The following is a 115343-nucleotide window of genomic DNA, read 5'->3' as shown; positions in this document are numbered from 1 at the left end:
GACGAGTGAACCACCATTACTGAAACATGTCACTTTATCGGCTGCCGTGGTTGGATCAGAGCATTTCAATGGATTGCCCCATGACACACCGCCAATATTGCTATCGTAAACTGCACCGACGCGTACCGCGCCTGCCACACAGGCTGGTGAAGAAATTCCATCTGCAAATGCATCATTACCCGAAGCAACTACAGGTACGACACCTGCTGCACGTGCATTGGCAAAAGCAGTGCTATAACTGCTATTGCTACATTCAGATGTGTATTTCACCCCGGGTACACCTAAACTCAAATTAATTGCTTTGATGTTATAGGTTTGCGCATTATTCACGGCCCAGTTAATGCCTGCCAGAATATCGCTGTCATATGCGGTACTTGCCCATTGTCCTTGTGACCTGACTTTTCTAAAAACATCGATGCCAATAATTTTGGTTTTAGACGCAACTTTGGCAACAATGCCTGACACGTTGCTGCCATGTCCATCATCATCCAAGCTGTTATCATCAGGCGCACTGTCAAAAGCATAGACCACGCGACAGGTCGAAGATGGTGTATTTACCGCAGTACAACCAAAATCAGCATGCTTATAATTCACCCCCGTATCAATAACCACCACACTCGAGCCTTCTCCAGTAAAGCCATTGCTGACCGCTTGAGGTTGATTGATCAAGGGTAAACTTTGCAGGGTGGTCGGCACATTTTTACGGTTTGGATAAACCCCTTTGACAGAGGGGTCATTTAAAACCTGCGCTAAGGTTTCACGATTTTGAATACGGTATAGCCCTAGAGGCAAGCCATTAAACTCACGTAAGGTTTGAAAACCTGCTGCTTTGGCAAATTTATTTTTGAACTGACTTTTACCATCTGCAATCAGGCTGCGCTTTTCCCGCCCAAAAACAGTGCTGGTTGCACTACTATCGTACTCAATCAGTAAATCATTGGAATCGTTATCGACTAAGGCATCCACATTAATTTTGCCATTCGACACTTTGTTTAATGCTGCGGTGCTGAGTCGTTGTTTAAGTTGGACAGCATCGAGTGCTGCGGCAGAGGTTGTAGTGGTATAAAAAGCACATAAGCTTAAAAGTAATAAGGTTTTATTGTTCACTATTGATCTCCATCGTTCTTGGGTAAAGAACGGTTTTTTAATATCTGTTTTTCTTGGATAAAAGAAACCCAGACGATTTAAAGTTTTTTAATTTCATTGGCTGGATCAGTATCAGGATCAATCGGTTGTATCGAAGGATCGCTCTTGGTGTCATAAAATTGGGTATCTTTTTGAGTTGTCTCCAATTTTTTCAACATATGTGATGTGGTATGTTCGGTGGTGTTGGTCTCCTGTTTGGTTAAAGTGGTTGACATCGTCCCTGAAGGCTCAGGGCTGATCTGATAAATTGCGGTATCATCGGTTGAACTGGTCGGTTCGGCTGGTTCAAAGTAGAAAACCACCACGCCCAGTGCAATCAATACAACTACAAATGCTGCAATCTGTTTCATTTATATTCTCCAGCGCTTTATTTACTGGCCATTACTTGGTTTTCAATTCTTTTTCTATAAATAATGCGAATACAATTTAAGATTCACTTTATATTTCACATATATTTTTAAATAAAATACGATCTGAATCGCGGGTTTATCTAAAAAATATAACGGCATAATGCTGTTTAATTCTGTGCTTCCCATAGTGGAGTTTCTAGTCACAGGAAACACGATGAAAAATATGAAATTGCTAAAAAACTGCAATCACAATTTCACATAGTTATACCAAGCAATAAAAATGCCATTATTTTGATCTTTTTTGAATCGGTTAAAAGCTATTTATTTATTCATAATTTTCATATTCATTCTGTTAAAACATAACCAGATCAAGAGCATTTTTTAGCTTAAAATCTAGCTAAAACTGATGATTTACATGTGCCTATATCATAAAAAAAGCGATCATTTTCACGTTCTAATACGTGTAATCAATCTCCACAATTCCTTTCTAAAGTATTTTTAAGCGGTAATCTGGTTGTAACGTTTTGATGAAATCCATAGATTTCAACTTTTAATCAAAATGGTTTAGTTGCAGCAGTTCTACAGACTGGCAAGATAAAATGCTTGCTCAACCATCAAGATTAATTACCTTTGATGTGCAAAACCTCTACCGTTCAAGCCAACTTTCAAAAACTACAAAGTAACTTTAGTTCGGATAAGCTAGCGCAGTGTCATTAAGCACATAAAAAAACTCGTTGCATCTATCTCTAGCTGCAACGAGCGACGAATTTTTCAATCTACACTTAAATCAATATTTATTGATTACCTCTGAACGCGGCTAAAACATCTACCCTAGGGAACACCAAACCTGTCCGTGTATCAGTCACTTGCTTGCCTGTAGCTCTTAAACGATAAATGGTTTGATCAATATTTTCAGAATTCTGCAAATTATTAGATCTTAACAATGCAATTACACCTGCGACATGTAGTGCTGCTTGTGATGTACCACGCATGTTATACCCACCAGCAGTAATATATGCGCCGGGAGCCAGTAATGTCACTAAAGAGCCTCCATTACTGAAACAGGTCACTTGATCTGCTTGCGTTGTGGACTCATTACAAACAGATGAGTTGAATTCACCTATATTCGAATCATAAACAGCGCCTACACGCACAGCACCTGTAGCACAGGCTGGTGAAGTAATGCCATCGGCAAAGCCATCATTACCAGCAGCAACAACAGGAACTACCCCCACATTACGTGCTCTCACAAAAGCAGCACTATAACTACTATTTCTGCATTCAGTTGTATATTTTACCCCAGCCCAAGCTATGCTTAAGTTAACCGCTTTAATGCTATAGGCTTTGGCATTATTCACCGTCCAGTTTAATCCTGCCAAAAGATCACTATCATAGGTAACATTTCTCGTCCCGCCTCCTTGTACGTTCTCTTTTCTAAATACGTCAATCCCAATGATTTTAGTACTCGGCGCAACTTTGGCAATAATCCCTGACACGTTACTGCCATGTCCATGATCATCTAAACTATTATCATTGGGTGCACTATCAAAAGCATAAACCACACGACAGGTCGATGCTGGGCTATTGACTGCGGTACATTTGCCAAAGTCATCATGGGTATAATTTACACCCGTATCAAGCACCGCAACACTGGTTCCCTCCCCCGTATACCCACTGTTTACAACTTGTGGCTGATTAATCAACGGTAGACTTTGCATCGTGGTTAGCACATTTTTACGATTTGGATAAACCGCTTTGACCGAGGGATCACTTAAAACTCGTGCTAAGGTTTCACGGTTTTGAATACGATATAAACCTAAAGGAAAACCATTGAACTCACGTAAAGTTTGAAAGCCCACAGCCTTGGTAAATTTACTTTTAAACTGGCTTTTACCCTCTGTAATCAAATTTCGTTGTTCTTGCCCAGAGGCCGTGCCAGCTGCCTTCGTGTCATATTCAATCAGTAGATCATTTGAGTCATTATCGACAAGCGCATTGATATTAATTTGTCCCTGCACCAATTTACTTAATGCCGCGGTGTTAAGTCGTTGCTTAAGCTCGACAGCATTGATAGTTGCAGCAGTAGCAGTGGTTGCACACAAAATATATAAACCTGTAAATAATAATATTTTATTTTTCACTTTTAATCTCCATCATTCTTCAATGAAGAATGTTTGATTCTTTAGTTTTCTGGAAAGAGAAGCCAAGTTGATTTAAAGCTGTTTAATTTCATTGGCTTGATCAGTATCAGGATCAATTGGTTGTATAGAAGGATCACTTTTAGTGTCATATAATTCAGAGCCTTGCTGGGAAGTATCCAATTGATCCCCTAGAATTGAATTCACCTGTTCTTTTGTTTTAGCCTCCGTTGATTTTATTTCTGTTTTATTTTTTTCAGAATGAGTCTGACTAGTTTGATAGACCGCTTTATCTTCTTGCGAACTTGTCGTTCCAGACGACTGAAAATAAAAAATCATCAAGCCCAGTCCCATTAAGACAAGTAAAAATGCTGCTATCTTTTTCATTCATATTCTCCATTATTTTATATTGACCCTGCTGATGTAGCTTTCAGTCTTCCAATACGCTCATGATTTTTCATTGAATTTAAAACCATTAAAATCATAATCTTATGAAATATTTAATCGCATTTTCATCTATTTACGACCAACGATGAACCGTCCCATTGAGATAAATATTGAAAATGTGAAGATCCTTAAATAAGGAAATCTTCATTCCATCAAGGCACGACTAGAACTAAGAAATTATGATTTCGATTCTTTTTTAATCTTTTTATAATTATTTAGATGTACTTAATTTGTATATTTATTATTCTTAACAAAATAAAGGATCTAGAATTCCATCTTTAAACATCCTAAGTTATTATTTTAAAAAAACAAATAAAATACATAAATTACAATAGCTTAAATTAACAAAAAATTATCATATTCACGTGCTTAAAAACATAATCGATCTCCACAATTCCCTTCTAAAGTGTTTTTAAGCTGTAATCAGGTTGTAACGTTTTGATGAAATCCATAGATTTCTACTTTTTGCTCGCTATGATGCAATTGCGTTGATGAAGTACCCCAATACGGTACATCGCTTAAGGAAATCGCAATGAAAAAAATGATCAAAACAGCTATCGTGACAACAAGTATCCTCGCTTCTGCTTCAGTTTTTGCACAGAACGTTGGGGCAAATGCCAGCGGCTCAGCTCAAGTCAATGTACAACCGAGCGGCCTGATTAAAGGCGTAACGGGTGCAGTGAAAGGCACCGCACAAGGTGTGGGTCAAGTGGCTCAAGGTGTTGGTCATACTGCACATAATGTCGGTCATGCTGCGGTCAACACAGGTGTTGCAACCACTCATCAAACAGTAAGCACTGCAACGAATGTGGGTTCACACGTTGTCAATAAAACAGGTGAAGCCGTAAAAAATACCAAAGACTATGCTGTAGACAAAGCCGTTGATGGTAAAGAGTTTGCAGCCGATACCACTGCAAATGTCAAAAAACGTATTGAAGACAAAAAAGCATCTAACCAACCTAAATCGTTAAATTTAGGTGCGCAAACCAATGCTCAAGCACAAGTGAATGGTAAAACCTCTGGTGTGAATGCAAAAACAGGGTTGAATGCTGATAAAAAGAACCTGCAAACAGGTGCGAATGTCGGCGTTAAAGTGTTAGGCGTGAATGCAAACGTCAACACCAATGCAAAAATTGGTGCGAATTAACCTTCTATAAAATATAAAAAAAGCCCTTTGAATGTTTAAAGGGCTTTTTTTATTGTGATTGCAAGATTCAGCAGAGTTGTAGCTTGGTCTGCTCGTCTGCGTTGTTCTCAATAAATTGAGTAAAACCAGATGCATCACAGCTTAAAGTCAGTTGCTTATAGCTCAGACTATAAAAATCTGCATAGTGTTTAAACACCAGTGGGGATTGATCCAGTGCAAATGGTTCACCGTCTTTGACCAGTTTATGAATCCCACGGTCATTCATGGTGAGAAAATAATATTCGTCATTCAATCTGAGTTTGACCAAAGCATTTGCCGTGAGATTTAAGGGCAATAAATACGCTTGGTTTGCTGCAATGATTTCAGCTGTATAACTTTCCAGTTTCAAGCTGGCTAAATTAAATACCACAAAGTGATTTTGTGCTGTCACCACATTGGCTGGCAATGCCGCTGCATGTTGAACAAAGTGCAGATGTACCCCAAGCTTATGTAAATTTTGTTCCGTACCTTGCTTTAAATTAAACAGTTGCTGTACCAGTTTCTGTTTGAGAACGGCATCAAAATAACGCTCATCTAAAGCAATCTCGTTCTGTTCCAAAATTTTGAGCAAAGCCTGATTATGCCGCTGTAATAAAGCATCCAACACATGACGATAATAGAACTTACTTTGCTTTTTAACCTCTCGAACCCGCTTATAGAAATAAGTGATTTCAAATGGTTTAACCACAAAATCATTCAACAGCTGGGAACTTGCTAAAACAGACAGTGCTTCATGACCAGTAAATGGCAAATGAATGACATGCATTTTAGGCAATAAAGGCTGGATCTTTAAAAAATGCTCTTTATCTTCTGCATAGTAAGGATCATAGACGATAATGTATTCACGTGATGAATCGACCTCATCAGCCTGAATCTGCATATCGTGATGGATAGATGCATCAAAAAATTCAGCATAACGGCGATCCTGTACTACATCCGGGTCAATTGAATACTGCGGTACAAATGCCACTATTTTTTGCATATTCAATAAATTTGAATACTTGATCGCAGCATAGCCGCCCATAGAGCCACCATAGCCAACAATCCCTTTGAATTGTTCTAAAATTGGCTGAATCTGCTGCTGCATCTGGAGCATGCTGCTTTTAGGAAACCATGATTTCTGCTTCGGCATGATGCCGATCACATTGTATTGATATTTTATTAACGATTTTTCAGCATTGATTGACATGCCTTTAGCGCGACTAATCAAATCGCCAAACGAAATCACTAAAGTGTCACTTGAACCTTTTAAAAAAATAACGCGAATATGCTCATCTTCAAATATTATTTGCTTATCCATGCTCACACTGAAAAGTTGATCCTAGGCTTGTAGCAAAAAGTCACCAAATGGTGGCTTTGCCAAACCATAATTGCGGAGTATCTTATTTTATAGAGATAAGACAGATTAAAAAGCGCAAAAAATGACACAATCCTTACATCCTACCGCACAAAAAGGCTTTAGTTTAGGGGCTGAACTCTACCAACAGGTTCGCCCTAGTTACCCGCAAGAAATAGCGGTTTGGCTGCAAGATCGGCTCCAACTAGGTGAAAATTCCACTGTTATTGACCTCGGTGCAGGGACTGGCAAATTCTTACCTTACCTGATTCAAACACAGGCCAAAGTGATCGCAGTCGAGCCCGTTACTGAAATGTTGCAGCAACTACAGCTGGCCTATCCCTCTGTTGAATGTGTACAAGCATCCAGCACACAACTTCCCTTAAAAGATGCATCAATTGATGCGATTCTCTGTGCTCAATCTTTCCACTGGTTTGCCAATATCGAAACGCTCAGTGAAATGCATCGCGTACTCAAGCCATCAGGTCATTTAGGGCTGATCTGGAATCAGCGGGATACCAATGTCGACTGGGTCAAAGCATTGGCTGATGAAATCGCGCCTCTAGAAGGAGATACACCGCGCTACCATAGTGAGTTATGGAAACAGGTTTTCGAGAATCAGCAGTTGTTTAATTTGATCGAATTGCACACCTTTCAGCAGCAACATCAGGGCACGGTAGAACAAGTGGTCAGTAAACGCCTACTTTCAACCAGTTTTATTGCAGCCATGCCTGCCGCAGAGCAACAACAACTTAAAGCGAAGTTTGAACAAATTGTATTTGATTTTACAGGCTTAACTGCGCAAGATCAGATTAGTTTCCCCTATACCACGTTTGCGTATCATTCTCAGAAAATATCAAATTAATCCTTGAACGAGTTGAGCTATGCCTAATCTTAAAATCACATTTGCCATCACCTGTGTACTCAGTTCAGCACTCATGCTCAGTGCATGCAATAAAGACAAAGAGCCTTCTGCCCATAAAGAGCAGCCAAGCAGCTCAACCAATGACGCGATTGGCCAGCTCAACCAAACACCGATCAAGCAGTTTCCTGCCACAGCTGATGATGGTCATGATATTGCGATTTTAGAAGATTATGACAAGCGCTTTACCGACATGAGCGATAGCATGGAAATTGAATTGGCCAAGATGAAAGAAGCCAATACGTTAACCCCTGAATTTGAGCAGCAACGTCAAAAAGACAATGTGAAATCTGCACTTGCCATGCTGAAAGATTTGGAGTTAAAAACGGAACAAGGGCGTTATATTCAAGGCTTGCTTTATGATTATTGGGAACAACAAGCCAAAGTTTTAGAACAAGGAACTGCATCGACTCAGACGCAAACGGATGCAAATAAACAAGTGAATCATCTGAGTGAATATTTGCATGCACAAAGCCAATTACACCACTGGAAAAGTGCACAAGCACCTGAAACCAAAATGCAGGCTGAATAATTCTCACCTATAAAAAAAGAGGGTTTTTCCCTCTTTTTTTTATTTATTAGAAGATCTACTTAAATATTTTGTTTTTCGATCCACTGAATCGAACTCACGCGGAATAATTCACACGCACCATCGCCAATACCACCTGGCGTCAGTGATGATTTCCAAACTAGATCCTTATCACGAATCTCGACCAGCTCACCTTTTAACTGCACTAAATCTCCACGCTTCACCTGCTTGATTTGTTTGGCAATTTCAGGATTGGCAGGAATAATGTGCATATTGGACACCATTTTAATCGCTTGGTCTGGTGGCACAGGCAATTTGGTCATTTTCCAATTCAGATAACGGTCATACTGACGAACGTCAATCGTCCGTGCAATCTCAGGTTCAGCAAAAAGGCCTAGGCTAACAGCATAGTCAATCGGAGAAAATTTAGCTTGTTCATCATCATGGTAGACTTTTGATCCGAGAATACGGAAGTTGCCATCAAAAGGCTTAAGGACTGAAATCGATTGATATTTCACAACTGGTGATAAACCATTGGCGATATTATATTCTTCACCACTGGTCGATGCATGTGTTTGCCCAATTGCAACAACCATGCATAAACTCATCCATAGACGTTTTTTCATGGCTCAATCATCCTCAAAATAACGAAAAACTTAGAAAAGCAGTTCTCTTCATAGTATGCTTAGATGGTGAAAAAAAGTGCTTTATTTGGTAACAATCCAGCTCACTTTGGTCATATTTTTGTGGTTTAGTTACCGTATCCTCTTTTCTGAATCAACGAATGGAATTCTATGATTTACCAATTCTATCAACGTCGGGTGTTTCCTCATTTACTTAATCAAATCATGCAAACGGCAAGCTTAATGGATCGACGTCGTGAATTACTGCTGCCGATTGAAGGTGAAGTTCTCGAAATTGGTTTTGGTACAGGCCTGAATATTCCCTTTTATGGCAATGTGGACTCAGTGTACGCCTTGGAACCCAATCCTGATATTTATCAATTGGCGGTTGATCGTGTACAACATGCGCCGTTTTACGTGAAACATGTTCAATCCAGCGCAGAGAAACTACCTTTTGCAGATGCATCTCTGGATCACATTGTCTCGACTTGGACCTTATGCAGCATTGCGCATTTAGATCAAGCACTGGCAGAAATCTATCGAGTTCTTAAACCGACGGGAACCTTTCATCTGGTTGAGCATGTCAAACATCCAAACTCTGCAAAAATACAGTCTCTGCAAACGCTACTAACCCCAATTCAAAAACGCATTGCCGATGGCTGCCATCTGAACCGAGACATTGAACGTCAGCTCTTACAAGCCAAATTTGAATTCATCGAAAAAGAATATTTTGATGCAGAAGGTATTCCAATGCTTGCACAGACCATGCTGTTGGCACGTGTGCAAAAATTAGATATTGCTCATTGATCATCAAAATCAATGCGCAAGGTTTCAAAACGGATACGCCCTTCTGTTACCGCTTGAGCAATAGCCTGCTGTCCTTTGCTTAAGCGCGCCCCACCACTTTTAATATCCAACAAAATAACTTCAATATCTTCGGCGGTGCCATCACCGTCGCGAAAGTCGGTATAACCATCAAAAATAACATAATCAACAGGATCGCCTAAAAACTTGGCATCGCTTGGCAGATAGCGAAATTCAGGCAAGATCGGTGCAAATTGTTCAGCCATTTTGCCTTTCAATACTGCACGGCTGGTATTTACACTACGCTTCTGCGCATCAAGCAAAGCCTGTTTATGTTCCAGTTCAAGTTCAGCGATATATTTTTCATACTCTGCCTGAATCCGACCGTTACGTGTGCTCGACAAAATAATCGTGGTGATGACGACACCAATACAGCCACCAATCAGCATTGCAAGCCAAACCGACATATCAACCTTCCTTCTCTTTGCTGCCGCTATTTAACTGCAACATTAAACTTTTGTCATGTGTAACACACTCGACGCAAAAAGATGCTAAGGTATGAATGAATATGAGCGCATAGTTAAATAAATCTAATTTCATGAAGACAATATTAATCGCAAATCAAAAAGGTGGCTGTGGCAAGACCATGACAGCTATTACACTCGCTGCCGCATTATCACAAAAAGGCTATAAGGTCGCGCTGGCAGATGCTGACAACCAAAAATCATCATTACAATGGTTAAAGCAACGCCCTGATACGGTCACAGGCATTCAAAGTCTGGATTGGCGACATGAAAAATCGATTGGTGAAGCGCCCAAAAATTTAGATTATTTAATTATTGATGCTCCAGGCGCACTCTCAGGTGAACATGCCGAACAATTGATCAGTGAAGCACATGCGATTGTGACCCCATTACAGCCCTCTTTTTTTGATATCGATAGTACTCGTCGCTTTTTAAAACATCTGCAAGACATCAAACGCATTCGTAAAGGCAAAGTGCAAATCTTGCTGATTGCCAATCGAGTCAAACCGAACAGCGCCAGCTCAAAGGATATTCAAGACTTCTTTAGCAAAATTGAACAAGATCCTGTGGCATGGATTTCAGAACGCAGTGCTTATGGCACTTTGGCGATGCAAGGGCTCAGTGTTTTTGATAAAACCCAGAAAAATTATGTCAGCATCCAAAGCCAATGGCAGCCCGTTTTAAATCAGTTGGTGGATGATCCCAGCGAGTGGTTTTAAGCTTTGCAAAGAAACGTAATCTTTTGATATCAAATCTTAAAAGTGGGAAATGAAAATTTCCCTTAAGCACTTTTTCAGTTAAGATGGTTTTATTCAATTTCTAGCACTAGAGAAATACTATCGTGCAACAATACGCTCCCATTTTGCAACGCGTTTTGCTGTTTGGACTGTTCTTTGTCCTGCTCTTTTTGGGATTTAGTATTCTCAAATACTTTATTGTCCCTGTCCTTTGGGCTGCAATTATTGCTTATATGACTTGGCCTGTTTATCTATGGGTACAACGTCGTTTCTTTGGTGAAAACCGACCAACACTCAATGCCACACTGATGATCACGATGGTGATTTTAGTGATTGGTGTCCCTTTTATCTGCGCGATTTTTATGTTGCAGCTGGAAGGTCGTAATTTATATTTTAATTTACAACGACAACTGTTTTCAGGTCATGTACAAGTTCCTGATTTTATTAAAAACCTGCCCATTATTGGTCAAGATATTAGCCGTACTGTCAATGAACTGAGTAATGACCCGAATAGCATTACCAAAAATATTGCTGAATGGATCCAAAGCCATCTGAGCTATGGTCGATTTGTCCTCAGCGAAATTAGCCGTAATTTGGTCAAACTGACCTTTGCCCTGATGACCTTGTTCTTCTTCTACCGTGATGGGCAAATGATCTTGGCACAAGTCAGCCGCGCCTTGGAAATGGTGATTGGTCCACGCGTGCATCATTATCTGGATACGATTTCTGAAACTACACGTGCTGTCGTTTACGGTGTCGGTTTAACCGCAGTTGCACAAGCTTTGTTAGCGGGTCTCAGTTATTTTGTCGCTGGTGTGCCAAATCCAATGCTGCTAACTATGGTCACCTTTCTTTTAGCCTTGATTCCTTTTGGTACTCCAATTTCATATCTCGGTGTGGGGCTGTGGTTATTTGCTCAAGGTCAGACCATGGAAGCCATTGGTGTTGTGGTTTGGGGTGTACTGATTGTGAGCAGCTCAGATAACGTCATTCGCCCGTTGGTGATTTCAGGTGCGACCCAGATTCCATTCATTTTGATTATGTTTGGAGTTTTAGGTGGTATTGCCAGCTTTGGTTTAGTGGGTCTATTCATTGGTCCAGTGATTTTAGCGATCTTGCTGGCGATCTGGCGTGAATGGCTGCATGAAAATATCGATGAGCCTGTTGCCGCTCTGGAAGCACCACCTGAACCGAAATAGGTTCGTTTTGTTTAATTTTTTGTCATCAATTGATTAATGTCGCTTGCGAGATATCTCTGACTTTGTTTGAATCGTCAAATAAAGATAATTTATAAGGATATCTTCGCAATGACATCAATGCTTCAAAAACTTTCTTTACTGAGCTGTTTGAGCTTAAGTATCGCGGCCTGCTCTTCGGTTGCTTTAGATAACAATGCGGCAAAAATTCAAACGCAGGCCAGCACGGCTGATCAAAAACAGTTAATTCAAGTCTATCAAGTTGATGCGAAAGGCATTGGTGCTTCGATCGGAACTGTTGCATTCCAACAAACCCCAAAAGGCTTACTCATTACACCAGCACTTTGGAAACTGTCTCCAGGTGAACACGGCTTCCATATCCATGAAAATCCATCCTGCGAAGCTTCTTTAAAAGATGGAAAAATGGGGGCAGCACTGGCGGCAGGTAGCCATTTAAATCCTGAGAAGGTTGCACATCATGGTACGCCAGAAACTGGACATTTAGGTGACCTTCCCGTGTTGGTGGTCAATGATAAAGGTTTTGCGACCACCCCTGTGATTGCACCACGTTTAAAGCTGGCTGATATTCAAAATCGTGCCATCATGATTCACGTCGGTGGTGACAACTATTCAGATACACCAAAACCTTTAGGTGGTGGTGGTGAGCGTATCGCTTGCGGTGTAATTAAGTAATTTAAATACTGTGGGTATCTCTCAAGTTATCCACAGTTGCTCTGCTTTTAGGCAATTTTTATTTATTTGCCAATCTCACAATAACAAAATGCAACTGAGCATGAATTTTGCATCTTATCTCTTATTTGAAGAATCAAGTATTTGAAAGATCATGCAAATATTTATGCTAAAAAATAGTGCCCGTTGTTGGCGAACAGTGCTTTCCTTTGGGAAATTTATTCGTATGATGAAACCAGAACATTTCAAAGAATAAGAATCGTGAAAAATTTATCTACCCTGTTCAATCGCTTTCGCTCCAATTCGATTCTTCTTTATTGCCTGCAAATCTTGATTGTACTGTGTGGTACAACCCTGTTGTTACATCAACTTGGTTTTGGACAACTGATTGTTCCTGTCACCTTAGGTGCCATTGCTGCCGCACTGACCGATTTTGATGATCGTCTCAGTATTCGTTTACGCAATCTGATTTATGTCGGTGTGCTGTTCTTTAGCGTGAGTACCATTTTAGAGTTTCTCGCTCCCTATAAATTTTGGTTCATTGTCTATCTCAGTCTTTCCAGTGCGGCATTGGTTCTTTTAGGCGCATTGGGGCAACGTTATGCAAGCATTTCCTTTGGGACGATTTTACTTTCGATCTATACCATGTTCGGTCTAGGCGAATATCCAGATTGGTATCAGCAACCGAGTTATTTTGTCTTGGGTGCCTTATGGTACGGACTGACCTCAATCCTATTTTTTATTATTCGCCCAACCTTGCCTTTACAAGAAAAAATATCAACCATTTTTCAGGATATTGCAGACCTGCTGCAAGCTAAATCACGTCTATTCGACCCAGATAATCGGAATAATGTTGAGACTGTATTATTTGAACTTTCGCAAAAGAATACGCAAGTTGTAAATAGCTTAAATCAAGCCAAAAACTCATTGTTGACCCGCTTGAAAGCATCACGGGTCAACAGCACCAGTATTTATTGGCTCAATTTATATTACTTTGCCCAAGACATGCATGAACAAGTCACTTCCAGCTATCTGCACTATGAAAAAATTCATCAGAACTTTAACCGAAGTGATTTGATTTTCCGTATTCAAAAAAATATGCAGCTACAGGCTTTAGCTTGCCATGATTTAAGCCAAGCCATTTTACATCATCAAACTTTTCAACCGAGCGAGCCTGCCAGTACTGCACTGGAAAATCTAGAATATTCCATGCAGGATTGGGTCCAACAGCATCCAGATAATCTTGAAGTTAAGAATCTGGAGCTGATCTTAAATAATTTAAAAAGTGTGCATGAGCAATTTGCTCAACTGCAACTTAATCAAAACATCGAACAACTTTCACCGCAGCAACATCAAGACCACCTCAATTTGCTCGATGATGATATTCAGGGCGTGCAAGATCTGATTTTAAAAATCAAACAACAGCTCAGCCCTCAGTCTGCATTGTTTCGTCATGCTGTTCGTTTGGCGGTGATTTTTGCCATTGGATATGCCATTTCCTTGTTGCCCTTTGCCCAAAATGGCTATTGGATTTTACTTACCAGTTTATTTGTCTGTCAGATTACCTACTTTGCCACCAAGAGCCGTCTCAAGCTCAGAACGATCGGTACTTTACTCGGTGTGTTGTTAGGAATTCCCATTCTGTATTTTGTCCCGAGTATTGAGGGGCAACTGGTATTGACTGTGATTTGCGGAGTGTTATTTTTCTATCTAAGACAAAAGAAATATGCACTTGCCACCGTAATGGCAACCTTGATGGTGCTGCTGATTTTTAATTTAAAAGGTGCGGGCTTTAGTATTATTCTGCCACGAATTATCGATACCTTTATTGGTTGCGCAATTGCATGGCTGGCGGTCAATTTCATTTGGCCAGATTGGAATTTCCGTAATATTTCCAACAATATCAAGAAAAGCAATCAAGCCACGCTCGAGTATCTACATGTAGTGGTACAGCAATATCATCAAGGACGCCAACTTGATCTGAAATATCGAACCACACGACGTGCGGCACACAATGCACAAATCGAGCTCTCCAATATGATTTCCAGTCTGAGTACTGAACCTCAGCCCAATCAAGAACTGATCCAACATGCCTTTCGTTATCTGGTTTATAGCCATAGCCAATTGAGCTATGTCTCAGGTTTGGGACATCAACGTGAGAAAATCGAAGATGATAAACTCCTCAATCTGCTGGATAAAATTGAACAACTACTCAAGCAAAGTCTGGTCGAACAAGCCCCCATTCAACAAGATCATCTGGAACATTTACTGACAGAAATTGAGGTCTTCAATCGGCAAGAACAGGTTTCTAAACAGCATCCATTGTTGTTAAAACAAATGAGTCTGCTGCTAGAAACTTTGACTGAATTGGTTTCGTTAAAAAATAAGCTGCTCAGCTTAGAAATTAAGTGAGCAGAAAATCAGAGCAAAAAACTTAATGCATTCCTTGCTGTTCACGGGCTTGCATATGCTGTTTCAAAGTATGGCGTGCTGAACTAAACCACAACACGATCAAGACCACACTTGCCAAGGCAAAAGCCCAGATATGGAAATGCGTATACAGCACTCGAACCAATTCTATCACCACAAAGTAGCTGATCATCATCAGCATAGATACCGCAGCTGCTACTGTTCCCTTGGAAACGTCTGAAGACATCAGTGCAAAGCGGTACATCACCGAGAAACTAATCCCCTCACCAAGGCTGATTAAAGTCATCCCAATCAATAAACAAGGCACCAAATAAGCCTGCCAAATCACACCCAGTACCAAGAATAATGTTCCTAGCAACATAATCGGCAAACCCAACAATATGGTTTTACCCAGCGGGAAACGATCAATGATTTTGATCAAGATGATATTGCCAGCAATGAGGCCAAAGAACACAGGGAATTGTGCGAGACCATATTGCACGCTACTCAACTTCAACTCATCTACAAGAATGATCGGAGATAAGGCAATCCATAGCATCAAAGGCATACCGACCATGGGCAAAGCAATACTGAGACCCAAGAAACGGCGATTGCTGAATACCTTTTTAAAGTCATCAAAAATATGGCTAAAAGGTTGTTTTGGTTGTTTGCGGCTTTCCTGAGTGGATGGCATAAATTTCTTTAAACCAAACCAACTGATGAAAGACACCGCCGCAATGGCGACAAAGCCCCAATGCCAAGAGACATAATCAATCAGGAAAGCACCGAGTACAGGACCCAACAACGGCGCAAGCAAAGAAATATTTGCCATCAATGCCATGACTTTAATGGCATCACGCTCTTCAAAGGTCTCCTGAATGGCCGCATAACCAACTGCAGAAATGACACTGAGACCCATACCCTGTAGAAAGCGCAAAGTCAGAAATTGTTCAATATTATGCGTCAATAAAATCAGTAAGCAGCACAGCGTGAAAAATGCCACACCTGCCAACAACACTTTTTTACGGCCGAGTCGATCCGAAAGCGGTCCCAATAGCCATGCGACACTGGCACCACCCAACAAATAAAATGACATTGACGACGGTGCCCACGTTGCACTGACCGCAAATTGTTCTGTAATCGACAGCATCGCAGGCTGAATCAAGTCATTACCGATATAAACTGAAAATTCGAATAGCACCAAAGCTAAAGGAAACATGAGCGTTATACGGTTTAACGTCATGTTCTGATTATTCGTCATCATGTTTTGTTCACAAAAATAACCAACTGGCGTGCCTCCCATTTTCAACGATAGAAAATAGGATCATCACCACAAGATTTTATGGTTTAAGATTTAAATTTTGATGTCATGCTGTGAGAAGGCATGTGATAAACGTGAAAACACCGTATTCACAAGGTGTATGAAGAAAAACGATTTATTACGTGAGCTTGGTAAATGTTTTACCTTTTGGCAAAAATTGCCATGCGCAACTTTAGCACTTTTTAAAAATGACCGCAATTTAAACAGTCCAAAAGGCAAAGATTGAGATGTGTATAAGCAAAAAGTTATCCACAATTTTGCTTATGTTTTCTCCAACCCTGCAATTGAATTGCCGATTATGGGCATAACTCAAATTGGAAACTTTGTGTGTTTTCGCCTCTGGCACATTGATAACTTTGCTTCTTGTTCACCACTTTCCAAACATGCTGATCGCGTTTTAATTGATATTCTGTACGGACAGCAATGACTGAATCATCTAACTGCGCTTGTTCAACAGTCACCTGCGCATCCGTTGGATTTTCGGCGCGGTTAAATTGCTGATCTATTTTTAAATTGTTTTCTTCATGAAACAGATCCGGCTGATCCGATAAAATCGCGTGCATTACCGTACTCTTTTGCACCGTTGCCTGCTGCTGAGATTGGGGAATCGGCTGATTACACGCACTGAGTAATAATACGCAGCCTAAGATCATCGCAATTTTATGCATTTTGTACCTATCCAATCCATTTTGCTCATTTATGCTACTATGCAAAACTAAATTGCCACGCAACAAAATGTATGTGGCGTGCATTAAATTTGTTGTCATCATTCAAGATGATGATCATAACAAATGATTAAAAAAACACAGTTTATAACATCAAAATCACCTTACTTTGGACATGCCAATATGTCAGATTTAGCGAAGAATTTAAGCATTATTTTAATCTTGGGTAGCACTTTGGCTGCCTGTTCCAAACATCCAGAAGGTGCAGCAAGCGATGCTGCAGTTGCAACTGAAACTGCCGCCGCAGACAGTCAAGCTATTCAAGAAAATGCAGTTCAAAATCCAGAACAACTGGTCAGCAATCAACAGAGTGCTTTAGAGCAAAACCGTCAATTGGTGAAAAGTGCACAACTGCAATTTGAAGTGAAAAATGTATTAAAAATCACCTCTGCACTGGAACAACAATTACTGCAATACAACGGTTATATCGAAGAAAAACAGATTAATTATCAAGTCAGTGATCGGTCTGAGCGTGATCGAATTGACGGCAGTGTCGACATCTACGAAAAAATTACCCCAACCGTACAGCTCACGGTCCGCATCCCCAATGCGCAGGTGACCACTTTCCTAAATAATTTATTGCCCCTCATGCTGAACTTTAATACTCAGAGCTATGAAGCCAAGCGTTATGAATTAAAACTGCTCGAAGAAAAACTCAATACCGCCAATCAAAGTAACAGCGGATCAAATGCCGTTAACAATCAGCTACAGCAACTGACCAATTTAGAAGTCAAAGATCGGTTGGCTTATAGCACCATTCGACTGGAGTTCTTCCAGCAGTCACAAGTGCGTAAAACCCATGATCTCAACATCAATCGTATTGCGACATTGGACAGTGATCCACTACTCAGTCGAGTTTGGGAAGCCATTAAAATTGGACTGTATGGCTTTAGAGAAACCATCATTTGGTTAGTAATGCTTTGGCCGCTGTATTTAGCGATTGTGATTTTATGGGGGCTTCGTCGTTGGTATAAAACTAAAAAGTCAAAAGCCGAATAACTCAATTATTGACTTTTGATCAATAGTGTTTTGATCATTTATGCATTTTTACTCATGAATAGATTTCCTAAAATACGTGCATATTTTTAGAGATTTATTCCTGAGTTCTCCCATGAGCAATATTTTAATTATTAACGGTGCCAAACAGTTTGAACATTCGAATGGTGAATTAAATGACACCCTGACCGATTTTTCTCAGGTACATTTAACTGCCTTAGGTCATCAGGTACAAGTGACACGTACCGACAGTGACTATGACATTCAAGCCGAGATTGCTAAATATCTATGGGCAGATGTGGTGATCTATCAAATGCCAGGTTGGTGGATGGGTGCTCCATGGACCATGAAAAAGTATATCGATGATATCTTCACTATTGGTCATGGTTCACTTTACGCCAGCGATGGTCGTAGCCGTTCAGATGCATCTAAAAAGTATGGTTCTGGTGGTTTAATCCAAGGTAAAAAATACATGTTGTCTTTGACCTGGAATGCACCGATGGAAGCCTTTACCGATCCAGACCAATTCTTCCACGGCGTTGGCGTTGATGGCGTTTATTTACCTTTCCATAAAGCCAATCAATTCTTGGGCATGGAATCTCTACCAACATTTATCGTCAATGATGTCATCAAGGCGCCGAATGTGCCAAGTTACCTTGAAGCGTACAAAGCACATTTAGATCAGCTGTTTGCCACAAGCCATTAAGTGAGAAAATATCATGCTAACCATTATTGCTGAAATACATACCCATGCAGGTGCGGAACATCGCCAAGCGGTCTTAGACGCATTTCAAAAGATTATCCCAACGGTACTGGCTGAAGAGGGCTGTCATGGCTATGAGCCGTTGATTGATCATCTTCCTGCGATAGAAATGCAAGCATCTGATGCCAATAGCATTATCATGTTAGAGAAATGGCAAAGTACCGCTCATTTAGCAGCGCATATGCAAACTGCACATATGCAGCAGCACTTTGAAGCCACTAAAGAGCATGTTGCGGATGTAAAAATCCGCATTCTAAACAGCGGGATTTAGAAAAAGGTTCACTATTAATCGAACCCTCATAAATTTTATGATACTCGGCAACGTCATCCACAACCTGAGCGAAGATCAACAAAGCAACGCTTTGTCTGAACGCAAGATAACTGTTCCTTGCGGAGCTTCGCTCCTCATCCCGAAAGAAAAGTAGGGCGAGCCGCAGGCTGATTCTGGAATTAAATGAGTATTTGACCAGACTCCGATCATCTTATTTTTCTATTAGATAGATGGATATTTAAATTGAACTTAGCTCATGAATAAACGCATTGTACTACTGATAGTAATGCTGTTTTAAATGACGGCTATACTCAGTTAAATACACTTCCAAACTGGCACGACGATCTGCCTTCTGCATCGACTTTTCCGCCAACTGCTCGATCTTATGTTCCAATAAATTAAGAATCGCGGCTTGTTCTGCTTCAGGCAGTTGTACCTTTTCTTTCTGCTGTTTTTTAATTTCCAGATAATCCTCCGCCCAATGCCGTAATGGATCATTCGCATTCACTTGTGCAAACAGATCGGTAATCAGTAATTCAGGCATCTGTTCTTGGGTTGCCAACTCAGCCGACATCAAACCACGAATCGAATAAAACACTTTCTTATAGGTAAAGTTATCTGCGGTTTGCATCACTTTCATCCCACCTTTTGCCAGTGATAAATAGTGGTGATACAAGGCACTATAGTCGATTCGCTCTAGTAATCCATCACGAAAACCCTGCCATTCAGGAAAAGCATTAAAATACACAATATGTGCTCTGACCCACTCCAAAACAGTGGGGTTACTTTTTGCCAATAGCCCAAACATTTTATCCAAGTCATAAGAAACAAAGTCAAAATCTCCGTCCATGATCTCAATCAGATCACGATATTTTTTATAATCAAAATATTGGTCTTTACTCGGTAAATGAAAGCCACGCACATCATAGTCACTGTCAGGACTGGCCATGCCCCATAAGCGACTGCCACTTTCAATATAAAATAATGGAATGTCTTGACGTTGTTGAAACAGTTTTTCGATTTCTTGATGGATGTTCATTGCTATAACTTCATTATTTAAAAATTTATACTTGCGAGAGACAATAATCTTTTTTACTGTACGCATTGATTTCGTAAAGATTATCAATTGATAAAACAATCTCCATTCAATATAACAAATAGGATCATGCATGCAACTGACTTATGCGGGACAGGTTTTCTTGGTGGTCGTTGCGATCTTGTGTGTCTGGTCATTTATACTCACAAAATTTTGGCTGAAACGTTTAGCCAAAAATCGTGACAGCAGTAAGTTCGAATTTGCTTATTTATTTGTTGTGGTGTTTAGCATTAGTTCTTTATTTTTCCCTTTTACCTATTGGGTTTCGCAAGCTGTTTATGCTTTGGCAACCAAGCCAAGCTATGATGCAACTATCATGAGCTATACTTCCGAGTGGGTCGACACTGAACGTACAGACTCTAACGGGCGTAAATATAAAACCCAAACGCTTATGCACACCGCTCAAGTTCAATTCAAAGATGATCAGAACAGAACATTGCTCTTGGATAATTCAGTCCGTTCAGGTGATGTGCCTGTCGTCGGAGATCATATTCAAGTGGTTTATGAAGCAGGTGATCGTTCTGCACAAGAAAAGAGTTGGCGTACAGGGTTATTGTTTGCCACTACTTTGTTTATGCTATTTATCATGGGCTATATCTTGGTCATGATTATTGCCTATGCTTTGAATCGAAATATGCAGCCTTATAAAGGCTTTGCCAACCTATTAATTTTTAGAGTCACCCTCCCCCTTGGCACCATGGCAATGTTTGGCATGCTGTCTTATTCAGTTTTCGCCTATTTCTTTTTAGGAGATCCACAGAATCTACCTGTCTGGGCAGTTGCAATTTGTGGCTTCTTTGCACTCTGTCTTTTACCGCTGATCTATCATATTTTGACGGGTTGGAAAGCGTATAAAAAATAATTCAATCTAAAGCCACTCATAAGGTAAGTGGCTTTATCAAAAGTTACCCAAACTTAGGTAAATCAACTGGTTGAATATTATTAATTTCGACAACATTAGGATTAGGTTCGAACTTTAGCCAACCATTTTTCATCCAGAGTTCAACTTTATCTTTTCCTAAAATAGCTAATAAATTATTCAAGAGTGAAAATTTTGCATTTTTATCAAAATAATAAACTATAATTCTAACATTTCTATCCAAATCATCATTTAAACCAAATAAATCAACAATATAATCTTTATCTGAAATATCTAATGAATGCCCCCAAATATATATATTTAAGTCAAGTTTACTATCTATCTCCATCAATTGTTGTCGTTCAAACTTTCTTTTAACGGAAGATGAATAACCAAAATCTTTTTCAAAATATTCAATTTTGTTTTTATGAAGGCTAATTTTATTTTTAAACTCGTCCAAGAATAAATAATCAGTATCCTTTAATAGTTTCTGATGGTACTTAGTAAAACCATAAGCCTTTAATTTTTTTAAATTTTCATGTTCTAGATCTGAAATTCCTAAAACAATATTTTGGTATTCGCCATGACTACCATGTAAATATTCTATTTTTACACAATCATAAAGTCGTGAATAAGTGTTTGTATAGTTAAATGAATAAATGAAATCAGGATAAATCCAATCTTTTGAATCAATTGATAGTTCATTTTTATGTTGAAAATTATTGATAATTAATTCCAAGTAAAGATTAAAAATTTCAATAAATTCATCTAATTTCTGATATAGATAGTCTAAAAAGCTTGATGGATTAAAGCCATTTTTTATTTTTTGACCATGACAGAACTTAGGATTCAAATTATTCCTAGAGCTTTTTACGCTTGTATACGAAAATAGCCCATTAGGTACTGAGATCAAAGATGAATAATTTTCAGGAGATATAAAGTTAAAAAAGTTTAATATATTTAAATCTTTTACTTTAATCTGGCTTCCATCTTCTTTTTTATGAGAAAAATACTCAAATAACTCATCCATTTTCGTAACTTTTTCTATTTCCACAATACAATTTGCCAAAGTGGTAAGCACTTCTTCAATTTTCTGTTCAAAGTCAATCCAAGTTTTTATTTCCTCAACATGGTTTTTAAAATATTGATACCAGTCATTGAGCTTTAAACGATATTGCAACTTCAATACATCTTGACACGATATTTTGATTTGCTCAGTTAAATAGAGTTCCTTCGTTTTCTCAATAAACCATTTATCTCTTATGCAAGAAAATAGCTCATTAAAATCCATATCGTAATTTGGTTGTTCTAGCCCCTGTCTTTTCTCAAATATTTGATCAAGCATTCTGATCCACTCACTCACTGTATGAATAGATAGATCAACTACTTTTTCACCAGTTTCCTTGGATTCTATGGCCTTCATGACATCCATGAAATGGTCATACTTTGTAGGCAAGTAGTGAGATAAATCAAAGCCATTACCAACTATTAGAATATTCATTGTTATAAATTCTCAAAAATAAAAAAAAGCGCATCTTTCGATACGCTTTTAGCAGAACTTCTTTTATCTAATCAAGCATTAAAGATCAAATAATTTGCCTGGATTCATAATCCCATTCGGGTCAAACGCCAACTTCAATGCTTTCATATATTCAATTTCTTCAGGTGAACGTGAATATTCCAAATATGGCTTCTTGGTCATCCCCACACCGTGCTCGGCAGAGATCGAACCATCATATTTTTTCACGGTATCAAACACGTATTTATTCACCACCTGACACTTGGCAAAGAATTCATCTTTGGTCAAATTTTCAGGTTTTAAAATATTTAAGTGCAAGTTGCCGTCACCGATATGACCAAACCAGCAAATCTCAAAGTCTGGATAATTATCTGCAACAATCGCATCAATTTCCGCAATAAACGCAGGTACATGGGTAATTAACACCGAGATATCATTCTTGTATGGAATAAACGGTGCAATCGATTCTGAAATATCTTCACGCAAACGCCATAAACTTTGTGCCTGTTCCAGACTTTGGCTCATCACACCATCAATCACCCAACCTTGTTCCATGCAATGCTCAAAAATCTGCATTGCCTTGTCCATGATTGGCTCATACGGTGCTTCAAATTCCAATAACACATAGAACGGACATTGTGTTTCAAATGGACGTTGTACATGACCACGATCCAATACTTTCTGCATTGCCAATTCACCAAAGAATTCAAAGGCAGTCAGATCAATTGCATTTTGGAAAGCATGTAATACAGGCATGACTGCTTCAAAGTCAGGTGCACCTAATACCATCACTTGTAAGTTTTGTGGCTGACGCTCAAGCTTGATTTCAGCTTCTGTCACTAAACCTAGCGTACCTTCACCACCGATAAACAAATGCTGTAACGAATAACCAGTCGCATTCTTAATCATGCCTTTGTTTAAACGCAGTACATCACCTTTGCCCGTCACCACCGTCAGACCAAGCACCCAATTACGGGTCATACCGTATTTGATCACTTTAATACCACCGGCATTGGTACCGATGTTGCCACCGATCTGACTTGAACCTGCTGATGCAAAGTCTACTGGATAGTACATACCTTGTTCTTCAGCATAATTCTGCAACTGCTCAGTCACTACACCCGCTTGAACACGCACCATACGGTCAGCAGGGAAAAACTCAAGAATCTGATTCATCTTGTCAAAGCTAATTACAATCTCGCCATTGGTTGCGACAGCACCTGCTGAAAGGCCCGTACGACCACCCGATGGGGTAATCGCGACATTGAATTGATTGGCAAGTTTAACAATGGCCTGCACTTGTTCAGTGCTTGAAGGGAAAACGATGACTGATGGGTTCGGATCAAAATGTTTGGTATGATCTCGTCCCCAATTTTCTAAACTGTCGGCATCGGTTTTAATTCGGTTTTCACCCAAAATTGCCGTTAATTGGGTCAATAACTCAGGTGTTAAAGCGACTGAAGCATTCATCGTTTACAGGCCTAGCAAGAAGTAAAGATAGAGCATTTGAATAACAACACAATATTTTTCAATATTTTAAATTGTAGTATCCAACATATAGAAACTCGGCAGAACAGCGCAAACCTGATGTTTTCAGATTTGACTATCAGATCTCTGCATTTTACATAGAAGCAGGCACGGGATAAAGCTTAGGATAAAGATACTGTAATAACAAAATGTGTATAAACAATAAAATTCAGTTCGAACTGAAAAATTATCAATAATTCCGCTGCGGTAATTTTAAACGAAATATTTATATCTCAAAGCTCTATGCTATAGTACTGCAACTAAATTTTGGCCTTTGTAGCGGAGCCGTAATGAGCCAACATCTATCACTACCTAAAGACAAAATCCGTTTCCTTCTGTTAGAAGGTGTGCATCAAAATGCCATCGATACCTTAAATGCAGCGGGTTATACCAACATCGATTACCACAAAACTGCGCTTGAAGGCGAAGCTTTGAAAGAAGCGGTTAAAGACGCACACTTCATCGGTATTCGTTCCCGTACACAATTGACTGAAGAAATCTTTGAAGCTGCGAACAAACTCATCGCAGTGGGTTGCTTCTGTATTGGTACTAACCAAGTCGATTTAAAAGCGGCAATGTCTCGTGGTATCCCAGTTTTCAATGCACCGTATTCAAATACGCGTTCGGTCGCAGAATTGGTTCTTGCTGAAACAATTCTTTTGCTTCGTCGTGTACCTGAAAAATCGAAAGATACGCATGCGGGCGGTTGGAATAAAGCTGCGGTGGGTTCGTTTGAAACTCGTGGTAAGACTTTGGGTATCGTCGGTTACGGCTCGATCGGTTCACAACTTTCTGTATTGGCAGAAAGCTTAGGTATGAAAGTCATCTATTTTGATGCTGTGACTAAATTACCATTGGGTAATGCACGTCAAGTTGGCTCTTTAGATGAACTTTTAGCAACTGCGGATGTCGTGACTCTACACGTTCCAGATGTTCCATCTACGCGTAACTTCTTCAAGAAAGAACAATTCGCGAAAATGAAAAAAGGCTCAATCTTCTTGAACGCAGCACGTGGTACATGTGTGGTGATCGAAGACTTGGCTGATGCGATCAAATCAGGTCACATCGCTGGTGCAGCGGTTGACGTATTCCCGAAAGAACCAAAAGCGAATGGTGAAGAGTTCCTATCTCCACTTCGTGGTTTAGACAACGTGATTTTAACACCGCACGTTGGTGGTTCTACCATGGAAGCGCAAGCAAACATCGGTTTAGAAGTAGCTGAAAAATTCGTTGCTTACTCAGATAAAGGTATGACACTTTCTGCGGTGAACTTCCCAGAAATCGCATTACCACTTTCTGATGGTCAACACCGTTTGCTTCACATCCACAAAAACGTTCCGGGTGTGTTATCGAAGATCAACACATTGTTCGCTGAACAAGGCATCAACATCTCTGGTCAGTCATTAATGACCAAAGGTGATATCGGCTACTTAGTGATGGATGTTGACGCATCTGCATCTCAAGAAGCGCTTGATACCTTGAACCATGTTGAAGGTACGATCCGCGTTCGCGTATTGTTCTAAGTAATATTTAGAATAATGTCGAAAAAGCCACAGTTGATGCTGTGGCTTTTTTATGGGCGTTTGACTTATTATGTGAATATTATACCAACTGTTAAATAATAAAATGTCGACCCCAATGCTGAAAACACCACTTCATGCTTTATTGCTGTTGATGATTGCCATGTTGTGTGTGCAAGGCAGTGGTTCTTTAGCCAAAATTTTGTTTCAAAGCTTTCCTGTACTGACCGTCTCCGCCATGCGCCTGTTTTTTGGTGCGATTATTTTGGCACTAATTTTTAAGATCTGGACCATCAATTTCAAAGTGGTGCGTTGGAAAGCCATTCTCACCTATGGTGTCGCACTTGCTGGGATGAATGCCCTATTCTATTTATCCCTTGAACGCTTACCACTCGGTCTTGCGGTTGCCTTTGAATTTATCGGTCCCTTAAGTGTCGCGCTCTATCATGCTCGGCAAAAATACGATTTTATTTGGGTAGGCTGTGCCATTCTAGGTTTAGTATTGCTCTTCCCTTTGCAGCAAGCCCAACAAGGACTAGATTTGGTCGGGGTATTGTTTGCAGTCAGTGCAGGTGCATGTTGGGCGCTGTATATCATTGCTGGACAAAAGCCTTCTGGTATTTCAGGTAATCATACCGTCTGTTTAGGGATGTCGATTGGTATGCTCTGCCTGCTACCTTTTGCCCTATTTTCAGGGGCAATCGATCGGGTCTTTGAACTGCCTAATTTGTACTATTTTATCGGGCTTGCGATACTCGCCAGTGCCTTACCGTTTACCTTAGAAATGATCGCATTGCGTAGTTTAACCCCGCTTAGCTTTGGTACTTTGATGAGCTTGGAACCTGCGGTGGCTGCGCTCTCAGGTTTTATTTTCTTAGGCGAGACTTTGCTATGGAATCAATGGCTAGCTTTAGGCACCATTATTCTGGCTTCAATTGGTTGTACCTTTACCACCCAACAAGCTCGACAGCAAAAAGAAGCTGGATAATCAGTAATTGCATATGAAAGAATATTTAGAGCTCACATTGATGACCTTGCAAACCTTGTCGGATCAAGCAGCTAAACCCATTGATCAAACAGCTTATTTAGCCTCATTAATGACGGCTGCAAATCAAGGCTATCTTTTTGAATATCGAAATAATCAGCAATTATTGGGTTACTTCACGGTTGAAAATATGGAAAATCAAAAGTGGTTTGTTCCTATTTTAGTGATCCACCCCAATCATCGAACTAAGTCTGTTTTTACTGCACTGCTTGAGCAGTTCATTCAATTTATTGAAGCTCGTCAGGTCCTAACCTTAGTCAGTCATGCATTAAAAAATAATGTTTTATCAGTCAATTTTCATAAACGTTTAGGTTTTAAAATCATCCGAGAGAATCAAGCCGCTTTTGAATTCCAACTTGATATCAATGCAGCGACCAAACAGACATGGCGCTCTTTTTATGCACCTAGAATTCATCCTCATGGCTAAATATCTTATTCCTACCTCTCCATACATGAAGTGGCTATAAACATGAAAAATATCCAGTTGGTCGCTGTGCTGTACATGGTTCTTTCCATGGTGGCTTATCAAATCAGTGCTTCATTTGCCAAGCAATTGATTGCCATACTCGACCCACTGACCGTCACAATTTTAAGGTTATGTTTCGCTACGATTATCGTTGCGATCATGTTCCGTTCATGGAAGATTCTCTCCAAACTCAGTCAACTTAAATGGCGAGATCTACTATGCTACAGCGCGGCCTTGGGTTGTATGAACATCTTGTTTTACACCTCATTAGGCAAACTGCCGCAAGGCATTGCCGTTGGGTTAGAGTTTATTGGTCCACTCGGTTTAGCCTTACTCTCAATTAAACAACGCAGTGATTATATTTGGGTTGTGTTTGCGATTTTAGGAATCGCACTCATGGTACCTTGGCATGATGCCAATGCCCAAAATTTTTCTTATCTCGGAGCAGCCTGTGCACTCGGTGCTGGTTTCTTCTGGGCACTGTATATTTATTTCGGACATCGTGTCGTACAACAAAATATTGGTATGCATGCACTGACCATTGCGATTGGTTTAGCCGCGATTACACTACTCCCCTTCGGCCTTTGGAATAATGCACCAGTTTTGATGGATACCCAATATTGGGGTAAAGCCTTGGTTATTGCGATTTTAGCTACAGCCATTCCTTATGCCTTAGATTTAATGGCACTGAAACGTCTCAGTAAACTGAGTTATGGAACTCTATCCAGCCTAGCACCAGCACTTGCTGCACTCGCAGGTTTAGTATTGTTACACGAGCAAATTAGCTTGATTCAGTGGGTCGCTTTGACGTGTATCATGGTGGCTTCGATTGGTGTCACACTTCGTGGAGAAAAAGCCTAATTTTCTCCATCTAATAATTATGCTGTAACAATTTGATAGCCTAATCGGCAGATCAAAATACTCACCAAGATCAGGAATAAAATACGGATAAAGCCACTGCCGTATTTTAAGGCCAAGCGCACACCCAATAATGAACCGGCAATATTGGCAACTGCCATCATCAAACCCAATGCAAACAGCACATGTCCTGTCGGAATAAAGAAACTCAATGCCGCCAGATTGGTCATGAAGTTACCAATCTTTGACAATGCCGAAGCATGTAAAAAATCGACCTGTAAAAAGCGAATAAAAAAGAAAATAAAGAAACTGCCCGTGCCTGGGCCAAAAATACCATCATAGAAACCAATCGCTAAGCTGCCTATCGCAGCCAGTACGAGTAACTTAGGCGTGATTTGTTGATCGACGTGCACTTGCCCGAATTGCTTCTTCATAAAGGTGTAAATTGCAATCACGATCAACATGACCAAGACGATCGGTCTTAAGATATGTGTGGGAACCAAGGAGACACAGGCAGCACCGATAAAGGAACTAATAAAGGCAAATAGTGCAATCACGCCCAACAATGACCATTGCAACTTCACCCGTCGTACAAATGAAAATGCAGCCGAACCCGTCCCACAAATGGAAGCCAGTTTATTGGTACCAAATAAAGTAGCAGGTGCGGTTTGCGGTAAAGCCCCCATCAAGGCTGGAATCTGAATCAAACCACCACCACCGACAGCTGCGTCAATTGTTCCTGCACAAAAAGCGAAGAACACCAGTGTCAGAATCAGTTCCCATTCCATTGACAATAACCTTATAAGTTTAACAAGCGTTTTGGTACAAGACGTTTTTTATCCGTGATCTCAGCCAAACCTAAGCAACGTTCCCCATCAAAAACCAGCACTTCAGCCGCTGCATCATGATCAATATTACTTTCCTGACCATTGCCGAAATACTTTTCACGACCTTCTGGCAATTGCACCCGAGGAAAATGCTCAACAGGCGAATAGACGGACAGTAATAAAGCATCTCGCTGTTCCAAAGAAAGGCTTTCGAGATATTCAATGGTATAACTTGGATTAATCTCAAAGTGACCTGTTTGAGTACGGTGCAATTTGGTTAAATGCCCGCCACAACCTAAAGCTTCACCAATATCTTCGCCTAATACGCGAATATAAGTGCCTTTCGAGCAAGTCACATCCAATGTCAGACTATCTTCGGTAAAATCAACCAATGTTAAGTCATAGATGGTGACTGGGCGCGCTTCACGCTCAATTTCGATCCCTTTACGTGCCAACTCATATAATGGACGACCATCACGTTTCAAAGCTGAATACATCGGTGGCACTTGCTGAATATCACCACGGAATTGTGCCAGAACCTGTTCAATATGCTCTGCGGTTAATACAGGTACTTCTCTCTGTTGGAGAATTTCACCTTCAACATCACCTGTCGCTGTGGTTTGCCCTAACTTGACCGTAGTTTGATAACGCTTGGTTGAATCCAATAAATAATGCGAAAACTTGGTCGCCTCACCCAAACAGATCGGCAATAAACCAGTCGCCAATGGATCTAAAGCTCCCGTATGGCCTGCTTTTTGCGCATTAAAAAGTCGACGCACTTTTTGCAATGCAGAATTAGAACTTAAACCTAAAGGCTTATTTAATAGGAAAACACCGCTTAAATGGCGATAAGAACTTTTTTTCATAAAAGAAAAGTCAAAGCATAAAGACCTATTTTAGCAAAACTCGGCCGAGGATTTAAAAAAGGATTGGCTTTTAGCCGTAAACAGACATAAAAAAATGCGCCAAAGGCGCATTTTTCTGCTTTACAACAAAGTTAAAATTAACCTTGTTTACGAGCTGGTAACTTTTCACGAATACGTGCAGCTTTACCAGACAACTCGCGTAGGTAGTAAAGTTTAGCACGACGAACGTCACCACGACGTTTCACTTCGATTTTAGCAACGATTGGAGAGTGAGTTTGGAAAACACGCTCAACACCAACACCGCTAGAGATTTTACGAACTGTGAAAGCAGAGTTTAAACCACGATTTTTCTTCGCGATTACAACACCTTCAAATGCCTGAAGACGTTCACGTTCACCCTCTTTTACTTTAACTTGAACGATAACTGTATCGCCCGGTGCAAAAGCAGGGATGTCTGATTTTAACTGTGCATTTTCAACAGCTTGAACTAAAGGATGTTTACCACTCATGTGGAATCTCCAATATGTGCGGGAGAGAAGAGGTCTCTGACACCGCTGGGAATAGAGGCTAAAGCGCATATCTCCCGTTTAACTTTCCCTTTACAACAGAATGTTATAAAGAGCCTATTTTTAACTTAAACAACGTTTAAGTAGAACTCGAAGCTGAGCTTCTCGTTGGGTGCAAAGACAAACTGATACCAGTTTAATCTTTCGAATTTTTTAGCCATTTTTTTTGCTGCTTACTCAACTCTACTTTTTCCACCAACTCTGGTCGACGGTCTAAAGTGCGTTGATAACGCTGCAAAAATCGCCACTTCTCAATATTGGCATGATGCCCAGATTTTAATACCTCGGGTACATCCAAACCTTCGAAATGATCAGGCTTTGTATATTGTGGGCAATCTAGTAGACCATCCACAAAAGAGTCTTGCACCGCAGATTGCTCATCAGACATCACATTCGGCAAACGACGAATAATACTGTCCAGCAATACCATGGCAGGGAGTTCACCACCCGATAATACGTAATCCCCAATGGACCATTCCTGATCAACATATTGTTGGATCAAACGCTCATCGACCCCTTCATAACGTCCACACAGTACAATCAAACCATCATAATCAACGAATCGTTGTACTGCCTGTTCATTTAAAGTCTGGCCTTGTGGTGACATATACACCACAGGAGCATGAACACAGCCCGCTTGCGAAGCAAGTTGTTTAGCATGGGTAATCGCTTTTGCCAACGGCTCAGCCATCATCACCATACCTGGACCACCACCGAAAGGACGCTCGTCCACTCGCTTGTAGTTGCCCTCAGCAAAATCTCGTGGGTTAATGCAAGTGACTTGCACGATGTCACGCTTTGCTGCACGCCCGCTAATCCCGTGCGCTGTAATCGCTTCAAACATTTCAGGAAACAATGTGATGACTGCAAAAAACACCGCAGACTCCTTTATTTTCCTGCTGCGCTACTTTCCCCGAAAGGGTTAGTAGTCTACGCCCCAATTGACGTAAATACGACCAGCTTCAAGATCAACGCGTTGTACCACATCTTTATGCCAAGGAATCATTCGCTCTTCAGCATCAATGCTATCAGGTGTCGCTTTCACGACAATGACATCATTGGCACCGGTTTCAAACAGTTCGTAGATTTGACCGAGATTCACTTCTTGTTCTTCATCATCAAGACCTAACACTGTTAGACCTTTAAGATCAGACCAGTAATACTCGTCTACGTCTGCTTTTGGCAGCTGAGATTTGGCAATCCAGATATTCGCGCCAACCAAGTTTTCCGCTCCAGTGCGATCATTCACATCCTTCAACGCGACAACAAGGCCTTTGCCATGTGGTTTCCAACGTTTTACATCAATTGTTTGCCAACCTGCCTTAGTCTCAATGTACCAAGGAAGGTAGTCAAACATATTGCTCATAGGTTCTGTATTAGAGTAAACCCAGAGCCACCCATTCAATCCATAAGCTGAACGTAACTGTCCAATCTGAATACGATCTTCTGGCACATTCTGTGTTGATGTCATGGGCTACCTACTACAATTATGCAGTAGTTGCAGCTTTTTTAGCTTGAGCAGCTAAAGAAGCAACGCGATCTGAAGGTTGAGCACCTTGAGCAACCCAGTGAGCAAAACGGTCAGCATCTAAACGAACTTTTTCAGCTTTACCTTGTGCAGTTGGGTTAAAGAAACCAATACGCTCGATGAAACGACCATCACGTGCATTGCGGCTATCAGTTACAATGATTTGATAGAATGGACGTTTTTTTGCACCACCGCGCGCTAAACGAATAACAACCATGAGAACAACCTTATAATTTTTACGGATTATCCCTGCGCCGACCATCGGCAGCACTTCAAACCCCTTTCATAGAGGGCGATATTCTACGTTATATTTGCCTTGAAAGAAAGATTAAATTTAGGGTTATCCACAGCCTTGAATTTAATTTATAAAATCTACTGAGTTACCAGTCTTCTGCATCATTCCCACAACTTGTGAGAGTGATGTTTGCGGCTGTTTTGGTCTTACATTTAAGGCCTGCACTGGTCAAAAGTAATGAGTAATTTCGTGGGCTTTGGCTCACTGCTTTTAAAGACCATGCTTGAGTATTGACCGTTAATGTTAAGGTAAATTTTTGGTTACCACTCGTTGCTGTCAAAGGTAGAAGCAAGGTGGTGTTAGTTGCGCTTGGTACTGTGTAGTAAGCGCCTTGGTTAGTCGCGGTTCCTTTCAGCACAAAACCATCATAACTAAAATTGCGTGCCCGATGTTTTTCCAAAAGCTCAGCAACTTTAAGCATTTCTTGTTGTGCTGTAGATAAATCTGCACGGCGAATATAGGTGTCATAACTGGGGATGGCAATCGCAGCAATAATCGCCACGATTGCAACCGTAATCATCAATTCGATTAGCGTAAAGCCTGAATCTCGACGACAGTTTCCCTGTTCGGTTGACCCGAAATTCCACTTAAGGGGGAGAGTGTGCAAAGCACTCCCTCCCTGTAGATCAGCAGACTGATATCGCTTGTTTTTTTTATTCATTACGTTCATACCAAGTCAGTGGCACCAATTGGCGACGCATCGTGTTAATTGGTAATTTACTATTGCCAATTTTATCTTTTGCATTTGGATTGAGTAATTGACGGGTCAAACCATTTTTATCAGCTTGTCCAATTCCAGCACCAACCATCGAATCAACAATGCCATGCCCAGCACCAAAGCTCATGGTAACGTCTTTAATATCCTTCTCACAGACACCAAATGGTAAGCAGAAACGTTGAACTGTAGTTGCACCATTCGCCTGAATCTTACAACCATTGCCCACAGTGGTGTTGGGGTTATAGACACTGGCATATAAGCTCTTATTCATTACCACCATTTCGCTTAGAACTTTACTACCCGTTTGATTGGTAAGGCTGACTTCATTACCTTGTGCATCAAGTTCTTTTCCAACCACTGTATTCGCTTGTGCATACCAACCATTTGGAATCATAGCTTTAACCTGTACCAGATTTTTTCCTTTTAAATCATTGGCTGTCAGCATCACTTTAAGATCAGTCAACAATAATTTTGGTGTACTGTTATTTGCATTATTCGTTGTTGCAAAGTTTTTACGTACCACATCCTGATCAAACAGGTTGTAAATCGTACTACTTGAGCTTTTATCACTAAAAGGAAGACTACGATTTCCCGATGCAATACTGACTACCGCAAGTGGTTGTTCATAACCATAAACACTAAAGTTCGGTGCTTCATAGAAACGACTGGTACTATCTTTAAACAGCACAGTATAAGCACCACAGCTACCCACTTTTGTACCAAAGTCTTTACTTAAATCAATCCGCCAAACCTGGCCACCAAGATCACCAAAGTAGAGATGATCTGTAATACCGTCGCCATCACGATCAACCACATTGATACGACTTACAACGCTAAATAAGTCTTTCATTTTGAGCCCATAACTTGTGCCATCTGGATTACATGAGGTACTTTGACTATCTCCTCCTGCAAACCAGATCAAATCACCATTATCAGCATCAAACATATAAATCATACGACCTTTGGTCGCATCAGTAATCGTCGGTGCTATTTTTTCATATTCCATGTCATAGCCACCGCCTACTAACATCACCCGTTTTGCTGCACCTTTGTACATAATAGTGGTGATCGTCGGTTTAGACCAACTTTGCCCCATTGATGCCAATGCAGTATTGACCGTGGTTTTATAGCTTCCATTGCTTTGTAAACTAATAATGCGGCTATTGTCTGGATCAATATGAAATTTGAGTTTTGGTTGGCTGATATCACCCAAATCCAAGGCATAGTAACTACGCCCCCCCATGCGTAAACCGCCATAGGCTACTTGCTTACCTTTCGCCAGAACTTTACCGTCTTTTTTAATTTCACCAACTGTTGCAACTACCTCACTGCTAGTACTACCACTACTGACGGCTTTCATACCATAAGCATATTCACTAGATACCGTCCATGCAGCATCAATACCATAGGCCATATTAGTTTTTACACCAGATGGTTTTTCCAAAAATGCTTTGCTTTGCTGTGTGTTTTCCAACATCTCATTCGGCACAAACGCAAAGGTTTCTTCACCGGTTTTGGCGTCCACAACATGTAATAGACCTTGGGTTGTACCAAATAGCATATAGTCTTTGCGTTCTTTAATACTGTTATCTGCATTAAATACAGCTTCCTGCGTCAATTTAGTCGGTGTTGAATGCAGGTTCATACCCACTTGCCAGTTGGTACGATTGGCTTCTGTTAAATCTGCTGTTATTGCCGCATTCCCTACGTTATAGCCCAACAAATTCATTAATAAATAACCTTTACTATCTGTTTGAGCTGTAGTTCCAGAGCCACACTTGATGTCGAGATATTTATTATCGATCGTCTTTAAGGCACCAACTTCGGTAAATTGATAGGTAGAACTTCCTGTGACTTGCTGACAATCACGATTAATCAACACTTTGCGATTAACAACAACTGGATTATTTGGATTTGAATTATCAGTTTTATTTTTTAAATTTTTCAGTTTGGCTAATAGCCCACCTTTATTCCAATCTTGTACATCATAAGTTGTTGAAGCCGCATCCCAAGCATCTTTGAGTTTATTAACAGAATTATCACTTTCGACATAATATTTTTTAAAGTTACCAATCCAACTGGCTTTCTCTGTCGGTTCAAACATGCTTTTATAGACTTCATTACTCATACGATAAGGTGTCAGTGGATCCTCAGGAAGCGTTTGCAACCCAATTGGGTCTCCATCTGTGACACCTAAATCATCATGAAAATCTTTGATACTTTGAGCAATATTTTGGCTATTGGCAGCGTTATACCATCCCCCACCACCAATCACGCCCCAGCGTGCCATATTTTTAATATCTTCTGAATTCCGTGGTAGTAATCGATCCAACAAACTGGTAATTCCTGTGGTTAAACCACTACCAATCAGGCTATTTGGTAATAACCCATCGAGAAGAGCACCAGTTGTTCCTAAAAGATCTCTGACTGCTTTCGGTACAATACCTGTCAACAATTGATCCTGTGCAACATTGGTACTTGAGATCTGAGTCAAACCTTTGGTGTCAGAACTATTTTCTTGTCCAGCAATATACTCTGGAAGTTGTAAGAAAGAGCGATCGAGTCCAATCACTGCAGTCTTAATTGGATTCGTTTTTAATGCTCGGATATCACGTGCATAGGCACCGATACACTGCCATGTTGCAAAGTCTGTATTGTCATTTGAGTTCTTATTATTACCTAGCGTGGTCGCCTTCAAATCTGTTGAATTACATCTAAAACTCCAACTATCATTCAAACGGCCATCTTTATATTGGACATTTAAGCTCTGATTATTATCCAAACTTCTGGCCATTAGGCGTTCCATCGCAACCTTGGTCGCTTCGGATTGGCTGCCTTTAGATTGTAATAAAGAGTCCGTTAAAGTTGGTGCTATTGTCGGTACTCCACCGGCAATGACCATTAGGCCATTTGCATCGCATTGTGGGGCAGTTGAAGGTGCTTGATAAAAATTACCGTTACTTTTAATCAATGGATTAATTGTACTGTTATTCTTTTGGCTATCAGTAAAACCGCTATATTTCGCATTAACATCAGAGCGATATTCATAAAATATTTCTTGTGATCCTACACTTAATATCCCCAACACATTGAGCAAATTAGCATCAACAGATTTATAGCCATTCGTATCTAGACTACCTAAACCTAAAAGCCCAACGGGCTCCCATTTTCCACTTGCACACGTCGTACCATCTGCCTCCCATCCAGTACACTTATAACTTGTTGGAATTCCCAAAACTCCTAATTTAAGAAGATAATTGCGTTTTGCATATTGTCTTGCACCTGTTCCCTTGGTCGTGTTCCCCAACAAGTAGGCACCTGTTTCAGCATAGGTACTCGCCATTGGATTATTTCCACCAAGGCCCAACATTGAAAGCACGTCATTTAAAGCATTATTGGTATTTTCCAAATTCAATAACTCACTGACTGCGTCCAGCGGATTACTTAATATTTTTCCAAGTGTTGCAACGACATCATTCAGTAAACCACTGACTAACTTAGGTACAATGGTCAATAGGCTTTGTAGATTAAACTCACCTTTAGAATCCATATTTGAACTAGCAATATAGTCAATGATATGTTGGCGATGTGTTTGTGTTTTGCCATTATAAAGATAGACATCACTGAGTAACTTAGGTTCAAACACAATCGCACCAGCACGATCATTGGCAATGTGGTTATAAGGTGAAATTGATAAACCCACCATGGTGCTATCAGGAATCTGTTCCATATCTGGCAGACCTGCTTCACCTTTCTTGCCTTTTAAAACATCAGTCAAGGCCATACGTACACGTGAGTTTTTATCATAACAACGATAAATCCCAACGGTAGATGAATTGGTAATTGATTTAAGTAAGCTAATATCAATCAGTGGATCACAGGTTTCGCGGATATATTGTTCTGCTGACAAACCTGTTTTTACCCCCAGTAAGCCATTGAGCAAATTGTCCAATAACTTAACGGTCGCATCTGTGGTCACTACTGTACAGGATTGGCGAGGAAATGGATAAGCCGTACTCGGTTGTTCTGTTTTAATCTCAGCAATTGAATCGAGAACTCCTTGTCCTTGACCATTGCCAAGCAGACCTTTCAAAATCGCTTTATTTACCAGATCAGTCGCTTCTTTGGTCACATCAATCAAATCTGTCTGACCTGCAACCTTAATTCCCAAATTCAAACCATTTTTACCCAATACATCGGTAACGCCCTGATCTATACACAATGGGTAATCTTTCACTAAGTCCAAAAGACCAGCGCCACCCATGCTCCGAGATTGATCAACCATCAACATTAAGCGCTTTTTATTCCCTGCAGCTGGTTGGTAAATCTCAATATCGCTCGCAGATGTAACAGAAGAAAGGATTAAAAAACTGGACAATACCGTACAGCTAAACAATAAACCTTTGATTTTGCTTTTTGGTTCAGGCTCATTTCGCGTAATTTTTCTTATCTTATTATTCATGGCATTTCTCCCTTATGAACTCGAAGGTTCAAAGTCAGACAAGAAACGATATTCTGCGACTTGTATGTTATATATCGGTTTTTCTGAATTTTGTTTTAGGCAAGTTGCAACGTCATTCGCACCGTTATTGTCGATACTTTTGGTTAAACAGCCTTTTTTGATATCGTTATCAACTTTGAATAAAGCATCGGAAGTTAATAAGCCCTGCATGACCGAGACAACATAAACCCGTAATCGAATATTATTTTCGGTTTTTGCACCGAGCACTTCCGTGCCTCGAGAAAGATCAGCAAAAGGTGCTGTGGCCGAGATTTCTCTTTTGATATAAACCTGAGTAACGACTTGTTTACGGCCACTAGAACGAGAAGCAGTATCATTCTCGGCATTATTTGGATCAACTTTACAGGCTCCACTATTGGTTGCCATAGGTTCAAACGTTGCGCTATTTAAACGATAGCCTGCTTTGCTGAGTACAAATGGATCTGTGCCTGAAAAGCAAAATACCAGTTCAGCATTTCTGTTATTTTCATTTTTAAAGAAACCAACAATCCCATTGGCAGAAGCAAGATTTTGCTGTGTACTTGGATCTTGAAAATACATCAATGCTGTATCCGCATTTTGTGCCAATAATGTTTGCATTTGATGGTTACTCACCAATTTAAGTGAGCTAATACTTTGACGAATTGCCAGTGTGCCGACGATCGTAATCATCAACACAATCATCAGTACAACAACCAGTGTAGAACCGCGTTGAGCATGTATCATGTTCCAGCCCCCCCATTTGTACAGGTTGTGGTTTTACTGCTATCACAGCCCTCTGAAACCCAGCCCATTGCATTTCTTAAAGAAATCGTTTGATCAACAGCTTGCCGTAAATAATTATCTTGGGAAGCAGGTGTAAGATTGACTTTTGTACCGAGAACTTGGAATGGCTCTTTATTTCTCTGCTTAATCACAGACTGGTTGCCCGTCTTGTCATCTGAACGAACCAGTACACCTATTTGAATTGCATGAACATAAGGACGAAAGGCTTGCACGACTCCATCAATATTTTTTTTAGTTGCGGTCAATGCCATATAATTTTTAACGTCGGTATAAGCCAACGTACTATTTGCACTGTTCAGATCACCATCCATGTAGCCTAAACGGATCTGAAAAAAATCCACATTGGGCAAGATCACCTGACTTGCTCCCCAAGCCAATTTCAAACGATCAGTTGGTGTCTTTGTATCAAGTATCGCTTGGGTATATTGTGCAGCTTGACAGCGTAAAGACTGACGCGTATCTGTTGAAGTCGAACCAACATAATAACGCTGTATAACAAAGGTCCCATTCGCAACTTCGGCACCAGAACAATCAAGACCACCTTGTGGTGCCTGATAACGAATCAGCAATTGATCATTGGTTAAACCGGTGACATTGGCATTACCAAAACTAGTGACTTGGTTATTGGCAAAACAAGCTGCACAATTGAGGTCTATTTTTTCACCCACATTATTCGAGCTGAGTAAAATACCTGCATAAGCAGTTTGGTCATTAATCGCTGGAACGGGAGAACTTAAATTTGCTTTACGAATATCATCAACAATAAAGTTCAATCCCAAACTGGCATTGTCTTGAATATGCGCCATTGCTTTTTGCAGCTTATAACTGGTAATACCCGTAATAAAAAGCTGAATAGCAGCAGCAACTATCAATAAACCCAAAGTGAGTGAGATCATTAATTCAATCAAAGTGAAGCCTGACTGAGCCTTAATATGTTTTGGGGATAGGAGGCTTGTTTCCATTTTAATATGCCTCCAAAAACAAACAGTGTGACCCAGCAACATAGGCACCATCTTTAATACAAGATGCAATCCCCTGATCACCTGCTAAATTTGTTTCACCCCAAGCCACATAGATGCATTGTCGATTATTTCCTGTCGGACACTGATCTACGGCGAGATTCATTCCATTATTCTTGGCCTCAATTGCCGCATTTTGTAAATCTTGCTGTGCAATCTTTTCAGGTTTATCTGCTCCCGTCGAAACCTCAGTTGTAGGAACCGCGACTGCTGCTACTTTGTATTTCCCAGCTCGGGTGGCCTGAGGATTTGCTCGCATACGCTCAGCAAGGTCACGTGCAATGGTTGATGCTAAAATTTGCTTATTTGCTTCAAAACTGGCGTCGATTGCTCTTAGCTGTAAAGCAGCAAAACCCAATACGCTGATTGCCAATAATACTAACGCGACTAATACCTCAATGAGCCCAACACCTTGTTGTTTTTGAATATTCATGGGCAAGCTCCCTCTTTTATTATTGTGTCTCCAATTACCCCAACCCGAATACAATAAGAAAGATTTTGACGCTGTAAAATAAAATCTTTTTGCGCTGCAAGACTGCCATTACGCCTAAAACTGAGATTGGTCGATGAAGTATTTGTGCTGGTTACGCCATTGTCTAAATGCACAATGAATATCCGTTGTTTTTCGGACTTAGGAATTGCAACTGCTGTCGCACAATCATCTTCTGACAAAGAAGCAAGACATAGTCCTGTCGCTTCACGAAGTAGGACAGCCTGACTTCTAGCTTCAGAAACTCTCATAATTAGCTCACGTGCAGAAGACTCTAGCTTTTGACGGCTATACATCGTTGCAAATGATGGGGCCGCCATCACAGCGATAATTGCCACAACTGCAATCGTTACAATAAGCTCAACCAACGTAAATCCTGAGCTAGGAAGCCGTCGAGTAAAAAGATGAACACAATAAGGCTTTGTCCTAAGAAGTATAACTTCGCAAGAATTTGGAGCGCATCGCTCTGAAGAATGTGCTTGTTGCATATAGTCCTCCATATGCACAAATCTTTTTGTTTTAACGAACATTTCAATTATTTTTGAATAAATTTTGATTCTACAAATTATTTTCACTTTACCTTTTCAGGTATCTCATTCTTAAGTCAGTAAAATCAAATTGTTATACCAATGAAATGAACGTTATTTTCGTGATTGTTTTCATGTTTAATACCAATTTCCATCTAAAATGCACTTTAATCCACCTTTAAGAGATAAAAGGTAGATAACAGCAGACAAATGATAAATAAGTCACATTCATTAATTATTATTGTTAAGAATGTTAAATAATACGTATAGATAAACATAAAAAAAGCAAACATTCAGAATGTTTGCTTTTTTAAAGTGCTCATAAGGGGTTAAAGAGTTAGCGACCATCCCAGTTTGAAGTGGCTGACAAATTACATGTCGTCACACCCTTCGCCCATGATCTTTGTCCTTGGTCATTGAGACAAATCCAACCATTATCTGCTTGTGTTGTCCCCGTTTTAGGCTTTGCAATCAACAACCAAGTTCGCACTTTGGCACTCGTCGCTGTCAATAAGGTTCCATCCACATCCGTTAAAGTAATATCATATAAGGGTTGTGCTCTTGGTATTGTCGCTGCACCATATATATTGGTAGCCGTTCGCCCAGCATAACTATTATTCGCCATACGAAAATTTGCCAAATCACGAGCAATCTGCATCATTTCTGCTTGGGCATCAGTCCGTTGTACTCGCACCTTATAACTTATATATGATGGATATGCTATGGTGGCTAAAATAGCTATAATAGCAACAACAATCATAAGCTCAATAAGGGTAAAACCTCGATTGTACATATTTTACCAAGCCTCGCTGCCTGTGGACGATGTTCCACAACTTGTATAATTAACTAACGTTTTGGTCTTATTTTTACAGCTTCTTCCTGCACTTGTCAGTAATAAGTCATAATTTCTCGAATCACTACCCTCGGCTTTCATCACCCAAGCTCGTGCCCTAATCACAGATGGAACCGTTGCATCTGTTAATAATTTTGTCGGATCATCTGCATCTCTAATCGTTATTGTATATTTAATTGCTGCACCAGTTGCACCTCTTGGCAAGGTTACCGAATTCAAAGCAGAGCCTGTTACACCATAAATATAATTAGGATCAAACCCTCTATATGTAAAGTTCTTTGCCTTATGCCGTTCTAGCTGTTCTGCAATCTTCTGCATCTCTTGTTGTGCAATCGATACATCTGCTCGCCTTACATATTCCCGATAACTAGGAATCGCGATTGCTGTAAATATCGCAATAATAACTAACACAATCATCAACTCAACCAAAGTGAATCCTTTGGAACCACGCCCTAGCCTACTTACTAAGTAAGTAGGCTGAGTAAAACTGATGGATTTTTTATTTATTTTACCCATTTTTCATACCACCGCGTTGGATTGATTCGTCCTGAACATCCCCATCCACCTGGACCAGCAGTAAGGCCCTTCTCGCAGCCTCCATTTCCTTTCGGAACAAGAGCAATACCACGAATACCTCCACCAATTGGGTTTTTATTACATTCAGCAACACCAACTGGGCAATCATCCGTTGTCGTTTGAAAACCAGTAAAATCTTCTTTACCGCCAACTCCAGTATCTGGTGTGTTATCAAGTTTCAAGTAAACACCAAATGGAATACTAAAGACTTGACGATCCGTTTCACCCACAACACGCGGTAAACATGGGTTTTGTGGTGCAATACCTGTACCTTGTGGATCATAGACTGGAACAATCAAATTACCTGAAATTGCAATTGGTTCTTCAAATGCTTTCATTCCCCCAGGAACTCTAAAACCTGTTGAAGATGTTTCAGTCCCATCACTTTTACTCGATAATGAACGATACCAACCATCTTTGGTGGCAGTTGCACCAATAAATACAGCAGGGATATTACTAGTCAGTTTTTGCGGATCTTTCTGTAAATGCTGCAAAGTTCGATCTTTAGAGGCCAGCGTTGGAGCACCCGTTATTAAATCGGATTTAATAAAGTCTCGATCAATCACACCATATACGTTATTCACCAAACGATCTGACAACGCACTACTTGGCAACATACCATCACGACCAATTGTTGGATAAACGTCTAGTGGAGTACTGCGATTCCCTGATGCCAAACCAACTAAAATAAAGGTCGTTGCGCCTTGGCGATGGATCGTCACAGTTGGAGCCTCATAGAAACGAGGGTTTTTCCCTGTACCTAATTGTGCTCCCGATGTCGTGGTTGCTAGATTTGCCAAACGTACCACTCGTTTACCAAAGTTTGCTTTAGATGTTCCTGCAGCATTATTTAAATCGGCACGGAAGACCTGCCCTCCCAAATCACCAAAATATAGGTGGTCTGTTAAACCATCGCCATCACGATCAATTGCACTTATACGGCTGACAATACTATGCTTCATATCAGTATTGGATGTATCTGCTCCAGTCGAACTACTTGTCCACCATAACCGCTCGCCTGTTTTCGCATCAATAATATAAACGGCATTACCTTTAGCTGCTGTCACATTATCACAAGAAGCATCTGGGTATTCACTTGGTACAGTCACACCATTTACAGTCGTTGTAGAAAATACCTTACCGAACTCAAAACGCGGATTCTCATAGCATTGGTCATATCCACCACCTACAATCATGACACGCGTAATTTTATTGTTATAACGGATATTAGTTAAAACTGGTTTAGACCAAGATTGCCCCATCCGATTAAAATTAGCCTGATCTGAACCAACTCTAAATAAAAACTTTGGTGCTTTTGGATCTAAAACATCTAAGCCATAATAGCCTTCACCACCCATACGCAAACCACCATAAACATTCATTTGGCGTGCTTTCATCAAATTACTCTCACCAGTACCACCAGACTTTTGCGCCTTATAGGCAGGGTCTGCGACCCATGCACCATCTAGGCCATGAACAGGTGCATTTTCATCATCTTGCCCTTTCACCAATGCCTTAGATGCGACTGGTTTTTTTAGCAGTTCAGACGGAACAAATACCATCTGCTCCTCGCCAGTTGAATTGTCTACAATGTGCAAACCACCGTCCATCGTGCCATACAATACTGATTGACTACGAATGTTGGTCAATTTCCCCGTTGCATCTAGCTCCCCAGAATAGGTCAATTGAATAGGGAAAGAGTGAATACTTCCCCCCATGGCTAAATTAGGTACATTTGGGGTCACTAATGATGTTGGTAATGCTGTTGCAGTTTCGTCTAATGGAACAGTAAAACCAAGATAATTCAGTAATTTTTGCTTAATCGTTAATGGAAAATCTTTTAATGTGGTTTGTGTGCCAAATTTACCTAAAACGTAGGCGCCTACACCAGTTGCTGGCAAGGGTCCTTCAGGAATTCTTAACAAGCTTGCACCGTTCGCAGCACCAACCAATGTTGCCCCTCCTGTTGGTGCCACATCCGTAAACAAGGTACGCAAAGCATTTGGTGTTGCTGTAAGTGCATATTCTTTAGGATTTTTATTTAAGTCCTGATTTTGACCGTTACTTGGCATTGGAACTTTTGAATAAGCACCACCTAACCCAATAATACCGCCATCGTTATAACTAGTATTCTTATAAACGCTTGAGCTATTCCAAAGATCTTTTGTGTTGGTATTAAATGCCCCATTTCGATCATAGACCAATGTTGAACCATCGGCCGCGGTAAATTTTCCAACATTGGTGCCTGTCAAAGCCACTTTGTATTTTTTTAGATTCCCAGTCCAAATTGCTTTATTACTTTGTGGGTTTGGCTCCAAACCACGTAAATAACCATAAGGCTGTAAACCTGTTGGATTTAAATCGTCAACTGGAACAGAAATTGCGCCTGTGGTTAATGGTTCTAATGGAGCTGCGCCAAGGTTATTAATAAACGCAATGACGCTATCTGTAACACCTTGCGCACTCTGAGTAGTAAAGAAACCACCATTACCATAACCCGGGTTTGCAACGCCATTTGTTTGACCAGGTGAACAGGCATCGTTGCCCGTACGGTCACTTTGAGTACGCGAACTTAAAGCACAAGCTCTTTTGACAAATTGTTGATTTAGACTATTCATGTCACTACCAAAACCAACAAAAGCAGTTTGAATCGAAATCCCGGCCGGATTCTTTGTTTTATCAAAAAGCCTTTTTGCAAACTCCCCCATACAATGCCATCCACCAGGATTTCCATCAGGATCATTTGCATCTGTCAGCCCACCAGAACACGTAAATCCAGCACCTTTAGAATCCAAAGCGGCAGTCATGATAGAGGTTGCTCGTGCGGTATTTGTACCATTCGCAGCACCATCAGATAAAATATAAACCCCTTGTCCGTCACAACTGACACGATCTGCTTCTGGAGGTAAGGGTGAAATATATTTTAAACCATCTTTAGAATTTGCAACTGAACTATCAAAGCCACTATCCGCATTATTTCCTATTTGTTGTTCGGTCTTATAAAAAACATCAGAACCATTATTAATGTAATCATTCAAGTCCGTTGGAGCAGTTGAATTTAAAGCTACCCAGCCAGATGATCTACAAGTCTGTGTATTATTATAAAAATCAGTATTATTTAAGCTATTACAGCTGTAATAAGTTGTCGTAGTTGTGGTCACTGGATTTGTAGATTTCCCATAAAATCCATTCCACCGAGAGTAAAATTCATAGCACTTTCCATCCCCCCCCCAACCATTATTCCATTGTGGATAAGCACTTGGACAATTTGTATTAGTATTAATTACTTTTTTATAAACATCTACTTGAATTTCAGAAGGGCTTGTGGTGTTCGTCCCCATCAAATAGGCAGCAGCTTCTGCATAGGCATGAGCCGTTGGTGTCCCTCCTGTCGCAGTCAAACCATTTACTGCATTTTTTAAAGCAGTTCGCTGTGCAGAACCCGCAGGACCTAACTTATCTGCCTTGACTAATATCCGGCTTGATCGACCGTCCCCCCCAACAGAGAAATGTCCCAATCCAACTCGCACCTCATCTAAAATGGGATTATTACTATTCAGAAAAGTATTCATCCCTGTTTTCAGACTAGTGATTCGATCTTCTCTATAACTATTCGAACCAGGATTCATCGAACCAGAGGTATCGAGCATCATAACAATGGTTTTTTTGCCTGCAGTAGGAACCGCATAAATCTGCAAATCACTTGCTTGCACCACAGATGAAGTAACCAGCATCGTTCCTGTAAATGCCCACAAAAATGACACACCATATTCAACAAGGCGAGTATGATTTTTGGAAATCAATCTATTTTTTAATTTTTTCATCATCATTCTCCAATCCATTTACCATGCCGATGCTGGTGAAGTTGTTTCTTGATCCAATTGTTGCAAAATCATTTCCTGTACTTGTACATTGACGGGAATACCATAACCAGCCAGACAATCTGCAACCGTCTTTTTCCCTGCCACTTCTGAGTCCAATGCATCGTTGATGTAACCGACTGACGAACCATTACCAATACAATCTTGCTGCACTGTAGCTAAGTCTGTACTTGAATAATTTGGCAAAATTGAAGTTGTCGTCACTCGCACACGCGTACTCGTAGTTTTACTATTTTGCACAATTGAACCTGCACCTTGATCTATACCTGATTCTAAATAAGCACCTGCATCCACATTTTCTGTATCTGTTGGAATTCTTATCGCAACTTGGGTAACTACAGCTTCGCGAGCACTACCGAAATCGCTTTCTAAATTACAAAAACCACTGCGATTGGTCTGAGTTGAATCTATTGTCGCTTTGGTATCGCTAGGGTCATTTTTGGCAGGAGGAATCAAAACCGTTGCATCCATAGTTGCAGCAAGCTGTTGATTCAAAGTTGGTTTATAACAAAAAATATACTCTTTACCTGGCGCATTACGATGTTCCATTTCAGCAGCACCAATAGCGACATCAGCAGCGCGCAGCACATCATAGTTTGATACATTGAGGAACTGATTATTGGGGGTATCGCCTGTCTGTACCAACAGTTGTCCAATTTGGCTATTGGTTGCGATATTCAGAGAAGTAATCGCCGTTCTCACTGCAACAATACCAATGACAGTAATCAACAATAATAGAATCAATACAACAATGAGAGTTGCTCCACGTTGCTGATCACCTAAGGTTTTTATGGTCCTCATATTCTTTCCCCCAAACCATTGCGAAGGGCAACGGTGGTGCTATATACACGACGCGCATATTTAGTATTTTTATCTTTTAGCTCAATATTTTGATTTAAAATATCAATCTTTTGCGTTGGATCGATTGCGCTGTTTCTTGTGTTATCTGTAGAGCGGACCAATACTGCCAATTTCACAGAAACAATTCGAGGTGGCTCAGTTGGTGTAGCCGCTCCTCGTGCCGCAGCAGCCAATGTTCGATATTGGTTAATCGTATAGTAAGCAAGATTACCATTAGCAGCCCGAGTCCCAAGTTGCACCGTAAAATGATCAACTCTCGGCATAATCAACTCGCCAGCCCCACCGAACCCAGTAATGGTCGTAGGTCGACTAACGGCTGTTGTTCCAACTGGTGTTGGTGTATTTGCATCGCAAGCTAAACCATACTCAGTTCCGGTGGTAGCATTGGGATCAATCGGTCTTAAAAAATAACGCTGAATCACATAATCTCGCGCCTGTACATTAACACCTTCACAGTTAACCATTGCATTTGGTGCAACAAACTGAATGGTTATTTGATCGCTTTGGATATCAGCATTTGATAGACCACGCCATTCATTTTTTACACTACTTACTGCTTCACCTGTTCCCACGCTATGACTCAGCAAACCGTTCGCAATAAAAGGGGCTGCTGTTGGAATTGGAAGGTTAACGTTTGTACTTGAAGGGGTAGAACTCGCAGTAAGTACAATTCCTCCCCATGGCGTCTGTTCATTCAAGGCTGGATTATTAATATTAGTATAATTTGCGAGGCGCAGATCATGAGCAATATAGTCTAAGCCGAAAACCCCACTATTCTGTAGCTCTGCATTCGCTTCTTGCATTTTTGAAGACAGCATCCCACCGGTAAAAAGCTGAACAGCTGCAGCCGTGATCAATAGCCCAAGTGCTAAAGCCACCATTAATTCGATAAGTGTAAAACCCAATTGTTGTATTGGTTTATAAGAAGAATGTGAGGCTTTCATTAATATGCCTCCATCATCAAACATTTAGAACTACTAACATACACCCCTGCTGTACTCATGCATGTACTGACATCAGCAGCAGTATTCGTTGCACTGATGCTCGTATCACCCCAAGCAGCGAATAAACATTGTCTCCGTACAGGCGCAGATGCAACACCTGGGCAATTATCCATCGTAATATTCATGCCAATAGCAAATGCAGCTTTAGCAGCAATAAATGCATCATAAGTTGCCATTTGTGCAGGGGTACAAGCAGTCGATGGATTGAAACATAATTGAGCTGGAGCTGTTGGGGCGGCGGTAATATTGGTATAGCTACGAACGGCGGTGGGATAATTATTTTGGGCAGTTGCATTTGCTCGCATACTTTCACTTAAACCGCGTAACACCATAATTCCCTGAGAACGCATTAAAGCCTCACTAGAGGCATCAACTGCACGAAGTTGTAAAATCGTATAGCCCAATACCCCAACCGCAAGCAACAACAAGGCAACCAAGACTTCAATAAGTCCCACACCTTTCTGGTGGTTATTCATCTTCATTAGCATGTCCCCGATACTGGTTTGTCACTTCCTAACCTTGTTACATTTATTGTTCTTTGTTTATTTGATTTACAGAACTGAAAAGTTCCTGTTGTTGTTGCACTACCAACTTCATTAAATAAAACAGCTACTGCACTGGTAGAATCGACTACGATTTGTGGATCTATTTGCACGGAAATAACACGATTTTGTTGTGCCTTTATTTTGTCTGTTGCGGCCAAGGTCGCATAACCAGGAAGTGCTATTGCAGTAGCGCATTTATCTTTATTAAAATCATTATCTGTATTTGTTCTATTCAGACAAAGTGCCACCGTTGTTTTCATCATTGCAGCTTGTGATTTTGCTTGATTAATCGCAAGTACTAATTCTCTAGACGATGCATTTAGTTTTTGCTCTGTCATCATATTTCCAAAAGATGGAGCAGCCATCATCGCAATAACAGCAAATACTGCAATTGTCACCATCAACTCGATTAAGGTGAACCCCTGACTTTTCCCCATCGCCCCACACCAAATTCTTTAAAATTCCTGACTCTATATTAAATTTTATTTTTACAGAACCAATACAAAGCAGATAAGCACCAAAAAAAAACGGATGGAGTGCAGTCCATCCGTTTCCAGTTCACATTTTTCTAATAAAATTAGGCTTGTATCACCTGTATACGCAACTCTTTTGGTAGACTAAAAGTGATATTTTCCTCTCTTCCTTCGAGCTCTTTGGGTGGTGTTGCACCCCAATCTTGTAAACGTTGAATCACTTGTTTAATTAAAATTTCAGGTGCTGATGCGCCAGCAGTTACACCAATTTTACTGTCTGCTTTGAACCAAGCTTTTTCAAGCTGATCCGCATTATCGACAAGGTAGGCAGACTTGCCCATACGTTCAGCTAATTCACGTAAACGATTTGAATTTGATGAATTTGGCGAACCGACCACCAACACCACATCACATTGCTCTGCTAGGTCACGTACCGCATCTTGACGATTTTGCGTTGCATAGCAAATATCATCTTTACGCGGACCTTGGATCATTGGAAATTTGCTTCTCAAAGCATCAATCACTTTGGCTGTATCATCAATAGACAACGTGGTTTGGGTAACAAAAGCTACTTTATCAGGATGATTCACCATTAAGGCTTCAACATCTTGTTCATCTTCGACTAGATAAATCTCACCACCTCGAGACTTATCATATTGCCCCATGGTCCCTTCTACTTCAGGGTGACCTTCATGTCCAATCAGAATGGCTTCGGTCCCTTCACGGGCATATTTTGTCACTTCGATATGCACCTTGGTCACTAGCGGACAAGTTGCATCAAATACTTTTAAACCACGGCGATCCGCTTCTTGTTGTACCGCCTTTGATACGCCATGTGCGCTAAAAATCACAATGGAATCATCAGGCACTTGATCCAGCTCATCAACAAAAACAGCGCCACGCTGACGTAAGTCGTCCACTACAAATTTGTTATGCACCACTTCATGACGTACATAAATAGGTGGGTTAAAACATTCCAGTGCCCGATTGACGATTGCTATAGCACGGTCAACACCAGCACAAAAGCCTCGTGGATTGGCCAACACGATTTCCATAACATCCTCTCTCATCAACTGAATTTTTACACCAAACTATTTCGTTTAATGGCACGCTACACTACAATAGCCAAGATATTTTATCATATTCAGGAAAAATATCATGTCGGGTCTCTTGTTTGTCGTTTCTGCAGCCTCAGGAACAGGCAAAACATCTTTGGTCAAAGCCCTACTCGATCGAGTCAGCAACCTACACGTTTCTGTCTCACATACTACACGCGGTCAACGTCCTGGTGAACTCGACGGTGTGCACTATCATTTTACCAATAAAGAAACCTTTTTGGCACAAGTTGAAGAAGGTGGTTTCATCGAATACGCAGAAGTATTCGGAAATTATTACGGTACTTCACAAGCCAAAGTAAAAGAACAACTCCAACAAGGTCATGATGTTTTACTTGAAATTGACTGGCAAGGCGCTGAACAGGTACGTCGACTTTTTCCTGAATCAAAACAAATTTTTATCTTACCGCCAACACAATATGATTTAAGACAGCGTCTTTCCAATCGTGGCACAGATTCGGTCGATGTGATTGAACATCGCTTAAGTTGTGCGGTTGAAGATATGCGCCATTTTGCGAGTTTTGACTACGTTATTATTAATGATGATTTCAATAAAGCGGTACATGATTTGGAAGCGATCATTACTGCAAACCGTTTGGTCACCTTGCAACAAAGCAATCGTCATCAACAATTAATTGAAAACTTAATTACCCTTAATCGCGAATAACTTGAGTCTTGTATAAAAGCCTTTTATACTACTCAGTCTTTCAAATGTAATGTTCAAACGAGACAACTTATGGCACGTGTAACCGTTGAAGATTGTTTAGACCACGTAGATAACCGTTTTGAGTTGGTACTGGTAGCGAGTAAACGTGCACGTCAATTAGCACGTCAAGGTATGGAACCAACTGTAGAATGGGATAATGATAAACCAACAGTTGTTGCATTACGCGAAATTGCGGTTGGTCATGTGACTAAAGAAATTTTAAAACAGCGCGATCAAGACTACCAAACATCAAACCTTGATATGGTACTGTCTACAAATTCACTAAATTTAGAAGGTTTCACTTTCTAAATCGAATTTGTTTTGTGTAAAAGCCCATTGTGAAGACTCTGGGCTTTTTTCTTTCTTGCAAAATTCGGTGCATATTGATAAAAGCAATATCCTTCATTGAAAAAATTTACGAGTTTTTATAATGAACAAATTGACAAGTTTAGCAATATGCTTTTCATTAGAGGCTAGGGACAATGTTTGTGTTTCAGCCTAGTTCTACGGAGTCTTCATCGCTCCTAGTGTATTCGCGATAACGCAATACAGGATTGAAATTTCAACCGCCCCGATCATTACTGAATTCATGTTATAAAAGGTGTTATATGCCAGGCGAAGAGGTCAGCCAAGCCAAGCAACAGCTCAGAGCAATTATTGAAGCCTATCTCAAAGATAGCGACGTTCAACGTGTGCTTGCTGCCTGCGATTTTGCTGATTTAGCGCATAGCGGTATTACGCGTAAAAGTGGTGAACCCTATGTACTACACCCCATTGCAGTGAGTTGCATTTTGGCGCATATGCGTCTTGATGCCGATACACTGATGGCGGCCTTATTGCATGATGTAATTGAAGATACTGAGTTCACCAAAGATGAAATTGGGCAAAAATATGGTTTGGTTGTTGCTGAACTTGTAGATGGTGTCACCAAACTTAGCCATTCCAGTGATAAAGAATATAACAAAGCCGCATCGTTCCGAAAAATTTTACAAGCGACTCTACAAGACCCACGTGTCATTATTATTAAACTGGCTGACCGCTATCATAATATGACCACCTTGGGTGCACTTCGTCCTGATAAACGAGCGCGTATTGCGCAAGAAACACTGGATGTTTTTGTCCCGATGGCACGTCTCGTCGGGATGAACGAGATGGCAGATAACCTTGAGCATCTATGCTATCAAAATCTTGATTTAGATATGTTTAATGATGTGCAAACCGCATTATTAGAAACCAAGCCAAAACGTTGTGAATATCAGGCCATTTGGGAACAAAAACTCTCTGATTTATTAAAAACACATGAGCTAAAAGGCCGTATTAAAAAGAAAAATAACAATATCGAATTACTCCGCCATTTTGTTAAAAATGAAATTGATTTAAATGAACTCAGTCATAGTCATGCCTTTGAAATTATTTTACAGAGCATCGCCGATTGTGACCGTTTAGTTGAAGCACTCAAAGATAATTTCCAAGTTTTACAATATAGAGATCATATTCGCCGCCCACTACCAGGTGGCAATCAATCGCTCATGATCAAACTGAAAGGCGAAAAAACAACACTCTCTCTAACCATTCAAACTGAGCTGATGCGTAAAGCAGCGCGCTTTGGTGTTGTACTTGGGGAAAATGCACCTCAAGCCTGCCGTTCAGCGATTCAAGCCTCTATGCAAAACTTGAATACACTGATTGATAGTGGTTGTGCTAAAACCACATTTAGCGATTTGCTCGATTATTTACACCAAGAAAAAATCTGGGTGTATACGCCACATGGTCAACTGCATGAATTACCGCAGGGAGCAACGGTTGTTGATTTTGCTTATTCTGCCAGCCTATTTTTAGGCAACCATGCCGTGGGTGCAAAAGTTGATGGTGAAATTCGTCCATTGTCGACACCGCTACACAGCGGACAAGTGGTCGAAATTATTACCGATGTGCTTGCTACCCCAAATCCAGATTGGCTCAGCTTCATCAATACACAAAAAGCACGCCGCGCACTACAAAATATACTCCGTGAGCAAGATATTGAAGAACAACGCTTAGTTGGGCAACAAGCATTGAATCGCGCATTAAAACTGTTCCAACGTTCTATCAATGATCTCTCACCAAACGACTGGACTAACGTCCTCGAATGGCGACATTTAAGCAGTAAAGATACGCTGTTTGAACAGATTGCCGTTGGTGATTTATTACCTCAACTGGTTGCAAATCATCTATTTGCTCAGGACTATCACTCACAACATCAGGAAGCATCTGACCGTTTGATTGTAGGCACCGAAGGCGTTGATGTAAAATATGCGCATTGTTGTAACCCTGTACTTGGCGACCCAATTCAAGGACACCTATCACGACGCGGCCTGATCGTGCATCGCTCCCGTTGTCGTAATCTATTACACGAACAGCATCAACATCCAGAAAATATCATGCCGCTTCTTTGGCAATCAGAAGAAATTGATGATGTTCGGTTCAGCGCTTATCTTTGTATTCATATGACCATGAATGATGAACAAATTTCTGATTTGATTTATCAATGTCGAAAAGCAAAGACTGGTGTAGAAATGGTTCACTCTCAAGACCAAAAAACCTATGTCAATATTGTGGTGAGTAACCGTAATCAAATCGCGCAGATCATCCGCGACTTAAGAATGCATTTTGGTTTTCCGCGTATTGAGCGCTTAAATATGCCAATTGTTCAACCTGAAGTTGCAAAATTAGCGACGGCTAACTAGACCTCACTGTACCTGTACAATGAAAAGCGGCTGCGTTTTATAGATATAAAAATCCTAATAATCAATCGATACAACAGCGACTATCCAGTATTCAGCACTTTCGTGCCTACACTTTTGTGTTAAAGTCACATGGTTTAAGATAGAAAAACCACCTAGGAGAGCTAAATGTCACGCCAAGTTATTCATACTGAACACGCCCCTGCTGCTATCGGAACATATTCTCAAGCAATTCTTGTTGGCAATACGCTCTATCTTTCAGGCCAGATCGGCTTAGATCCGTATAGTATGGAACTTGTAGAAGGCATTGAAGCTCAAATCCGTCGCGTATTTGATAACCTTAAAGCAGTTTGTACTGCTGCGGGCGGTAGTTTGGCTGACATTGCAAAACTCAATATCTTCCTGACCGATCTGTCTCACTTTCAGTTGGTGAATCAAATCATGGGCGAATACTTTGCTCAACCTTATCCTGCACGCGCCGCGCTTGGTGTTGCAAGCTTGCCTAAAAATGCGCTAGTCGAGATGGATGGGATTGTCATCATTCCATAATATTTTTTAAATAAAATACAAACACTTAACCTAAAATATATTTCTAGATTATGAACCACCCTTGCGCAAAAATCCGAGCAGCACTCGGATTTCCGCTCAGGTGGTATTTTTTTATTCAAATTCTCAATAAGAATATACTCATTGTAAGAATGAAATTCATTGACAAACGATAATAATTATCAATAATATCAATTATCGCATTTATATTTGTGGCTCACTCCCATGTATGTTTGTTTATGTCGTGGAATTACAGATCAGGATATCAAAGACGCCGTTGCAAATGGCGCTGAAAGCTATCGTGAAATCCGTGACCTACTCGACCTAGGTACATGTTGTGGTCGTTGTGTCCCTGAAGCTCGTGCAATTATCAGTGATGAACTGGCCGAAATCGCTGCGCGCATCTCTATAGCTGCTTAATTTATTTTTCTTTCTAGATAATATCACTCAATTTTTACTCGTTTTTACGACTCCACCGCTTTTTGTAGAACTTAAAAAAGTTCCTCACTAAAGCGGTTTTTTTATAAAAAATATAACAATATTAGGATGTTTTTGATTGTGATTTTCATTTGCCGTTCTATAAATTACTCGCCAGATGATTCGTTGTTGACTAAAATAATAAAAATTGCCTGAGTCAGGGTCTGTTGAGATTTCACAGATGCTTGCGACTAAGGGCATTCTTTAGATGCTACTTGGCATCACTTAGTGTTTTTGGAGTAAGCGCAATGAAAGGCAATCGTGAAGTTATTAACCAGCTCAATCAGGTGCTTTACCACCATTTAACCGCAATCAATCAATACTTTTTGCATTCGCGCATGTTTAATGATTGGGGAATTGAGCAACTCGGTTCAGCTGAATATAAAGAATCTATTCGCCAGATGAAACACGCAGATAAAATCATCGAACGTATTCTGTTTTTAGAAGGCTTACCGAACTTACAGCATCTAGGTAAGTTGTATATCGGCCAACATACTCAAGAAGTCCTCAACTGCGATATTCGTAAAGTTAAAGAAAATATTGAGGCAATCAAGCAAACGGTTGAACTTGCAGAAGCAGAGCAAGATTATGTGACGCGTGACTTAGTTCAAGAGATCCTAGAGAAAGAAGAAGAGTACTGGGATTGGCTCGATACACAGCTTGATTTAGTAGAAAATGTAGGTATCGAGAATTATATTCAAAGCCAAATCTAATTTAGCTACCTTGTTTAGATTGAAGAAAATAAAGCCCTGATTAGGGCTTTATTTTTTTATATAGCTCGATTATTCAATTCAACCACTTCGGGTAAGCTTAGGTCTTGCTTATATAGCTGCTTTAAAATAAATAACTGCTGTTCAGCCTGTTCAAATTTGTGATTAAAAGCAAGCAACTGTGCATATTTCTTCAAGTTATAAGGCGTCGCTTTATTCTTTACCATTCTCCCAATCTGTTCCAAATCCCTATCGGTCATCGCAGTTTGGGGCTTTAAACTGATCCAATCCAGACGCTGCTGGAATTGGGTGAGCATCAAAATCTTCGAACTTCCCAATATCTCTACTGTCGGTTGCTGCTTTTTAAAAATTAAACGACTATTTTCCTGAAATAGCTTGTAATCACGCCAAATCAATATCAATAACACAATCGCGATCAGCCAAATACAACGAATCACATTTTTATGTAACGTCATGCCTTTCAAATTAGGTGTCTGTGCCTGAATCAATCCTAGCAAAAAGCCCATCGGAAGCAGGAAATAAGCATAACGTTGCGGAAACTCCAACATGGCATGAATCAGAATTGCAGCAACCATCATAATCGCAACGACTGAAGTCGTGTCTTTGGCATTTCGGTCTAACCAGAAAAACCATACCGCCATATAGCCAATAATCAACAACCCAAGTGGCAAACCATTCCAGACCAAAATATCAAGCAATACATTATGTGCACTGATCACCCATTCGTGTGAAGGATGTAAATTAAAAATACTGATCTGAGCAATACTGGTCTGATTCCATCCATAGCCCAGCCAAGGCTGCTCTTTCAGCGCCAATAACATTTGTGTCCAGATATCAAAACGCAAATATCCAGAGCTTGCACGTTCAGCCAAACTGGTTGTTTGTACAACTTCTGAGTTTGAGACCATTTCAATGACATTTGTGAGCAGTGGCAAGCCCCATGCTGCAATCACAAAAAAACCAATGCACCATGCCCAAAGCTTAGGAAAATTTAAACGTGGTTGCTGTTTATATCGCTTATACATCCAATAGAACAGGATAAATAAGCACACCACCCAAGAAGTTCGAGATTGAGTTAAAGCAATGGTAAATAGAATCAATAAACTAGATGGCAACAACCACCATGAAGCTACGATGCGTTTTTCATACAGAAACAAAGCCCCCATGAGGCCCATAATGAGGAATGTTGCTAAATGATTCGGCTGTCCAAAGTTGGCATAAGGACGATCGCCTTTTAACTGCATAATGCCGTTAATCATCCCTCCAAACCCACACCATTGCACAATCGCCATGACACTGCAGACAATTGCAATACCAAACAGAAGTTTAGAGATCTCCTGCATCAGCACTTCACGCTTTTCTGCTTCTAAAGAAAGGTTAAAACCCAGCACAATCATGAGCCAAAACGCAAAAATATAGAGTGAGCTTAGAAGTGCAGTACTAAAGTCATAGACTAATCCAAAGCCCCACTGTAGCAATGGAACGGCAATAATCGGAACAATCCAAAGCTGTGCCCGTGGAATAATCATTTTTTTATTGAGGAACGTAGCAAGCAACACTAAGCCTGCTAAAAAACTGGCAAGTTCACCTGAAAAAGTTACCCAAGGGTACGTATGAAATGGGGAGAGCCAAGCAAAGCTAATCAGAACGCTGGCAAGGAAAAAGCATAAAAATTGCATACTTTGTACATGAAAAAAAGGCTTAGGGAATTATATCGCTAAGCCTTCGTACACAAACTAAATATAAGATAAAAGCTACAATTTACTTCCAAGGTCGTAGATCTACAATTTTAACCACTTCGCCTTTTTCTCTATTTATGAGTACTGTCATATCAACAGCATTGGCTTTTAAAGGAACAAAGCCTGTCGCTTGCGGGTATTTAGACAAAGTATTTTGCACCAAAGCTTTATCATTGAATTGAATTAATAAATCTAAACTTTGTGCACGTTGTTGAATTTGACTTTTTACTTTATCCAACGGTACATATCGTTCTGGTTTTTGGGCAATAGAAATTCCCCCCAGAACTTCAGCAAACATCTCATCACCGCGAATATTTTTATCTTTGGCAAATTCAACACCGACAAATTGAGGTTTTAGCCATGAAGGCTGTTGATATTGAGGACTTGCTTGAGCTATCAGTTCTCTGAGAATCTCGTTATTACGCACCAGTTCAAACCGGTCTACATTATAAGCCAACCATGCTGGACGCCCCTGAGCAATACTATAGACTCCGTAACCAAGTGCAATACTCTGAATTAATACTATAATAGTCAGATCGAATTTTAGCTTCCTTTTATTCTTTTTGTAAACCATCAAGCCTAAAAGTGGGCCAATAGTAACATCAACTGCAAGCAATATAACAAAAATATGTGTTACACCTACAGCAGATGCGAGAGGTGCAGGATACCAAATAAAAAAAATAATAAAAATAATAACTAAAGCTAATACTATTGATATAGATAAATGAGAAAGAAAAATAATTAAACGGTTTGCCATAAACAGTACTCCTTCAGTCCATAAAAATTTAAGTGCAAAGATTGCCAAAAATTTAAAATTTTGTAATCTTTAAAAATTACTTGTATTTTAAAATAATGGATTTATAAATCGTCTCAAAATCTTTAGGATTATATATAGACAACTCTCTTAAATATTTTTTTGTTCTTTCACATTGAACACCAAAATTATAGTGACAAGATGCACTAAAATAATAATTGGAGCTTTCATAATTTCCTGCTTCAGCAAGATTGGTAGCATGTCGAACCAAATAGGTATAGCTAGGTATGTAATGAACCAATCTATCACCAACCTCTATTTTTTTTGATAATTCAAAATTTCCACTGGATAAAATCTCATACACAATGATGTCGTTAAAAAATCCAAAACCAAAAATTGGCTCTATTTTAGAAATCTCCAAAACTTTATTCTTTAAACTTATATCACTCCTAACTGTGTAATCATAAAGATATGAAACTTTTTTATACTCATGAATATAATATAGAGAAAAAAAACAAAAAATCAAAGAAATAGCAGACAATATATATGCCTTACTTGTTGAATAAAAAACCTTACGCCAACCATCAAAAAGAGAAAGAAATATAGAAAAAACTATTAAATATCTCAATTGCCACAATGGAAACTCAAATAATGAATAAGAAATTATAGAAATTATTATAGTAAATACATATAACTGATCTAAACTTTTTATTTTTATATTTTTAAAAAAAATAAATAAGAATAAAAAAGTTATAAGTACCCCCAATAAACCAAATTCACTCAATAATTGACCAAAAATAAAATGAGAATGATCTGTTGAACTAAACCATCTAAGTTCACTAAAGTGTTCTAGGCCTGCGGATGAAAAATTTTTCCACCCCACTCCCATAATTGGATGCTCTGAAATTATAAGCCATGTTCTATGAAATAAAGATATCCTTGGGTCCTCTAGACTCATATTTGCCCTATCAACAATATCCGCATTACTAGAAAAATATGGATATAAAAAGAGACCCAATAAAAGACCCAAAGCACTAAAAAATAAATCTTTCAATTTAAAAACAAAAACATTGTTTAAAAAATTATAAAAAAAGTTGAAGATTAAAACACAAAATAGAACAATTAAAAATCCAGAACGACTTACAGTAAAAGACACACCCAAAGAAAAAATAAAAATTAAAAAATATTTTAATAAAGATTTTCGTTTTTCTCTAAACAAATACATTACTGATATAACAGCCATAATAAATATAAAAGCTGTTTGATTTGGCTGAAATAAATTCCCAGAAAAACGCTCTAACTGTAAAGGGAGCCTCATCATTTCCACAAAAAAATTGATTTTAAAAATGTGAAAAAACTGAGTTATTTGTAAAAAAATCGCTCCTAAAATTAGCGTTCCCGCTATTTTACTAATAAACTTTTCCTTATCTTTTAAATTAGATATAGCAATTGATAAAGACAACATTGAAAAAATTATAGCTAATGGAAAAATCAAACCATCTACATATATAATTTTATTAAAAATTGGTTGAATAAAAAGAGTAAAAAGTATAAGCACCCAGAAAAATTGATTAGCATATATATTTACATCTTTTCTAAGGAAAAATAAAAAAAGACCAGCATTAATAAACAAAAAAACAAATGCATGAATGTAAAAATCATGAAAACTTGGACTATAATGTTGGTAACTTAAAATTCCATACAAAAAAGATAATGTTATAAAAATATATAATAAATTTTCTCTTTCCCAAAAGCCTTTCATTTAAACTTTAACCCTTTTTAACAACTTAAATTGATAAACAATTTTTTATTAATTACGACACTCTGCTGGAGCATATTTGGCAGGAAGACTACCCACCCCTACATTTGCTACCGTGGTCAGTGCTCCTGCTGAACGACAAACCCATGTAATAGAGCCTAATGATGGCGGCACATTTTGTATAAGAGCTGTTCCTGATGTTCGATCTCCATTCAATGGACTTAAAACCAATGTGTTAGCTCCCGCTTGTGAAACTTTTGTTGTATAAGTAATCGTAATTCTTCCATTGACTGAGCTAATATCTACACTTGATACATTTGGAGTTGCTGCTGAGGGTGTCCATCCATTTCCGAAAATTACACTATTTACTGCATTCTCCGAAACAACAACCTTTGCACTTGAAGCCAGTGATAAACCATCTATAACTTTTGCTCGAATTGTATAGTCTTGATATGCTGGAATCGCTATTGAAGCAAGAATTCCGATAATTGCAACGACTATCATCAACTCAATAAGCGTAAAACCCTTTTGCATGAAATTTCTCCAATATTTTATTGCTTATATTTTTTATGCATGTTTCATACCAAAAAATAAAACCATAAAAAACAATATATTAAAATATTTTTTCCCTCATAGAGAGAATTTTCCACACAAATTGACAAATAATGTCTATCTTGCTCATTCTTAGAAAAATTATCTTATTTAGCGACTGACCTATCTCTGAAATAAAAATGCCAATCTTAGAGATTGGCATAATTTAACTAAAACTAAAATGAAATTAGTTACGGCATTCTGCCGGTGCATATTTTGCAAGTAAAGTTCCTGCACCAGCATTAGCTACAGTAGTAGCCGCTCCAGCAGAACGACAAACCCAAGTAATAGAACCAGCTGATGGTGGAGTACCTAATACTAATGCTGTACCCGTAGCACGGTCACCATTTAAAGGACTCAATATCAAGGTATTAGATGCAGCTGGTGCTACTGCTGTAGTATAAGTAATTGTAATACGACCATTTGTTGAATCAATACCTACACTAGTTACGTTAGGTGTTGCAGATGGTGCAGTCCAGCCACTATTGAATCCTGTCGCATTCGCTGCATTTTCTGATACGGCAGTTTTAGCACTTGAAGCCAATGATAAACCTTCTGTAACTTTCGCACGTACCGTATAGTCTTGGTATGCAGGAATTGCTACTGCCGCCAAGATACCGATAATCGCGACAACGATCATCAATTCGATAAGAGTAAAACCCTTTTGCATTGATTTCATAACATTTCTCCAATGGATATTTTTTTATAAGCTTTTTTCAGCTATTTAGTAATTAGCATGTTTTATGCCAGTCCTTAGCTTAGCTAATTTTAGCCTAAAAAAACAGAGACTTAAAAGAAATTCACACCGTACAAAAGAAGATCAAATCAGACATTTTCAGAAAAAAAATGACAAATAACGTCATCTTTACTGCTTAATTATTCATTTTTTTAGCTAACGAATTTGACTATTTTCTACTTGTATGTAAATTGAGCGACTCAATTCACAAAAAATTTATTTTTATTTATTTAATTTTTTTTTACCACTTATCGGAAGATAAGGACTACTTCTAATAACAAGCGTGCATACAGAACATTCTGTACATTAATCGTTTTTATAAAAAACAACAAGCAATATTTGTAACCCTCTAGCAAAGCAAGCTTAATTTAAAATAATCGGCTCATTCGGCAATTCGTTTTGGTCATCAAGCTCAGTTTTCACATAATACTGATCTAACACTTGCCCAATCTCCGCAACCCCATTATTGACGGCGTGTAGGTACTGCTTTTGGGCCAATTGCAGCACGATACCCTGACAAATCTTATTCCATGTTTCAGTAGGTGTGGCATTTTTTAAACCACGATCAATCACAATTTCAACTTTGCGCTCGCACAGATTAAGATAGAGTAATACCCCACTATTCAGTTCAGTGTCCCAAACACCCAGCTCAGCAAACAGTTGCTGCGCACGTAAGCGCGTATTTTGATGGTAGGCCTGTGAACAGGGAATATGCCCTTCGATCACCACCTGAATCTCACCGACATGACCCTTTTCAGCCTGCTGTACTGCTTTAGCAATCTCGGTACGATCTTGCTTACTAAAATAACGGTGTGCTGATGAAACATAGAGAAAGTGTTTAAACCAACGTTTCAAACTCGGTTGAACATGCTCATCCAGTTTAGGCTGAGTAATGATCTGTGTTGTATCTGTTTTGGTTACCATGAGCCTGATGCTCCTCCCCCGCCAAAGCTACCGCCGCCGCCACTATAACCACCGCCACTGCCTCCGCCAAAACCACCACCGCCGCCTCCGCGGCCGCCACCAGACAAGAACATCTGGAAAATTAGCTGTGCGAGTGACGTAATCAATAAAAAGAAAATTCCAACACCGAGCAACAAACTCATCACCAGACCTGCACCATTAACTAAGCCTGCAACTGTTGCTGCCACTGCTGCGGTAGATGCACTTAGACGGTTCCCGACGATAAATGATCCCACCACACCTGCAACCAAGATAAACAGTGCCATAGTTAAGGTATTGTCTTTGGCTTGCTGTGCGTGTAAGGCCTGCTCATGGCGATCTTTAAGTTCTTGAGCAGCTTGTTGTGCAATCTCAGGGTCTAAATTCACAATACGAGTGATTTCATCTAAACCCGCTGAAATCCCTTGTGCATATTGCCCCTGTTTAAAATAAGGCGTGATCTGATTTCGAATAATCCGACTCAATACTAAATCGGGCAGCACCCCTTCCAAACCATAACCCGTCAGGATTTGAATATTGCGATCATTCACCGCAATCGCGATCAATAAACCATTATCTCGTTTTGCTGAACCCAGCTGCCATTTTTCACCTGTTCTCAATGCAAAATCAAAAATCGCTTCTTGACCTGTTGTGGGCACAATAATCACACCAACTTGTGCTTTACCTTGTTGATAAAGACTCAGGATTTTCTGATTCAGTTGCTGAGTTTCAGCATCACTCAAAATTTTGGCTTGATCGATAATCGGTTGGTTTAAGGTCGGTAAACCTCGAATCGATTCACCCTCTGCCATATCATTGGCCACTTGTGGCAAGGCAGGAGTTTCATTATTTTGCGTGGTTGGCGCAGCCGTCTTATTTTTTTGCTGCTCTTGAATGATTTTACCGGCAACCACCACATCACTTTGATCTGTTGCAGTCGCGACTTCAGCCCAAACCGTATGTTGGAAAAGCAGTGTTGCAAAAACGATGGTTAAAACAGGCAAGAGCTGCTGTTTTAGTTTTTGCTTAAACATTTGCAACATACGGTGACTCCTCACAGTTCAAAACAATTTCAAATATTAATTAAATGAAACTGTTGGAGCTTGCTGTGCAGACTGTTCCGCCTTAAAGTTTTCTTTGGTTTTCATGCCAATGACTTTAGCAGTCAACGCTTGAGGGAATTGACGGACATAGCCATTGTAATCTTGAACCGTAGTAATATAACGATTACGCGCAACCGCGATACGGTTTTCAGTACCCTCTAACTGCGCTTGAAGATCACGGAACTGTTCATTGGCTTTCAAGTCTGGATAATTTTCCGAAACAGCAATTAAACGTGATAATGCGCCAGTCAGCTGACTTTGTGCCTGTTGATATTTCTCGAAAAGAGCTGGATCTTCTAATACTTCTTTATCGACTTTTAAACCCGCCACATTTGAACGTGCCTGAGTAACTTCAACCAAGACTTGTTCTTCGTGTTTCGCATAGCCTTTCACCACATTCACCAAGTTTGGAACAAGGTCTGCACGGCGTTGATATTGGTTTTGCACTTCAGACCAAGATGCATTGACCGCTTCGTCTTTCACTTGCAACGTGTTATAACCACAACCCGTGAACAATAAGCTGCTTGCCAATACGGTTGCCAGTGCTGTTTGTTTGATGATTTTCATAAAAACGTACCCTCAGGTTTTTCTTTATATTTTTGCGATAATTCATTGTAATGAGATTTTTTGTCAGCTGTGTAACATTTATTAAAGTTGATATATTTGTATTTAAATAAAAAAGGCATTACTCAAGAATCTTAAAGTAATGCCGTGCTAAGCAAATTTTATTAGGATGTAATTAGCTATAAATTTTAGATGCGGTCTCTTCTTGAAAGCTCGCCATCCCATATTCATCCGCCATACGGGCTTTCCAGTAATTCACCAATTGCGTGTAATCATGTTTGGCAGGATGAAAATCAGCCTGATAATAAGATAAATATTCAGGAATTAATTGCAGAAGCATTTTACCCAGCAAATAGCCACCAAACAGGTTGCCTCCGAGTTTCGGGATACTTTTCCATTTATCTTGCCAAATCAAACGTGAGGTTGCATATAAGGTTAAGCTTGCAAAACCCGTGGTTACACTACGCATCAACAAACGACGAATACGATCATCGCCATAAACGGCTTGATACACATCAAAAGCAACTGAACGATGTTCAATTTCTTCAATCGCATGCCAAACCCACAGTTTCATCGCATCATCATCCAGCGTGCTTAATATTTCTGGATGCTTCAAGATATAGCCGCCCAACATCGCGGTGAAATGTTCAAAAGCGCAAGTTAAGGCCAATTGTAATTTAGGATGAATATTTCGAAGCGCATCATCTCGTTTTGCCAACCATGCTTGAAAGCGATCTAGGTTATAGTCCTCTCGTCGCCATGCGTCATTAAACTCCGTATGTGCTTTGGAATGCATTGCTTCCTGACCAATAAATGCTGCGATTTGTGCTTGCAACTGTGGATCTTGCACTTTATCTCTGACGTTGCGCACGCTATTCACAAAATACTGCTCACCGATCGGAAAGGTCGAAGAAAGTGCCGTAAGCAAATGTGACATCACTGGAGAGTTGGCAAAATAATGGCGTTTAATTCTGTTCGGATTAAACTGCAACCGACGCACCGTGATCCCGAGTGCTTTTGGACGATTTAAATACGTTTTTTCCACACTCGCATTTGCAAGAGTCATGTTGATTACCTGCATTCATTCCTAGACTGAGTTTGAGTATTACGCTAGGGAAAAGGCAGGGACAGGGCAAAAAAGCTTATAAAATTTGCCAAAACTACCAAAATGACAATTGGTCAGCCCACTAAGAGGTTGGGCTTCCAAGCTCCTTATGTTTAATCTTTCTCAAGCTCCATATAGCCGCGAGAAACAGTCCGCCCATCAGGGCCACAACAATATGGAATGCCAAAAGCTGTGCTTGAGCCTGAGAATAATCCCAATGACTCACGGCCCACTTGATCACAAATGCAGTGAGCGTACCCAATACCGCAATACCAAAAGTCAATCCAAGCTGTCTCAACATATTTAAAATTGCGGCAGCAGAACTGGCATCTTGCTGAGATACAGAATGGATGGTCAAGGTACTGGAGCTCGGTACAATCAATCCAATTCCTGCACCCATCATGGCACTTAAAGCAATAAACAATGGATATGCTGAATGCGCTTGGAAACTAATCATCCCAATCAATGCTGTTCCTGAGATGACCAAACCAATCCTGAGCAATAACAGTGAACCATATCTTTGCTGCAATTGTCCGAACAAGATTGACACTAAGGCTTGCATTAAAAATTGTGGTGTAATCAACCAGCCTGCTTGAGCGGCACTCAAATGAACTTGTTCTTGATAAAATAAGGCAAAGACAAATAAGGAACTATAACCAGCAAATCCCAATAAGAATGAAATCAGGTTAAAACGTAAAAAATTGCGGTTATGAAATAAATGCCGAGGAATCAACGGATCTGAGGTTTTATTTTGATGTCGAATAAATAGTAGACTAAAGGCAATTGAGATTAAAAAGCTGAAGGCAATGACATAACCGATATGCGCTTGTTGTACCATGATAATGCTATAGGTCAAGGTGGCAATCGCAATCACACTATAGATCAGCCCCAAATAATCAAAACTCACAGCCTGTTGGTTTGAATCTGGTTCAATGCCTTTCCAACCTAATACTAAGGCCAATAGTCCAACGGGTAAGTTCAACCAAAAAATACTTTGCCAACCCAGATAATGCACCATGAGGCCACCCATTAATGGTCCAATAATTAAGGCAAAGGCACTAAATGAACTCCAATGACCAATTTCCCGTGCTTTCCGATCTACCTGTGTAAAATGATGCACGATAATTGCCAAGGTCAAAGGAATCAGCATCGCGCCTGCAACCCCTTGGATCACGCGTCCGACGATCAACCATGCAAAAGCGGGTGCGACGGCGCAGATCATGGACCCAATAATAAAGATCACCACACCCGTCAACCACAATCGTTTACGCCCCAACCACTGACTTAAGGCCCCCACCGCCAGCATTAAACTCGACATACTCAATGCATAACTGTCGATGACCCACTGTAAATCGGCGAGATGGCTATCGAACTGAGTTTGAATGGCCGTCAAGGCCAAATTAACACTACTCAAGTCAACCAAGCAGAGAAAGGTACTGGTATAAAGTGCCGCAATTAATAGCCGATCGTTGAGTTTAGATGCCATAAGGTTCTCTAATTATTTTTAACAATTGATAATCATTATCAATAATAGAATAGCAATTTATTGACCGATTGTTAAAGTTTTTTAGTTATCCCACTAGATCGTTAAATGTTGCTGACCTCCCCCCAACCCATTTAATTTTTATAAAAAAATGCCCAAGCACGAGGTTTGGGCATTTAAAACTTAAATATTGAAAGAAAGCTTACACGCCAAGATAATCTAAAATCCCTTCAGCTGCTTGGCGACCTTCCCAGATTGCCGTTACAACCAAGTCAGAACCACGCACCATATCGCCACCTGCGAAGATTTTTGGATTAGAGGTCTGGAACTTGAACTCTTGTTGTTCAGCCGCAACAACACGACCTGAACCATCTAAACCTACATTTGCAGTGTTAAACCAATCTGCTGGGCTTGGACGGAAACCGAATGCAAGTAACACGGCATCCGCTGGCAATACTTCCTCAGAACCAGGAATTGGTTCAGGGCTACGACGACCACGACTGTCTGGTGCACCCATTTGTGTGGTTACAACCTTAACACCAGTCACTTTACCGTTTTCGCCAACAATCTCGATTGGTTGACGGTTGAACAGGAATTTTACACCCTCTTCATAGGCATTCTTCACTTCACGTGCAGAACCTGGCATGTTGCTTTCATCACGACGATACGCACACGTCACATCATGCGCCCCTTGACGTAATGAAGTACGGTTACAGTCCATCGCGGTATCACCACCACCCAGAACAATGACCTTTTTACCATCTAGATTGATGTATTCGCTTGGATCTTTTTCCCAACCTTGGCAACGATTCACATTGGCAATTAAGAAATCCAATGCATCATGTACACCATTGAGATCTTCACCAGGGAAACCACCCTTCATATAGGTGTAAGTTCCCATGCCCATAAATACGGCATCATATTCTGTGAGCAATTGGTCAATCGTAACGTCTACACCAATCTCGGTATTTAAACGGAACTCAATACCCATTCCTGTAAAGATTTCACGACGACGCTTCATTACATCTTTTTCCATTTTAAATTCTGGAATACCAAATGTAAGAAGACCGCCAATTTCAGGACGTTTATCAAATACCACTGGTTTTACGCCACCCCGTGCAAGAATATCCGCACAGCCTAAGCCTGCTGGACCTGCCCCAATGATTGCTACTTTTTTATCAGTCCATCTAACCCCAGACATATCTGGGCGCCAGCCTAATGCAAAGGCTGTATCGTTAATATATTTTTCAGCATTACCAATGGTCACCGCACCAAAACCATCGTTTAAGGTACAAGCACCTTCACACAAACGGTCTTGTGGACAAACACGACCACATACTTCTGGCAAGGTGTTGGTTTGGTGGCAAAGTTCAGCGGCTTGGAAAATTTGACCTTCTGCAATCAGCTTTAACCAGTTTGGAATGTAGTTATGTACAGGACATTTCCATTCACAATACGGGTTACCACAGCCTAAACAACGGTGGGTCTGATTCGCAGCCACTTCCGCAGTAAAAGGTTTATAAATTTCCACAAACTCTGCCTTGCGGACAGTAATATCTTTTTTCTCTGGATCTTGGCGTGCTACATCCAGAAATTGAAAGTCATTATTCAGGCGTTCTGCCATGTCTCTCTCCGTGGGTAGGCGCAGCGATGTCATTCATCTCTGCACCTGCCTATGTCTATGCAGTCGTGGAATTATTGTGGATCAGCTTGGGTTGTTTTCAAAAGCGTTTGCAAATTAGCAGCTTTTGGTTTTACCAGCCAGAACTTACGACTATAGAAGTCGAACTCATTACGGATCTTGTAGGCCCAAGCACTACCCGTCTCTTGGATATGCTCGTCAAGAATACGCAGTAGATTTTCTTTGTGGTCTTCCATCGCTTCTGTAGAGATACGATTAAGATCAATAAGTTCGTGGTTATAGTAGTCAACAAAGTCATTATCAAGGTCAAGTACATAAGCAAAACCACCTGTCATGCCTGCACCGAAGTTATGACCAACTTTACCAAGTACTGTCACCACACCACCTGTCATATATTCACAACAGTGGTCGCCCGCACCTTCAATCACGGCAAATGCACCAGAGTTACGAACCGCAAAACGCTCGCCCGCAGTTCCCGCAGCAAAGACTTTACCGCCAGTCGCACCATATAGACAGGTGTTACCAATAATCGCGGTATTTTGCGTTTGGAATGGTGAACCTTTTGGTGGGAAAATCGAAACTCGACCACCCGCCATACCTTTACCCACGTAATCGTTTGCATCACCTTCAAGTTTGATATGCAAACCACCCGCGTTCCAAACACCAAGTGACTGACCTGCTGTACCAACAAGATTCATCACCACGGGGCTGTTTTCCATACCCAAGTTGCCATAACGACGTGCAATTTCACCTGAGATACGCGCACCAATTGAACGGTCACAGTTACCCACGGTAAAGTTGAATGAGCCACCTGCACCTGCTTCAATTACAGGTAACATCTCTGCCACCATTTTCTCCGCCAACACACCTTTATCGAATGGTGCATTGCCTTGAACTTGGCAATATTGCGCCTTACCTTCAGCAGCAGGATGCGAAGTTAATAGTGCACTGAGGTCAAGATGCGCGTGTTTGTCTGTTTCACCCGGTAAAACTTCAAGTAAATCAACACGGCCAATCAAGTCTTTTAATGATGCAACACCAAGTGCAGCTAACCATTCACGTGTTTCTTCAGCAATAAACTTGAAGAAGTTGATCAGCATTTCTGGCTCGCCAATATAATGCTCTTGACGTAAATGGTCTTGTTGCGTTGCAACACCCGTTGCACAGTTATTTAAGTGACAAATACGTAGGTATTTACAGCCGAGGGCAATCATTGGCGTTGAACCAAAGCCAAAGCTTTCAGCACCTAAAATTGCCGCTTTCACCACGTCTAAACCTGTTTTCAAACCACCATCGGTTTGAACACGGACTTTACCACGTAAGTCGTTCACACGAAGCGCTTGATGCGCTTCACTTAAACCGAGCTCCCATGGCGAACCCGCATGGTGAATCGATGAAAGTGGTGATGCTGCTGTACCACCGTCATAACCAGAAATGGTAATGAAGTCGGCATAGGCTTTTGCAACACCTGCCGCAATCGTTCCAACACCTGGCTCAGACACCAATTTTACCGATACCATCGCCTGAGGATTGACTTGTTTCAAATCAAAGATCAACTGCGATAAATCTTCAATCGAATAAATATCATGGTGCGGCGGTGGAGAGATTAGTGTTACACCTGGCACTGAGTAACGTAAACGTGCAATTAAGCCATTCACTTTACCACCTGGTAACTGACCACCCTCACCTGGTTTTGCACCCTGTGCAACTTTAATCTGCAACACTTCAGCAGAAGTTAAATATGCAGGAGTTACACCAAAACGACCTGATGCAATTTGTTTGATTTTCGAGTTACGGATTGTGCCATAACGCGCAGGATCCTCACCGCCCTCACCTGAGTTCGAGCGACCACCAATGGTATTCATGGCAATGGCAATAGCTTCATGTGCTTCTGGTGATAATGCACCTAAAGACATACCCGCAGAGTCAAAACGTGGAAGAATATCTTCAATCGTTTCAACTTGATCTAAGGCAATCGAATTTGTTGTTTTTAACTTAAACAAGTCACGGATCGTTGCGACAGGACGGTTGTTGACCAGTTCTGCATATTCTTTAAAGTCAACGTATTGACCAGAACGCACCGCTTTATGCAAAGAGTTAATCACGTCTGGGTTGAACGCGTGATACTCTTTACCAAATACGAATTTAAGCAAACCACCTTGATCAATCGGTTTACGATGCTGCCAAGCAGTCGTTGCCAGTTTTTTCTGATCTTTCTCTAAATCTTCGAATGTTGCACCCTGAATACGGCTTGGTACGCCAAGGAAACATTTATCGACGACTTCAGATGACAGACCTACTGCTTCAAATAATTGACCACCACGGTAAGAAGCAACTGTTGAGATACCCATTTTAGAAAGGACTTTGAGTAAGCCTTTTTCCATGCCTTTACGGAAGTTTGCTTGCGCCTGAATTGGATCACCCAATAACTCGCCTTTTGCAACCAAATCATTGATCACATCATAAGCAAGATATGGATAAACTGCTGTCGCACCAAAGCCAAGCAATACTGCAAATTGATGTGGATCACGTGCAAAACCAGTTTCAACTAAAATGTTCGCATCGGTACGCAAACCCGTTTGAATCAAATGATGGTGTACTGCACCTGTTGCCAATGCTGCGTTTGCAGGTAAGAAACCTTCACGGAAATTTTTATCCGTTAATACGATTAAGGTTTTACCATCACGTACGGCCTGTGCTGATTCTTCACAGATACGTGCGATTGCCGCTTGCAATCCTTCAGCTTCGACATAGTTCAGATCAATATCAACAACGCCATAACCTTCGCGCTCTTTTTCAACATCGCGAAGCTGCTGCATTTTTGAATTAGACAATACAGGGCTTGAAATGATGATACGGTCTGCATGCTCTGGGCCTTGCTCGAACACGTTCTGTTCACGACCCAAACAAGTTTCCAATGACATCACGATCGATTCACGTAATGGATCAATTGGTGGGTTGGTCACTTGTGCAAACTGCTGACGGAAGTAGTCAGAAACATGACGTACTTGACGAGACAATACCGCCATTGGCGTATCATCCCCCATTGAACCGACTGCTTCTTGACCGCTTTCTGCGATTGGACGTAACAGTTGGTCGCGCTCTTCAAATGTCACCATAAACATTTTTTGCGCTGCTTTTAATGCATCGCCAGTTAAGCCTTGATCAACTAATTGCTCTTCAAGCTGTGGATTGGCTTGTAAACGAATCGCATGATCACGTAACCATTCACGATATGGACGCATATTTTTAAGGTGATTGCTGACATCTTTAGTCTCAAGCACTTTTCCTGTTAAGGTATCAATCACCAAGATTTGACCAGGGCCGACACGGCCTTTAGATACGACATCTTCTGGCTCATAACCCCATACACCAATCTCAGATGCAAGGGTAATGTAATCATTTTTAGTAATCACCCAACGCGCTGGACGTAGACCGTTACGGTCTAACATACAAATTGCATGACGACCATCTTGAATCACCAAACCTGCAGGACCGTCCCAAGCTTCCATGTGCTTCGAGTTGAACTCATAGAATGCACGTAAATCAGCATCTAAAGTCTCAACGTTCTGCCATGCTGGTGGAACCAACATACGCAAGGCACGGAATAAATCCATACCACCGCCAACAAGAATCTCAAGCATGTTATCCAAACTTGATGAATCCGAACCAGTACGGTTCACAATTGGATTTAACTCGGTTAAACCTGGTAGTAATGGGTTTTCAAATTTTGGTGTACGCGCCAAAGCCCAGTTACGGTTCGCAGTAATGGTATTGATTTCACCATTGTGCGCAAGGTAACGGAATGGCTGAGCCAATGGCCAACGCGGCAATGTATTGGTTGAGAAACGTTGATGGAACACCACAATATGTGATTTTAAGCGTTCATCCGCCAAGTCGGTATAGAAGTCAGCAATTGCCGCTGGCATCATCAAACCTTTATAGGTGATAACAGTCGTTGCCAACGTCGTCACATAAAAAAGTGGATCATTTTGTAATAATTGTTCTGCACGACGGCGCGCCAAGAAGAGTTTACGGTTAAACTCAACCTCAGTTAAACCCATTGGGCAATTGACAAGAATTTGTTCAAATGCAGGTAATGATTGCAGTGCAATTTCACCTAAAGCATCATTATTGGTTGGAACGACACGCCATGCTGCAACAGTCAAACCAGCAGCTTCGATTTCTTTATTTAGAATATTTTTTGCATTTTGAGCTAAAGCAGGATCAATATTTAAAAATACCGTACCAGCAGCAAAAATCTCGGTCAGATTGGTACCTAACTTTTGAGCTTCATCACGGAAAAATTGTTTTGGCATAGCCAATAACAACCCGCACCCATCTCCCGTTTTACCATCCGCGGCAATACCACCACGGTGCGTCATGCAACTTAAACTGTGAATCGCAGTTTCGACCAGATGATGGCTTGATTCACCCTTCATGTGGGCAATCAGACCAAAACCACAGTTATCCTTAAACTCATCAGGCTGATATAAACCTTGAGCGGGAGCTACAGTATTAGGCGATGGCATGTGCATAGCGTACCCTTCTTTCAACATGGCTCTTTCGAGCAACAAACAATCAATTCACTTTCTGCGATATTGCCGATCAACTCATATAAAGTTCAATGCTTCGCAAAAACATTTTTCATGGCGAATTTGCAATATACGTCTTTCCTTAACAAGAATCAGCGCATTTCACCATATAAAGTGTTTTCAGTTATTACACCTTCACCAATGTTTGTAAAGCACGAAAACTTTCCATTTCACCCAATTAATGAATCATTTAGTACAAAAAAGGGCAATGAGCAGATAAATTAGCACCACAAAAAAGCAAAAAACATGCCATAAATATAAAAAATTACTAAATCATTAAAAAAGTTAAAATAACATTGAATTAAGTAGAGGAGAGCACTCATTTTCGCGCATAAAAATGCACCAAAAAATATCATGGTGCTATAAAAAGAATCATATATGCACAATTATAGTGCAGTATTAATTAAATGGATCGCTTACTTCTCGTTTCGAAGCATCTGAATTTTCTTTTATTTTTTCAACATTTGTTGGCGGTTTTGGTGCAGATTGGCTCTGCTTCACATTCACAACATTACCTTGCGCATCACGTTGTGTGACGGTGGTCTTCACTGTTGATGGCTCTGCAGCACGTACAGCAGTCTTACTCTGAGATGTACTACTTCCTATAAGTAAACTCTCATCTACTCTAGGCAATGCTGCTGGTCTTAACTGTACGGCATAGAGCTGATTGGTTGCCGATTTCATTTCATCAGAACCCAAATCATTGACCAATGCCGCATAGCTTGACAATTGAGCTGGCTTTGGCTGAACAGATCCTGGAAGGGCTAAATTTAATTGTGCAAATTGACGCGTCGCGTCTTCTGCACTCGAAAACACACCATAAGCCAAAACATATTGCTCAACTTGGTCTTCGCCACTCAAACGGAAATAAACAAACTTCTTGCGATCTTCACGATTCAACAGAAAGTTTTTTACAATCGCTTCATCTGAACTACGGAAAATTTCCATGGTCCATTGACGTTGATTTTCGCTGATAAATTTTGTGCCGCGAAATTCAGGTGCATGCTCATTGGACACCACGACACGCGTGGTTAAGTCCAATGGTTTCACTTCATCCGAGAGTGCCCCAAGATGAGCAGTTGCGGCAACTTTTTCTGGCTGAATTTGTACTTGAGTTTCAGTTTCCGATGGCTGCTGTTCTTCTACCAATGCTTTACTATCGGTCACACCCCAAAATATCAATGCAGCAATTAAACAAGCCACAGCAAAGACTAGCCAGCTATATTGTTGAATGTTTTGCCAAATTGATCGTGATACAGCCATGCTTTTCCCAAATGATTAATTATGCAGATTGATTTGCAAGAATAGATTGTTTCATCAGCTCAACATCAAAATCTTTGGTAATCACCGCTTGTCCTAATTTTTTCAATAAAACCAAGCGTAATTGACCATTTAAGACTTTTTTGTCATGCGACATATAAGCCAAGAATTCATCTAGTGGAATTTGGGGACATGATATCGGTAAATGGGCACGTTGAATGATATTTTTTGTACGTTGCAGGTCGTCAGCAGAGATCCAACCTAAACGATGCGACAAATCGGCAGCCATGACCATCCCCGTAGCAACCGCCTCACCATGCAGCCATGTACCGTAGCCCAAGTATGATTCAATCGCATGGCCAAAAGTATGTCCAAGGTTGAGTAATGCACGCTCCCCTTGTTCTTTCTCATCATTGGCCACAATCCGTGCTTTATGTGCGCATGAGCGATAAACCGCTTCTGCTAACAAGTTTGCATCACGCGCAACCAAAGCATCTATGTTGTGCTCCAACCAAGCCAAGAAATCAATATCACCCAATAGCGCATATTTTATGACTTCAGATAAACCTGCCGAAAGCTCACGGTCAGGCAGCGTCTCAAGTTGTGCCATATCGGCAAGCACGACCTGTGGCTGCTGGAAAGCACCCAACATATTTTTGCCTAAAGGATGATTAATCCCTGTTTTACCACCCACACTTGAATCTACTTGGGATAACAGGGTCGTAGGTACCTGCACAAAATAAACACCACGTTGGAAGCAAGCAGATGCAAAACCCGCCATATCACCAATTACACCACCGCCCAAGGCCAATACCGTACAATCACGGTTAAAACCAGCTTCCAATAAAGCATCAAAAATTAAATTTAGATGCTGAATATCTTTATACTTTTCGCCATCTGGCAAAATGCATTGCGCAACTTGCTTATCCAACTGGGTTAACGCATTCACATAATGTTCGAGATACAAGGGTGCAACAGTGGTATTGGACACCAACATCACTTGTCGGCCATGTAAATACGGTTCGAGCAATGCTTTGGGATCTAAATGACTACCAATAAAGATGGGATAACGACGATCACCTAACTCAACATGTAACGTTTGCATAAACTTAAACCAACCAGAAACTACTTAACTTGTTTAGATAAAATAACGTTCAAAATACGTTGTGCTAAATCCCGCGCCGCACCTTGATTTGTTTCAATTATATAGTGAGCAACCTCGCGATATAAAGGATCTCGCGCCGCCAATAAATCTCGTAATTTTTGTTCTGGATTTTCGACTTGTAATAATGGGCGATTTTTATCGCGATAGGTACGCTGTAATTGCAGCTCTACAGGCGTATAAAGATAAATAACAATACCACGTTGTTTTAAAAATTCGCGATTTTGGGGTTGAGTCACCACACCACCGCCCGTCGCCAATACCAAAAATGAACGAGAGGTTAAGTCATTCAATACATTGGTTTCACGCAATCGAAATCCGACTTCCCCTTCTTTTTCAAAAATCCATGGAATTGTCGCACCTGTTTTACGCTCGATTTCATGATCACTATCAATAAAATCGCGACCTAACAATTCTGCTAAATGCCGACCAACTGTTGTTTTCCCTGCCCCCATTGGCCCTACCAAATAGATATTTGGTAGGGTTTCAAACGCTTTGCTTGGCAACGCGCCACCTATATTCATTGCAATTATTGAAAATATATTAATGATTTCTGGTCAAAGTGTCATTAACAATTCTCGGCGTCACAAAAATAAGCAGTTCACGTTTTTTATCACTTTTCAAATCTCTACGGAATAATCGCCCTAAATATGGAATATCACCTAAGAAAGGCACTTTAGTCTGGCTATTCAGATTTTCTTGCTCAAAAATACCACCCAATACAACGGTTTCACCATTATCTACCAAGACATTGGTATCAATCGAGTTTTTATTAATAGTCAATTGACCTGTTGGGGTTGGATTACTCGGTGAATCCTTGGTAATGTTGAGTTTCATCATCACCTTGCCTTCAGGTGTAATACTTGGGGTGACATCCAAACTCAAAGTCGCATCGATAAATTCGGTTTTAGGTACAGCATTCGCCCCAGCACCTGTAGAAGAGGTATAAGGAATTTTTGTCCCAGATTCAATTTTTGCAGGTTGTTTATCTGCAGTCATTACTTTAGGTGTAGAAATGACTTCACCATAACCATCCGCTTGTACTGCCGATAGCTCTAGGTCCAACATGAAATCTGACAGGCTAATCAAACCAAAAGCAATGCGACTTGCACCAGGTGTCACAGCACCCAAGTCCACATTCAGATTATCTGGACGTTCAATCTCGTATTTCCAACCACCCGTATCACTGTCTTTTTCAGGTTTACGTAAATTCCATAGAGTTGTATCGCTACCACCCACCAATAAATCATTATTATTGGTAATACCCTGCGATAGAATTCCCCATTTGACCCCCATTTCTTTGGTAAAATCGGTACTGGCACTGACAATACGTGCCTCAATCATCACTTGTTTGACGGACACATCCAACAAATCCACCATCTTACGGATTTTATCTATATTCTGAGCCGTATCATTGATAATCAAGGTATTGGTTCGAGTATCTGCCACAGCACTACCCCGAGAACTCAATAAACTCTCTAATGCCAAAGAATTAGAATTTGCCGTTCCATTATTCCCAGCCCCTTTAGCATCCCGCGCATCCTCAATGAGTTTTAATATATCGGCCGCTTTCGAATAACTTAATTTAATATATTCAGTTTGGATCGGAGCAAGTTTAATACTTTGCGCAATTGCTTTGGCTTCTTCTTCTTCGGCTTTAATCAGCTCTGAAACAGGTGCAATCCAAATCACACTGCCATTACGACGCTTATCCAGATTCTTGGTTTTTAACACAATATCTAAGGCTTGATCCCACGGCACATCTTTTAGGCGCAAGGTAATATTGCCTTGTACCGTATCTGCAGCCACCATATTGATTCCAGTAAAGTCTGCAAGTAACTGCAACACTCGACGTACTTCAATATCCTGGAAATCTAAAGAGATTTTATTACCTGTATAAGTCTGTGATTTTGCTTTTGTTGGTGATTTATCTTCTGGGCGCTTCAAGCTAATGGTTAATTTATTTTCTGCTTGGTACGCCATATATTCATAACTACCCGCAGATTGAATAGTAATTACACCATTACCCTTATCGTTATAGGCATCCACGCTTGCAACAGGTGTGGCAAAATCATTGGTATTTAAACGACGCGCTAAATGTGCTGGAATTTTATTACCAGCCGTACGGACTACAATTTTACTACCTTGTTGTTGCACATCGACTGGGGTGTTATTGCCCAATAAATCGATCACAACCAATCCTTCACCTTGATTCCCTCTTTGGAAACCAATATTGGAAACGCCTTGTTGGACCTGACGCGTAACCACAGATGGACTGTTCATTGCTGTTGGTTTTGCTGAGTTGATTTTCAGCACAAAGGTATTCCCTTCAGTGCGCGTCGTAAACGCACCTGCATCTTTTAAATTTACGATAACTCGAGAGCGTTGGTCATCTGATGCGACTTCTACCGAACTGGCTTCAGCGGTCGATACAGGAATCGAGTTTTTCGTCAAACTCTGCTGTGCTTTATCAAAGTCCAGAATCAAACGAGAAGGCTGCTCAAGTTGATAGGCCTGCGGTTGCGGTGGTAGGCCATTAAACATGACACGAATTTCAGTGCCCTGGTCTGCCAAACTCATTGGCACAATATTGGTCATACTCACTTGCGCTGATGCAACTTGCATCACTGCGATCGCGATTGCACCCATAGAAAATTGACGGAATGCATGATTCATGGTCTTCGCTTCCCCAAATAAAGAATCTTTAAACTGTTTTTTCATTGTTATTCCCTTAATCTTACGGTGCTGGTCCAATTAAAACGAGTGTACGAGGTCTTTCGACATAGCCTTCACGGCCATCAGGTACAATCTCCACCAAATCTATTTGGGTTGGACTAATTTTAATAATACGTCCTTGGTTCATCCCCAAATAACTACCGACTTGCACACGTTCAATTTGACTATCTGGTGTTTGAATGAGAGCAATGGTATTGCTGGTTTTACCCCGCATACTGCCCTTCATATTCAATGATTCCAGCGCATAACTTTCTAAAGGCTGTGGCTGGCGATTAAAATTCGGATAAACACGTTTACCCGCCATAATTTTTAACTCAGCTGCCAAAGAACTTGGCATAAACGGGCTTTTAAGCTGATGTGCTGAATAGTTAAACAATGGCACAGGGGTAAAGATCGGCGCGGGCTCGATCGGCAAAGGCGGCTGATTACGAATTTCTGCCATTTTCTGATTCACGGCATCAATCCGAGAATCACACCCCGCCAGAGTTAACCCAATCAATAAACTCAGTAATAATTTATAGTTATTCACTACTATTTTCCTCCTTGCGCAGGTGGAGTAGTTGCTGCTTGAGCTGTGGATGCACTTGCAGCATTATTTGTTTGATCATCCGCACCGACATAACGATAAGTCTTTGCTTTTACCGTATAATTCACTACAGGAATATCAGATTTTTTCTGTGTATCTTCTTTTGCTTCAACGGTAAAATCATGCAAGGTCACGATACGAGGCAAAGCCGCGATACCTGTTACAAAGGCACCAAAAGCATGGTAATCACCTGTGGCATCAATACTGATTGGCTGCTCAATAAAGAACTCTTGCTTAACTTCACTCTCTAAACGGATATTTTTAAACTTCAGACCAGAGTTCACACCGGTTAAGTTAATGTCCTCAACCAGACTTGGAATTTCTGTTTCTTTTGGCAGCTGTTCTAATTGTTGATTAAAATTCGCTTCCATTTCTTGAAGTTGTGCTTGATATTGTTGCAAATTACGTAATTTTGAGTCTTTCTCTTTAAACTCATTGAGCAAACTTTGTTCTTTGGCTTGCTCATTTGCGATCGATTCAAGTTGAGACTTGATCACCACAAAATAACCTAATGCAGCAACAGCCAAGAAGACAAAAATCCAGCAGGTAATTTTAACCGAGAGCGGCCAACTACCATAATTATTCATATCCAGCGTATTAAATTGCTGAAAGAATTGCTCGACGGACATCTTCTTTTTCTTCGCAGCGACGGTGTCTTGATTCAATTCATCTTGGTTCATTTCGCCACTCCCGCTGCTGCTACCCCTGATGCGGCCTGTTCTGATGTTGGTGCAGCTTCTGCCGTTGTACCAATCTCACCCAAATCGACAGTAACAACAAAGCTGCCATAATTTTCCTCAACACGAGGAACCAACGAGCTTGCTGTTTTATCTTTATTCTTGTTTTCGTCTACCGCCAAGAATGAATTCATAAAGGCATTACGATACCAAGGCGAAGCCTCTAGGTTACGTAGTAGCTCAGCAACTGTGTTCGGGCTTTCCGCCTTCCCTTCAATCGTGAACTTATCGCCTGTCCGGCTAAACTTGGTTAAATACATAGTTGGCGGAGTCACCCGTACCAATTCATCTACCAAACGTACCGTAACTGGACGTTGCCCTTGTAGGCCTTGAATGAGCTTCATGCGCTCGATAATCGCATTGCGACGTTCTTGCAAACCGTCGAGTGCTTTTAATTGTGTATCTAAATTTTGGTTGGTACTGACAATCAGTTGATTGGCTTGTTCTTGATCATTCAATTTATGATCAAAATACATCCACCCCGAAAAAACCGATGCAACCCCTAATGCAGCAACCCCAACACAAAATGCGACAAACTGTTTCTTTCTTTGTTCTCTTAGCTCATCACGCCAAGGGAGTAAGTTAATCTTTGCCATTAATCAAAACTCCTCAATGCCAAACCACATGCAACCATTAAAGAGGAAGCATCATTTTCAATTTTTTTAATATCAATTTGCGGAGAAAAACCCATTTGTAGAAATGGATTGGCAATGGTGACGCGATAACCTAATTTTTGTTGTAATAACTTGGCAAGGCCTGGAATATTGGCATTCCCGCCAGCCAGCAGAATATGGTCAATTTCGTTAAACTGAGAAGATGAAAAGAAGAACTGAAGTGAACGTGCAGCCTGTTGCACCACTGCATCCAAAAAGGGTTCAAGGACTTCCGTATCATAATCATCAGGCAAGCTTCTTTCTTTTTTGGCACGTCCAGCTTCCTCAAAAGACAAGCCATAGCGACTTTGTACATCTTGAGTCAATTGGCGACCGCCAAATACTTGCTCACGTGTATAGATAATCTTGCCTTTTTGCATCACAGATAAAGTGGTCATGGTATGACCAATATCTAAAATGCCAACGGTATTTGCCCCCATCGGCAGGGTGTCTGCAAATACCTGGAATGCCCGCTCCATTGCATAGCTTTCAACTTCTGCAATTTTTGCGGTCAAGCCCGCAAGTTCCAGCACTTCTACACGTGTATCAACATTCTCGGTACGCGTAGCGACCAAGAGTACATTCACCCGATTTGGATTAGCCAAACGATCAGGCAAAACTTCAAAATCAAGACTTACTTCATCTAATGGGAACGGAATGTATTGCTCAGCATCCATACGAATTTGAACTTCTCGTTCTTCATCCGACATGTCGGCATCCATTTCTATAATCTTGTTAATGACCATAGAAGTAGGCACCGCAATAGCAACATTGGTGGTGTGAGGATTTGCAAGGTTGATGACCCTCTCAAGCGCATCACCTACCGCCTCTGGATTCAGTATGCTTTTTTCAACAACACTGCTTTCAGGCAATGGCATCACTGCATAACTTTCAACCCAATATCTACCGTTCTTTACAGAGAGCTCCAATAATTTAACAGTTGTCGAACTAATATCGACACCCACTAACCCCTTATTTGGTTTACGATATAACCTGAGCACAGTACTTTCCTATTTATTTTTTTATCCCCAAAAATACAACACACTAATTTGTTTTGGTCTTTAATTGCTACGGATACAATAACTCATCTAACAATCCGCATTTCTAAAGGATATACTGACCATAATTAGTTTGCCATTCGCTCTTATTAAAACTTACTTATTATGAAAAAGCTATCCAGTTCTGGTATTGTTCGGCCATTTTTTTTGATCGTTATTATTATCTTAGTCTCACTTCCAATGGGATTTTATGGCATGTATCTCTATCTTGCACCTTCACTACCAGATATGAGTTCACTCAAAAAAGCGCCTTTACAAAAACCATTGCAAGTCTACACGACAGATAATCAGCTGATTGCGGAATATGGCGGAAAATTATCGATTCCTGTTAAGTATGAACAGATCCCCCCAACGTTTATTCATGGCTTCTTAGCGGCCGAAGATTCGTCTTTTTTTGAGCATAATGGCATTAGCTTCAAAGGACTCGGGCGGGCGCTAACCGAATCTGTTACTGGTTCTGATGTCCAAACTGGGGGCTCAACCATTACTATGCAGGTTGCAAAGAACTATTATTTAAGTCCAGACCGAACGCTTAGACGCAAACTAACCGAAGTTTTTCTGGCACGCAAAATCGAGCAGAACTTAACAAAACAAGAAATTCTGACCGCTTATGTCAATAAAATTTTCCTTGGTAAAAATGCCTATGGTATTGCAGCTGCTGCACGTGTCTATTACAACAAGAATCTGAATGAACTGACCACTGCACAAATGGCAATGATTGCAGGCTTACCAAAAGCACCGTCCAAATACAATCCAGTGGTCAATCCAGAGCGTGCACTTGAACGTCGTAACTGGATTTTAGGCCGCATGTTACAACTGGGTTATCTCAACCAAAGCGAATATCAGCAAGCGGTCGCAGAACCGATCAATTTAAATATGATGGATCGTTCAGTGAGTAACGTGTTTCCCTATGTAGGGGAAATGGTTCGCTCAGAACTGGTCGAACACTTTGGCGAGCAAGCGGTTGACTCTGGATACAAGGTCTACACCACGATTGATAGCAACCGCCAACGTTATGCAGAGCAAGCGATTCAAGATGGTTTGGAAGCCTATGACCGTCGTCATGGCTGGCGTGGTCCTGAAGCACATGACAAACCACTTAAACAGTTCATCGCTTATGCGAATACTTATCCAGCACAAGTCATCAAGGTCAACAACAATTCTTTTGATGCATTGATGCAGGATGGTTCAACAGTGACCGTTAATTGGTCTGGCATGTCATGGGTTCGTCCATATCGCAATGCCAATAGTGTCGGCGGTGCACCATCGAATGCATCACAAATTGTCAAAGTTAAAGATATTATTCGCCTTCGCCCGAATGAGGGCAAAACAGTTTGGTCGTTGGTTCAAGTACCCAAAGTTCAAGGTCAACTTATTGCAATCAATCCAAATGATGGTGCAATTGAAGCGGTAGTGGGCGGATATAACTTTTATCAATCTAAATTTAACCGCGCTGTACAAGGTTGGAGACAACCAGGCTCAACCATTAAACCATTCGTTTATGCCTTGGCTTTAGAGCGTGGTATGACCCCGTATAGCATGGTCAATGATAGTCCAATCACCATTGGCAAATGGTCTCCAAGAAACTCGGATGGCCGCTATTTAGGTATGATCCCTTTACGTCGCGCCCTTTATTTATCCCGAAACACGGTTTCAGTACGTTTATTACAGAACGTTGGAATTGAACGTACACGCCAATTATTTATGGACTTTGGTTTACAAGAAGACCAGATTCCACGTAACTACACCATTGCACTTGGTACACCACAGGTACTCCCTGTACAAATGGCAACAGGTTATGCCACTTTTGCCAATGGCGGATATCGCGTCCAACCACACTTCATTAAACGTATTGAAGATGCTTCAGGCAAAGTCATTTATGAAGCAAAACCTGACTACGCATGTATCCCATGTATTAGTAATCCAAATGCAGGTACAGAGCAGCAAACTGCTGAAGCAGAAAAAGATAAATCTAAAGACCAAGTAACAGAAGTGACCAATCAGACTTTAGATGATGCAACTGCTGCCTCTGAAGCACCAATATTGACTGCTGATGCGGCCCAAACAGCAAAATCCAACAGTGACTATCGCCAAGCGCAACGTATTTTAAAATCAAGTTCTGCTTATGATATGGCGAACATCCTCCGTGATGTAATCCAACACGGTACTGGTCGAGCTGCACTTAAAATTGGTCGTGATGATTTAGGCGGCAAAACAGGAACAACCAATGATGCAAAAGATGCTTGGTTTGCAGGTTTCAATGGTAAGTTGGTTGCGATCGCATGGGTGGGCTTTGACCAACCGCGTACACTAGGTCGTCGTGAATATGGTGGCGTTGCTGCCCTTCCAATCTGGACTAACTTTATGGGCAAATCTTTAAAAGATACGCCATCTGCTTGGGTGCGTTTGGATAAAGAAGCGAAAGATCCAATCTCTCGTGATAAGCTACAAATCCAACAAAGTGAAGATAAAAAAGAATATCGTGCCTCTCCACCATTGGCGCGTCCACTTTATCGTCCTGCACCAGTTGCACCTGTTCGCTCAACACAAAATGATTTTTCAGACTTACCTGGAACAACTCCAGTGACTGATGAACAACCGATTGTCCCAGCGAAAAAGCAGCCACCTGCAATGGGTTCAAATTCACAGAACCCACCGCCAAAAGAAAAGGATGGGATTGAACATTTGATCAATCAAATCCAGTAAATAAAAAAGAAGCCATCACATTGATGGCTTCTTTCTTTTTTGGAACAGATAAATCTGAAAGGCGGCAGTCACTGCAAATTGCTGCGCTTGCTCAAGTACTTTACGTCGTTCAGGATTCGCCTTATAAGCATAAGGCGTCATCGCAATTAAATTCTTTAAAGCCGCTTGATCTAGCTCCATTGGCGCTTCAACAATTTGTGCTTGCTTCAACTCAAACTGAGCCTCTAGCTGCTCTACAAATTTTTGAGGTTCATGCAAATTTACTTGCTCAAATAACGCTTCGCGCAAATCATAGAGATGTCTTGGTGCAGGCGTCACGACAAGTAAAAAGCCTTCATCACCCAATACTCTCACTATTTCTTCTTGTGGAATCGGGCTAAATAGGCTGGTACAAATATCAATGCAATGATCTTGAACGGGCAAGGTTGCACCCGTTCCCACCACCCATATCACATCTGCATTTAACTTTGCAGCGCGCTGTACGGCTGTTTTGGCAATATCGACACCAATACACTGCTGGGTATGCGCTTGCATGGCACTGGTGTAATAGCCCTCACCACAACCAATATCTAAAACTGCTTTTGGTTTAAGTTGCTGTAGCAGCTCAACCACAGCTTGCTGTAAAGGCTGATAAAACCCTGCTTGCAAAAACTCACGGCGTGCCAGTACCGACTCAGGTGTATCTCCGGGTGACTTACTATGTTTATGCTGCACCACATGTAAATTGACATAGCCTTGCTTGGCTACATCATAATGATGCCCTTTTTCACATCGCCAAGAATTTTCAACCAAATTCAAGGATTGGCGACAAACAGGACACATCAACAAACTCATCTATTTTCTCCAAACATAAAAAAAGCTGGTCTTCACCAGCTTCTTTCTTGAATCATGGTTTAACGTAATTTTAGCGTCATTAAGCCAAGTACAACCAGGAAAATGGTAATAATCCAAAAACGGATGACGACTTGGGTTTCTTTCCAGCCCTGCTTTTCATAATGATGATGCAAAGGTGCCATCAAGAAAACACGCTTATTACGCATCCGCAATGAACCGATCTGCAAGAACACCGACACCGCTTCCATCACGAATACCCCACCCATAATGGCAAATACGATTTCCTGACGCACCATCACCGCAATGGTACCGAGCATTGCACCAAGTGCCAATGCACCGACATCACCCATAAATACTTGCGCTGGATGGGCATTGTACCAAAGGAAGGCCAAACCAGCACCGATCATTGCCGAACAGATCACCACCAATTCAGAGGTATATTTCACATACGGAATATGCAAATAATTGGCAAAACGAATATCACCCGATAAATAAGCAAATACACCTAAACCTGCCGCGACCATAACAATTGGCATAATTGCCAAACCGTCTAAGCCATCGGTCAAGTTAACCGCATTCGATGCACCATTAATCACCAAGTAAGTGAATGCAATAAAGGCTAAACCCAATGGCACAGCTGAAAGCGGAATGGAAAGATTCTTGAAGAATGGGATCAGCAAATCCAGCATATCTGCCGTATGCTCGACACTGTCTTGTTGTTTCGCAATTACATATAAGGCAATACCTGCACCCAAAGACGCCACCGAAGTCCAGAAGAACTTCTTACGTGCTGGCAAACCTGCATTGTCTTTGTAACGAACTTTAATCCAGTCATCTGCCCAACCGACAGCACCAAATACCACCATGACACCCAGTACAATCCAAACATATGGGTTAGATAAATCTGCCCACAGCAATGTACTAATCCCAATGGAGAGCAAAATGAGAATCCCGCCCATGGTTGGGGTTCCCATTTTTTTGGCATGGTTTTCAGGTGCAAAAGAACTCACTGCCTGACCATATTTTAATGCTTGTAATTTACGAATCATGACTGGGCCTAAAACCAGTCCGATCGTCAAGGCCGTCAGTAAGCTCAACAAAGAGCGCAATGTTAAATAACGAACAACTTGAAACGAACTGTTATAGTCCGCCAATTGCTCAAATAACCATAACAACATTTAAATTTTCTCCATCAAGTCAGCCATCAACGTTTCCATATGGGTATAACGAGACCCTTTGAATAGGAAACTCATTGACTGGGGTTGATGTGTTTGGACTAAATTAATTAAAAACGGTAATGCTTCTGCCTGTGTTGCAAACGCATGTAACTTTTCTGAATGGGATGAACCTTGTTGTGCTGCTGCAGCAAATTCACCAACCACCACCAGATGCTCTAGCGGCAATGATGCTAAGTCTCGTCCGAGATCATGATGCTCTTGCCAACTGCTTTCACCCAGCTCCCCAATATCTCCCATCACCATGATTTTTAAACCTTGCTGCTGCAACAGAACCTGTGCTGCTGCGCGCATTGAGGTTGGATTCGCATTATAGGTATCATCAATAAATAAGTGATGTTGCTGTTGAATAAAGTTCAGACGGCCTTTGGCGCCTTGTGCTTGCTCTAAACCTTGTACAATATCATCCAGTGCAATGCCAATCGCTAAAGCGAATGCGGTCGCTGCTGCTGCATTCTGTACATTATGCGCACCTGCAAAGGGTAGGTTTACCGCACGACTACCTTGTGGTGTGTGTAAATTAAATTGTGCTGATTGAGGATGCAATTGCACATCTGTCGCAAAAACATCACCACCCTCACCAAAACTCAGAATCGAATGGGCCTGAGCATTTTCACGAATAGTTGCTGCATAATCATCTTGCGCAGGAACGATTGCCGTGCCTTGAGGCAAAATATGCGCATAGATTTCTGATTTAGCACGACAAATGCCTTCACGCCCACCAAATTCACCTAAATGTGCTGTACCAATATTCAAGATCCCTGCCACATGCGGCTGCACCAAATTCGAGGTGTAATCAATTTCACCTTGATGGCTAGCACCTAACTCCATCACAGCATATTGATGCGCTTGACGTAATTCAAGCAACATCATCGGGACACCAAGATCATTATTCAGGTTGCCACGGGTAATTAGGGTTGGTGCCAAACGAGATAAAATACTGCCCAGCATTTCTTTAGTCGTGGTTTTACCACTACTGCCCGTTAAGGCAATCACTTTCAACTGCGGGTTTTGTTGACGGCGATAAGCACCCAACTGCCCCAAAGCCAAACGCGTATCCTTGACGATCAGCTGTGCAATATCAGCATCGACAGGATGCTCAACGATCGCAATTTGACATCCTTGTGCAGCCACTTGTGCCACAAAGTTATGCGCATCAAATCGCTCACCTTTTAATGCAAGGAAAGCATCGCCTGCTTCTGCATGACGCGAATCCGTTAAAATACGTTTAATTTCACCTTGCGGAAGATTCTGCTGATGCCACTGCCCTTGTGTGGCTTGTTGTAATTGTTCTGCGGTCCAAGGTTGTAATGGAACAGTACTGGTTGTTGAAGTATGCATACGCTTTATTTACCTTTTAACCTTATTGCGCAGGATAGGCTGAATCGACAGGATGAGGCTGTGCATCTATCGCAGACTGCACCTCAACGACATCATCAAACCAATGACGAACCCCATCAATTTCCTGATAGTTTTCATGCCCTTTACCCGCAATCACCACAATATCACCTGCTTGGGCTTGTGCCACCACACATTTAATCGCTTCACGACGATCATGAATTTCATGCATCTCATGGTCTGCGAAGTTGATGTCTTGCTTCATATCCGCAAAGATCTGTTTAGGATTTTCAGTTCGCGGATTATCCGAAGTAAGCACAACGGGATTGGCATGATCAAGTGCAGCTTGGGTCATCAGCGGACGTTTACCACGGTCACGATCTCCGCCACAACCAAATACAGCCCATAACCGACCCGTGACATGACGTTTCAATGTGGTCAGTACTTGAATCAAGGCATCAGGTGTATGTGCATAATCGACAACAAACAAACGCTCAGCATCTTGAATCACCTGCATTCGCCCAGGCGCACCTTTGAGTTGTGGTACGAACTGAATCAAATCAGCCAAGTCAAAGCCTGCATACTCTGCTGCAATCAGACTTGCCAATAAATTTTCGACATTAAACTGTCCAAGCAATGGACTTTGTACTGGATAAGCACCTGTTGGGCTGATCAGGGTAAAACTTGCGCCACTTAAACGATATTGCAAATCTGCAATATGATAATCAGCCGTCGTTTGGGTTAAAGAATAAGTGAGAATCTTTGGCTGCGATGGATTTGCTTTTGCTGCACCCAACATAAGCTGTGCATGCGCATCATCCAAATTAATCACCACCGCTTTTAAAGTCGTGAATTTAAATAATAAGGCCTTGGCCTCAGCATAAGCGTCCAAAGTACCGTGATAATCTAGATGATCACGACTTAAATTACTGTACAACGCAATTTCAAGCTCACAGCCGTTCAGGCGCCCTTGCTCCAAACCATGTGAACTGGCTTCCAGTGCAACAAAACTCGCGCCTTGTTTAGCATAGTCATGTAACGCATGTTGTAGTTGCAGAGCATCCAAAGTGGTATGCGTAGATGGGGTTAAGTTTGGCAGAATACCGTTACCTGTCGTGCCCATCACTGCACAACCTTTGCCTTGTGAACTGATCAGCTCCGCAATCAGGCGTGAAATGGTGGTTTTTCCATTTGTTCCTGTCACAGCAATACCACGTAATGGCTGAACAGGATCAGCTGCTTGTAAATATTGCTGTTGCCATTCACCCATTTGATAACGGACATCAGCACAAACCCATTCGTTTGCGAGACCTAATTCAGTCTCACTGATCACAGCCAATGCGCCTGCATCCAATGCATTTTGCGCAAACTGGCGTGTTTTTTCAGGTTGACTATAGCTATTTAAAGCAATAAAAATTTGGCCAGCAGCAACTTTACGGCTATCTAGACTGAAGCCTTTAAATGGCTGTGTATACCAAGCCGCATCTATGCTGATCGGGTGTATCTGTTGAAAACGAATCGACATAATTTACCTACGGATTGGATTTTATAGAAGTATCAAGTGGCTTATCTAAAGGTACATTCAAAAGGCGTAAAGACTCTTGCATGATGCGCGCAAATACAGGCGCTGCAACCAGACCACCGTAATAACGACCTTGCGGGTTTTCAACCACGACGATCATGGCTAAACGCGGATCACTGATTGGTGCAACACCTGCAAATAAAGCACGATATTCACTGTTTGAGTACCCTTTACGGTCCGCACGTAATTTATGTGCTGTCCCTGTTTTACCCCCGACACGATACCCTGGAATCACGGCTTGTTTGGCGGTTCCGCCTGGCATGGTCACCTGTTCAAGCATGGTTAAGACTTGATCGGCAATTTTAGGACTTAATACCTGTGTACCTTCTGGTGCTTTGTCTAATTTACGCAAGCTTAATGGCATTTGCACGCCATGATTTGCCAACATGGCATAACCTTGTGCAACCTGCAAAATGGTCGCGTTCAAACCATAACCATAGGCCATGGTTCCCAACTGAGACGGATTAAGCTTATCACCTGAATAGAGCAAACCAGAACTTTCACCCGGGAATTTCACCGCTGAACGATGACCAAAACCAGCACGTCTAAAGAATGAAGGAACTGTATCTTTCGGTAGAGACAAGGCGATTTTTGCCGAGCCTACGTTTGAAGATTTGATAATCACCCCAGAAACGGTTAAAGCACCATAGTTATGCGTATCACGAATGGTATGCCAACCCAAACGCATCGAACCTGGGGAGGTGTTTACGATGGTATTCGGCGTGTATTTACCACTTTCTAGCGCAGCAGCCACGGTAAATGGCTTCATGGTCGAACCCGGCTCAAACATATCAATCGCGCCGCGGTTACGCATCGCATCTTTATTACTGAGACCGTTTTTATCGTTCGGGTTATAAGATGGCCAACTGGTCATCGCCAAAATTTCACCCGTTTTAACATCGACTGCAATCGCAGTTGCTGAACGCGCATTATTAGCAACGCCCGCAGCCGTCAATTCACGGTACATAATATATTGCAAACGTGAGTCGATACTCAGCGTAACATTTTCGCCCGATTCAACTTCTTTAATCACTTCTGAAACTTTGAGACGATTACCCTTTTTATCACGGATAATTTTCTGTTCACCGTCCATCCCTGACAACTGTTTATTCAGTTGCATTTCCAAACCTTCAATCCCCATCCCTTCACTGTTGGTCAAGCCAATAATTTGGGCATTGGGTTGAGGCTGCGGATAGTAGCGTTTATAGCTTTTCTCTGCATAAACGCCTTGGAAATTGCGCTTGGTAATTAGGTCAGCTTGTTGCGGTGGAATTTCTTTTTGCAAAACTAAATAACGTGAACGTGGACGAGCCTGCATTTGTTTCTTTAAATCTGCTCGATCTACACCAACGGCATCTGCCAGTTCATCTAGGTTCAAGTTTTTATCAGGCAATTGACGTTTTAATTTACGATTATTCGGGTCTTTTTTGAGTTCAGCTGTAATCTCGTCAAATTGTTGTTTGGTTTCCCAATAATCTCTTGGGTCCATCACAATTTTCATGATCGGCGTACTAATTGCCAAAGGTACACCATGACGGTCACTGATCACGCCACGCATCGCCTCTAGGCGTTCAGTTCTTAAAATATTGGCATTGGCCTTATTTTGCAAAAAGTCTTTATTGACCACTTGCACATAGAACGCACGGGCAATCAACACCACAAAACAAAGCAGCACCGTTCCCCAAAGCAGATAAAATCGCCACATATCCAAAGCAAGGGTCGGTCTTTCAGAAATAGACTGCTGTTTTTTTCGTATTGGTTTACTTCGCTTATCTGCCATACAGCATGCCTTATTTATCTTGCTTTGAAGTCATAGGTAAAGAAATCACGACCGTCTGCGTTGCTGGCGGTGAGAACATACGGAGTTGTGTGACTGCGCGAGAACCAATCTGGGCTGTTGCACCAAAGGTTTGCTGTTCAATCAATAAACGCCCCCATTCAGCGTTTAAATCATCTCTTTCACGCATATATGCACTCAAGTCACGATAATCATGGCGGTATTCAAATACTTGGAACACCACCATCATCGCACTTGTAAACACCAATGCAACGAGTACAGCATACACAACAACCTTTTTCAGTCCTTTTCTGCTGCTTGGTCTAACGTCGTCATCATTCTTGTTGTTCATTCTCAGCCTTTTTGCTCTAAACGCTCAGCCACACGTAGCCATGCACTACGCGAACGAGGATTTGCTTTTACTTCTGCTTCACTCGCACGAATACGAGAAACTTTCTTTAAACGTCGAGTATCAACCTGTGCTTGAGGCATGCCCCAGCCTGAATCTTCGGCCAAACTCGATTCTTTTTGAATAAACTGCTTGATTAAACGATCTTCCAAAGAATGAAAGCTAATCACTGCCAGTTGTGCAGTTGGTTTTAATAATGTGACAGCTTGCGGTAAAAATGTCTCGATATCATCGAGTTCTTTGTTAATGGCAATACGAATCGCTTGGAAAGTACGCGTTGCAGGATGCTTATGCTTTTCCCACTTTGGATGTGCGGTTTTAACCACTTCTGCCAGTTGGGCTGTCGTTGTCATTTCACCTGCCAGTTTAATGGCTTTGGCAATACGACGGCTATAACGTTCTTCGCCATATTGGTAAATAATGTTTGCTAATTTTTCTTCTTCAATCTGAAGCAACCACTCTGCTGCGGTCAAGCCTTGCGAATTGTCCATTCGCATATCCAATGGCCCGTTTTGCATAAAACTAAAACCACGCTCTGCTTGGTCCAATTGCGGTGATGACACACCTAAGTCAGCCATAATGCCATCGACTTCAGTCAGGCCAATTTGGGCAAGCTCAGCTTGAATATCCGCAAAACTGGCATGAATAATTTTAAATCGTGGATCTTCTTGTTCTAATTGTGCTGCAACTTCAAGAGCTTGTGGATCCTTATCGAAAGCGTAAACACGCGCATTTTGGTCGAGTTTTGAAAGTAATAGCTTGGTATGACCACCACGACCAAAGGTCGCATCGACAAAAACACCAGTATCGCGACCTGCCAATACGCCATCAACGGTTTCATGAAGTAAGACAGAAATATGCGACATAAGAAATGGATCAACAGCTGAAAATGTAACTGCACATTATCACCTTGTTTTATGTCAGCACCAAACGACTTTTTGTAGAGAATTCTTAACTTTTCATAGATAAAACCGTTTTCTTATCATTTTTCAGCCAACAAAAAAGCAAATACAGCGCGTATTTGCTTTTCTACTTTTTGTGCCAATCTAAATAAGAACTGAATTTATGGTTTTTCCGCATAAATCTGGTCAAAAATCGCACCATTCACAAAATGTGTTTTTTGCGCTTTTGCCCAACCACCAAATACATCATTAATCTTGAACAGTTTAATCTTTGGAAATTGCTGAGCGTATTTGGCAGCAACTTGTGGATTACGTGGACGGAAATAATATTTTGCTGCCAGATCTTGTCCTAGAGGCGAATACAAGAAATTTAAGTAACCACGTGCCAGCTGACGATTGCCATTTTTATCGACGGTTTTATCAACAATTGCCACTGACGGTTCGGCTAAAATCGAAATGGATGGATACACAATTTCAAATTTGTCTTTCCCTAAACCTTGAGTTGCCAATAACGCCTCATTTTCCCAAGACAACAGCACATCACCAATACCGCGTTCAGCAAAAGTGGTTAATGATCCACGCGCACCTGAGTCTAAGACTTTGACGTTTTGATAGAGCTTTTTCACCAATTCACGTGCCTTGGCGTCATTACCACCAGGTTGTTTCAACGCATAACCCCAAGCCGATAAATAAATCCAGCGTGGTGCACCACCTGTTTTTGGATTTGGTGTAATGATTTCAACACCCGTTTTTGTCAAATCATTCCAGTCACGAATATTTTTTGGATTACCTTTACGCACCAAGAACACCACAGTTGAGGTATAGGGTGCAGAGTTATCTTTGAATTGTTTTTGCCAATCTTTACGGATTAAACCTGCATTGGCAATTTCATCAATATCATTGGCCAATGCGAGCGTTACGACATCTGCCTGCAAGCCATCAATGACTGAACGTGCCTGTTTACCCGAGCCGCCATGTGACTGTTTAAAATCAACATCCTGTCCTGTTCTTTTTTTCCAGTACTGGCCGAATGCTTGATTATATTCTTGATAAAATTCACGTGTTGGATCATAAGACACGTTTAAAAAAGTGGTTGCTGCTTGCGCCACACCATTTAAGCCCAACGCCAACAATGCCGCTGCGATGACAGTTTTCATTATATTGTTTACTCATTTCGCCCCATTTGTCACCACTATATTTCTTTAAAAATATTTTACAATCATACAGTTATACCAATATATTTATTACTATTCTGTTTTTAAGATATAGCAATGGCCTGTATTTCCTGCATTAAAAGAATATCCAGCCTTTTATTTTTGTGGCAAAATGAGAAAAATTATCATTCTCCACTTTTTCTACACATTTACTTGCTAGATTCTAGTTGTATATAAAGTAGCCACAGTGCTATAAGTACACAACAGGATGTGTCAAATTTTTATATTTTTGTAAAAAGTGTGACATATATCAACTTTTGTATTAAGATTTATGTTTAAATCGTATTATTAAAGCAATAGTATAGTCGTTTGGTTAGTCTTGTAGACTCAATATCATGAAGGGGATGTGAGCAATGCGAGCATTAAATATGAAAAAAACACTAAGTTTAAGCCTATTTTTAGCATGTTCTGTTCAATTTGGACATGCGGCAGCAATTAAAGAAAGCAATAACATAAAAACGCTTGATAAATCTTCTTCAAGCCTGATTGTCAAAGCACTGGATCAACAAAAACGTAATACATCGATGTTGCCGTCAACAGATGATGAGTTAAAAATGTTGAATACGATTCGTACAACACCAACTCAGACCTTCTTTGCAAGCCAACATGAGCGTTTTTCTCGTTTCGTTCAAATCATATTCCAACCACACACTTCTTAATATTTTTTAAATATGTGCCCCTTCACATGTTTAAATCAAGCCTAGTCATGCCGTGACTAGGCTTTTTCGTTATAATAGTCTCAATTTTAATTTAAGCCCCGATCATTTATGAAAGTTCGTACCCGTATTGCGCCTTCTCCTACTGGTTTCCCTCATGTAGGTACTGCTTATATTGCGTTATTTAATTTATGTTTTGCCAAACAGCATGGCGGTGAATTTATTTTACGTATTGAAGATACGGATCAACTTCGTTCAACCCCAGAGTCTGAAAAAATGATTTTAGACTCTTTGCGCTGGTTAGGGTTGAATTGGTCTGAAGGTCCAGATGTCGGTGGTCCACATGCCCCTTATCGCCAATCTGAGCGTATGGGTATCTATAAGCAATATGCTTTAGAATTGGTTGAAAAAGGTCATGCTTTTTATTGTTTTGCAACCGCAAAAGAGCTTGATCAAATGCGTGCTGAACAACAAGCACGTGGCGAAACACCTAAATACGATGGTCGCGGCTTAAAATTATCTCCAGAAGAAGTACAACGTCGTCTCGCTGCGGGTGAACCTCACGTTATTCGTATGAAAGTGCCTGAAGAAGGCATTTGTAAAATTAATGACTTACTCCGTGGTGAAGTTGAGATTCCATGGGTACAAGTCGACATGCAAGTCCTGTTAAAAACAGATGGTTTACCAACCTATCACCTTGCAAACGTAGTAGATGACCACTTGATGGAAATCACTCACGTGTTACGTGGTGAAGAGTGGTTGCCATCCGCACCGAAGCATCAATTGCTTTATCAATACTTCGGTTGGGACATGCCAACCCTATGCCACATGCCATTGTTGCGTAATCCAGATAAATCAAAGCTGTCTAAACGTAAAAACCCGACCTCAATCAACTATTATCGCGACATCGGTGTATTGCCAGAAGCATTGTTGAACTACTTAGGTCGTATGGGTTGGTCAATGCCTGATGAGCGTGAAGTATTTACTCTACACGACATGATTGAAAACTTTGATGTGCAACGTGTTTCTCTTGGCGGTCCAATCTTTGATGTTGAAAAACTCAACTGGCTCAATGGTCAATGGATCAAAGGATTGACACCAGGGCAACTGTTAGACCGTTTATTGGCGTGGAAAAGTGACCGTCAAACACTTGAAGATATTGCTGCTGCGATTCAGCCACGTATCAACTTACTCTCTGAAGCAGTGAATTGGGCAGGTTTCTATTTCAATCACATGCCACAAATCGACAAAGCGCAATTTGAAAGCAAAAAACTGACGGAAGAACAAGTTCGTCAGAGCCTACAGTTTGCAATTTGGCGCTTAGAAAGTCAGTTCAGCTGGAATAATGACACGGTAAGTCAAACCTTGATGGACTTGGCCAATCAGATGGAAGTTAAACTTCGTGATTTCATGCCAGCCTTCTTTATTGCGATTGCAGGTTCAACCAGTTCAACACCTGTAATGCAATCGATGGTGACATTGGGTCCAGATTTGACCTTTGCACGCTTGCGTCATGCTTTAGAGATTGTGGGTGCACCAAGCAAGAAAGAACTGAAAGTTTGGGAAAAGCTAAATGAATCACTAAAACTGCCGAAAAATGATGCAAATAGTGAGACTTAATTCAGTTTAATGATTGACGTGTGGGCGCATTCCCCCTAAAATTGCGCTCACACAATCTGGGGGTCATAGCTCAGTTGGTAGAGCGCTACAATGGCATTGTAGAGGTCAGCAGTTCGATCCTGCTTGGCTCCACCAAACCTTATTTGTGTTGCCTCATCTGTCCCTATCGTCTAGAGGCCTAGGACATCGCCCTTTCACGGCGGTAACCGGGGTTCGAATCCCCGTAGGGACGCCAAATTTTGTTTATCTAATAATTATATTTTTCTCACAATCTTGCCTGAATCAGATTGCACATTTTCGAATTTTCCATAAAATAGCCGCTTCTCTATGCTTGGACAAATTGTCGTATGCAATCTTCCAACTCGAATACGCATTCAGAATCAAAAACTTTAAAACGTGCAATGAGCACTCGCCATTTAGTTATGCTTTCTTTAGGCGGTGCAATCGGTACAGGTTTATTTTTAGGTTCTGGTGAAGTTATCGCTCAAACTGGCCCTGTGGGTGCAATTATTGCCTATGTGTTAGGTGGTTTGATTGCCTATATGGTCATGCTCTGTTTAGGTGAACTTGCAGTACATATGCCTGTTGCTGGATCTTTTGGTGCATACGCTCAAAAATATATTGGTCCAGGCACGGGTTACATGATTTCTTGGGTCTATTGGCTCACATGGACTGCCACCCTAGGTACAGAATTCACCGCTGCCGCCTTGCTGATGCAGGAATGGTTCCCACATATTTCCATGTGGATCTGGACCATTATTTTTGCAGTCACCATTTTAGGGCTCAATCTTAGTTCAACACGTATGTTTGCTGAATCTGAGTTTTGGTTGGCCTTGGTTAAAGTAGTGACCGTGATTGCCTTCATTATTTTGGGCTTACTGGCTATTTTTGGACTCATTCCCTTCCAAGGTTATGAATCAGCACCACTATTCCATAACTTGACTGCACATGGTTGGTTCCCTCAAGGTTTAATTCCTATCTTTACCACCATGCTGATTGTTAACTTTGCCTTCTCTGGTACTGAGCTGATCGGTGTGGCGGCAGGTGAAACCAAAGACCCTGCTGAAAACGTACCTAAGGCGATTAATGCGGCCATCTGGCGTTTATTAATTTTCTTTGTGGGTACGATCATTGTGATTAGTGCACTGCTTCCTTTCCAAGCCGCAGGTTTGGGTACTGAAGGAGTGAGTAGCAGTCCGTTCGTTACAGTGTTTAATTATATTGGCATTCCTTATGCCGATGACATTATCCGTTTTGTGATTATTACGGCCTTGTTGTCCGCAGCAAACTCTGGTCTGTATGCTGCATCACGCATGATGTGGTCTCTGTCAGATCAGCGTCAGCTACCAAGTGTTTTCTCACGCTTGTCTAAAAGTGGAACACCGATTATTGCGCTTGTCGTGACGATGTTTGGTGCAATCCCAGGACTTTTATCAGAGCACTTTGCGCCTGAAACAATTTTCAAGAATTTATTGGGTATCGCTGCGTTCACCATGGTGATCGTGTGGATGAGCATCTGTTTAAGTCAGTTTAACTTTAGACGCCAGTGGTATAAAGCAGGCCATTCTGCAAAAGATTTGAAATTTGCTGCGCCACTTTATCCAATTGTCCCAATTCTCGGTTTCATCTTCTGTTTCATTACCGGTTTAAGTATGGCAGCAGATCCTGAGATGCAGGCTGGCTTTATTGGCTGTTTACTGTTTATTGCAGCCTGTTATTTAAGTCATTACGTGTTTTATCGTGATCGTAAATAATCAAATCCCATAAAAAATGCAGCTTAAGCTGCATTTTTTATGTCTGTAGAAATACCATTTATTTGGTGATTTTTTCGCTTAACTACTTATTTTTGATTATTTATTCTGCGATATGTTTTATTTTTAGACACTTATTCACTTTTTTTAAATTTTATTCAGAAAAGTGTTTGACACCCTATCTAATTCACCCTAATATACGCCCACCTCTGAAACGTCCCTATCGTCTAGAGGCCTAGGACATCGCCCTTTCACGGCGGTAACCGGGGTTCGAATCCCCGTAGGGACGCCACTAAATTCGAGGAAAAGCAAAGATTAATATTTTTGCCGAGAATTTAGGCCTAGCGGCACATGATATGTTTCATATCTTAGCCATAGGTAAATCTCCTCACGATAAGTCCCTATCGTCTAGAGGCCTAGGACATCGCCCTTTCACGGCGGTAACCGGGGTTCGAATCCCCGTAGGGACGCCAAATTCTAAAAAGCCACTGCATTGACAGTGGCTTTTTTATTGCCTATTCACTTCCAATTCCGACCTGAACTTCTAAACGGCCTGATTGTACTCTTAAACCTCGAATCTCAAATTGGTCCACCAGCTGTTGTACCAAATCACGACTTTCTTGCAGAATATTCAAACCTGGTAAAATACTAAAATCGGTCAGACTTAGAAGTTTATCCACCATCCAAGAACGATTATTAATGAAATCAATAAAGCCCGCTTCTTCCAGATCAATATACCAAAGACGGTGTCCTTCCTTTTGAATGCCCGGCACATCACGAATCAGATGATTAATCAGGAATGGAATCGGTAAGGAGTTAATCACCTCAAAACTGACATTACCCACCCGACGCGCGGCCCAGTTAGTTAAAGTACCGCCATGACGGATCTGTAAATCAAGATGCTCATCAACTTGGCGCAGACGCAAATACTTTTCCTGCCCGATACGGCACTCCAGCACATTGAATTCGAGCGAAAGCCGATACAGAAAACGACGGTAATGCCCATCTAACTCGATGTGAAAGCGATCATTACCACATTCAATTTTAATATCATCGATTTCAGAACGATCCATACGTTTTCGGATCTGATTATTGAGCAGCATTTCAGGTAAATATAAGGTGAGACTACTTTTCCCCAAAGATGCTCTTGCCATCGTCAAAGCGACTTGACGTGCTGCCTCACTGGTTTCTGACACCATGTCACGAACGGTATTGCGTACCCCTTCAACACCACGCTTGGTATGATGTGTCACATGATCTAAAGCATCGAGTGCCGCATCTGCCACACCCGCAATATTACGTGAAGTATCGCTGGCAAACTCAACTGCATCTTGAGCATGTTGCAATGTTTTATTGATCAGCCGACGTGATAATGATGGTTTTTCATCAGATGATGATTCATCTGCTGGCATAATATCGAACATCGCCTTTTTATCATCTTGTCGATTCAAGATGTTCTCCCTCTTCCCTTTCTTGCTGACTCATTTCATATGAGCGTCGATCTGCTTTCTGAACTTATTAGACGTTTTTCTGTAGATTAGCATGTCCCACACAGCAATTTGCGTATTTTTGTTGTGCAGTGCCAAATTATTTAGGTCTTCAAGTCGCCTCTTTCATTTCGAAATTCTAGCTCCTGATTCATCGATACAAGCTGTTGTTTATGCTCTGCGTGTACCGTTTGAATCTGACTCAAACGAATCGTTTTATAATGCTCCAAGGCAGATTCAAGCAGCTGTACTTTTTCTTGCCCAATGCCAAAATTTGACAATTCACGTAGTGCAACCCAAGCCGCTTGCATTCGATCAAATTCATTGCCTTGTTCTAGCTTGGTCTGCATCCACACTGATAAGTCTTGAGCACGGTTGCGTATTTCCAATTGCAAAGCGAATAATCGACTACTGAGCGCGACTTCTCTCCACTGCTTAAGCAAGTGATCGACTTGTTTGAATTGCTGCATCTGTTGCTGTACATAAGGATTCAAAAGCGCTTGATGGAACCATTTCGCAAAGGCCGTCATTTCCTGAACCACGATATCTCGCTGCGCATATAAAGCCGCTCGCTCTGGATGTTGTTTATTCAAGCGCACATCACCCAGATAAGCCATAAGACCTTGCTCTAAGATGATTTGAATTTGTCCCAACCGTAGCTCTGCTATTTGTGTCGATTTGGTCTGAACAAGTACATTGGTCAGCTCAACTTTTTGCTCAGGTTGTAACAAGACTTGCAGAGCCTCTGTATCGTGTTGCATTGCCCGCCAGAACTGTCCTAGCAAATATGCTATATCTCGTTGTTGTGAGCTAGCTTCAATCTGTAGCAGATGTTGTAACGCCTTTTGTAAACCTTCTGACTGCACTAAACATTCAACAATACTGGTTTCACTTAACAATTGCGGTGCGCTTGCAATCATGGCCTGACTAAAAGGGATATGCGATTGCTTGCCGCCCAGCATCCCATTGAGAGATTTCCCTAATGAATTTAATCCCCGTCCGACATCTGCCAAAATATTGGTTTCAATCGCTCGTGTTTTTAAAATGGATTCAGGCAATAACTGACTCGCAGCACGCTGTAATGTCTGATTATAATTTTTCTGATCAATAGGCTTTTGATAGTGAATCAATAGATTCATGGCATATTCAGCATCACTCACGTGCAGTTTATATTCAGGCCCATTTCGATTTAATAAACACTCAATATAGGCATAAAACGCAATTTCATTACGCTGAGTAGATTGCTGGGCTGCCCATTCGTACAACTCAATCGCTTGGGTATATTCTGTCGCACCCGCATATGCTTTGGCCAATGCAACTGCATGCTGTGCACTCGGATAGTGTTGTTGGAAATAGTTGAGTAGCTCAATTTTAGGTTGTTGATCTAGACAACCATCAAGTTGACGTAGATAACCATTGATTTGCTGCTGTGTGGGCTGTGTAACGATGAAATTGAGCCGGTACATTAAACATTGTTCATACCACGCATATTTACGCGCATGAAATTCATAAGCAGCAAGCAATTCATCTTCAATCAATTCAATCAGTGCGGTGGAGTAGAGAATATCGTCCTCATTCTCATGATTAAATTTCCATTGCTTGGGTAAGGAAACTTTAAATAACCGCAACAAGAAATGAGCACTCAGATCCGGGCTTTCCATGCTCACCAGCATCAACTTATCTTGAGTTGAAAGATGCTCTTTTCCTTTCTGTATGCGTGATAAACGCAATTTTAGAATCTTGGTGGGTAGCATGCGGTTCCTTTCGCACTATTGAGCCAGTTCATCTCGCAACTTAGCAGACTGAACATCCTTTTGCGAACAGCTTTAGACGAGCTGTAGCATGGCCCTCTACGTGATCATATACTTAGGCCTTAATATCTGTACAATGAAAATAATAAGTAAATTTATGTATTTGAAACGCTCAGGATTTTTGCTTTTACATAAATTTCGCTAAAATGGACAAAACAGAATAGGAATCCTCTATGCAATACCGTTGCCCGAAATGTCAAAGCGTGAAAATTATGCCTGCGAGTCAGGGTGCCAATAGTCCGCGCCCGAATGTGCCAAAAAGTTTAGTGCTTCTTGTTCCAGCTATTTTCATTTTATTGATCTTGGTCTTGATTAGTGTTGCGATGTGGATTTTTGGCAATGGTGCAGGTCAAGGTCTACAAATCGCGACCGTGGTGGTCTTTGTCATTTGCGTCATTGCAGGCGTTTTATTCTGGCGTGATCTGCCTGATTTTAAAATTTCAATGCAATCCTTTATGCAGGCACAAAAACATTGGAAATGCCGTGACTGCAACAACGAATGGCAGAATTAATCATTAGCCAGAATCCGTCGTTTTTTATTTTTAACAAATTAAAAAATAAATAGTTACAACGGAATCATGTTGAGGTCTCATCCTATTTTAGGATTAACCTTCGGTTTTGCCTACTTTTCTTTTGGGAAAAGCAGGCAAAACCATTGTCATCTAGAAAACCTGTTCACTTCTTGCATTTAAATATAAATATTGCAAAAACTATCCATTGCAAATTCTATTCAGGTTGTAGATGACTCTTCCAAGTTTCATATTTTATGCTAGGTTTAGGTCAATTATCCCTAAATGAAGATTCACATCAGCTTAATGCTGATGTGAAGGATCATGTTCCGATTCTTCATTATTTTGATGGGTATGCTGACAATTCATTTCTGCATCATCTTCAATTTGCAACGTCACCTCACCAATCTCATGCTCATGCGCCAACATATCAATTGCTGCACGATGTAGCTGATTACGATCCGCATTGGGTGCAAATAGATGTACCGTGAGATGAATATTCTTCGATGTGATCGCCCATACCTTCAATTGGTGGATACTCTCAACACCATCCAATGCCAGCAAATCATTGCGTAGTTTTTCAATATCAACTTCTTCTGGTACACCTTCCAACAAAATATTGATACTTTGTCTCAGCAAAATCCACGTTCTTGGTAAGACCCAGAAACCGATCGCAACCGCAAGAATGGTATCCACCCAGTACCAATTGGTGAAATAAATCACAATTGCACCAATGATCACACCGACCGAACCTAACGCATCGCTCAATACTTCGAGATAGGCTCCCTTCATATTCAGGCTTTCTGCTGCACTCGACATTAAAATCTTCATCGAAATCAAATTAATGATTAGACCTAATGAAGCCACGATCAGCATGCCAACACTTTGAATCTCAGGAGGCTGAGTAAAACGTTGATAGGCTTCGTAGAGAATATAGATTGCTACAAAGAATAGCATCGAGGCGTTAAATAATGCCGCTAGAATTTCAAAACGTTGATAACCAAAAGTACGCTTATTATCCGCAGGCCGTTTAGCGATTTTAATTGCAGCTAAGGCGATGGCTAAAGCAGCAGCATCGGTAAACATATGCGCAGCATCGGACAATAAGGCCAAACTTTGTGTAATTAAACCTGCGACGACTTCAACGATTAAAAATGTTGAGGTTAATACCAACGCAATCGTCAGTTTTTTTGCATTGCCTTCAGTAACGACTGCATGACTATGGTCATGCCCTTGATGTCCACTCATGTTGGACTCCTTATCTTGATAAAATAAGGCCTCTTTGTTACAGGCCTTATAGTCAGCCAAAGCTGGGATAGCTTTGGCTGGTTCAGGTTCTTCTTAATATAATGCTTGATTAAGAAGATAGCATAAATGGATTAAGTTGCGGTTTCCTGACTTTTCGCCTCTTTGCCTTCATTCATCCAACGATAAACTACGGGCAAGATCAACAAGGTCAGCAAGGTAGATGAAATAATCCCACCAATCACCACAGTCGCCAATGGACGCTGTACTTCCGCACCTGTTCCTGTGGCAATCGCCATCGGTATAAAGCCCAGTGATGCCACAAAAGCAGTCATTAACACGGGACGTAGTCGCAAGACTGCGCCATGCCATGTTGCATAATGAATATCAAATTGTTCTCTCAACTCTTTAATAAAACTCAGCATCACCAAACCGTTCAGTACCGCGACACCCGATAAGGCAATAAAGCCTACGCCTGCGGACATCGACAATGGAATATCGCGAAGCCACAGTGCAACCAAACCACCAGACAAGGCGAAAGGCACGCCACTAAACACCAATAAACTTTCTTTAAAATTATTAAAGACCGCCATTAATAGAACGAAGATCATCAACAATGCCAATGGCACAACAATTTGCATTCTGGCTTTTGCTGAAGCCAGATTTTCAAACTGACCACCATAACCGAGCCAATAACCGCTTGGTAATTTTTGCTGTGCAAGTTTCTGCTGCATCTCACCCACGAATGAGCCCAAATCACGATCTCGAACGTTGGTGGTCACCACAACACGGCGCTTACCATTTTCACGACTGAGTTGTGCCAGACCTAAGATATTTTCAACCTTCGCCACATCTTGCAGTTTGATCAGACCACCATTCGGTAGCTGAATCGGCAACATCGCCAATTGCTGTGGGGTACGCATGACGTCATCGAGACGCACCACAAAATCGAAGCGACGGTCACCCTGTAAAATCTGCCCAACACTTTGTCCACCGATACTCGCTGCGACCAAATCTTGAATGGATTTCACGGATAAACCATATTGCGCTGCTAATGCATGATCAATATCAACATTGAGTAAAGGTAAGCCATCCGTTTGCTCGACCTTCACTTCACTTGAGCCTGTGATGGTTCGCAACGTTTGGGCAACTTTTTCTGCTTCTTGGTTCAATACCTGCATATCATCACCAAAAATTTTCACCCCAATATCACTACGCACCCCTGAAATCAGTTCGTTAAAACGTAATTCAATCGGTTGAGAAAACTCACTATTGTTACCTGGAATTTTCTCAACATAGGCCAACATTTTAGTCCGCAACTCGTCTATGGTTTCCGACTTATCTGGCCATTGATCACGTGGCTTTAACAGCACGATTGCATCAGAAATATTGGGTGGCATCACATCAGTTGCCACTTCTGCCGTTCCTGTACGTGCAAAAATTGCCTTGATTTCAGGAAACTCTGCAAGTAACTGCTTCTCAACACTTTCCTGAATCTTGAGCGATTCCTCAATCCCTGTACTCGGTGCACGCATCAATTGTAAAGCAAAGTCTCCTTCACTCAGTTGCGGCGCAAACTCACTTCCCACACGAGAACCAATCGCAGCCGTGAGGATCAAAATGGTCACTGCACCAGCCACCACCACATAACGAAAGGCATAAGCTTTATCCAGCAAAGCTTCATAATTGCGTTTTAATGCAGCCATCCAGCGACTTTCTTTTTCTTTTACCTCACCCGTGACAAATAAAGCCACTGCGGCAGGCACAAAAGTCACTGATAAAATAATGGCCCCGATTAATGCCAATACCACGGTCATGGCCATTGGATGGAACATCTTCGCTTCCACACCTGCCAGTGCAAAAATTGGCAAATACACCACCATAATGATGATTTGTCCAAAGATCAGCGGGCGTCTCGCCTGCTTCGCTGCCAAGAATACTTCGGTAAAGCGTTCAGAACGCGTCAATAATCGCCCTTTATGATGCTGCGCCTCTGCCAACCGTCGAATACAGTTTTCGACAATCACCACCGCACCATCGACGATAATCCCGAAATCCAGTGCGCCCAAACTCATCAAGTTGGCACTAATTTTCTGTTCAGCCATACCTGTCAGCGTAAACAGCATCGACAAGGGAATAATACAGGCGGTAATCAGTGCCGCACGGAAGTTACCCAAGAACACAAACAGAATCACAATCACCAGGATTGCACCTTCAATTAAGTTCTTGGCAACGGTCTTAATGGCTTTATCGACCAAATTACTGCGGTTATACACTGTTTCGATCACCACCCCTTCAGGCAATGAACGTTTGATTTCCTGCATTTTGATATCTAATGCTTGGGCAATCGATTTACTGTTCTCGCCCATCATCATCATGGCGATCCCGAGTACAGTTTCTTCACCGTTATAGGTCGCACCACCTGTTCTTAGGTCATGCCCAATCGAAACCGTTGCGACATCGGCGACACGAATGGGTAAACCATTTTTAGTACTGACCGTGACATTTTCAATGTCCTGTACCGTCTTCAACATGCCCGGAATACGAACAGTGAGTTGTTGACCATTTTCTTCAATAAAACCTGCACCGCGGTTTTCATTATTTTCAGTCAACACCGTTTGCAGGTCAGTTAAAGGAATTTGTAGCTGTTGCAAACGTTTTAAATCTGGAGAAACCACATAAGTTTTGTTGTAACCACCAATGGTATTAATTTCAGCAACACCAGGCACGCGTTGTAATTGAGGACGAATAATCCAGTCCTGAATTTCACGCAGGTCCATGGCTTGATAAGGGGTACCATCTGCTTTTTTTGCATTCGGCTCAGCTTTGACCACCCATTGATAAATCTCTCCTAAACCCGTTGAGATCGGTGACATTTGTGGTTCGATGTCATCAGGCAAGGCACTTTTTGCCTCTTGTAAACGCTGATTGATCAGCTGACGCGCCCAATAGATATCTGTGCCATCTTTAAAAATCACCGTGACCTGAGATAAACCATAACGGGAAATCGAACGCGTCTGCTCCAAGTTTGGAATACCCGACATGGCATTTTCAATCGGATAGGTAATCCGTTGCTCAACCTCTGGCGCAGTAAATCCACCAGCCTGACTGTTAATTTGTACTTGAACGTTGGTAATGTCGGGAACAGCATCGATTGAAAGCTTTTGATAGCTATAAATCCCGACGCCAATCCATGCCACCACAAACAGCATGACCCAAATCGCATTACGAATGGAAAATTGAATAATACGGTCAAAGAGGCCTTCCGCAGGTGGAAGCCCCAAATTATCTTTAGTGTCCATGCTCAGCCTCTCCTTTCTCAATCTCAGATTTCAAAAGGAAACTGCCCTGACTGACATATTGCTGTTTTTCAGTCAAGCCTGATTGAATTTCGACCCACAGTCCATCACTTGAGTAATTACCGAGCTGTACTGGCGTTGGGGTGAAATGCAATTTATCTTTTTCTTGCTTGGCCACAAAAACTGTTGCTTTGCCCTCGATCTGCTGAATCGCAGCTTTGGCAACACGCAGGACCGGCTTTTTATCCGCACCATTCAATAGCACATTGACCATCAAATTAGGTCGTAGTTCTTTGGCAGGGGTCAGGACTTTGGCACGAACTTGCAAACGACCCGTTTGTGTATCTGCAGCTGTGGTTAAAGTCTGAATTTGTGCTTTAAAGGTATTGCTGGTTTGCAGAGATTTAAACTCGATCTGCTGATTTGGCTGTACATTGATGTTATTGACGCTTGGTAAAATAAACTCAATCCAAAGCTGGTCTAATTGATCAATCACAAATAATTGCTTATCTGGAGTAATCTGCTCCCCCACCACAATATCTTTCAGGCTGACGACACCACTTAATGGCGCGGTCAACACATAACGTCCCTGACTTCCACTGGATGCGCCCAAAGCAGATAAACGACTACGTGCTGCTTGTACCTGAATCTGGGCTTGGCGATAAGCATTATAAGCACGTTGATAGTCCTGACGGGCTGAAACGCCTTGTTCCCAAAGTTGCTTTTCACGTTGATAATCTTGCTGAGCAAGTGTTAACGCCTCTTGAGCAATACTTAAATTGGCTTGCTGATCTACCAGATCTGGAATAAACAAAGTGGCTAAAACCTGCCCTTTCTTCACTTGTTCGCCAAGTGCAGCATTGACACTTTCCACACGCCCAGCAAAAGTTGCCGAAACATGGGCTTGCTGATCGGTATTGGTTACCAATTTCGCAGGATAGGCATATTGCTGCCCTACCTCTCCGACACCGACCTGAGCCAGTTTAACGCCATATTCCGTCATTTGTTTTGGGGTCAGGTTTAAGCTGCCTTCCTCAGTTTCATCAGCATGTCCAGCTTCACCTTCTGTATGACCTTCTTCGCCTTCGGCATGACCATCCTCCTTTGAAGCTGTTGCATCATCACCCGCTTTGTTCTTGCCAGTAAAAAATAATAATGCGCTGAGGACTAAGCCTACAACCACAACCAGAATGACCCAAAACCACTGTTTCTTAGATTTATTAGTCGACATTATTCTGCTCCTACAACAGCGGGAAGGTTATTGGTATCTTTCCAAAGGGTCTGATTGATTTGATTTAATGCATCACTTGAACTGACGACACCCGGCTCAATACCCAGTGCCAAGCTCTCTGCCTCAATCTGTTTTTGCCATGCGCTTTTGAGCAACTGCACTTTATTTAAACGTTGATCCTGCAATTGCATCGTGGCTTGCTGCACATCGGTAATTGCATATTTACCCACTTTGAAACCCAGCAGCATCTTTTCCTGTACGGTTTCAGACAATGGAATTTGTCGCTGATTGACCAGATCAAACTGTTGCTTTAGACCCGACAACTCTGCGCTTAACGTCTGAATTGCATTTAAGTTTTGTTGCTTATAAAACTGTTGCTGCTTGACCAGTAAATCTTGTTTGGCATTGGCAATACGCAATGAATACTGCTGACGATTGAAAATATTTAACGGAATATCAATCCCTACTCTGAATTTGTTATCAGTTGAATTGGTTTCCGCACTTTTACTTTGTACCATCCCTAAATTAAGGGTTGGATTCGGGCGGTTGGATACTCTCAAATAATCAATATTCGCTTTTTGCCGCACGATATCGAGTTGAATTGCCCGCTCAAATAGATTGTTCTGCAAATAGCTTTGCAAATCTTTTTGTTGCGGCCAGACATTGCTCGCTTGGGCAGAGAATCGATTGTCGGTACTGCCCCATAAATTCGCCAGTTGGCGCTTTGCTGTGGCCAAAGCCAGTTCGGTTTGTTGAAATAAACGCTGATTTTCAATATGTGCCATCAGGGTACGGTCTAAATCAACCTGTGCAATACTCCCTGCTTGCAGTCTTAAACGCGTTGCATCTAAAGTTGCCTGACTGGTTTTTAACTGTGCCTGAACAACATCATGCTCTAGCTCCAAAACCACGACTTGTGACCACAGATATTTAACTGCTAACTCAAGTTGAGCATCGTATAACTCTTGATTAAGACCCACTTGGGAAGCTTGCACATCAGCGAGTTTCACCGCTGCGCGACGTTCACCAAAAACATCCAACTTCTGTGAAAGGCCAAACTCTAATTCCTTGTCTTTACCTGATCTGAAATCCGTTTGTTGAATCGAAATACTGGGGTTTGCCCATAAACGTGCTTGTTTAACATTGGCTTCAGCAATGCCTTGCTGAGTTTGCCAAACGCCCATACTTGCCTGATGCTGTTTCACATCTCGCAGGATTTGTTCAAAATTCAGATTTTTCTGCACAGCCTGAGTCGAAGAATGATTCACATCGAGCAAAGACTCTGCTGTTGCAGACTGACTAAAAATCACAGCCGTTAACGTAATCGCTAAGACTGACCATTTTAATGCCAATGAAGGCGCACCATGTTCTACTGCATTTTTATGCAATGCATCGGTACGCTGATTTAGATTTAAAGACATATAAAGCCCCGCAAATAATAAGGTTGCGGTGGGCTATTTTTCGGCTACCCCACCTATAGCGGGGTCAATACAGGGGGAGGATTTAATTCTGATAAATGCGGGGACTGGTATGAGTTGGACCAGTAATATTTGGGTTCTGCTTCATGCGTCCGCAAAATGGGTTCATTCAACTGTTGCTGTGCTTCGGTCACGACCACATGGAAACAAGAAGGCAAATGATCATGGTGATCTTGCAAACTTAATGGCATCGGTAAATCAGAAGCGTATTGATCAACCACTTTTGAATGTTTCTCAGAAACTTGTGCATTTTCAGGGACGTGATGCCCGAAATGATTCAAAGCGCTGTACTCACCCGACTTTTCATGCGCGCAATAAGCCGCTGCCACATTCCAGAAACTTTGGAACATGAACAAACTCAGCAAGACGGTCACAAAAATCGTTGAGCGTTGCAACAGCACACCCTTACAGTAAATTGCACAAAGGCACTATAGCAGGCTATGCCAATGTAATAAAATTACAAAACTTTTTTGTTCAAATTTCCTTCTGATTTAAAACAGTTTTTTCTGCTGAAAATATGTTTTCTCAGTGTTAAAGCATTAGTTATAGATAGAATTCCATCATCACCCTATTCATCATGTGCTATACCAAACTTTAAAAAAATCTATAAATTGGTATCTTCGTACACAAATAGAACAATATCCGTGAAGAAAAAACTTATATTAAAAACATAATAATGAAAAACTTAGCTTAAGGAGTTGCATGATGAATATTGCAAATATCAAACAGCGGTTGCATTCCTATTGTTCTGGTTTTATTGAACAGAACAGCCTGTCCGATTCCGAAATAGAAATTCATAAAGCCGAATTTTTTAAAACATTGGCCTACCATGAGCATGAACAGGACTCTCATCCATTCGTTTCGTCAAATGACCGTAACGCCGTTTGGTATTTCTTGCGTGCAGCCCTCCGCGGTAATGCAGATGCCTCATTTAAGCTAGGCCAAAGTTATTTAGATGGAGACTTGGGCTTAGATAAAGATTATAAAAAAGCACAATACTGGCTTGAACGCGCAGTTCATCAAGGGCATCCTGAAGCGAAAGACTATTTATATACAGCGTTCAGTGAATTGGCTTTTTCATAAACACAAAAAAAACCAGCTCGAAAGCTGGTTTTTTTATTGACAGAAATTAACCTGTAATCTTTTTATATTTAGAACGTTTTGCAACCGCTGCATCACCCAAACGTGACTGACGGTAAGCTTCATATTCTGCATAGTTGCCTTCGTAGAACTCAGGTTGTTCATTTTCAAATGACAAAATGTGAGTCGCGATACGGTCAAGGAACCAACGGTCATGCGATACCACCATAACGGTACCTGGGAATACAAGAATTGCATCCTCCAGTGCACGTAAAGTTTCGATATCCAAGTCGTTTGATGGCTCATCCAGTAAGATAACGTTTGCTCCTAACTGTAAGATTTTCGCAAGTTGTAAACGGTTACGTTCACCACCAGACAATTCACCTACACGTTTTTGCTGATCTTGACCTTTGAAGTTAAAGCGACCGATATAAGCACGTGATGCGATTTCGTATTCGCCGATTTTTAGGATATCTAAACCGCCAGAAACTTCTTCCCAGACAGTTTTATTGTTATCCAACGTATCGCGGATCTGACCTACATAAGCCACTTTAACTGACTCACCTAGCGTTACAGTACCTGTATCTGGTTGCTGTTCACCCGTCATCATACGGAACAGTGTGGTTTTACCCGCACCGTTAGGACCCACAATACCGACAATCGCTGTAGGCGGGATGGTAAAGGTTAAATCCTTATAAAGCAGACGACCATCAAATGATTTGCTGATGCCTTCAACTTCTACAACTTTATTGCCTAGGCGCGGGCCAGGTGGAATATAAATTTCAGAAGTTTCATTACGTTGTTGGAACTCACGTGAGTTAAGTTCTTCAAAACGTTCCATACGTGCTTTGTTTTTCTTTTGCTGACCTTTGGCATTTGAACGAACCCATTCAAGCTCTTTTTTCAATGCCTTAGCAAAAGATTCTTCTTGCTTGTTTTCTTGCTCTAGACGCGCATTCTTTTGTTCCAACCAAGAGGTATAGTTGCCTTGGTAAGGAATACCCATGCCACGGTCAAGTTCAAGAATCCACTCAGCCACGTTATCCAAGAAATAACGGTCATGCGTAATCGCAACGATCGTGCCTGGGAAATCTTTCAAGAAACGCTCTAACCAAGATACTGATTCAGCATCTAAATGGTTCGTCGGTTCATCAAGAAGCAACATATCTGGCTTCGAAAGCAATAAACGACACAACGCAACGCGACGGCGTTCACCACCTGAAAGAAGTGATACATCTGCATCCCAAGCTGGAAGATTCAATGCATCAGCAGCAATTTCAAGCTGGTTATTCAGGTTATGTGCATCCCAAGCATGGATGATTGATTCTAATTTTTCCTGCTCTTTTGCAAGCGCATCAAAATCTGCATCAGGCTCAGCATATTCAGCAAAAACTTGATCTAGACGCGCTAAAGCATCAAGTGCTTCACGTACACCATCTTCAACGTTACCACGAACGTCTTTGGTTGGATCTAATGGCGGTTCTTGTTCTAAGTAGCCGATTTTGATTCCTGGTTGTGCACGAGCTTCACCTGAGAAATCTTTATCTACGCCAGCCATAATACGGAGTAAGGTTGACTTACCAGCACCGTTCAAACCAAGCACACCAATTTTTGCACCTGGGAAAAATGATAAAGAGATGTCTTTCAAGATTTCGCGCTTAGGCGGAACCATTTTCGACACTCGATTCATCGTATAAATATATTGGGCCACGCAGGACTCCTCAAGAAAAACGAATACATCGCAAAATAGCGAATAAAATAATCGGCGTATTATACGCTGAAAACCCAATTGACTTGAAGTTAAGATGACATTTGTTTGTCTGGATCAAAGGATTTTCTTTTGCAAGACATTACAGGCTTGAATTATTTGCTCATTTTCAAAAAATAATTACGCCCATTCAAGACTCGCTATATCACTAAAATCACTATCAAGCGCAAAAATTATGCACCATTTTGGATAAAATATACGCTAGACTCGATCAATATTTAACACACGTAGATGATGTAATCATGACCTATAAAGATGAAACACTAGCCATTCATGCGGGATATTCACCAGAAGCAACCACCAAAGCAGTGGCGGTACCCATCTATCAAACCACTTCTTATGCCTTTGATAATACGCAACATGGTGCAGATTTGTTTGATCTCAAAGTTCAAGGGAATATCTATACCCGAATTATGAATCCAACCACTGCCGTACTTGAGCAGCGTATTACTGCACTGGAAGGTGGCATTGGGGCACTGTCTTTAGCCTCAGGCATGGCAGCAATTACCTATGCCATTCAAACCATTGCCGAAGCAGGTGACAATATCGCGTCAGTGTCTACCTTATACGGCGGAACTTATAATTTATTTGCCCATACACTGCCAAAACAAGGCATCGAAGTGCGTTTCTTTGATTATCAAAATCCTGACGCATTACGCCAAATTATTGATGATAAAACCAAGCTGGTGTTTGTTGAGTCGATTGGCAACCCTCTAGGTAATATCATCGACCTTGAGGCGATTGCCAAGATTGCACATGAATACGGCGTCCCTGTGATTGTCGATAATACCGTAGCGACACCTGCCCTATTGAAGCCATTTGAATTTGGTGCGGATATTGTGGTGCACTCTCTGACCAAATATATCGGTGGGCATGGCAACAGTATTGGTGGCGTGATTGTTGATAGCGGCAAATTTCCTTGGGGCAAATACCCTGAACGCTTTAAAGCATTAAATACCCCTGATCCAAGTTATCATGGCGTTAATTATGTCGAAGTATTGGGTGAAGCCGCTTTTATTGCACGCGCACGTGTAGTGCCGTTGCGTAACACGGGTGCTGCAATCAGCCCATTGAGCGTATTCCTAATCTTGCAAGGTCTCGAAACTTTGAATCTGCGGATGGAACGTCATACTGAAAATGCCATCAAAGTTGCCGAATATTTAAAACAACATGCAAAAGTGAAGTGGGTGAATTATGCAGGTCTAAAAGACCATCCACAGCATCATTTGGCACAAAAGTATGTGAAAGGTAAACCTTCTGCCATCCTTTCCTTTGGTGTTCAGGATGGTTTGGCAGGTGGTACCCGCTTTATTGATGCATTACAGCTATTTACTCGTCTGGTGAATATCGGAGATGCCAAAAGTCTGGCTTGCCATCCAGCCACGACGACGCACCGCCAGCTCAATGCAGAGGAGCTCAAATCAGCAGGCGTCAGTGAGGACTTAGTCCGTTTATCTATTGGGATTGAGCATGTTGATGATCTGATTGCTGACCTCGAACAGGCCCTCGCTCAGGTTTAATTTTAATGAAATCAATAAGCCCCGATTTAGGGGCTTATTTTTTGTGCAAAACCTAAAAAATATAATTGCTTTTTCAACTATTACAATATCTTGTTTTAGAGTTTTTACTCTAAAAAATACATTATTTTTCAAAGATTTACACTAGACAAACAAAAAATATCGGTTAATATTACACCAAAATAAAGTGTAGTGTTTAATCGTAATAAGAAGGCATTGCAAACAACAGCGTGATTAATGTAGGTAACTTACATGAATGCAAAACTCAAAAAACTTTTTCAGCAAAAAGTCGACGGTAAAACAATCATTGTCACTGGTGCATCAAGTGGTATTGGTTTAACGGTTTCAAAATACCTTGCGCAAGCAGGTGCACATGTCCTCTTACTTGCCCGTACTAAGGAGAAGTTAGATGAGGTCAAAGCTGAGATCGAGGCTGAAGGTGGAAAAGCGACAGTATTTCCATGTGATCTCAATGATATGGAATCGATTGACGCAGTTTCAAAAGAAATCTTAGCGGCAGTGGATCACATTGATATTCTTGTGAACAACGCAGGACGCTCAATCCGTCGCGCGGTACATGAATCTGTTGATCGTTTCCATGACTTCGAACGTACGATGCAGTTAAATTACTTTGGTGCAGTACGTTTAGTACTGAATATTTTACCGCACATGATGCAACGTAAAGACGGCCAAATCATTAACATTAGCTCGATTGGTGTTCTTGCCAATGCAACCCGCTTTTCTGCGTATGTTGCGTCTAAGGCTGCGCTGGATGCATTTAGTCGTTGTTTATCTGCGGAAGTACATTCACACAAAATTGCGATTACTTCAATTTATATGCCTTTAGTGCGTACCCCAATGATCGCACCAACCAAGATTTATAAATATGTGCCAACGCTTTCACCAGAAGAAGCAGCCGATTTAATTGCCTATGCAATTGTGAAACGTCCGAAAAAGATTGCAACCAATTTAGGTCGACTTGCTTCGATTACCTATGCGATTGCACCTGACGTCAACAACATTTTAATGTCGATTGGTTTCAACTTATTCCCAAGCTCTACAGCATCTGTCGGTGAGCAAGAGAAATTGAACATTATGCAACGTGCTTATGCGCGTTTGTTCCCAGGTGAACACTGGTAATCGTCTACGATGATTCAAAAAGCAGCCACTCAACAGATTGGCTGCTTTTTTATGCATCAGTAATTTAAGCGCCTGTATTTTGATTCATCCAATCGGTTGTTTTACAAATCGCTGTTTCTAAGTTTCCTGTCGAAATCTGCCAACGTTGTTGAAATTGGGTCATGACCGTTCGATCCAGCTGTTCAGTTCTCAGGAAATTCAGCATTTCGCTGGACATTTCTAATTTCTTCGCCAACCATTGCCATTTTAAAATAAACCTCAACATCCCGATCGGTACATGTCTTGTTGGGGCACGTACCTGTAATTGCTCTGCAATCAACCGTGTCAATTGATGTAAAGCCAGATTATTTTCACTCACCACCAACATCGCTTGATTCGACAATGCTCTATCAATCGAAGCATTGACCATGATCCGACATAGATCATCGACACGAACCAATGGTAGATAATGCTGAGCCGTTGCTGGGATGGCGCTCATTTTTCCTCGCTTGAGCAAATCAATCATTTGTGCGATTGGCTGATTTATCGGAATTTCACCCGACACATCATCGCCAACAACAGTTGCAGGATGGATAATGGTCCAGTCTACCGATAACTGTTGTGCCTGTTGTATCCATTCAAAATGTGCTTCGATCTTAGATGCTTCATAAGCCCCCAAGTGTTGATACACAGATTGCCACTCAGTACGATCAGGTTGTTCAAGGCAGATCCCTGCTTGCTGTAAATGACTCGTGATCGTCAACATATAACCCGAAACATGTAGCGCACGCTTTAAAGCACAATGTTGATGAACACAATTCAATAAATTCAGTGTTCCCTCCACATTCACAGCCCGTGCTTGCTGGCTACTCAAGTTCCATGCAAAGAGTGCACTACTATTATATAGAGTATTCACTGTGCTTAATTTTTCCCAATCTTGTTCACTGATGGCAAGATTGGGCTGTGTCACATCACCCTGAATAAAAGTCAGTTGATCCAGAGCGACTTGTTGTTGATTAAGCCAATCTGTAAGTATGGCTTTTTGCTCATCCTTCTGACGCAGTAATGCAAAAACCTGATGCCCCTGCCGTAGCAATTCAGCAATCAGATAGCGTCCAATAAATCCTGTCGCACCAGCGACCATCGCCACTTGCTTGTCTTGCTGTGCTGTTAGATGTTGAGTTTCCATCTCGATTACCCTTTTTATTGAATGTAGGCACAGGCTAAAGGATGGAGTACACTCAATGGTCAAGTGTTTTTTAGCGCTTTCAAGAATAATAAGGAGGATCACCATGTTAATTGGACAGTTGGCCAAACAGACTGATTTAAGCAGGGACACCATTCGTTTCTATGAAAAAATGCAGCTGATTCAATCCATCACCTGCAATAATGGCTATAAAGATTATTCAGAACAAACACTGCAACAATTACAACTGATTCGTACCGCGAAAAATTTGGGGTTCTCACTCAATGAGATTAAACAGATTTTAGCGATGACAGCACTGGATGAAATTCCTGCCGCACAAGTACAAAGCATTTTTCAAGACAAGTTAGATTTAATAGATGAGAAGATTGCCCAACTTCATCAAATCAAAACCATGTTAAGCAAATTTACTCAGGGTGAAGCCTGCCCTTTAAGAAAAGATTGTCCGATTCCAGACCTAAATTAACTGCTTTTCAATTCATTAAAATATCAGCATTGACCATTCTGACATTTCTGATCTCTCTCAAAGGCTTAGCTAAAACCCGTCTGATTCTCCTCATATAAAAATCTATTCATAAAAAGCATACAAAATAGTGCCATTTTCATCCTTTTTTAGCGGTATATAACATTCTGTAAAGATTCAGTTACAGAATCTTGCTTGGTTGAAAAGGAACAGATATGAGTCAGACATATAGCAAGGAAGAAAGAAGAAGTCGCATTAAAGGTATTGTTGGTGCGGCATCAGGGAATTTAGTTGAATGGTTCGATTTCTATATTTATGCCGTTTTTGCTGCCTATTTTACCCACGCATTGACCGCTCCAGATATGGACCCAACTACCAAAGCCATTTATGTGTGGGGGGTGTTTGGGGCCAGCTTTTTTATGCGCCCAATCGGTAGTTGGCTATTCGGACGGATTGCTGACCGTCAGGGTCGTAAGCAGTCCATGGTCATTTCGATCTGTTTAATGGCACTCAGTTCATTTTTATTTGCAGCCTTACCGACTTATGATCAAGTCGGCATGTGGGCACCATTTTTACTGCTCATGGTTCGGTTATTACAAGGCTTATCTGTCGGGGGTGAGTACGGTGCTGTTGCGACCTATATGAGTGAGCTGGGTTTAAAAGGTCAGCGAGGCTTCTTTGCATCATTTCAGTACGTCACCCTTTCGGGTGGTCAATTACTTGCCAGTTTACTCGGGGTAATCTTGCTTGGCTTTATGACCGAACAGCAACTCAATGATGGCGGCTGGCGTATTCCTTTCGTGATCGGTGGTATTGCTGCATTATTGTCTTTACTGGCACGTAGTCGTTTAGAAGAAACCTTGTCCCATGAGGATGCTGACCGTGAAGAATCAGGTAGTTTAGTTGCACTGCTTAAACAGCATTGGAAAACCTTTTTATTGGTTGTTGGTTATACCTCAGCAGGTTCACTGACCTTCTATGTCGTCACTGTTTACTCTAAAACCTATCTCACCAATATTGGCATGGATGGCAAAACGGTCGGCTTTATCATGACCACTGCGCTATTCGTATTTATGCTGGCACAACCTTTGTTTGGTATGTTGTCAGATCGTATTGGTCGTCGTGCATCCATGTTGGCATTCAGTTTACTCAGTGCGATCTTTATTTATCCCGTCATGGTGACAGGCATGCGCAGCTTTGCTGACTCCCCTGTTATTATCACGCTTCTACTGATTTTCTTGATGATGTTGCTGAGCTTCTATACCTCAATCAGTGGTCTCGTCAAA

General features: G+C 41.1%; 101 protein-coding genes and 4 tRNA genes (2 of these 105 running past the window's edge). 36 read left to right on the top strand and 69 right to left on the bottom strand.

What is annotated here, in order from left to right; all coding sequences use genetic code 11:
• The 4 genes from MMO42_RS06750 to MMO42_RS06735 form a co-directional block, all read right to left on the bottom strand.
• A protein-coding gene (locus MMO42_RS06750; protein WP_241319816.1) for a S8 family serine peptidase crosses the window boundary here: on the bottom strand, window positions 1-1107 show its 5' portion. Its footprint begins 249 nt before the window's first position; 1107 of the gene's 1356 nt are visible here — the first part of the coding sequence; it begins with the start codon at window positions 1105-1107; its stop codon lies off the left edge, out of view.
• A gap of 77 nt (window positions 1108-1184) precedes the next feature.
• Window positions 1185-1496, bottom strand: coding sequence for a hypothetical protein (locus MMO42_RS06745; RefSeq protein WP_241319815.1), 312 nt, complete (start codon window positions 1494-1496; stop codon window positions 1185-1187).
• A 794-nt stretch (window positions 1497-2290) separates the two neighbouring features.
• On the bottom strand, window positions 2291-3637 hold the full coding sequence (locus MMO42_RS06740; RefSeq protein WP_241319814.1) for a S8 family serine peptidase: 1347 nt from the start codon (window positions 3635-3637) through the stop codon (window positions 2291-2293).
• A 72-nt stretch (window positions 3638-3709) separates the two neighbouring features.
• Window positions 3710-4021 (bottom strand): hypothetical protein, encoded by a 312-nt coding sequence (locus MMO42_RS06735; RefSeq protein WP_241319813.1) that lies wholly within the window; start codon window positions 4019-4021, stop codon window positions 3710-3712.
• A 592-nt stretch (window positions 4022-4613) separates the two neighbouring features.
• Here MMO42_RS06735 and MMO42_RS06730 point away from each other — a divergent pair.
• Window positions 4614-5228: a hypothetical protein gene (locus tag MMO42_RS06730; protein WP_241319812.1), complete on the top strand. Its 615-nt coding sequence runs from the start codon at window positions 4614-4616 to the stop codon at window positions 5226-5228.
• A gap of 67 nt (window positions 5229-5295) precedes the next feature.
• On the opposite strand, the gene MMO42_RS06725 is transcribed toward MMO42_RS06730, so the two are convergent.
• A complete protein-coding gene (locus tag MMO42_RS06725) occupies window positions 5296-6567 on the bottom strand; it encodes a hypothetical protein (protein ID WP_241319811.1) in 1272 nt (423 codons plus the stop codon).
• 121 nt (window positions 6568-6688) lie between these two features.
• Here MMO42_RS06725 and MMO42_RS06720 point away from each other — a divergent pair, with 121 nt between their 5' ends.
• Both MMO42_RS06720 and MMO42_RS06715 read left to right on the top strand, forming a co-directional pair.
• On the top strand, window positions 6689-7468 hold the full coding sequence (locus MMO42_RS06720; RefSeq protein ID WP_241319810.1) for a class I SAM-dependent methyltransferase: 780 nt from the start codon (window positions 6689-6691) through the stop codon (window positions 7466-7468).
• 19 nt (window positions 7469-7487) lie between these two features.
• A complete protein-coding gene (locus MMO42_RS06715) occupies window positions 7488-8057 on the top strand; it encodes a hypothetical protein (RefSeq protein ID WP_241319809.1) in 570 nt (189 codons plus the stop codon).
• A 59-nt stretch (window positions 8058-8116) separates the two neighbouring features.
• Here MMO42_RS06715 and MMO42_RS06710 read toward each other — a convergent pair whose 3' ends face one another.
• Window positions 8117-8680 carry a hypothetical protein gene (locus tag MMO42_RS06710; protein WP_241319808.1) on the bottom strand — a complete coding sequence of 188 codons (564 nt, stop codon included), beginning with the start codon at window positions 8678-8680 and terminating at the stop codon, window positions 8117-8119.
• A 168-nt stretch (window positions 8681-8848) separates the two neighbouring features.
• Here MMO42_RS06710 and MMO42_RS06705 point away from each other — a divergent pair, with 168 nt between their 5' ends.
• A complete protein-coding gene (locus MMO42_RS06705) occupies window positions 8849-9484 on the top strand; it encodes a class I SAM-dependent methyltransferase (protein ID WP_241319807.1) in 636 nt (211 codons plus the stop codon).
• Here MMO42_RS06705 and MMO42_RS06700 read toward each other — a convergent pair.
• Entirely contained in the window at window positions 9478-9948 is a 471-nt protein-coding gene (locus tag MMO42_RS06700) for a Holliday junction resolvase-like protein (RefSeq protein WP_005297276.1), read from the bottom strand. The genes MMO42_RS06705 and MMO42_RS06700 overlap by 7 nt on opposite strands.
• Before the next feature lie 131 nt (window positions 9949-10079).
• On the opposite strand from MMO42_RS06700, the gene MMO42_RS06695 reads away from it, so the two are divergent.
• From MMO42_RS06695 to yccS, 4 genes are all read left to right on the top strand, one after another.
• Window positions 10080-10724, top strand: a complete 645-nt coding sequence (locus tag MMO42_RS06695; RefSeq protein ID WP_241319806.1) for a ParA family protein — start codon at window positions 10080-10082, stop codon at window positions 10722-10724.
• A 122-nt stretch (window positions 10725-10846) separates the two neighbouring features.
• Complete coding sequence (locus tag MMO42_RS06690; protein WP_241319805.1) at window positions 10847-11941, top strand: AI-2E family transporter; 1095 nt, start codon at window positions 10847-10849, stop codon at window positions 11939-11941.
• 108 nt (window positions 11942-12049) lie between these two features.
• Window positions 12050-12631: a superoxide dismutase [Cu-Zn] SodC gene (gene sodC / locus MMO42_RS06685; RefSeq protein WP_241319804.1), complete on the top strand. Its 582-nt coding sequence runs from the start codon at window positions 12050-12052 to the stop codon at window positions 12629-12631.
• A 258-nt stretch (window positions 12632-12889) separates the two neighbouring features.
• Window positions 12890-15040 (top strand): YccS family putative transporter, encoded by a 2151-nt coding sequence (yccS, locus tag MMO42_RS06680; protein ID WP_241319803.1) that lies wholly within the window; start codon window positions 12890-12892, stop codon window positions 15038-15040.
• 22 nt (window positions 15041-15062) lie between these two features.
• Here the strand turns inward: yccS and MMO42_RS06675 are convergent, their stop codons facing one another.
• Window positions 15063-16280: an MFS transporter gene (locus MMO42_RS06675; RefSeq protein WP_241319920.1), complete on the bottom strand. Its 1218-nt coding sequence runs from the start codon at window positions 16278-16280 to the stop codon at window positions 15063-15065.
• A gap of 374 nt (window positions 16281-16654) precedes the next feature.
• Window positions 16655-17026, bottom strand: a complete 372-nt coding sequence (locus MMO42_RS06670; protein ID WP_241319802.1) for a hypothetical protein — start codon at window positions 17024-17026, stop codon at window positions 16655-16657.
• Window positions 17027-17206: 180 nt separating this feature from the next.
• Here MMO42_RS06670 and MMO42_RS06665 point away from each other — a divergent pair, with 180 nt between their 5' ends.
• From MMO42_RS06665 to MMO42_RS06655, 3 genes are all read left to right on the top strand, one after another.
• The gene (locus tag MMO42_RS06665) at window positions 17207-18082 is read left to right on the top strand and encodes a DUF4349 domain-containing protein (protein ID WP_241319801.1); all 876 of its coding nucleotides are present in this window, start codon (window positions 17207-17209) and stop codon (window positions 18080-18082) included.
• A 112-nt stretch (window positions 18083-18194) separates the two neighbouring features.
• Window positions 18195-18785 (top strand): NAD(P)H-dependent oxidoreductase, encoded by a 591-nt coding sequence (locus MMO42_RS06660; protein ID WP_241319800.1) that lies wholly within the window; start codon window positions 18195-18197, stop codon window positions 18783-18785.
• 13 nt (window positions 18786-18798) lie between these two features.
• A complete protein-coding gene (locus MMO42_RS06655) occupies window positions 18799-19113 on the top strand; it encodes a putative quinol monooxygenase (protein WP_005297300.1) in 315 nt (104 codons plus the stop codon).
• A gap of 274 nt (window positions 19114-19387) precedes the next feature.
• Here MMO42_RS06655 and MMO42_RS06650 read toward each other — a convergent pair whose 3' ends face one another.
• Window positions 19388-20152 carry a nucleotidyltransferase domain-containing protein gene (locus MMO42_RS06650; protein WP_241319799.1) on the bottom strand — a complete coding sequence of 255 codons (765 nt, stop codon included), beginning with the start codon at window positions 20150-20152 and terminating at the stop codon, window positions 19388-19390.
• Between the two features lie 130 nt (window positions 20153-20282).
• On the opposite strand from MMO42_RS06650, the gene MMO42_RS06645 reads away from it, so the two are divergent.
• Entirely contained in the window at window positions 20283-21071 is a 789-nt protein-coding gene (locus MMO42_RS06645; RefSeq protein WP_241319798.1) for a xanthine permease, read from the top strand.
• Window positions 21072-21114: 43 nt separating this feature from the next.
• Here the strand turns inward: MMO42_RS06645 and MMO42_RS06640 are convergent, their stop codons facing one another.
• Together MMO42_RS06640 and MMO42_RS06635 are read right to left on the bottom strand one after the other, a co-directional pair.
• On the bottom strand, window positions 21115-22569 hold the full coding sequence (locus MMO42_RS06640) for an AbiH family protein (protein WP_241319797.1): 1455 nt from the start codon (window positions 22567-22569) through the stop codon (window positions 21115-21117).
• A gap of 78 nt (window positions 22570-22647) precedes the next feature.
• Window positions 22648-24057 (bottom strand): FAD-binding oxidoreductase, encoded by a 1410-nt coding sequence (locus MMO42_RS06635; RefSeq protein ID WP_241319796.1) that lies wholly within the window; start codon window positions 24055-24057, stop codon window positions 22648-22650.
• A gap of 347 nt (window positions 24058-24404) precedes the next feature.
• Here MMO42_RS06635 and serA point away from each other — a divergent pair, with 347 nt between their 5' ends.
• From serA to MMO42_RS06615, 4 genes are all read left to right on the top strand, one after another.
• Complete coding sequence (serA, locus tag MMO42_RS06630; RefSeq protein ID WP_005297305.1) at window positions 24405-25637, top strand: phosphoglycerate dehydrogenase; 1233 nt, start codon at window positions 24405-24407, stop codon at window positions 25635-25637.
• Window positions 25638-25740: 103 nt separating this feature from the next.
• On the top strand, window positions 25741-26622 hold the full coding sequence (locus tag MMO42_RS06625; protein ID WP_241319795.1) for an EamA family transporter: 882 nt from the start codon (window positions 25741-25743) through the stop codon (window positions 26620-26622).
• Between the two features lie 13 nt (window positions 26623-26635).
• On the top strand, window positions 26636-27106 hold the full coding sequence (locus tag MMO42_RS06620; RefSeq protein WP_241319794.1) for a GNAT family N-acetyltransferase: 471 nt from the start codon (window positions 26636-26638) through the stop codon (window positions 27104-27106).
• Between the two features lie 42 nt (window positions 27107-27148).
• Window positions 27149-28006 carry an EamA family transporter gene (locus tag MMO42_RS06615; RefSeq protein ID WP_241319793.1) on the top strand — a complete coding sequence of 286 codons (858 nt, stop codon included), beginning with the start codon at window positions 27149-27151 and terminating at the stop codon, window positions 28004-28006.
• Between the two features lie 17 nt (window positions 28007-28023).
• Here MMO42_RS06615 and MMO42_RS06610 read toward each other — a convergent pair whose 3' ends face one another.
• The 20 genes from MMO42_RS06610 to ispH all read right to left on the bottom strand — a co-directional run bounded on the left by MMO42_RS06610 (window position 28024) and on the right by ispH (window position 49374).
• Window positions 28024-28791, bottom strand: coding sequence for a TSUP family transporter (locus tag MMO42_RS06610; protein ID WP_005147281.1), 768 nt, complete (start codon window positions 28789-28791; stop codon window positions 28024-28026).
• Between the two features lie 11 nt (window positions 28792-28802).
• Entirely contained in the window at window positions 28803-29696 is an 894-nt protein-coding gene (gene truB, locus MMO42_RS06605; protein WP_241319792.1) for a tRNA pseudouridine(55) synthase TruB, read from the bottom strand.
• Between the two features lie 137 nt (window positions 29697-29833).
• Window positions 29834-30205 carry a 50S ribosomal protein L19 gene (rplS, locus tag MMO42_RS06600; RefSeq protein WP_004803988.1) on the bottom strand — a complete coding sequence of 124 codons (372 nt, stop codon included), beginning with the start codon at window positions 30203-30205 and terminating at the stop codon, window positions 29834-29836.
• Between the two features lie 193 nt (window positions 30206-30398).
• Window positions 30399-31139, bottom strand: coding sequence for a tRNA (guanosine(37)-N1)-methyltransferase TrmD (gene trmD / locus MMO42_RS06595; protein WP_241319791.1), 741 nt, complete (start codon window positions 31137-31139; stop codon window positions 30399-30401).
• Between the two features lie 45 nt (window positions 31140-31184).
• Window positions 31185-31733 (bottom strand): ribosome maturation factor RimM, encoded by a 549-nt coding sequence (rimM, locus tag MMO42_RS06590; RefSeq protein WP_241319790.1) that lies wholly within the window; start codon window positions 31731-31733, stop codon window positions 31185-31187.
• A 16-nt stretch (window positions 31734-31749) separates the two neighbouring features.
• A complete protein-coding gene (rpsP, locus tag MMO42_RS06585; RefSeq protein ID WP_004660208.1) occupies window positions 31750-32007 on the bottom strand; it encodes a 30S ribosomal protein S16 in 258 nt (85 codons plus the stop codon).
• 163 nt (window positions 32008-32170) lie between these two features.
• A complete protein-coding gene (locus tag MMO42_RS06580) occupies window positions 32171-32755 on the bottom strand; it encodes a type IV pilin protein (protein ID WP_277603282.1) in 585 nt (194 codons plus the stop codon).
• Window positions 32739-37265: a PilC/PilY family type IV pilus protein gene (locus MMO42_RS06575; protein WP_241319789.1), complete on the bottom strand. Its 4527-nt coding sequence runs from the start codon at window positions 37263-37265 to the stop codon at window positions 32739-32741. Before MMO42_RS06575 ends, MMO42_RS06580 begins: the two co-directional genes overlap by 17 nt.
• Window positions 37266-37277: 12 nt before the next feature.
• Window positions 37278-38030 carry a pilus assembly PilX N-terminal domain-containing protein gene (locus MMO42_RS06570; protein ID WP_241319788.1) on the bottom strand — a complete coding sequence of 251 codons (753 nt, stop codon included), beginning with the start codon at window positions 38028-38030 and terminating at the stop codon, window positions 37278-37280.
• Window positions 38027-39052 (bottom strand): PilW family protein, encoded by a 1026-nt coding sequence (locus MMO42_RS06565; RefSeq protein WP_241319787.1) that lies wholly within the window; start codon window positions 39050-39052, stop codon window positions 38027-38029. The genes MMO42_RS06570 and MMO42_RS06565 overlap by 4 nt, the downstream gene beginning before the upstream one ends.
• Window position 39053: 1 nt before the next feature.
• A complete protein-coding gene (gene pilV, locus MMO42_RS06560; RefSeq protein ID WP_241319786.1) occupies window positions 39054-39542 on the bottom strand; it encodes a type IV pilus modification protein PilV in 489 nt (162 codons plus the stop codon).
• Window positions 39539-40087 carry a GspH/FimT family pseudopilin gene (locus tag MMO42_RS06555; RefSeq protein WP_241319785.1) on the bottom strand — a complete coding sequence of 183 codons (549 nt, stop codon included), beginning with the start codon at window positions 40085-40087 and terminating at the stop codon, window positions 39539-39541. Before MMO42_RS06555 ends, pilV (MMO42_RS06560) begins: the two co-directional genes overlap by 4 nt.
• A 376-nt stretch (window positions 40088-40463) precedes the next feature.
• Complete coding sequence (locus MMO42_RS06550; RefSeq protein ID WP_241319784.1) at window positions 40464-40919, bottom strand: prepilin-type N-terminal cleavage/methylation domain-containing protein; 456 nt, start codon at window positions 40917-40919, stop codon at window positions 40464-40466.
• A gap of 3 nt (window positions 40920-40922) precedes the next feature.
• Window positions 40923-41495: a type IV pilin protein gene (locus tag MMO42_RS06545; protein WP_277603281.1), complete on the bottom strand. Its 573-nt coding sequence runs from the start codon at window positions 41493-41495 to the stop codon at window positions 40923-40925.
• Window positions 41483-45379 carry a VWA domain-containing protein gene (locus MMO42_RS06540; RefSeq protein WP_241319783.1) on the bottom strand — a complete coding sequence of 1299 codons (3897 nt, stop codon included), beginning with the start codon at window positions 45377-45379 and terminating at the stop codon, window positions 41483-41485. Before MMO42_RS06540 ends, MMO42_RS06545 begins: the two co-directional genes overlap by 13 nt.
• Before the next feature lie 18 nt (window positions 45380-45397).
• Window positions 45398-46237: a hypothetical protein gene (locus tag MMO42_RS06535; RefSeq protein ID WP_241319782.1), complete on the bottom strand. Its 840-nt coding sequence runs from the start codon at window positions 46235-46237 to the stop codon at window positions 45398-45400.
• On the bottom strand, window positions 46234-47241 hold the full coding sequence (locus MMO42_RS06530; protein ID WP_241319781.1) for a PilW family protein: 1008 nt from the start codon (window positions 47239-47241) through the stop codon (window positions 46234-46236). The genes MMO42_RS06535 and MMO42_RS06530 overlap by 4 nt, the downstream gene beginning before the upstream one ends.
• Window positions 47241-47783 (bottom strand): type IV pilus modification protein PilV, encoded by a 543-nt coding sequence (gene pilV / locus MMO42_RS06525; RefSeq protein WP_241319780.1) that lies wholly within the window; start codon window positions 47781-47783, stop codon window positions 47241-47243. Before pilV (MMO42_RS06525) ends, MMO42_RS06530 begins: the two co-directional genes overlap by 1 nt.
• Entirely contained in the window at window positions 47783-48283 is a 501-nt protein-coding gene (locus MMO42_RS06520; RefSeq protein ID WP_241319779.1) for a GspH/FimT family pseudopilin, read from the bottom strand. Before MMO42_RS06520 ends, pilV (MMO42_RS06525) begins: the two co-directional genes overlap by 1 nt.
• A gap of 140 nt (window positions 48284-48423) precedes the next feature.
• Window positions 48424-49374 (bottom strand): 4-hydroxy-3-methylbut-2-enyl diphosphate reductase, encoded by a 951-nt coding sequence (ispH, locus tag MMO42_RS06515; RefSeq protein WP_241319778.1) that lies wholly within the window; start codon window positions 49372-49374, stop codon window positions 48424-48426.
• Window positions 49375-49477: 103 nt separating this feature from the next.
• Here ispH and gmk point away from each other — a divergent pair, with 103 nt between their 5' ends.
• From gmk to bfr, 6 genes are all read left to right on the top strand, one after another.
• Window positions 49478-50101, top strand: coding sequence for a guanylate kinase (gene gmk / locus MMO42_RS06510; RefSeq protein WP_005297343.1), 624 nt, complete (start codon window positions 49478-49480; stop codon window positions 50099-50101).
• A gap of 69 nt (window positions 50102-50170) precedes the next feature.
• Window positions 50171-50449 (top strand): DNA-directed RNA polymerase subunit omega, encoded by a 279-nt coding sequence (gene rpoZ / locus MMO42_RS06505; RefSeq protein WP_004657467.1) that lies wholly within the window; start codon window positions 50171-50173, stop codon window positions 50447-50449.
• Between the two features lie 299 nt (window positions 50450-50748).
• Window positions 50749-52866: an HD domain-containing protein gene (locus MMO42_RS06500; protein WP_241319777.1), complete on the top strand. Its 2118-nt coding sequence runs from the start codon at window positions 50749-50751 to the stop codon at window positions 52864-52866.
• A gap of 165 nt (window positions 52867-53031) precedes the next feature.
• Window positions 53032-53412, top strand: coding sequence for a RidA family protein (locus tag MMO42_RS06495; RefSeq protein WP_005147310.1), 381 nt, complete (start codon window positions 53032-53034; stop codon window positions 53410-53412).
• A gap of 222 nt (window positions 53413-53634) precedes the next feature.
• On the top strand, window positions 53635-53829 hold the full coding sequence (locus MMO42_RS06490; RefSeq protein ID WP_241319776.1) for a bacterioferritin-associated ferredoxin: 195 nt from the start codon (window positions 53635-53637) through the stop codon (window positions 53827-53829).
• A 305-nt stretch (window positions 53830-54134) separates the two neighbouring features.
• Window positions 54135-54599: a bacterioferritin gene (gene bfr / locus MMO42_RS06485; RefSeq protein ID WP_241319775.1), complete on the top strand. Its 465-nt coding sequence runs from the start codon at window positions 54135-54137 to the stop codon at window positions 54597-54599.
• Between the two features lie 56 nt (window positions 54600-54655).
• Here bfr and MMO42_RS06480 read toward each other — a convergent pair whose 3' ends face one another.
• The 20 genes from MMO42_RS06480 to MMO42_RS06385 form a co-directional block, all read right to left on the bottom strand.
• Window positions 54656-56296, bottom strand: a complete 1641-nt coding sequence (locus MMO42_RS06480) for an O-antigen ligase family protein (protein WP_241319774.1) — start codon at window positions 56294-56296, stop codon at window positions 54656-54658.
• Window positions 56297-56378: 82 nt separating this feature from the next.
• Window positions 56379-57113 (bottom strand): TfpX/TfpZ family type IV pilin accessory protein, encoded by a 735-nt coding sequence (tfpZ, locus tag MMO42_RS06475; RefSeq protein WP_241319773.1) that lies wholly within the window; start codon window positions 57111-57113, stop codon window positions 56379-56381.
• 76 nt (window positions 57114-57189) lie between these two features.
• Window positions 57190-58872 carry a Wzy polymerase domain-containing protein gene (locus MMO42_RS06470; RefSeq protein ID WP_241319772.1) on the bottom strand — a complete coding sequence of 561 codons (1683 nt, stop codon included), beginning with the start codon at window positions 58870-58872 and terminating at the stop codon, window positions 57190-57192.
• A 48-nt stretch (window positions 58873-58920) separates the two neighbouring features.
• Window positions 58921-59403, bottom strand: coding sequence for a pilin (locus MMO42_RS06465; protein WP_241319771.1), 483 nt, complete (start codon window positions 59401-59403; stop codon window positions 58921-58923).
• Window positions 59404-59647: 244 nt separating this feature from the next.
• Window positions 59648-60139: a pilin gene (locus tag MMO42_RS06460; protein WP_241319770.1), complete on the bottom strand. Its 492-nt coding sequence runs from the start codon at window positions 60137-60139 to the stop codon at window positions 59648-59650.
• A 420-nt stretch (window positions 60140-60559) separates the two neighbouring features.
• Entirely contained in the window at window positions 60560-61120 is a 561-nt protein-coding gene (locus tag MMO42_RS06455) for a TPM domain-containing protein (protein WP_241319769.1), read from the bottom strand.
• Complete coding sequence (locus MMO42_RS06450) at window positions 61114-62181, bottom strand: TPM domain-containing protein (protein ID WP_241319768.1); 1068 nt, start codon at window positions 62179-62181, stop codon at window positions 61114-61116. Before MMO42_RS06450 ends, MMO42_RS06455 begins: the two co-directional genes overlap by 7 nt.
• A 36-nt stretch (window positions 62182-62217) precedes the next feature.
• The gene (locus MMO42_RS06445) at window positions 62218-62808 is read right to left on the bottom strand and encodes a LemA family protein (protein WP_005147322.1); all 591 of its coding nucleotides are present in this window, start codon (window positions 62806-62808) and stop codon (window positions 62218-62220) included.
• A gap of 172 nt (window positions 62809-62980) precedes the next feature.
• Window positions 62981-63871 carry a metal-dependent hydrolase gene (locus tag MMO42_RS06440; protein WP_005147324.1) on the bottom strand — a complete coding sequence of 297 codons (891 nt, stop codon included), beginning with the start codon at window positions 63869-63871 and terminating at the stop codon, window positions 62981-62983.
• Between the two features lie 121 nt (window positions 63872-63992).
• Window positions 63993-65396, bottom strand: coding sequence for an MFS transporter (locus MMO42_RS06435; protein WP_241319767.1), 1404 nt, complete (start codon window positions 65394-65396; stop codon window positions 63993-63995).
• Window positions 65397-65595: 199 nt separating this feature from the next.
• A complete protein-coding gene (locus MMO42_RS06430) occupies window positions 65596-67017 on the bottom strand; it encodes a glutamate synthase subunit beta (protein ID WP_241319766.1) in 1422 nt (473 codons plus the stop codon).
• Between the two features lie 71 nt (window positions 67018-67088).
• Window positions 67089-71567, bottom strand: coding sequence for a glutamate synthase large subunit (gene gltB, locus MMO42_RS06425; RefSeq protein ID WP_241319765.1), 4479 nt, complete (start codon window positions 71565-71567; stop codon window positions 67089-67091).
• A 462-nt stretch (window positions 71568-72029) separates the two neighbouring features.
• Complete coding sequence (locus MMO42_RS06420) at window positions 72030-72893, bottom strand: hypothetical protein (protein ID WP_241319764.1); 864 nt, start codon at window positions 72891-72893, stop codon at window positions 72030-72032.
• A gap of 19 nt (window positions 72894-72912) precedes the next feature.
• The gene (aroB, locus tag MMO42_RS06415) at window positions 72913-73995 is read right to left on the bottom strand and encodes a 3-dehydroquinate synthase (protein WP_241319763.1); all 1083 of its coding nucleotides are present in this window, start codon (window positions 73993-73995) and stop codon (window positions 72913-72915) included.
• A gap of 20 nt (window positions 73996-74015) precedes the next feature.
• Window positions 74016-74576, bottom strand: a complete 561-nt coding sequence (gene aroK / locus MMO42_RS06410; RefSeq protein WP_241319762.1) for a shikimate kinase AroK — start codon at window positions 74574-74576, stop codon at window positions 74016-74018.
• A gap of 19 nt (window positions 74577-74595) precedes the next feature.
• The gene (gene pilQ / locus MMO42_RS06405; protein WP_241319917.1) at window positions 74596-76728 is read right to left on the bottom strand and encodes a type IV pilus secretin PilQ; all 2133 of its coding nucleotides are present in this window, start codon (window positions 76726-76728) and stop codon (window positions 74596-74598) included.
• Between the two features lie 61 nt (window positions 76729-76789).
• Window positions 76790-77317, bottom strand: coding sequence for a pilus assembly protein PilP (locus tag MMO42_RS06400; RefSeq protein ID WP_241319761.1), 528 nt, complete (start codon window positions 77315-77317; stop codon window positions 76790-76792).
• A 2-nt stretch (window positions 77318-77319) separates the two neighbouring features.
• On the bottom strand, window positions 77320-78054 hold the full coding sequence (locus MMO42_RS06395; protein WP_241319760.1) for a type 4a pilus biogenesis protein PilO: 735 nt from the start codon (window positions 78052-78054) through the stop codon (window positions 77320-77322).
• The gene (locus MMO42_RS06390) at window positions 78051-78707 is read right to left on the bottom strand and encodes a PilN domain-containing protein (protein ID WP_005297374.1); all 657 of its coding nucleotides are present in this window, start codon (window positions 78705-78707) and stop codon (window positions 78051-78053) included. The genes MMO42_RS06395 and MMO42_RS06390 overlap by 4 nt, the downstream gene beginning before the upstream one ends.
• Window positions 78707-79765: a pilus assembly protein PilM gene (locus tag MMO42_RS06385; RefSeq protein WP_005297376.1), complete on the bottom strand. Its 1059-nt coding sequence runs from the start codon at window positions 79763-79765 to the stop codon at window positions 78707-78709. The genes MMO42_RS06390 and MMO42_RS06385 overlap by 1 nt, the downstream gene beginning before the upstream one ends.
• 162 nt (window positions 79766-79927) lie before the next feature.
• On the opposite strand from MMO42_RS06385, the gene ponA reads away from it, so the two are divergent.
• The gene (ponA, locus tag MMO42_RS06380) at window positions 79928-82528 is read left to right on the top strand and encodes a penicillin-binding protein PBP1a (protein WP_241319759.1); all 2601 of its coding nucleotides are present in this window, start codon (window positions 79928-79930) and stop codon (window positions 82526-82528) included.
• Window positions 82529-82543: 15 nt separating this feature from the next.
• Here the strand turns inward: ponA and MMO42_RS06375 are convergent, their stop codons facing one another.
• From MMO42_RS06375 to MMO42_RS06340, 8 genes are all read right to left on the bottom strand, one after another.
• Complete coding sequence (locus tag MMO42_RS06375; protein WP_241319758.1) at window positions 82544-83362, bottom strand: putative RNA methyltransferase; 819 nt, start codon at window positions 83360-83362, stop codon at window positions 82544-82546.
• A 59-nt stretch (window positions 83363-83421) separates the two neighbouring features.
• On the bottom strand, window positions 83422-84540 hold the full coding sequence (mraY, locus tag MMO42_RS06370) for a phospho-N-acetylmuramoyl-pentapeptide-transferase (protein ID WP_005297383.1): 1119 nt from the start codon (window positions 84538-84540) through the stop codon (window positions 83422-83424).
• Window positions 84541-85938: a UDP-N-acetylmuramoyl-tripeptide--D-alanyl-D-alanine ligase gene (murF, locus tag MMO42_RS06365; protein WP_241319757.1), complete on the bottom strand. Its 1398-nt coding sequence runs from the start codon at window positions 85936-85938 to the stop codon at window positions 84541-84543. It abuts the gene before it with no gap.
• A gap of 22 nt (window positions 85939-85960) precedes the next feature.
• Window positions 85961-87460 carry a UDP-N-acetylmuramoyl-L-alanyl-D-glutamate--2,6-diaminopimelate ligase gene (locus MMO42_RS06360; RefSeq protein ID WP_241319756.1) on the bottom strand — a complete coding sequence of 500 codons (1500 nt, stop codon included), beginning with the start codon at window positions 87458-87460 and terminating at the stop codon, window positions 85961-85963.
• A 7-nt stretch (window positions 87461-87467) separates the two neighbouring features.
• On the bottom strand, window positions 87468-89297 hold the full coding sequence (ftsI, locus tag MMO42_RS06355) for a penicillin-binding protein PBP3 (RefSeq protein WP_005297386.1): 1830 nt from the start codon (window positions 89295-89297) through the stop codon (window positions 87468-87470).
• 10 nt (window positions 89298-89307) lie between these two features.
• Window positions 89308-89646 (bottom strand): cell division protein FtsL, encoded by a 339-nt coding sequence (locus tag MMO42_RS06350; RefSeq protein WP_005297388.1) that lies wholly within the window; start codon window positions 89644-89646, stop codon window positions 89308-89310.
• A gap of 2 nt (window positions 89647-89648) precedes the next feature.
• Window positions 89649-90569 (bottom strand): 16S rRNA (cytosine(1402)-N(4))-methyltransferase RsmH, encoded by a 921-nt coding sequence (gene rsmH / locus MMO42_RS06345; protein ID WP_241319755.1) that lies wholly within the window; start codon window positions 90567-90569, stop codon window positions 89649-89651.
• A 197-nt stretch (window positions 90570-90766) separates the two neighbouring features.
• Window positions 90767-91762, bottom strand: coding sequence for a sulfate ABC transporter substrate-binding protein (locus tag MMO42_RS06340; RefSeq protein WP_005297390.1), 996 nt, complete (start codon window positions 91760-91762; stop codon window positions 90767-90769).
• Between the two features lie 410 nt (window positions 91763-92172).
• Between MMO42_RS06340 and MMO42_RS06335 the strand changes: the two genes are divergently transcribed.
• From MMO42_RS06335 to MMO42_RS06305, 7 genes are all read left to right on the top strand, one after another.
• The gene (locus MMO42_RS06335; RefSeq protein WP_241319754.1) at window positions 92173-92478 is read left to right on the top strand and encodes a DUF4179 domain-containing protein; all 306 of its coding nucleotides are present in this window, start codon (window positions 92173-92175) and stop codon (window positions 92476-92478) included.
• A gap of 108 nt (window positions 92479-92586) precedes the next feature.
• Entirely contained in the window at window positions 92587-94095 is a 1509-nt protein-coding gene (gltX, locus tag MMO42_RS06330; RefSeq protein ID WP_241319753.1) for a glutamate--tRNA ligase, read from the top strand.
• Between the two features lie 59 nt (window positions 94096-94154).
• A tRNA-Ala gene (locus MMO42_RS06325) sits at window positions 94155-94230 on the top strand.
• 24 nt (window positions 94231-94254) lie between these two features.
• Window positions 94255-94330, top strand: a tRNA-Glu gene (locus MMO42_RS06320).
• 112 nt (window positions 94331-94442) lie between these two features.
• Window positions 94443-95849, top strand: coding sequence for an amino acid permease (locus MMO42_RS06315; RefSeq protein ID WP_005147382.1), 1407 nt, complete (start codon window positions 94443-94445; stop codon window positions 95847-95849).
• 213 nt (window positions 95850-96062) lie between these two features.
• A tRNA-Glu gene (locus MMO42_RS06310) sits at window positions 96063-96138 on the top strand.
• A 105-nt stretch (window positions 96139-96243) separates the two neighbouring features.
• Window positions 96244-96319, top strand: a tRNA-Glu gene (locus tag MMO42_RS06305).
• A gap of 42 nt (window positions 96320-96361) precedes the next feature.
• On the opposite strand, the gene MMO42_RS06300 is transcribed toward MMO42_RS06305, so the two are convergent.
• Together MMO42_RS06300 and MMO42_RS06295 are read right to left on the bottom strand one after the other, a co-directional pair.
• Complete coding sequence (locus MMO42_RS06300) at window positions 96362-97270, bottom strand: hypothetical protein (RefSeq protein WP_228129393.1); 909 nt, start codon at window positions 97268-97270, stop codon at window positions 96362-96364.
• A 167-nt stretch (window positions 97271-97437) separates the two neighbouring features.
• Window positions 97438-99087: a hypothetical protein gene (locus tag MMO42_RS06295; RefSeq protein WP_241319752.1), complete on the bottom strand. Its 1650-nt coding sequence runs from the start codon at window positions 99085-99087 to the stop codon at window positions 97438-97440.
• 230 nt (window positions 99088-99317) lie between these two features.
• Here MMO42_RS06295 and MMO42_RS06290 point away from each other — a divergent pair, with 230 nt between their 5' ends.
• Window positions 99318-99656: a hypothetical protein gene (locus MMO42_RS06290; RefSeq protein WP_005185581.1), complete on the top strand. Its 339-nt coding sequence runs from the start codon at window positions 99318-99320 to the stop codon at window positions 99654-99656.
• A 300-nt stretch (window positions 99657-99956) separates the two neighbouring features.
• On the opposite strand, the gene MMO42_RS06285 is transcribed toward MMO42_RS06290, so the two are convergent.
• The 5 genes from MMO42_RS06285 to MMO42_RS06265 all read right to left on the bottom strand — a co-directional run bounded on the left by MMO42_RS06285 (window position 99957) and on the right by MMO42_RS06265 (window position 107301).
• Window positions 99957-100901 carry a cation diffusion facilitator family transporter gene (locus MMO42_RS06285; protein WP_241319751.1) on the bottom strand — a complete coding sequence of 315 codons (945 nt, stop codon included), beginning with the start codon at window positions 100899-100901 and terminating at the stop codon, window positions 99957-99959.
• 131 nt (window positions 100902-101032) lie between these two features.
• Complete coding sequence (locus tag MMO42_RS06280; RefSeq protein WP_241319750.1) at window positions 101033-104200, bottom strand: CusA/CzcA family heavy metal efflux RND transporter; 3168 nt, start codon at window positions 104198-104200, stop codon at window positions 101033-101035.
• A complete protein-coding gene (locus MMO42_RS06275) occupies window positions 104190-105428 on the bottom strand; it encodes an efflux RND transporter periplasmic adaptor subunit (RefSeq protein WP_241319749.1) in 1239 nt (412 codons plus the stop codon). Before MMO42_RS06275 ends, MMO42_RS06280 begins: the two co-directional genes overlap by 11 nt.
• Window positions 105428-106849 (bottom strand): TolC family protein, encoded by a 1422-nt coding sequence (locus MMO42_RS06270; protein ID WP_241319748.1) that lies wholly within the window; start codon window positions 106847-106849, stop codon window positions 105428-105430. Before MMO42_RS06270 ends, MMO42_RS06275 begins: the two co-directional genes overlap by 1 nt.
• A gap of 53 nt (window positions 106850-106902) precedes the next feature.
• Window positions 106903-107301, bottom strand: coding sequence for a cation efflux protein, CzcI-like (locus MMO42_RS06265; protein ID WP_241319747.1), 399 nt, complete (start codon window positions 107299-107301; stop codon window positions 106903-106905).
• A gap of 310 nt (window positions 107302-107611) precedes the next feature.
• Here MMO42_RS06265 and MMO42_RS06260 point away from each other — a divergent pair, with 310 nt between their 5' ends.
• Complete coding sequence (locus MMO42_RS06260) at window positions 107612-107989, top strand: sel1 repeat family protein (RefSeq protein WP_241319916.1); 378 nt, start codon at window positions 107612-107614, stop codon at window positions 107987-107989.
• A gap of 46 nt (window positions 107990-108035) precedes the next feature.
• On the opposite strand, the gene ettA is transcribed toward MMO42_RS06260, so the two are convergent.
• On the bottom strand, window positions 108036-109697 hold the full coding sequence (gene ettA / locus MMO42_RS06255; protein ID WP_005209269.1) for an energy-dependent translational throttle protein EttA: 1662 nt from the start codon (window positions 109695-109697) through the stop codon (window positions 108036-108038).
• Window positions 109698-109996: 299 nt separating this feature from the next.
• Between ettA and MMO42_RS06250 the strand changes: the two genes are divergently transcribed.
• Together MMO42_RS06250 and MMO42_RS06245 are read left to right on the top strand one after the other, a co-directional pair.
• A complete protein-coding gene (locus tag MMO42_RS06250; RefSeq protein WP_241319746.1) occupies window positions 109997-111274 on the top strand; it encodes an aminotransferase class V-fold PLP-dependent enzyme in 1278 nt (425 codons plus the stop codon).
• 249 nt (window positions 111275-111523) lie between these two features.
• Window positions 111524-112411 carry an SDR family NAD(P)-dependent oxidoreductase gene (locus MMO42_RS06245; protein ID WP_005297403.1) on the top strand — a complete coding sequence of 296 codons (888 nt, stop codon included), beginning with the start codon at window positions 111524-111526 and terminating at the stop codon, window positions 112409-112411.
• A 64-nt stretch (window positions 112412-112475) separates the two neighbouring features.
• Here the strand turns inward: MMO42_RS06245 and MMO42_RS06240 are convergent, their stop codons facing one another.
• A complete protein-coding gene (locus MMO42_RS06240) occupies window positions 112476-113579 on the bottom strand; it encodes an SDR family NAD(P)-dependent oxidoreductase (RefSeq protein ID WP_241319745.1) in 1104 nt (367 codons plus the stop codon).
• Between the two features lie 103 nt (window positions 113580-113682).
• On the opposite strand from MMO42_RS06240, the gene MMO42_RS06235 reads away from it, so the two are divergent.
• Together MMO42_RS06235 and MMO42_RS06230 are read left to right on the top strand one after the other, a co-directional pair.
• Complete coding sequence (locus tag MMO42_RS06235; RefSeq protein WP_241319744.1) at window positions 113683-114060, top strand: MerR family transcriptional regulator; 378 nt, start codon at window positions 113683-113685, stop codon at window positions 114058-114060.
• 212 nt (window positions 114061-114272) lie between these two features.
• Window positions 114273-115343: the 5' portion of an MFS transporter gene (locus MMO42_RS06230; protein ID WP_005297407.1), read on the top strand. Its footprint extends 222 nt past the window's final position; the window shows 1071 of its 1293 coding nt (coding positions 1-1071); it begins with the start codon at window positions 114273-114275; its stop codon lies off the right edge, out of view.

Origin of the sequence: Acinetobacter sp. ANC 3882, from assembly GCF_022549545.1 — a bacterium.
GTDB lineage: Bacteria > Pseudomonadota > Gammaproteobacteria > Pseudomonadales > Moraxellaceae > Acinetobacter.
Note: the sequence above shows the minus strand (reverse complement) of the source record. Positions and strands in the feature narration are given on the sequence as shown.

Excerpts from the sequence above, each read along its gene's own strand:
- MMO42_RS06745 (WP_241319815.1), bottom strand. The coding sequence starts at position 1,496 with ATGAAACAGATTGCAGCATTTGTAGTTGTATTGATTGCACTGGGCGTG.
- MMO42_RS06735 (WP_241319813.1), bottom strand. The coding sequence starts at position 4,021 with ATGAAAAAGATAGCAGCATTTTTACTTGTCTTAATGGGACTGGGCTTG.
- MMO42_RS06730 (WP_241319812.1), top strand. The coding sequence starts at position 4,614 with ATGAAAAAAATGATCAAAACAGCTATCGTGACAACAAGTATCCTCGCT.
- MMO42_RS06725 (WP_241319811.1), bottom strand. The coding sequence starts at position 6,567 with ATGGATAAGCAAATAATATTTGAAGATGAGCATATTCGCGTTATTTTT.
- MMO42_RS06720 (WP_241319810.1), top strand. The coding sequence starts at position 6,689 with ATGACACAATCCTTACATCCTACCGCACAAAAAGGCTTTAGTTTAGGG.
- MMO42_RS06715 (WP_241319809.1), top strand. The coding sequence starts at position 7,488 with ATGCCTAATCTTAAAATCACATTTGCCATCACCTGTGTACTCAGTTCA.
- MMO42_RS06710 (WP_241319808.1), bottom strand. The coding sequence starts at position 8,680 with ATGAAAAAACGTCTATGGATGAGTTTATGCATGGTTGTTGCAATTGGG.
- MMO42_RS06705 (WP_241319807.1), top strand. The coding sequence starts at position 8,849 with ATGATTTACCAATTCTATCAACGTCGGGTGTTTCCTCATTTACTTAAT.
- MMO42_RS06700 (WP_005297276.1), bottom strand. The coding sequence starts at position 9,948 with ATGTCGGTTTGGCTTGCAATGCTGATTGGTGGCTGTATTGGTGTCGTC.
- MMO42_RS06695 (WP_241319806.1), top strand. The coding sequence starts at position 10,080 with ATGAAGACAATATTAATCGCAAATCAAAAAGGTGGCTGTGGCAAGACC.
- sodC (WP_241319804.1), top strand. The coding sequence starts at position 12,050 with ATGACATCAATGCTTCAAAAACTTTCTTTACTGAGCTGTTTGAGCTTA.
- MMO42_RS06675 (WP_241319920.1), bottom strand. The coding sequence starts at position 16,280 with ATGACGTTAAACCGTATAACGCTCATGTTTCCTTTAGCTTTGGTGCTA.
- MMO42_RS06670 (WP_241319802.1), bottom strand. The coding sequence starts at position 17,026 with ATGCATAAAATTGCGATGATCTTAGGCTGCGTATTATTACTCAGTGCG.
- MMO42_RS06665 (WP_241319801.1), top strand. The coding sequence starts at position 17,207 with ATGTCAGATTTAGCGAAGAATTTAAGCATTATTTTAATCTTGGGTAGC.
- MMO42_RS06660 (WP_241319800.1), top strand. The coding sequence starts at position 18,195 with ATGAGCAATATTTTAATTATTAACGGTGCCAAACAGTTTGAACATTCG.
- MMO42_RS06655 (WP_005297300.1), top strand. The coding sequence starts at position 18,799 with ATGCTAACCATTATTGCTGAAATACATACCCATGCAGGTGCGGAACAT.
- MMO42_RS06650 (WP_241319799.1), bottom strand. The coding sequence starts at position 20,152 with ATGAACATCCATCAAGAAATCGAAAAACTGTTTCAACAACGTCAAGAC.
- MMO42_RS06645 (WP_241319798.1), top strand. The coding sequence starts at position 20,283 with ATGCAACTGACTTATGCGGGACAGGTTTTCTTGGTGGTCGTTGCGATC.
- MMO42_RS06640 (WP_241319797.1), bottom strand. The coding sequence starts at position 22,569 with ATGAATATTCTAATAGTTGGTAATGGCTTTGATTTATCTCACTACTTG.
- MMO42_RS06635 (WP_241319796.1), bottom strand. The coding sequence starts at position 24,057 with ATGAATGCTTCAGTCGCTTTAACACCTGAGTTATTGACCCAATTAACG.
- serA (WP_005297305.1), top strand. The coding sequence starts at position 24,405 with ATGAGCCAACATCTATCACTACCTAAAGACAAAATCCGTTTCCTTCTG.
- MMO42_RS06625 (WP_241319795.1), top strand. The coding sequence starts at position 25,741 with ATGTCGACCCCAATGCTGAAAACACCACTTCATGCTTTATTGCTGTTG.
- MMO42_RS06620 (WP_241319794.1), top strand. The coding sequence starts at position 26,636 with ATGAAAGAATATTTAGAGCTCACATTGATGACCTTGCAAACCTTGTCG.
- MMO42_RS06615 (WP_241319793.1), top strand. The coding sequence starts at position 27,149 with ATGAAAAATATCCAGTTGGTCGCTGTGCTGTACATGGTTCTTTCCATG.
- MMO42_RS06610 (WP_005147281.1), bottom strand. The coding sequence starts at position 28,791 with ATGGAATGGGAACTGATTCTGACACTGGTGTTCTTCGCTTTTTGTGCA.
- truB (WP_241319792.1), bottom strand. The coding sequence starts at position 29,696 with ATGAAAAAAAGTTCTTATCGCCATTTAAGCGGTGTTTTCCTATTAAAT.
- rplS (WP_004803988.1), bottom strand. The coding sequence starts at position 30,205 with ATGAGTGGTAAACATCCTTTAGTTCAAGCTGTTGAAAATGCACAGTTA.
- rimM (WP_241319790.1), bottom strand. The coding sequence starts at position 31,733 with ATGACATCAACACAGAATGTGCCAGAAGATCGTATTCAGATTGGACAG.
- rpsP (WP_004660208.1), bottom strand. The coding sequence starts at position 32,007 with ATGGTTGTTATTCGTTTAGCGCGCGGTGGTGCAAAAAAACGTCCATTC.
- MMO42_RS06580 (WP_277603282.1), bottom strand. The coding sequence starts at position 32,755 with ATGAACGTAATGAATAAAAAAAACAAGCGATATCAGTCTGCTGATCTA.
- MMO42_RS06575 (WP_241319789.1), bottom strand. The coding sequence starts at position 37,265 with ATGAATAATAAGATAAGAAAAATTACGCGAAATGAGCCTGAACCAAAA.
- MMO42_RS06570 (WP_241319788.1), bottom strand. The coding sequence starts at position 38,030 with ATGATACATGCTCAACGCGGTTCTACACTGGTTGTTGTACTGATGATT.
- MMO42_RS06565 (WP_241319787.1), bottom strand. The coding sequence starts at position 39,052 with ATGGAAACAAGCCTCCTATCCCCAAAACATATTAAGGCTCAGTCAGGC.
- pilV (WP_241319786.1), bottom strand. The coding sequence starts at position 39,542 with ATGAATATTCAAAAACAACAAGGTGTTGGGCTCATTGAGGTATTAGTC.
- MMO42_RS06555 (WP_241319785.1), bottom strand. The coding sequence starts at position 40,087 with ATGCAACAAGCACATTCTTCAGAGCGATGCGCTCCAAATTCTTGCGAA.
- MMO42_RS06550 (WP_241319784.1), bottom strand. The coding sequence starts at position 40,919 with ATGTACAATCGAGGTTTTACCCTTATTGAGCTTATGATTGTTGTTGCT.
- MMO42_RS06545 (WP_277603281.1), bottom strand. The coding sequence starts at position 41,495 with ATGGGTAAAATAAATAAAAAATCCATCAGTTTTACTCAGCCTACTTAC.
- MMO42_RS06540 (WP_241319783.1), bottom strand. The coding sequence starts at position 45,379 with ATGAAAAAATTAAAAAATAGATTGATTTCCAAAAATCATACTCGCCTT.
- MMO42_RS06535 (WP_241319782.1), bottom strand. The coding sequence starts at position 46,237 with ATGAGGACCATAAAAACCTTAGGTGATCAGCAACGTGGAGCAACTCTC.
- MMO42_RS06530 (WP_241319781.1), bottom strand. The coding sequence starts at position 47,241 with ATGAAAGCCTCACATTCTTCTTATAAACCAATACAACAATTGGGTTTT.
- pilV (WP_241319780.1), bottom strand. The coding sequence starts at position 47,783 with ATGAAGATGAATAACCACCAGAAAGGTGTGGGACTTATTGAAGTCTTG.
- MMO42_RS06520 (WP_241319779.1), bottom strand. The coding sequence starts at position 48,283 with ATGGGGAAAAGTCAGGGGTTCACCTTAATCGAGTTGATGGTGACAATT.
- ispH (WP_241319778.1), bottom strand. The coding sequence starts at position 49,374 with ATGGAAATCGTGTTGGCCAATCCACGAGGCTTTTGTGCTGGTGTTGAC.
- gmk (WP_005297343.1), top strand. The coding sequence starts at position 49,478 with ATGTCGGGTCTCTTGTTTGTCGTTTCTGCAGCCTCAGGAACAGGCAAA.
- rpoZ (WP_004657467.1), top strand. The coding sequence starts at position 50,171 with ATGGCACGTGTAACCGTTGAAGATTGTTTAGACCACGTAGATAACCGT.
- MMO42_RS06500 (WP_241319777.1), top strand. The coding sequence starts at position 50,749 with ATGCCAGGCGAAGAGGTCAGCCAAGCCAAGCAACAGCTCAGAGCAATT.
- MMO42_RS06495 (WP_005147310.1), top strand. The coding sequence starts at position 53,032 with ATGTCACGCCAAGTTATTCATACTGAACACGCCCCTGCTGCTATCGGA.
- MMO42_RS06490 (WP_241319776.1), top strand. The coding sequence starts at position 53,635 with ATGTATGTTTGTTTATGTCGTGGAATTACAGATCAGGATATCAAAGAC.
- bfr (WP_241319775.1), top strand. The coding sequence starts at position 54,135 with ATGAAAGGCAATCGTGAAGTTATTAACCAGCTCAATCAGGTGCTTTAC.
- MMO42_RS06480 (WP_241319774.1), bottom strand. The coding sequence starts at position 56,296 with ATGCAATTTTTATGCTTTTTCCTTGCCAGCGTTCTGATTAGCTTTGCT.
- tfpZ (WP_241319773.1), bottom strand. The coding sequence starts at position 57,113 with ATGGCAAACCGTTTAATTATTTTTCTTTCTCATTTATCTATATCAATA.
- MMO42_RS06470 (WP_241319772.1), bottom strand. The coding sequence starts at position 58,872 with ATGAAAGGCTTTTGGGAAAGAGAAAATTTATTATATATTTTTATAACA.
- MMO42_RS06465 (WP_241319771.1), bottom strand. The coding sequence starts at position 59,403 with ATGCAAAAGGGTTTTACGCTTATTGAGTTGATGATAGTCGTTGCAATT.
- MMO42_RS06460 (WP_241319770.1), bottom strand. The coding sequence starts at position 60,139 with ATGAAATCAATGCAAAAGGGTTTTACTCTTATCGAATTGATGATCGTT.
- MMO42_RS06455 (WP_241319769.1), bottom strand. The coding sequence starts at position 61,120 with ATGGTAACCAAAACAGATACAACACAGATCATTACTCAGCCTAAACTG.
- MMO42_RS06450 (WP_241319768.1), bottom strand. The coding sequence starts at position 62,181 with ATGTTGCAAATGTTTAAGCAAAAACTAAAACAGCAGCTCTTGCCTGTT.
- MMO42_RS06445 (WP_005147322.1), bottom strand. The coding sequence starts at position 62,808 with ATGAAAATCATCAAACAAACAGCACTGGCAACCGTATTGGCAAGCAGC.
- MMO42_RS06440 (WP_005147324.1), bottom strand. The coding sequence starts at position 63,871 with ATGACTCTTGCAAATGCGAGTGTGGAAAAAACGTATTTAAATCGTCCA.
- MMO42_RS06435 (WP_241319767.1), bottom strand. The coding sequence starts at position 65,396 with ATGGCATCTAAACTCAACGATCGGCTATTAATTGCGGCACTTTATACC.
- MMO42_RS06430 (WP_241319766.1), bottom strand. The coding sequence starts at position 67,017 with ATGGCAGAACGCCTGAATAATGACTTTCAATTTCTGGATGTAGCACGC.
- gltB (WP_241319765.1), bottom strand. The coding sequence starts at position 71,567 with ATGCCATCGCCTAATACTGTAGCTCCCGCTCAAGGTTTATATCAGCCT.
- MMO42_RS06420 (WP_241319764.1), bottom strand. The coding sequence starts at position 72,893 with ATGGCTGTATCACGATCAATTTGGCAAAACATTCAACAATATAGCTGG.
- aroB (WP_241319763.1), bottom strand. The coding sequence starts at position 73,995 with ATGCAAACGTTACATGTTGAGTTAGGTGATCGTCGTTATCCCATCTTT.
- aroK (WP_241319762.1), bottom strand. The coding sequence starts at position 74,576 with ATGAATATAGGTGGCGCGTTGCCAAGCAAAGCGTTTGAAACCCTACCA.
- pilQ (WP_241319917.1), bottom strand. The coding sequence starts at position 76,728 with ATGAATCATGCATTCCGTCAATTTTCTATGGGTGCAATCGCGATCGCA.
- MMO42_RS06395 (WP_241319760.1), bottom strand. The coding sequence starts at position 78,054 with ATGAACCAAGATGAATTGAATCAAGACACCGTCGCTGCGAAGAAAAAG.
- MMO42_RS06390 (WP_005297374.1), bottom strand. The coding sequence starts at position 78,707 with ATGGCAAAGATTAACTTACTCCCTTGGCGTGATGAGCTAAGAGAACAA.
- ponA (WP_241319759.1), top strand. The coding sequence starts at position 79,928 with ATGAAAAAGCTATCCAGTTCTGGTATTGTTCGGCCATTTTTTTTGATC.
- MMO42_RS06375 (WP_241319758.1), bottom strand. The coding sequence starts at position 83,362 with ATGAGTTTGTTGATGTGTCCTGTTTGTCGCCAATCCTTGAATTTGGTT.
- mraY (WP_005297383.1), bottom strand. The coding sequence starts at position 84,540 with ATGTTGTTATGGTTATTTGAGCAATTGGCGGACTATAACAGTTCGTTT.
- murF (WP_241319757.1), bottom strand. The coding sequence starts at position 85,938 with ATGCATACTTCAACAACCAGTACTGTTCCATTACAACCTTGGACCGCA.
- MMO42_RS06360 (WP_241319756.1), bottom strand. The coding sequence starts at position 87,460 with ATGTCGATTCGTTTTCAACAGATACACCCGATCAGCATAGATGCGGCT.
- ftsI (WP_005297386.1), bottom strand. The coding sequence starts at position 89,297 with ATGGCAGATAAGCGAAGTAAACCAATACGAAAAAAACAGCAGTCTATT.
- MMO42_RS06350 (WP_005297388.1), bottom strand. The coding sequence starts at position 89,646 with ATGAACAACAAGAATGATGACGACGTTAGACCAAGCAGCAGAAAAGGA.
- rsmH (WP_241319755.1), bottom strand. The coding sequence starts at position 90,569 with ATGTCGCATATTTCTGTCTTACTTCATGAAACCGTTGATGGCGTATTG.
- MMO42_RS06340 (WP_005297390.1), bottom strand. The coding sequence starts at position 91,762 with ATGAAAACTGTCATCGCAGCGGCATTGTTGGCGTTGGGCTTAAATGGT.
- MMO42_RS06335 (WP_241319754.1), top strand. The coding sequence starts at position 92,173 with ATGCGAGCATTAAATATGAAAAAAACACTAAGTTTAAGCCTATTTTTA.
- gltX (WP_241319753.1), top strand. The coding sequence starts at position 92,587 with ATGAAAGTTCGTACCCGTATTGCGCCTTCTCCTACTGGTTTCCCTCAT.
- MMO42_RS06315 (WP_005147382.1), top strand. The coding sequence starts at position 94,443 with ATGCAATCTTCCAACTCGAATACGCATTCAGAATCAAAAACTTTAAAA.
- MMO42_RS06300 (WP_228129393.1), bottom strand. The coding sequence starts at position 97,270 with ATGTTCGATATTATGCCAGCAGATGAATCATCATCTGATGAAAAACCA.
- MMO42_RS06295 (WP_241319752.1), bottom strand. The coding sequence starts at position 99,087 with ATGCTACCCACCAAGATTCTAAAATTGCGTTTATCACGCATACAGAAA.
- MMO42_RS06290 (WP_005185581.1), top strand. The coding sequence starts at position 99,318 with ATGCAATACCGTTGCCCGAAATGTCAAAGCGTGAAAATTATGCCTGCG.
- MMO42_RS06285 (WP_241319751.1), bottom strand. The coding sequence starts at position 100,901 with ATGAGTGGACATCAAGGGCATGACCATAGTCATGCAGTCGTTACTGAA.
- MMO42_RS06280 (WP_241319750.1), bottom strand. The coding sequence starts at position 104,200 with ATGGACACTAAAGATAATTTGGGGCTTCCACCTGCGGAAGGCCTCTTT.
- MMO42_RS06275 (WP_241319749.1), bottom strand. The coding sequence starts at position 105,428 with ATGTCGACTAATAAATCTAAGAAACAGTGGTTTTGGGTCATTCTGGTT.
- MMO42_RS06270 (WP_241319748.1), bottom strand. The coding sequence starts at position 106,849 with ATGTCTTTAAATCTAAATCAGCGTACCGATGCATTGCATAAAAATGCA.
- MMO42_RS06260 (WP_241319916.1), top strand. The coding sequence starts at position 107,612 with ATGAATATTGCAAATATCAAACAGCGGTTGCATTCCTATTGTTCTGGT.
- MMO42_RS06250 (WP_241319746.1), top strand. The coding sequence starts at position 109,997 with ATGACCTATAAAGATGAAACACTAGCCATTCATGCGGGATATTCACCA.
- MMO42_RS06245 (WP_005297403.1), top strand. The coding sequence starts at position 111,524 with ATGAATGCAAAACTCAAAAAACTTTTTCAGCAAAAAGTCGACGGTAAA.
- MMO42_RS06240 (WP_241319745.1), bottom strand. The coding sequence starts at position 113,579 with ATGGAAACTCAACATCTAACAGCACAGCAAGACAAGCAAGTGGCGATG.
- MMO42_RS06235 (WP_241319744.1), top strand. The coding sequence starts at position 113,683 with ATGTTAATTGGACAGTTGGCCAAACAGACTGATTTAAGCAGGGACACC.